The organism is Fulvivirga sedimenti, assembly GCF_020328055.1.
In genome coordinates this window covers 980,417-1,095,759 of record NZ_JAIXNE010000002.1, presented here as the reverse complement: position 1 = coordinate 1,095,759, position 115,343 = coordinate 980,417, and the positions used below count along the sequence as shown (strand labels likewise).

Genomic DNA, 115,343 nt, shown 5'->3' with positions numbered 1-115,343 from the left:
CGAAGCCGCTTTTTTCTTCTTTTTAAAGGTTTCCGTACGACCGTTGCTTCGGGGTTATTCATTTGTTGTGATAATAATTGAACTGTGGGTTAAAATAGGAAATTAACAGGAAAGTGTTCTTCTGTAATTTACCATAAAAATGGATTTAACATGATCCACAATATAATTTGAAACAATCCAAATTGTTTAAATGTAAAAATCAATTGGCAAATTCTTATTTTCCGTTTGGAAATTATAATTCATGAAAAAGTTGTCCCCGCTAGCTAAGAAAATCCTGATTGGAATTGCCTTATTATTCGCTATAATTCTGTTTTCAATCCCGTGGATTGTGGAATATTATCTTGAAAAGAACGATGTCGAATGGCTGGGTCGTGAGGTGGAAGTGGCGGATATTGACATCAATCTATTTACCGGTAAAGTAGGAGTGTACAATGCATTTCTTTTTGAAGAAGACGGTACCACACCTTTTTTAAGATTCGAATCATTTGAGGCAAATATTCGGATGTTATCATTTCTGTCCGGAATTTTTGAACTGGAATATGTTACAGTTTCAAATTCCCTCCTTCGGATCGTTCAGACAGGCGAATCGTTTAACTTTGATGATCTCGCCAAACCGGGCGAGTCTGAATCCACCGGTGAGGATGATGAAGCTGGCGATCCGCCCAGGTATATCATCAATGAAATACTTCTTACCGGCGGGGCCTTTGAATACATCGATAATAATTTATCCTCGAGTATTTTGATCGACAGGATCCGGCTTGAAATCCCCAGGGTTTCCTATGATTACCCGGGATTAGACTTTATCCTGGCGGGAACACAACGGGAAGGTGGAGAACTGGGCTTTGATGGTTCTGTAAACTGGGGTGAATCAAATTTTGCCATGAATGGGGAAATTGCCGACTGGCAACTGCGCCCGTATAAAAACTATCTTAATTCCTACCTGGCAATTCAGGATTTTGCCGGCTTGTACAATCTTCAGCTTAATATAGCCGGAAAGTATGCAGATGAGAAAAGCATTGCGGCATCTGCCTACAGTACGCTTGACAAGTTTCTGCTGGTTGACAATAATTCCGACAGTCTCATTACCTGGAAGCGTGCAGAAATATTTGTGGATTCGGTAAATACTGAAGAACGGCTCTATGATATGGGTACAGCGACACTCGATGCACCCCATATATTATTTAAATATTTCAAGGAGGGCGACAGCTTCTCCGGTTTATTGCTGGATACGACTTCTGCCCAGGTGCTCGATACCGTTTCCGTCGCCCAGCAGGAGATCGTGTTTCAAAATCCGTTTCAATATATTTCAGAATACATCTACTACCTTATTGATGAGGAGGTATTAACGACCTATGGCGCAGACAGTATGGTGATTCATAAAGGCAGGGTCGATTTCCTTGACTATTCCCATCTAGAGGATGCGCAGATCACCCTGGAAAATTTAAATATCCTCATCCCTGAAGTAAGTCCGGAAGATTCAACTCTTTCCATGCTCATAAATTCGAGGATCAATAAAACGGGAAAGTTCAAAGGAGACATGACGCTCTACAGGGCGGGGCTTTCAAATATGGGCATAAATATGGAACTTTCTGATTTTTATTTGACCTCCTTTGATCCTTATTCAAGGCACTACACCGCACATCCGATGTGGGAAGGTGTCATGAACATGAAAAGTTCAACGACGATCCGTGACTACCAGGTTCAAAGTATGAATGAAATTGATATCCTGGATGTCAAAGTGGGAAATAAACTGGATATCGAGTCGGAATATAAGATTCCTCTCCGGTTCGCTGTGGGATTATTAAAGGATGTTAACGGTGATATCCGACTGGAGGTTCCCATCGAGGGCGACCTGCATGATCCGGAATATAAACTGGGCAAAGTGATTTTGAAGGTGATAATGAATCTTTTCGCCAAGGCGGTGGCTTCTCCATATAATTTACTGGCCAGGGCGTTTGATGCGGATGAGGATGACCTAAAATCCATCAAATTCGGAAATGACCAGGATTCACTTGCAAACCCCCAGATTAAGACAATGGACCTCACTGCCCGTGTGCTGGAGCGAAAATCAGATTTGAAAGTATTGCTGGAATACGTCTTTAACGAAAAGGAAGAAAAGGAAATTATTGCACTTCAGTATGCCAAGGAGAAGTACCTTCAGCAGGCGCCGGATTCAATCCGAGGCCTGGGCCGGGACCAGGTATCCAACAGGGATTCATTATTTGTTTTGTACCTGGAGGACAAGGTCGGAGGCCTGGGGCAGCGATCTGTTCAAGCTATGTGTATAGAACTCATCGGGGAAAGCATGCTTGACGAACGTGTTGCATACATTCGTGAGAGTCAGTGGAACCTGGTATCGGAATATCTCTATCAGGAGAAGGGTGTAAGTCCTGAACGCGCAGAAATGAAGGAAACTGAAGATGAAGGATTGATGTCGGTGTATTTACAGCCTACGTTTCTGATTAAGTATGATGTAAGGGACAGCATTCCTGATGGTGTGTTGGAGGAAAATAGACCAGCTGAATCCACTGTACCGGGCGATTCGGTAGTAGTGAATCCAACTGGTAATTAAAGCCGAACTGTAAATCCTACCGGCGCCCGGATTTCCCCGGGGTCGTACATATTCAGATACAGAACAACAGGTTCGGATTGTCCTTCCCAGGTGATCTGATATTTATCCAATAATCCCATGCCATCAAATCCATGTTCTGTTTCGAACGTGCAGCAACTGCCAATTCGCATGTATTTGAGTGATTGTCCTTCCGGACCGGCGAGTGAATTAAGGAACAAACGTTGTCTGATAGCGCCAAGTGAAAGGTCGTCACCGCCAATGTTTACCGGATTGTTGGCGGAATACCCATAGGAAATATCACTGGATATACCGAACAGCTGTATTCCCTGGTTGCCCTGTTCAAGATAAGTCATGTGTTGAACATGCATCACAGGTTCCGGACTGCAGCGAGTAAATAGTATGACGAGTAATAGTAATCCGTATCGCATGGATAGTCATTTTGACTTATATATGCTGGATAAAGCCAAAGTGTAACCGGATATGATGTAAGTTTTATGTTAGAATTAAAAAGTTTCTCATCCTTTCAGGAAAGATTAATACCAGGATGAACAATACCACAAGCAAAAAAATCATCAGAAACAGGAGTCCGAGGGGATAAATAAGTAAACCTTTAATAAAGGCATGTATCCGTTTATTGTGTCGATAAAAATCCATGGCGAAAAAAGCAGTGTACAGCATACTTATTCCCGTTACAATACCGGAAAATGAGATTCCGGTAAATTTGAAGATGGTGATGGAAAAATAATTGAACACCTGTGAATGTGCCAATGAATACAATACTAATACACTGGTTTCCAGCAAATTAAACTTGCTTTTTCGAAATAGCAATGCAGTTGCGAAAAGAAAGAAAGGGAAGAAAAAGAAGGACGCGAATTTAAAATTACTGTATATCCACCCCTGCATGCTTTCCTGTTGTTCGATCTGTTCAGGTGTTAATCCACTTTGTTGAAAAAAGGATGTTTCGTTTCTTGTATAGCCGATCATGTCCACATCCATAATGGTGATCAGCAGCACCAGAATGGTGAGCATGACAAAGTAATAACCCACAGGTCCCACATAGCGAACACGGTTGCCTGCAATGTAAGATTTGGCAACCGTTGCGGGCCTGTAAAAAAGATCAAGAAACGTCCGGCTGAATTTGAAATCAAATCCGATGAGCTTATCCTGGAGGTCGTCAAAAAAGACACGGAAACTGAGACGCCCGACTACTTTTTTTTGGGTGCACCAGGGGCAGTATTCATATTCATGTGGTTTCCCGCAGTTGATACAATTGTGCATCACTCGGCTATTTCTACGATCATTTCCACTTCAACGGGAATGTTGGTTGGCAGCGAGGCCATTCCAACCGCTGCACGTGCATGTTTGCCTGATTCTCCAAAGACTTCGGTCATAAGATCCGAAAAGCCGTTGATCACTTTGGAATGATCAGTAAAATCGTCTGTAGCGTTCACCATACCCAATACGCGTACAACCCTTTTTACTTTACTTAAGTCGCCTATGGCATCTTTCAATGTAGCCAGAACGCAAACACCAGCAAGCCTGGCAGCATCATAGCCTTCTTCAACCGTCAGGTCCTGTCCGACTTTCCCGCGCTTGAATTCACCCCCGCAAGGCCCGTGGCCGGCCAGAAAAATCAGGTTTCCTGTTCTGACGTATTTCACATAATTGGCAACCGGTTTCGAAACCTCAGGCAGGGTGATCCCGAGATCTTCGAGCCTGTCTTCAGGTGATTGCGACAAAACGGGAAATGAAAACAATATCAGGCCGAGGATGAGGTAAAATCTTTTCATATTTTTTTAAATCAAGATAAATAATTACCCGGTCGTATACAATCGGTTGCAAAAAGCTACCAATGAATTCAATACCCCTCGGGCGAATTATTATCTTTGTCAGGATAAAACCTGATTATGTCGAAAAAATCTTTCAAACGTCATACCATAACGGCAGCATTGCCGTACACCAATGGTCCTGTGCATATTGGTCATCTGGCGGGAGTTTACGTTCCCGCAGATATATATGCCCGCTATTTGAGAAGTAAAAAAGAGGATGTTGTTTTTGTCTGCGGATCGGATGAGCATGGGGTGGCTATTACCCTTAAGGCACGCAAGGAGGGGAAAACTCCCCAGGAAATTGTGGATACCTATCATGCCCTGATTCGGGATTCCTTCCGTGATTTTGGTATAGACTTCGACATATATTCAAGAACTTCCTCGGCGGTACATCACGAAACGTCCTCTGAGATGTTTCGTGATCTCTATGAGAAAGGGGTGTTTGAGGAGACCACCTCAGAACAGTATTATGATGAAGAGGCCGGGCAATTTCTGGCCGACAGATATATCGTTGGTACATGCCCCAATTGCGGGTTTGACAATGCCTATGGTGATCAGTGTGAGAAATGCGGAACATCGCTTAGTCCGTCTGAATTGATCAACCCGCGATCTGCCCTTAGCGGATCGGAACCAATTCTCAAACAAACAAGGCACTGGTATTTGCCGATGGGTGATTATGAGAACTGGCTTCGTAAGTGGATTCTGGAAGACCATAAGGAATGGAAATCGAATGTATACGGCCAGTGTAAATCCTGGATTGATGGGGGGCTTAAACCCCGCGCAATGACCCGCGACCTGGATTGGGGGGTGAAAGTGCCTGTTGAAGGGGCAGAAGGAAAAGTATTGTATGTATGGTTTGATGCACCGATTGGTTACATTTCTGCCACCAAGGAATGGGCCGATGAAACAGGGAAGGACTGGAAACCTTACTGGAAAGATCCGGAGACCCGATTGATTCACTTTATTGGCAAGGATAATATTGTTTTTCACTGTATTATCTTTCCGGCTATCCTGAAAGCTGAGGGGAGTTTCATCTTACCCGATAATGTACCAGCCAATGAGTTTCTGAACCTCGAAGGGAATAAAATCAGTACTTCAAAGAATTGGGCAGTATGGTTGCATGAATACCTGGAAGAATTTCCCGGAAAGCAGGATGTGCTGAGATATGCCCTGTGCTCCAATATGCCCGAGAACAAGGACAATGACTTTACCTGGAAGGACTTCCAGGCGCGGAATAACAGCGAGCTGGTGGCGATACTGGGAAATTTTATCAACCGGACGTTGGTCCTTACACATAAGTACTTTGAAGGGTCTGTGCCTGCTGCCAATAGTCTCTTCGATATTGATCAGGAATTGATTGAACAGATCAGAAAGGCGCCGCAGTTGGTGGGCCAGGCGCTTGATCAATTTAAATTCAGGGAAGCTCAAAACGAATTCATGGCCCTTGCAAGGGCGGGGAATAAATATCTCGCTGACACCGAACCCTGGAAAGAAATAAAATCGAACCCGGAACGTGTTGCGACCATTTTAAATCTGGCGCTTCAGGTTGCGGCCAACCTGGTTATCGTCGGATATCCGTTCCTTCCTTTTTCAATGGAGAAATTAAGAATCATGCTTGGAATTGATTCGGTAGATTGGCAGTACGGCGGACAGCCCGATATACTGCAACCCGGTACTGAAATTAACAAAGCCGAACTCATGTTTGAAAAGATTGAAGATGATGCCATACAGGCGCAAATTGATAAGCTGGAAGCAACCCGGGTTTCCAATGAATCAGAAGAATCCAGCGAAAAGACTGCACCAGAACCGGTTAAACCGCAAATTCAGTATGATGATTTTGCGAAACTGGATATGCGGGTGGGAACCATCCTGTCGGCCGAGAAAATGAATAAATCAAAAAAACTGCTGAAGCTCCTGGTGGATACCGGTGTGGATCAACGCGTGGTTCTTTCCGGAATTGCAGAACACTTTCACCCGGATGAAATCATCGGCCAGCAGGTTACAATTCTGGTGAACCTTGCACCGCGAAAGATGATGGGTATTGAATCACAGGGAATGATTCTTATGGCAGAAGATTCGGATGGAAGACTTATTTTTCTCGCTCCTACAGACAGCGCTGATAACGGATCAACAGTGAGCTAGGATTCCCAGTTCGCTGTTTTTTCCTCGAAAGAAATATCCCGGGAGGCATGAATATGCACTTTGATATGTGCCACTAACTCCTGGGCTCCGTTGTCAAGAAGAATTTCCTGAGCTGCCCTGATCACGTTCATGACCTCATCATAAGGCCCCTCGATAACAGTTTCCATCGGTGTGACACGAAATCGCAACCCCGATTTTTTGATGACCCCGATAGCATCGTCTATCAGTCCATAAGCTGTTTTGTCTGCAGGATGGCCGATCGGTATCACCTGCAGGGAGGCGTTGATCTGATGTTTCATGTGCTAGTCATTAAATTCATTCATGGTGCGGACGATCCCGATACTGCAAAAGGAGAGGATCATTTCAGAGGCTTTCTGAATAGGGAATTCCAGCTCCCTGAATTCTTCCTTGCTGAAATTACTCAGAACATAATCAACCTGGTGCCCTTTATGGAAATTATCACCGATCCCGAACTTTAATCGGGGGTAATTTTGTCCGCCGGTAAGGTCTTCAATACTCTTGAGGCCATTGTGACCGGCAGAGGAGCCTTTCGCACGCATACGAAGTTTACCGAAGGGGAGGGCGAAGTCATCAACGACCACCAGCAGGTTCTCTTTTGGTATTTTTAACTCCTGCAGCCAGTATTGGACAGCCTTGCCGCTCAGGTTCATGTATGTGGTGGGCTTGATGAGGTGAATTTTCCGGCCTTTATGTGCGAACTCTGATTTCATCGCGTGTCGCTCGACCTTGAAAGAGGCATCTTTCTCTTTGGCCAGGTAGTCGAGTACAAGAAAGCCGATGTTGTGACGAGTTAGTTCATACTCGGCTCCGATGTTACCCAAACCTGCAATCAAATATTTCATAGGACAAAAATGATAAAAAAAATCCTGTCATGAAGCCATGACAGGATTTTGTATTCTGATGCGGAATAATTAGGATTCAGCACTTTCTTCAGCAGCGCCTTCAGCACCTTCGGCACCTTCAGCAGCTTCAGCTGCAGCCATTTCTTCTTCCAGTTCCTCAGCTTCTTCCTCAGCAGTTTTACCGCGAAGTGCACGTGGAATTTCCACAACCGCAACGGATGCGATTTTCGGATCCAGGATTTCGAAATCTACTTCGTTAATTTCACCTACCTTGATAGATCGTCCGAAGTCAAGTTTTTCAAGACGAACCTCAATGAATTCAGGCATGTTTTTAGGCAGCGCCTTAATTTTCAGGTATCTTCTTTTCTTAATCAGTGTTCCACCTTTCGTTACACCAGGGGATGTTCCTTCAAAGTGAACCGGAATATCCATTTTAACAAATTTGCCTTCGAAAAGCTGAAGGAAATCGACGTGAAGGAGTACCTCACTTACCGGGTGGAACTGGATATCCTGCATAATTGCCTGATAAATATCACCTTCAATGTTGAGGGTAACAAAATGGGCACGGTCGGAATAAACCAGGTCACGGAAAAGATACATTGGCGCGTGGAAGTGAACTTGTTCTTCACCACCATAAATCACACATGGTACATTTCCTTCCAGACGAAGCCTTCTGGACTCTGATTTGCCGAGATTTGCTCTTTTAAACCCTATAATCTCAACTGTTTTCATCTTATATTTAATTTAGTTTAGTAATTACGATTGTATAAATAATGCACTAATGGAGCCATGTTCATGAATGGCCCTGATCGCGCCTGCAAAGAGATCGGCTACGGTCAGTACTTTTATTTTTGAAGATTCCCGATTCAATGGAATGGTATCTGTAACCACGAGCTCTTCAAGAACTGAATTTTCAATATTCTCATAGGCATTACCCGATAGTACCGGATGTGTTACCACCGCACGTACCGAGTTCGCTCCTTTTTCCTTTAGCAGGGCTGCTGCCTTGCACATGGTTCCTCCCGTATCGATCAGGTCATCGACCATGACCACATCCTTGCCTTCCACATCTCCAATAAGACGCATTGAAGCCACTTCATTGGCACGTTGACGGTGTTTGTCACAGACAACCAGTTCAGCGTTAAAGAACTTTGCAAATGCCCTTGTCCGCTTTACACCACCTACGTCAGGAGACGCGAAGATCAGATCAGGCAATTGAATTGATTTGAGATACGGTATGAAAATGGATGTTCCGTCGAGGTGATCCAGCGGAATATCAAAGAATCCCTGGATTTGATCTGCATGAAGATCGCATGTCATAATCCGGTCTGCTCCGGCCGCAGAAAGCAGGTTTGCCATTAGTTTGGCAGCGATCGATACACGCGGCTTATCTTTCCGATCCTGTCGCGCATAGCCAAAATAAGGAACCACAGCCGTCACATACTTTGCACTTGCGCGTTTGGCTGCGTCGATCATTAATAATAATTCAAGAAGGTTGTCGGTAGGCGGGAAGGTTGACTGGATCAGAAAAACATCCGCACCACGAACAGATTCGCCGAAATATGGAGAGATTTCACCGTCGCTGAAGCGCTGAAGCGTACTTTCGCCCAGGGGCTTTCCATACGCCTTGGCGATCTTTTCAGCCAGGTAGAGTGAACTTTCTCCGGAAAATATTTTTACTTTCGACATACCTATTTTCGGTGAAAAAACGAGGGTGGACAAGCGGCCCACCCTCGTTTTTTTGATAAGTTGCCCGACTAGGGCTCGAACCTAGACTCTTCTGAACCAAAATCAGACGTGTTGCCAGTTACACCATCGGGCATTTTCCCCTCGAATTTGGGATGGCAAAGGTAATATTTATTTTTAAAAAATTACAAGTGCCTTTTAAAATTCTTATGGTGTTTGTGTCATGAGTTCTTTCTTTTCCTCCAGGAACCCATCTGCAAAGAACTGATATTTGTTGAGGATTGAGCGAACAGCATTGCGTACTTCGCGCTGATCGGCAAAATTTACATCTCCGTAATTGTCGGTTGCATACCCCTGCCAGATAGAAACATTTTGCTTCCGGTCAAAAACCTGAATCAGCAGTGTGCCCCGCGGAATATTTAATTTTAACTGATCATAGGACAGATCGCGATCTTTCTTTCGCATCCATTCCTCGATATCCGGCTGTGAATAACCCCGGAAATTCAGACTGTCCATGTAAACAGTGTAGGAAAGAAGTAAATCGGGCTTTCGGTCTCTTAATTTGTAACCCAGAAAATTCATGTGTGATTCAATAGAACCTCGGATCATGCCGCTGATCTCTGTCTTTGAGTCAGTGAAGTTCTCTTCCTGACGAATGAAATCATAGGAATTATACTTATCAAACCGGCCACGGTAGCTGTAGTCGTACTCGACGGGCAATTCTTTGTAACTGAAACAACCCGTCAGAAGAATTAAGAGTGCAATTGAGTAGAGTTTTTTCATGGGTCTTCTAGAATTTAGGGCCTATGAAATTACCTAAAAAAACCCAATTCGTTAATACAATTGGAAATAAAAACAATTTTGTCGGCTACAAAACATTTTGATTTTCAAGCCAGATTCGTGCAGAAATGAACGGTATAATCCAGGGTGAAACTTCATCTTTACTTCGATTGGAAGGATAGTATGCCCAGTTCCAGGGGTATAATGACCGTTCAATATGCGGCATTATGGCAAGATGACGCCCATCCTCCGATATGAGTGCCGCTGTCGCAAAATCTGAACCGTTCGGATTGCCCGGATAATTTTCGTATGCATACTGTGCCGCGATACCATAATTTTGTTTGCCTTCAGGCAAAACAAATTTTCCTTCACCATGTGCAAGCCATACTCCCAGCCGTGATCCTGCCAGCGCACTTAACATGACTGAATTGTTTTCCGGTATTTCGATGTTTACAAAGGCCGACTCGAATTTCCCTGAGCTGTTATGGTGCATTTTCGGATGATGGGGCCTGTCCGGGTATAACAAACCTAATTCCATCATAAGCTGACAGCCGTTACAAACTCCCAGGCTCAATGTATCCTCCCTTGCATAAAAGTCTTTCAGAGCCTTGTTGGCTTTTTCGTTATAAATAAAGGCTCCTGCCCAGCCCTTAGCTGATCCTAATACATCGGAATTGGAAAAACCACCGACGAAAACGATCATTTGAACATCCGAAAGGTCTTCTCGTCCGCTGATCAGATCAGTCATGTGAATATCTTTCACCTCGAAACCTGCCTGATACAGGGTCCAGGCCATCTCACGGTCACCGTTCACGCCCTTTTCACGTATGATTGCGCACTTGATTTTACCAGGGGAAGTACGGCGAAGTGACAGATCAAGATCTGCCAGGGAACCACTGAATTGTTCCGGAAAATGAAAGTTTAGGGGCTGAACGGCAAAGTTTGCATATCGCTGCTCCGCGTGGCTGGTTTCGCGTTGATTCCGGTCCATGAGATATGAATTGGTAAACCAGGTATTTCTTAACTCATGAACATTCAGCTGAAAACGTTTTCCACGATGCCTCAGGTCCACCAAATGATTGGTTGTTACCTGTCCGATTCTGTAGGCAAGCAGATCATATTTCTCAAAAACCTCATTTGCGATATCATTATCCCTTACCTGAACAACAACGCCGGGTTTTTCAGAAAAGAGTATTTTAACCAGATCCGATTCCGGTAATTCAGAAAGATCAAGATCCAGGCCGCACTCGGTTGAAGGGAAGCACATTTCGAGCAGTGTCGTGATCAATCCTCCTGATGCAATATCATGACCGGCGACCAGCTGTTCTCTACCTACCAGAATTTGAATGGCATGAAAGCATTTGGCGAAATATTCACTATCCTGCACATCCGGCGGTGTCGCGCCGATTTTGCTGATTACCTGGGCAAAAGAACTTCCATCAAGGGAAAACGCGCCTCCTGCAAAATCAATATAGTAAATGCTGCCTCCGGCCTGGCTATCCGCTACGGGGGTTATGGTTTTGCGAATATCACTCACTTCACCCACCGAACTTACGATGACTGTTCCAGGTGAAGAAACGGTTTTTCCATCTGGATATTTTTGCGTCATCGACAGTGAATCTTTTCCCGTAGGTACGTTGATTCCCAGCGAAATTGCGAATTCACTAAGTGCCTCTACGGCTGCATAGAGCCTGGCATTTTCTCCGGCGTTTCGTGTTGGCCACATCCAGTTGGCACTCAGGGATACGCCGTTCAGGCCGTGACGCAGCGGCGCCCATACCAGGTTGGTTAGTGCTTCAGCTACAGCAAGTCTTGATCCGGCACCCGGATCGGCCAGGGCTGCTACCGGCGCATGGCCAATCGAAGTAGCCACACCTTCAAATCCGCTATAATCCAGCGCCATCACCCCTACGTTGTTCAGCGGAAGCTGAATTGACCCGCAGGTCTGTTGTGTGGCAACTTTTCCGGTTACAGAACGGTCTACTTTATTTGTCAGCCAATCTTTACAAGCTACTGCTTCCAGCTGTAATACCTGTTCGATATACTGGTTGAGCATATCAGCATCATAGGAAACAGGGGCAAAGGATTCTGTTGAGGTCGTATCTTCAAGTATCGTCCTGGGAGATGATCCGAACATGTGTCCTAAAGACCAATCCATCGGATTATGACCGGTTTTTTTATTTTCGAAAACAAATTTATGATCACTGGTTACTTCACCGACCTCGTAAATAGGCGCGCGTTCACGTTCAGCAACCTTTCTGAGGGTTTCCACATCCTTTTGATGCATCACGAGTCCCATGCGCTCCTGGGATTCGTTTCCGATGATCTCCTTGTCGGAAAGGGTCGGGTCGCCAACGGGTAACTTGTTCACCTCAATTCGGCCGCCTGATGCTTCCACCAGTTCGGAAAGACAATTAAGATGCCCACCGGCACCATGATCGTGAATCGAAACGATGGGATTCTCCGCCTGTTCCTGCATCGCGCGGATGGCATTCATTACACGTTTCTGCATTTCCGGATTGCTTCGCTGTACAGCATTCAGCTCAATGCGGTTGTCAAATTCACCGGTATCAACCGATGAGACTGCTCCTCCGCCCATACCGATTCGATAATTATCACCACCCATGACAATGATTCTGTCGCCCGCTACGGGCTGACCTTTCTGACTGTCGGATTTTTTTCCAAATCCGATACCACCGGCAAGCATGATTACCTTATCATACCCAAGGACCGAATCATTTTCCTTGTGCTCGAATGTCAGCAGGCTTCCACTGATCAGCGGCTGCCCAAATTTATTTCCAAAGTCACTGGCTCCGTCTGAGGCCTTAATCAGAATATCCAGGGGTGTCTGGTACAACCACGGACGTTCCGGAACTTCATTCTCCCACGGCTTGTCATCCGCAGTGCGTGGATAGGAGGTCATGTATACGGCTGTTCCCGCGAGCGGTAAACTGCCTTTACCACCGGCCAGTCGGTCGCGAATTTCGCCGCCGCTGCCGGTGGCCGCTCCGTTAAATGGCTCTACCGTTGTCGGGAAATTATGTGTTTCAGCCTTCAGACTGAGAACGGTTTCAATGCGTCTGGTGGCAAAGAAGTCGGCAATGTCCTGTCGGACAGGCGCAAACTGATCTACTTCCGGACCTTCGATGAAGGCAACATTATCCTTATAGGCGGAAACGATGAAATTGGGATTTCTTTTGGAAGTTTCCTTGATGAGCTGAAACAGCGTATGGTGTTTAGTTTCACCGTCAATGATGAATTCCCCGTTAAATATCTTGTGCCTGCAGTGTTCAGAATTTACCTGTGAGAATCCGAATACTTCGCTGTCGGTGAGTTTTCTTCCCAGATCCCTGCTTACCGATTCCAGGTATTCAATTTCTTCATCGCTCAGCGCCAGTCCCTCTGCTTTGTTGTAAGCTGCAATATCTTTGATTTCACGTACGGGTTCCGGGTCATGGGCAATATCAAAAATTTCCTGGTCAAGCCCTGAATATTTCATTTGCAGCATCCGGTCGAATTCAAGATGATCTTCATCGGCCCGGTGGAACATTTCAATACGCTGAATTCCCCTGATTCCCATATTCTGAGTGATCTCCACCGCATTTGTACTCCACGGAGTGATCATTTCTTTCCTCGGCCCTATGTGGGTGCCTGAGAGTTCATCCTGCTCAAGCGACTCGGCGTCACCGAACAGCCAGCACAGTTTTGTTATATCTTCTTGAGAAAGGGTATGGGAGGTTCCGACGGCATAAACGGTGTCATGCAGTCCAAGGAAGAAACGGATCATCATGATTGCATTGCTATTATGCTGCAAAAGTAGCTAAAAGAAAATAAAGAAGTACGGTCTTTTGCTGAATTGGAAAAGAGGCCTGCTAGAAGAACTTCTTGTAGTTTTTCTCATCCGACCAGAATTCATGGCAAGCATCGATATGGTCTTTTTTGAATGATTTATCTTTTTTCAATTCTTTCCATTCTCCCAGACCCAGTCGTTCGCACATTTTATAAAAGCGATCGTCCTGTCCGTTTTTGCCATTTTTCACCAGCGCACTAAGCAAAGGTCTTCCCGCCTCATGTTCAGTTTCGGATATTTCATCCAGGATCTCTCCCAGAAGCTGCTTCTCATGTTTTATATCCATGTTCAAACCAAGATCCGTTGTAACAATGAGCCTGCGATAGGATACAGGCATAGGATCGGTACGTGAAAGCTGAATTAATTTATTTCGTATGCGTGTATTCAAGAGTATCAGGGGTTTATCCGAATAACAAAAATAATGAATTAGATACTTTTTTGCCTATGTATTGCGGCAACCTTTGCAATTAGCTGGTTGTGACCACTTTCAATTTCTATCAGGTCGGCCTTTCTTACATATTTAAGCAGGTTTTCCATCGCATCGGGGGTGATGATACGGTCATATTTTCCTACGTAGATGGTTAATGGGATTTCATATTGATTTATCAGGTCTGCGGTTTCCTTCATTCGGAATGTAAGGGGTTTGAACATAATCCAGGAATAATAGACCCGTCGTCTTTTTTTGCGTGTATCCATATGGAGGGAGGCGAATTTACTCAGACCTTTATCCAGCAGACCGGCTTTTTCCACCAGGTTCACCAGGTTGTAGAATCGCCAGGGCTTCACGATCATACTTCTGAAATATGGCTTGATCACCAGCGGATAACTGGCAAGGCTGTACCAGGTACTTGTTTTAATGCCGTCGGGTGCCAGCATGATGATCGATTCCACGCGGGACGGAAGCGCGTGCAGTGATGCAAGAACAAACTTCCCGCCCATACTGAAGCCCATCAGTGAAAATCGTTCAATTCTTTCATGATCCAGGAAAGCCACCAGAATCTCCTTCCAGATATCAGGCTGAAGCGAGCCCAGTGAATCGCTCCAAAATGATTTTCCATGGTAAAATATATCGAAGTGGATGGTTGTATAAACTGAATTGTCTTCCAGCGGGAACATATCCGGGGCTGTCTGACCAAAGCCGTGAAATGTAAGCAGATGGCGCTTGCCATACCCATGGCGATAATAATGAATGACGATTTCATGCCCCCGAATCTTCAGGTGAAGATGTTCTTCCTTTCCGTCCTGTTTCATGATTGAAAAATAATTTAAAAAAAATACACTTTCTACTGAACCTTTTCAAATGGCGTTCGTTAGGACTGCTATAAACCCAGGAAACTTTGATCATGTTAAAAGTTTCCACGGTGTTAAGTTAATGTTAAGTTGGTTAAAACAATGGAAATAAGTGAGAAGATAATTGCCGCAGCCAGTGAATTATTTCAGCGATACGGTGTGCGCAGTGTTTCGATGGATGACATCGCCTATCATTTATCCATGTCTAAGAAAACGCTTTATCAGTATTTCAAGGATAAGGATGAGATCGTAACGACGGCATTCCGCCGCCATATGGATAAGGAGAAGGAGGAGTACGATGAAATCTACAAGGTATCCAAAGACCCTATAGACGAGCTTACAAGGGTTTCTGTTTGCATGAGGAAGGATTTTAAGAACATTAATCCATCCCTGCTTTTTGATATCCGCAAGTATCATCCGACTGCATGGGAGATCTGGCTGGAATTTAAAAACGACCACATATACGGAACAATCACCGACAACCTGAAAAGAGGGATCGAGATGGGATGTTTTCGTAAGGATATAGATGTAGAGGTAATGGCCAAATTACGCCTGGAACAGGTGCAGATGGCATTTGATAACCAGCTCTTTCCACCGGATAAATTTGATCTTCCGTCTACTCAAATGCAGTTTTTTGAACATTTCATACGGGGAATACTCACTGAAAAAGGGGTGAAACTGTATGAAAGCTACCTTAATGAAAAAGAAGCTTCAGAGCTATGAGAAATATAATTGTCCTACTAATTCTGTCCGTTGTCGCCACAACATCTTTCGCACAGGAAACTGCATTAACACTCGAGGAGTGTATAAATTATGCACTTGAGCATAACCAGGAATACCTGAATGCGAACCTTGAAACGGAGATTTCCGATTACGTTGTGAAGGAAACGATTTCCGACGGCTTGCCCCAGCTGAACGGCAACCTTGACCTTACCTATAACATAAAAATTCAGACAAGTTTCATCCAGGATTTCATCTCCCCGGCGGTATATGACGTCCTTCAGGGAGAGGGATTGCTGGAACCGGGGCCTACCCCGGATCCTCAATTCTTCCCGGTTCAGTTCGGGACCAAGTATGCGGGAAATGCCAATATTAGCCTAAACCAGATGGTTTTCGATGGAAGTTTCTTTGTAGGACTGAGGGCAGCCAGAACATTTGCAGAGCTTTCCTACAAGGATCGGATCCGTACCAAGATCGATGTTGTCGAAGGAGTTAGCAAAGCGTATTATCTGGCGATGGTGAATCAGGAGCGGCAGGAACTGATTCTCAAAAACTATCAGCGTCTTGATACGCTCCTTCAGGAAACCCAGGCATTGTATGAAAATGGTTTTGCTGAAAAAATTGATGTAAACCGGATTCAGGTGCAATTCAACAATATCCGGGTCCAGCAGGATAACATTGCCAGGTCAGTTGCCTTGTCCAAGGCCCTGCTGAAATTTCAGATGGGCATGTCACCAAAAGACGACCTCGAATTGAAGGATACCATCGATGAATTGATTTTCCAGGAAGTTCCTGCGCAGGTATTTCAGGATTTCGATTACAATCGACGGATTGAGATGTCCTATCTCCAAACCAATATTGAATTGAATCAGCTGGACATTAAAAACGTGAAAATGGGCTATCTGCCAGACATCGACCTCTATGGTGCGTTGGGTGCAACAGCCGGAACGCAATCAAGTGGTGAATTATTCAAACCGGGGACAAACTGGTTTGACTACAGTGCGGTTGGTGTGAGAATGCAATTACCCATCTTCGATGGCCTGAGAAAAAGTCATCAGATCCAGCAGCGCAAGATCAAGGCGTTACAGCTCGAAAACTCCAGGGAACAACTGCAGAACTCAATCGATGTCGAAATTCAGCAGTCGGCCACCAACTACCAGCTCGCTGTAGATAACCTGAAGGCCCAGTTGGAGAATATGGATCTCGCCGAGGAAGTATATAATGTCGCGAAGATAAAATACGAAGAAGGAGTGGGTTCCAGCATCGAAGTCACCAATGCCGATGCGGACTATAAAGAATCACAAACGAATTACTACAACGCCCTCTATGATGCGCTTATCGCGAAGGTTGAGCTTCAAAAGGCATATGGCGTCCTGATAGAACAAAACTGAAAATAACAACTTAGAAACCTCAAATCGAATGAAAAATATCCTTTTATATCTCACCGTATCTGCCGCTGTTCTGGCTGGTTGTTCCAGTGGGAACGATTCGCTGGAAGCGAAAAAAGAAAAAGTAGCGGAATACAAAAAAGAATTACACGAGATCAATGTGAAAATCCGTGAGCTTGAAAGCGAGATCGCCTCGCTGGAGGGAGTATCAGAGCAACGAAGTAATGCAATTCTGGTGAATACAAGCCCGGTTCAGCCTACCCGCTTTACACACGCAATTGATGTTCGCGGAAATGTTGCTTCCCGTACGAATGTTTTTCTCTCTTCTGAAACGGGAGGTGCCATTCAACAGGTTCGTGTTTCAGAAGGAAATGTCGTGAAGAAAGGGGACATCCTGGTAACAATTGACAATGCGATCATCCGGAATAATATTGCAGAGGTAAAAACAGCGCTTGAGCTTGCCGAGGCAGTTTTTGAACGCCAGAGTAACCTGTGGGAGAAAAAGATCGGAACGGAAATTCAATACCTCGAAGCAAAAAACCGTAAGGAATCACTTGAAAGGCAACTAACAACACTTGAGACGCAGTTGAGTAAGACCATCATCCGGGCTCCGTTTGCCGGAAGTGTCGATGCCGTAGAAGCAAAGGTTGGACAGATGGCTCAGCCTGGGATGCCTTTGGTGCAGATTGTAAATCAAAATGACATGTACATTGAAGCAGACGTTTCGGAGCGCTTTATTGGAGACTTTAAGAAAGGGGATCATGTAGAAGTATTTTTCCCGATTGTGAACCGAAAGATCGAAACTTCCATCATCGCGGTGAGCGAAATCATTAACCTGGAAAACCGTACGTTCAAAATTGAGATGCGCATGCCTAAGGTGGATTTTGTCGTGAAGCCTAACCAGGTTGTGGTGATTCAGCTAATCGATTATACACGGGATTCTACGATTGTCGTACCTACCGAACTTATTTTGTCTGATGCCGACGGCAAGTTCCTCTATGTTGTGGAGGATCAGGATAATCAGCAGGTCGCCGCCAAAGCCCGCATTAGTGTTGGAATGACAAGTGAAGGGAAGACTGAAATCCTTGACGGACTGGAAATAGGGGATTTAGTCGTGCTGCAGGGGTACCGTGATCTCACCGAAGGAACCATTGTCGAACAAACAGAGAAGTCTACAGAAACTGCCAAACTCTAATTTAACATGGCTGATAATAACGAAATAAAAAAGGGTGATTTCCAGGAGAAGGAATTCGGGTTGACGGTCGCATCTCTCAATAACCGGACAACCGTGTTTTTCCTGCTTTTCCTGATCGTGGTAATGGGTATCAATTCTTATATCTCATTGCCCAAGGAAAGCTATCCCGAAGTTACCCAGCCGATGGTATATATCGGTACCGCATATCCGGGCAATTCACCTGTGGATATTGAAAATCTCATTACCAGGCCGCTCGAAAAGGAGATCAATGATATTTCGAACCTGGACAACATCAAGTCAACCTCGGTTCAGGATTTTTCAACGATCATTGCTGAATTTGATGCCGATATTGATATTGAGGATGCGCTTCAAAAGGTAAAAGATGCCGTTGACAGGGCCAAGCAGGATCTTCCTTCCGACCTCGATCAGGATCCCAACGTATTCGAAATGAATTTTTCGGAATTCCCGATTATGAACATCAACCTTTCGGGAAATTACCGGGTCGAAAAACTGGAAGAGATTGCCGAGGACTTCAAGGATGAGCTCGAGAAAATATCCGAGGTTTCCTACGTTGAGATTCGTGGCGTAGATGAAAAGGAAGTAAAAATAATGGCAGACCCCTACCTGATGGACGCCCGGCAGGTGAACTTTTCCGATATCGAGAACGCGATCAGGGGAGAGAACATCACTTTTTCCGGCGGAAGCATCAGGGAAGGAGATATCCGGCGTACCATTCGTGTTGTTGGTGAATTTAGCGATCCCCTGCAGATGCTGGATATTGTGATCAAGCATCAGGATAATAACATTGTTTATCTGCGGGATGTGGCTGATGTTGAATTTGATTACAAGGAAAAACAAAGCTATGCACGCCTGGATCAGCGCCCGGTTGTTTCTGTGGATGTCGTGAAGCGAAGTGGTGAGAACCTGTTGATCGCCACCGACAAGATTAATCAGAAGATCGATGAGATGAAACAGAAGTATCCCGCTGATCTGGAGTTCAATATTACCAACGATCAAAGCCAGATGACCCGGGATCTCGTGAATAGCCTTGAAAATAATATTATTTCGGGAGTTATACTGGTTGTACTTGTACTGCTGTTCTTCCTGGGTACACGCAACGCATTGTTTGTGGGAATCGCTATTCCTGTATCCATGTTCATGTCATTTCTTATTCTGAGCTTCCTGGGCATTTCGATCAATATGATGATCCTTTTCTCACTGATCCTCGCACTTGGGATGCTGGTTGATAACGGTATTGTAATTGTTGAGAACGTTTATCGCCTGATGGAAGATGGCATGACACCCTGGGAAGCAACCAAACTGGGCGTTAGTGAAGTGGCGTGGCCCATCATTACCTCAACAGCTACCACGCTGGCGGCATTCCTGCCACTTGTGTTATGGCCGGGTCTGATCGGTGAATTCATGCGCTACCTGCCAATAGGGGTAATCATTACGCTGGCATCCTCATTATTTGTAGCCCTGGTGATCAACCCTGCGCTGATATCAATGTTTATGAAGATTGAGGATCATTCCAAAATTGACCATTTTAAGACGTTGCGAAATGCCGGAATACTGTTACTGATCGGAATCGCACTTGTTTTTACACCGGTCATGTGGCTTGGAAATATATTGATTTTCTTTGGCTTGCTGATTCTGCTGAATGTATATATTCTGATGCCTTTGTCGGACCGCTTTCAGCGAAGTTTTCTTCCATGGCTTGAGGAAATCTACTGGAACACCGTCAATTATGCCCTTGTCGGTTTCAGACCATATCTTATTTTTTGGGGAACAGTTGCACTTCTGGTAGTTGCTGTGTTCCTGAATGCTGCATTTCCACCTAAGGTGGAGTTCTTTCCGGAGAATATGCCAAAGTATGTCAATGTATTCATTGAGTTTCCGGATGGCACGGATATTGAAAAAACCAATTCCTTTTCGAAGGAGATAGAAAGCCGTATAGCCCGCGTAATAGAGCCCTATAACGAAATAGTGGAATCGATGATTGCCAAGGTTGGCCAGGATACGGCAGATCCAAATGATCCGTCTGCCTTCGGACAGTCGGACACCCCCAATAAGGCACGCATTACTGTAAATTTCGTTGAATTCAAGGAAAGAGGGGGGGTAGATACCCGAAAAGTGATGTCAGAAATCAGGGAAGCGGTGCAGGGATACCCGGGAGTTAATATAGCTGTAGATAAGGATAATATGGCTCCCCCAACGGGTAAGCCTGTAAATATTGAAGTGACGGGAGAGGATATTCCAAAGTTGATCAGCGTGGTGGAAGACATGAAGAAGTATATCAATGAGGCGGGAATAGACGGTATTGAACAGCTTCAAAGTGATATGAGCATTGGAAAGCCTGAATTGCTCGTTAATATAGACAGGGAAAAGGCACGTCGATTCGGATTATCAACCCAGACGATCGCGAATGAAATTCGTACCTCTTTGTTCGGTAAGGAAATTTCAAAATTTAAACAGGGTGAGGACGATTATGAGATCCAGCTACGGCTTCAGGATGAATATCGCTATGACCTGGAAGCGCTCAGAAACAAATCCATCACGTTTAGAAACCAGGTGAATGGGCGCATTATGCAAATTCCCATTTCATCGGTGGCAGAGCTCGAACTCAGTACTACCTATGGATCTGTGCGTCGTAAGGACCTTGATCGCGTGATTACCCTTTATTCCAATGTTCTGGCTGGCGCCAATGCAACGGAGATCAATGACCAGCTGAAGGTACTTCTGGAGGATTTTGAAATGCCGGCCGGCTACTCCTATAAATTTGGGGGTGAGCAGGAAAAACAAGCAGAGGAATTGGCATTCCTGCAACAGGCGCTTGTTCTTGCGGTTTTCATCATATTTATGATCATCGTTGCGCAGTTCAATAAAGTTACTACCCCACTTATCATCATGTCGTCAGTGGCCCTAAGTACGGCAGGCGTGCTGCTGGGATTATTCATTTTCGATATGAAATTCGTCATCATCATGATGATGATCGGAATTATTTCACTTGCCGGTGTGGTTGTAAATAATGCCATCGTGCTGGTGGATTTCATTGAGCTGATCCGGAAGCGCAAGCAAAAGGAACTGGGCGTAGACCGTCTTGATTTTCAGCATATCAATGAAGCGATCGCAGAGGCAGGAAAAACACGTTTGCGTCCGGTTCTGCTGACGGCTATTACAACGATCCTCGGACTGATTCCGTTGGCGGTCGGGATCAACTTTGATTTTGTTAAGTTCTTCGCAACCTATGAAGTCGACTTCTACATTGGGGGAGATAACGTGGTATTCTGGGGACCCATGTCGTGGACCATTATTTTCGGATTGACGTTTGCAACTTTCCTTACGCTAATTGTTGTTCCGGTCATGTATCAGTTCTTTGCGAAGATCAATCGCAAATTGAATATAAGTTAAATTAAAGGGGGACATCGAACAGGTGTCCTCCATCAGACATAATGAATAGAGTTTTTGTGATCGGTGTTGTTTTAGCAATTCTCCTCTTGATTGACATATATGTTTATCAGGCGGTGAGCTTTGTTATGCGAAATTTTTCCTCGACCAGTCAGCAAATCGTGCGCTATACCTATTGGTTCTTTACAGCGGCAACATTTGCGGTCATTCTGCTATATAATTTCGGTGATCCGGATATATGGAAGGGCAGTACCCGGAGCGTTGTATTCACCATTATTTTCATCAATTACTTTTCAAAAGTTTTTGCAGCCCTGTTCCTCGTGGTAGATGATATCATTCGGCTCGGCCGGTGGATTGCAGGCCTGTTTCAATCCGGTGGATCATCTGTTTCTGAAGGACAGACCATTACCCGAAGTGAATTCCTGACGAAGACAGCACTCGTTGCAGGAACTGTGCCATTGCTTACGATGAGTTATGGTATTATCTCCGGGGCGCATGATTACAGAATTCGCAGAAAGACCATTTACCTGCCCAATCTTCCCTCATCTTTTGACGGGATTACCGTTGCACAGTTATCAGATATTCACTCAGGCAGTTTTTTTAACAAAACAGCTGTTAAGGGCGGAGTTGAAATGTTGATGGCTGAAAAGCCTGATATGGTGTTTTTTACCGGCGACCTGGTAAATAATGAAACGTCGGAAGTGAAGGATTATGTGCCAATATTCGAAAAGGTGAAGGCACCGCTGGGCGTTTTCTCCACTACAGGAAATCATGATTACGGAGACTACCGCAGTTGGAACTCTGAGCAAGCCAAAAAACAGAATTTCGAAGATCTGAAAGAAGCCCATCGTTTAATGGGATACGATCTGCTGATGAATGAAAATCGTTATATCGAGGTTGACGGAGAGAAAATTGCGGTCATCGGAATCGAAAACTGGGGGGCTGGCCGGTTTGCCAAATATGGCAAACTTGATGAAGCCATGAAGGGAACTAATGAGGCCCCTGTAAAATTACTTCTTTCGCACGATCCAAGTCACTGGGATGCGCAGGTAAGACCCAACTATCCGGATGTGGATATTGCATTTGCCGGGCATACCCATGGTTTTCAATTCGGTGTAGAATGGGGTGATTTCAAATGGAGTCCTGCACAATATGCCTACAAGCAGTGGGCCGGACTTTATCAGCAGGATCAGCAATATCTCTATGTGAACCGGGGATATGGGTACATCGGTTATCCGGGTCGGATAGGAATTCCACCTGAAATTACGCTGATAACCTTAAAAAAAGGTATTAATCCTCCAGCTTGATCCAGTCATCACTGGATGATACCCCGATGGTACCATCCTGATACTCCATAAGAAAATCGAGCATTACGGGTGTCCTGCACCCCTGAAATGAAGTTTCTCCCGTTGCACGCAGAATGATCGGGTAGGAATAACCATAATCCCTGCTGATCCGTACGAGACTGTCATTCTCATTGATTAGAAATCCATACTCAACTTCAATGGGACCTTTTTTGCAGCCGTTAAGCGCCAATCCAAAAATATCATAAACATATGTGCCGGTACCATCTTCCCGGATTTCCAGGTACCCGTCTTTCGCCCCGGAATATTTTCCATTGAAGCGCGAAACATTATAGGCGGTTCTATACACCTTGCCTTCATACTCCATTTGCCTGACAGGCTCATTCGCTTTTTCCTGGCTGTAAAAAATTGCCAGCAAAAGTATGCCTATTCTGATCATTAAAATGGCAGGTCTTCTTCCCCGTTGGATTCGTTATTGATCCATTCAGGCTCTTCCATGTTGTCCATTCCGGGTGCAGGGGGCATTCCTTCCACATCCTTTTCAAGACGCCATGCCTGTAGTGAGTTGAAATATTTTACCTGTCCCTGGGGGTTGGTCCATTTACGTCCTTTCAGGTTAAAGTATACATTTACCTCATCGCCGGCCGAAAACTGATCCAGCTGTGCACATTTGTCCTGGATCATTTCGAATTGGAGAAATTCTGGATATTGAGGGTTTTCTACGTATTCCAGGACAAAATCACGTTTTTGAAATTTGTCTGAAATTTTTTGTGTAGTGGAGATCTCTAAAATTTTACCTTTTACATTCATGAGTGAGTACTGTTTTCTACAAAACTAAGGGGTGGCATGCGATTACCACAACTTTATCTTTTTTTTCTGAATACAAGTCGCATGACCCATAAAAATATGAGTACGCCAACAAGAATTATGAAGAGTGTGGTCGCATCGATCTGTTCAACGGCATGCATCTTATATTGTATATTTTAGCTGAATTTTTAATTCATGTTCACGGTAACCTGATTTCTCAGGGGATGAAACTGTGAGTGCCCACCGAAACCAGCCCGTCAGGCTTCGGTTAAACCTGTGTCTCACCAGCAGGAAAGCACGGTATCCTTTTCCGTAATACGAAGGTAAGGAAAATGATCCCCAAACATCCCTTTCAAATGTAAATTCCCGCGTATAATAACTGTCGGTTCTGAAATACATGAAGCGCATGTTCCAGGAGGTTCGCGGATTGTCGATGATCCATTCGCAGGACAGCAGCCATCCCTGTTCGGCATCAAGGCTGCTTCTCATGTTATATTGTACCCGGATTCTCATTTCATGCAAGTTCTTTTTCAATACCCAGTGAAATTGATGCCTGTATGTTGTTAGTGATTGGGAATTGCCAGGTGACTGATCTCTTTTTTCGACTTTACTTAATAGCCTGACATTCATATGATCATGAATTGTATATGTCAGATCCAGACGTCCATCCCGGCCCCTTACCGCAGTGTTATGCCGGTATGAATACCAGGGTATCAGATAAAAATCAGCATAGGCAACCAGCAACAGTTTCTTTCGAATGGAGTACCGGAAGCCCAGATACCGTCCGCGTTCATTACTGAACCCCGAACCTGTTTCAGAAAAACCTTTACCATAAAACGTAAAATACCCCGGCTGATATCTTCGTAGCAATAGAATCCATTCCAGATTTCTGCCAGCTGATATTGAAACCCCGGATACCCAGGCTGTAGAACCTGTGGGATTTGCTGCAATTTCAAACCACATCAACAGATTTCTATATCGGTAATTCCCAAACAGGGAAGCTTGTCCGAATGATGAACCTTCCGGCAAGGGATCCTTATACATCCGGTCGTATGCCAGGTTATGGGTAAGCCTGTCTGAATTGATCGCATATCCGAAACGACCATTGGTTCCATGGTATTCCGTGAAATGCCCAATCGATATTATTCCAACTGCCTTACGCTTTTTCTGACTTGCCTGGTCGGAATGATCGCCGGAATTCATGAAGCTTCTGAATGTTTTATCGTTGTAAATACTGGCATCCCTGCGCCGAAAACTAATATAACCGGATGTCTTCCATCGTCCTTTTGAGAGTGTAATTGCGCCACCGCTCATGCCGCTGGATTCACTGAAGGATCCATGGTAGGTTATAAAACTTGCTGCCGAAGGAAGCGGCAGATTTGATCCCTTGCCAAGCTGGAAAGATCCCTGATGAATCAGCCCCTGGCCGGTGTGAACCCTGAAATCTCCAATTATCATCCTTTCAATGATCCCGGAAGGTTGCTTTTGGAAAAAAACATTGATATGATCCGCTCCCCAATATCCCTGTGCCGGGCTGATCTTCCATGTTTCACCCGGATCCTGGTCAAATCGCAAGCCTGCCTTCCATTGCCCGGGCTTATCGAGCGTCATTCTTCCGCGGAAATGTATTCCCGGTCTGGCGGTTTGTTTTTCCGCCAGAAGCATGAATTCCAATGATTCAGGCCGACTCAAAAACCCCTCGGATGTTTCATAATTAAAAGCTAGCTCCGGAATCATGAAATATTGAAGTAACGACCTGATCTTTTCCCGGGTAAATCCGGGGATAGCCTGCAGTTCATATGGTGAAATAATTCTGCCGAATTTTCTTCGATACTGTATGAATTCCTCAATGTCCTTTGAGGTTAGAATATCAATCATCTGAAGGTGTTCCGGGGTTGCTTCCTGCAGGTATTGGGGAAGTTCGCCCATGGCGTCGGGTAAGTTACCCTCCTCAAGAGCAGATTCAAAAAGCAAACCCGCCTGCGCATGAACGTGCAAACTGCCAATCACCCAGGCAAGGATGGTCAAACTATTTTTCAGATTTCGGAACATAGTTGAAACCTGTAATTGACCGCGCTCCCAGGTAAGGGTGGCCGGTGACAGAAACCCCGATTTTCAGTTGTTTATAGTGAAACTGGATACCCAGACTTGCCGACCATCCCGCTGTTTCGATTCCAAAGAGGACCCTCAATTTTTCCAGGACACTTATTTCCCCTCCGAAAATTAATATTGACGGATATGGAGGTTCATGGTTGTATTGTACATTGAATTCTGTGATTCCGGAAATATGAATTTTGACGGCGATGGATTTGAAAAAGACCGGGCTGCCATAGAACAATCGGGTCTGAAATAATGCGCCAATCATAAGTTGCTCACCCAGATCAAACTGAATACCGGCTCCGGTAAAAAGCCGCTCATTTATAATTTGATCGGATCTTTGAGTGATAAGTCCGCCCTGGAAACCAGCACGGATATTGGGTAAGTGGAGCATGACAGCCAGTACACTGCCAACTATGGAGTGTCCCTTACTCCAGAATGCGTGGACTCCTGCGCCGGCCCCCCAGTTTCCCCTGTTCAGTGTCGTGCAGATGTAGCCATTTTGTACACCTGAATCCCCATAAAATTTACCTAATCCTCCTGATATCTGACTGCTCATCATCCCGGCTGGGTTGTGGAATACCGAGGTTCCATGAGTGCCGGTGGTGCCTGAACCTCCCAGGGCGGTTTGGTGCGTTGTAAAAACGGGAAAATCCAGTTGAGCAAACAGGATTGATGGAATGATCAGACAATAAATTGTAAAGAGAAATGGCATCCATCAACAATGTCATTATTGTTATGGACAATGGCTGGCCGTTAGAATTCCTTCTTGAAATTAAGAAAGAACCCCCCTTCCTTTTCAGCATTGAAGCTATATTCAAGACGGAGGACCGCATCATAAAAGGTCACGAAATCAATTCCGAGACCCGTTCCAAAAAGATATTTATTGGAAAGTCGTGTGTTAAGCCCTTCAGTCTCATAGAATTCATAATTCCGGGCATAACCCATATCGAAATAGGTCTTCAGGTAAATTGCGATCGGAATTCTTCGAAACTGCTCAACGGGAATAAATCCTGCATACAGATCTGTAGAAAATATTTTCTTTTTAAAGGTTGTCCGGTTTAGCAGCAGGTGCTGGCCTTCGATCAGGTAAAGCTCATATCCCCGGATATAGTCGCTCCGGTATCCCAAGCCTGAAAGAGAGGAGTAGGGAGGGTTTTCGGGTGCACTAATGTACGCTGCCGAATAGTTCGAAAGATAATAATCCTTGCCAAGCGGAGAATAATGAATGTATTTTACGACCAGTTCTGTTTTATCAAGATCCTTGTAAATACCCAGTCCGTCCTTCCGCAAGGTGGCCTGAAAAAAGTGCCCGTTTAGTGGATAGGCAAATAAATCTCTTCTGTCGATAACGAACTGATAGGAGATGCTGAAATACTGTTGTTTTAAAGAAGAATCACTGTGATAGGAAGGATTGGAAATGAGCAATGTGTCTGAAATGTCATTGTTATTGTAGGTTATATCTACATTATGCCTCGTGAAGAAAGAATTGCGAAACGTATAACCTATATTGATCAGCCGGCGGGTTCTCAATACATCCTCACTGTCAAGAAACTGTGCAACGTGATTTACCGTGCGGTATGCTACATTTTTATTATCTGCATATTGAGCCGCAAAATTCAGTCCGTGTCGCTGTGACTTGTCCACATAAGGCATTTGATATGCGATGGCAAACCGCTTTGTAAATCCGAACTGGGCGTCAAGCCGCAAACGTTCATTTCGTCCGCGGGTATTATTCTGATATAGTTTGAGTCCGTAGGATACACGACTCAGATCACCACCCTGGTTTTGGATCCAGTCATTGAAATTTCGGTCGGCCAGGGAAAATATAGGTACGGGAAAGGTATACCACCGTTCAGAAATCTCAATCAAAATATCAGTTCTGCTTTGAAAGGGGGGCATAACGGTGATTTTCACCGAGTTGAACAACCGGGTGTTCATAATTTTTTTACGGTCGCCTTCCAGTATGATGGCCAGTTCTTTTGACTCGTACACATCACCCGTTTTTACCGTCATTTCCCGCAGAATAATGGGATTTTTGGTCTTTTTATTTCCGACAATAATGATCTTGCCCACTTGATAATAGCGGATGGTATCTGAAGATACACTATCAGCATGTACGGAGTGGTTCAGCGGCAGGCCACTGCCCGTGAAAAGGGAACATAAAGAGATCAGCACAACGAGCATGCCCGGAAATTAAATCTTGGTGGAAAGATAAATATACTATTTATATCAGATTTTCAGTTGGGTAACCCACCCGAATATCCTGAATAGGAAGGTTATTTAATGGTTTTTGGTTCCCGGCCACGCTTTAAAGCACGAAACAGTATGAATATTCCGGCAATGATTAGCGGGATACTCAGAATTTGTCCCATGTTGAACGTGAGATCCTCTTCAAATGCTACCTGGTTTTCCTTGAACAGCTCGTGTACAAAACGCAAACCGAATAAAATGATCAGAAATAGCCCCAGGAGCAACCCCTCCGGTAATTCACTTTTATAGTGAAACCAGATTGCGAACAGCAGGAAAAAGAGCAGCAAACTGGTGGCCGACTCATATAATTGTGTAGGATGTCGGACGATTCCATAAACCGGTACTGTGGCGCGAATCCTGTTATCCTCCAACTGTACCACCTCATAACCCTTGTACAGAATAGAATCATACATGAAGTGATCATTGAGATAATACCTGGAATCTGACAGGTACCTTGGAATATTATTCAGAACAAATCTTTCAACAGCATCCCTGGTATTCACATTGTCCTGCGGTTCATAGGTGAGAATCATATTGATCGGGACATATTGTTCATCGTTCGGAGGCAAATCTGCGATCCTTTGATAATCCACGTTCTCAATACCGGTTTGGGAGGGGCGTTCCAGGAATTCCCTGACGTCCTTTCCGAAAACAACTCCATAATTGCTGTGAGTGGGTTTACCGTAAATTTCAGAATTCATGAAATTTCCAAATCGGATCAGACATCCGGTGAGCGCGACAACAATCACAATTCGATCTACTACCTGTAAATAACTTTGGCCCGGCCGTTTGATCGGCGTAAATACGGGTTTAATCCCTTTAAAATGAACATCATATTTGCTGTAAAGCCACAGTGCAAACAAAATTCCAAACGCCGCTCCGTGGCTGGCAAGTCCGCCTTCCCATATCTTCAGAATCTCAATCGGGTTGGCCAGGTATTTATCCGGCTCATAGAAAAGCACATGGCCAAGACGGGCACCGATGATAGTGGCGATCACCATAAAGACCGTAAGTGTTTCAACATCCTTTTCAGGCTTATTTTCCCGATTATAGATATAAAACATTATCTGTTGACTGACGATAAAGCCTAAAGCAAACAGGAGTCCGTAATACCTAACAGGCCTGCCGCCCATCAGCGGGAGAAAATCAGGGAAATAAAAGAATTCGGGAAGGGTGTCCCAAATCAGGTAGGAGAGTAGCATTCTAATATTATTTTGCCCACAAGAATAAGCAAATCTGGACAGAATGCCTTTTACATATGCTCCTTTTTATTCTTTACAAGGTCATACAGGAGTTCACGGGCACGATGTAATTGCGCTTTAACAGTACCCAGTGGGGCGTCCAGCTCATCGGCGATTTCCTCGTAAGACAGTTCTTCAAAATAGCGGAGTCGTACCAGACGCTGATATTTAGGGGGTAGTTTGGTTACGAAAAGCTGAATGAGTTCAATTTTTTGTGTTTTGATGGCACGTTCCTGCGGGTTCAGATTATGATCCTCCACGTCAATGGTAACTGCGTCCCCGTTGTCATCCTGAAACGAGGTGTCGAGACTCATCGTTTCCAGTTTCTTCTTCCGGATGAAATCGATTGCATTATTGGTTGCAATTCTGAAAAGCCAGGTGCTGAATGTATAGTCCTTCTTGAAGCGATGAAGATTTTTGAATGCCTTCGCAAATGCTTCAATGGTAAGATCCTCCGCGTCATCAACATTACGAACCATTTTCAGGATCATGTGATAGACCGGGCGTTTATAACGCTCCATAAGTTTCGCAAAGGCCTGTTCGTCCCCGTTATTGACCGCATCATCAATGAGGTCAAAATCTTCAAGCGCCTTATCCGAGAACTGTTTTTTTATTTCCATCGGACTGTTTTTCTAAATGTAGCTGCCAAACCCATGACCGGATATAAGATGGCAAACAGCAAATCCATGGGTAAAACCTTCCCGGTGGAAAAAGGTATTTCGAGTTTTTGACATGTCCTTTTAAACGTTAACAGCAGAAAAAGGGTTCGTATAAAAAGCCCTGAAACACTGTAAACCCAACCCATTGGCTGGAAAAGAAGAATACCCATGAAGATATAACCAAATATATGCGATAAAGACAAAACAGCCAATAATCTGCGGGTTGCTGGTCGGTAATGCCGCCCAACGGATAAATGCCGCAATTTTTGGCGGTAATACTCCTTCCACGTCTTTTTGGGATAACTCCAGGTAAGGGCATCCCTGCCGATAACAACACTTGCCGAGTGAGGTCTTACATGCTTATTTACAAAAATATCATCGTCCCCCCCGGTCACATTACCATAACCCCGAAAGCCCTTTTGTTCCACAAAAATCTGCCGTCGATAGGCCAGGTTCCTTCCGACCCCCATATAGGGTTTGCCTGCGAGGGCCATTCCCAGGTAATGGATTCCGGTCCAGATGGTTTCATACCGGATGAAAAGGTTCAGCAGTCCGGGCCCCGGTGTATACATTGAAAACCCAAGCACGAAATCTTTAGTATCAGTGCCAGCCATCATTTGTCGTATCCACTGATCAGATTCAGGAAAACAATCGGCATCTGTGAGAAGTATCCACTCCTTGCGTGCTGCCATGATGCCTATCGACAGGGCATATTTTTTTCCATTGAGATTTGCGGGAAGGTGGTCCACCTTGGCCAGGCGAAGATGGCTGTATGTTTCCTGGAATGCGCGGATTACCTGACGGGTTTCATCTTCAGACCGGTCATCTACAATGATCACTTCATAGTGAGGATAATCCTGACTGCAAAGCGCAGGAATCAGCCTTTCCAGGTTATGCTCCTCATTCCTGGCACAAACTACCACAGAAACAGCAGGAGTTTGATCGTCATTCACAGGTTGATGCCGGGAAAAGGCCCTTAGCATCCGAATTAGGAAATATACCTGAATGAGGATGCAAATGTAAAATACCGTGAGAAGCAAGGGGTAGGGCATGGATTGAAAATAAGAACAAATATACTACAGGGGTTAATATGACAATATCCGGCAGGGATTTATCTTTTCAATGAAGGAACATCGTATAATCTGTTATTTTTGCTGGATGAAGTTTGATCTCTCCCATAAAGACAGCAAGTCTTCGGCACGTGCCGGCAGTATTACCACAGATCACGGAGTAATTCAAACCCCGATCTTTATGCCCGTTGGTACAGCCGGATCTGTGAAAGCTGTGCATCAGCGGGAGCTGAAGGATGATATTAAAGCACAGATTATTCTGGGGAATACCTACCATTTATATCTCCGCCCTGGCCTGGACATAATCGGGGAAGCCGGAGGCCTTCATAAATTTAATGGCTGGGATGGGCCTATTCTTACCGATTCGGGGGGATATCAGGTATATTCCCTTTCAGGTACGCGAAAGATCAAGGAGGATGGCGTCACGTTCATGTCGCATATCGACGGGTCACGGCATACTTTCACGCCGGAAAACGTAATGGATATACAACGCAGGATTGGTGCCGACATTATAATGGCTTTCGACGAATGCACGCCGTATCCGTGTGAGTACACCTATGCACGAGAAAGCATGGAGATGACCCATCGCTGGCTTGATCGCTGCTGTAAGCGCTTTGATGAAACGGAAAGTTTATACGGCTATCAGCAGACCCTCTTTCCGATCGTTCAGGGAAGTGTCTATCCCGATTTGCGGAAACAATCGGCAGAGGCTATTGCAGCATTCGGTCGGGAAGGAAATGCTATTGGCGGGTTATCTGTTGGCGAGCCGGCTGAAAAAATGTATGAAATGACGTCACTTGTGTGCGATATTCTGCCTTCGGATAAACCCCGATACCTGATGGGTGTGGGAACGCCTGCAAATATTCTTGAATGTATCGCCCTGGGTATAGATATGTTCGACTGCGTCATGCCTACACGCAATGCCAGGAACGGCATGCTGTTCACGACCCAGGGCATCATAAATATCCGAAATGAAAAATGGAAGAATGACCTGAACCCGATCGACCCTGAACTGGGAGGCTATGTGAGTACGTTTTATTCCAGGGCTTACCTGCGGCATCTGATACACAGTAAGGAAATATTGGGCGCGCAAATTGCTAGTATTCATAACCTGACTTTCTACCTTTGGCTGGTTGGACAGGCCCGGGAGCATATAATTGCGGGAGATTTTGCCATTTGGAAGGAAAAAATGACCAAAACAGTATCACAACGACTCTGAATGAAACTTATTGATAAATATATACTGAAAAAGTTTCTGAGCGCTTTTGTATTCACTGTACTCATCCTCGTTGCGGTGATCGTTGTGATTGATATCACCGAAAAACTGGATAAATTCAGCCGGTCTGAAGCGACATCATGGGAAGTGGTACAGTATTACCTTGATTTCGTTCCCTGGATTGCCAATCTGATCACGCCCATTACCACCTTCATCGCCACTGTCTTTGTCACTGCACAGCTGGCGGGCCGCACAGAGATCATAGCTATTCTTTCGAGCGGCGTCTCCTTTCGTCGAATGCTGATGCCCTATTTTATTGGCGCTTCGTGCATCGCTATACTTACTTTCGTGCTAAGCGGTTGGGTAATCCCGAATTCCAATAAACGGGCGACGGCCTTCGAAATGGAACACCTGGGCAAGGCAGAAAATCCGTCGTTGTCCAACATTCATCTGCAAACCACACCCGATACCTACCTTTATATCCGAACTTATAACAACGAATCGGATATGGGATTTGATTTTACCCTTGAACAGGTGGAAGGGACCGAGGTAATGGGAAAGCTTACCGCAAACCGAATGTCCTGGGATGAGGAACTGCAAAAATGGAAACTCACAAACTGGAAATATCGAAGTTTGGATTCGATGCGGGAAGAACTCAGTGAGGGACGGGAAATGGATACCTTGCTGAATATCCATCCGGGTGATTTTGAAAACATCTATCGCGCCTATGATGCGATGACACTGAATGAGCTCAACGAGCATATAGATAAACTCGTGATGCGCGGAGCAAGTGGTGTTCAGATCTATCTTGTAGAGAAGTATACGCGCTATTCAGCGCCATTTGCTGTACTCATTCTCACTTTTATGGGAGTTATTGTTTCTTCCCGGAAGACGAGGGGAGGGGCCGGTCTCAAAATTGCGATTGGATTTGTGCTGTCCTTTTTATTCCTGGTCTTTTTTCTGCTTGGAAAGACCTATGCCGAAGCAGGCTCAATGGATCCGGCTTTTTCGGTCTGGATCCCAAATATCATTTTCGCAGGAATTTCATTGGTCATGTATAGATATTTGCCACGCTGATGACTGCAACCCGGGATTATGTTCGTCTGCATGTGATCGTGCTGTTCTGGGGATTTACGGCGATCCTCGGAGCTTTGATTACCATTCCTTCGGTTGAAATTGTCTTCTACAGAACACTCATTGCCTTTATCGGACTGGGGATACTTTTAAAATTCAGGGGAAGATCATTCAAAATGCCACGCCGTTCTGCACTTCAGATATTAGGTACAGGCGGATTGATCGCGGCCCACTGGATCTTGTTTTTCGCCGCTGCCAGGGTGGCAAATGTTTCGGTTTGCCTTGCGGGAATGGCGACCTGCTCGCTGTGGACCAGCCTGCTGGAGCCATTATTCAATAAGAAGAAGATACTGTTTTATGAAGTTCTGCTTGGTTTACTCGGACTGATTGGGCTGTGGGTTATATTCCAGTTTGATTTCCAGTATAAGTGGGGTATTATCATGGCAGTTATTTCGGCCTTCCTGAGCGCACTCTTTACGGTAATCAACGGCAGTTTCACGAAACGTCATAATGCCTATACCATTACCTTCTATGAGATGATAGGCGCATGGCTGAGCGTCGTACTGTTTCTGCCGTTCTATCAGGCGTATCTCAGTCCTGATGGCTTACTTCACCTGGCTCCCGTTCCGCTGGACTGGCTTTATTTAATGATTCTGGCCATCATTTGTACAGTGTATGCCTACAGCGAATCGGTCGAGTTAATGAAACGTCTTTCTGCATTTATAATTAATCTTACTGTAAACCTGGAACCGGTTTATGGGATAATACTGGCACTTATCCTTTTTCCGGAAAAGGAAAAAATGCCCGGCAATTTTTACCTGGGCACAGGTCTCATTATTATTTCTGTTCTGTTGTATCCACTTCTGAACAAATATTACAGACGCAGATATCTGAAAGTTGATGGTTTACGCTAAGCGGCCCGTCCAGATGAAATAGCCCGATTTGGGCGCCGGTGGGGGTTCGCTATCAAAAAGACCGTAAACGGCGGAGCCAGAGCCTGACATGCATGCGTAAAATGCGCCATCATTGTAAAGGGAAGATTCAATCTCAGATAACTGACTGAAATTTTTATATGTTCCTTTACAGAAGTCATTGGTCAGCTTGTCTTTCCATAAACTCTTGTCAAGAGCCAGCAATTCCGCGACAGGCAGCCGGTTGTCGGCGGGTGTCAGGTTGGCAAAGGCCTGGGCTGTAGATATATGAATTCCCGGGTGAATGATCCGAATGTAGTTATCCGCGAGTGAAATATCTGCGGGCAGCAGGTCGGTTCCCCGGCCACTTCCGATCATGGGTTTGTTGTAAATGAAAAACGGACAGTCACTACCCAGAACCGCCGAATATTCACTCATTTCCACGGGTGACAGATTCAAATGGAAAAGATCATTCAGCAACCGAATGGTAAACGCACCGTCAGATGATCCACCACCCAGGCCTGCTCCCATCGGCACGATTTTATGCAAATGCATTTTTACGGGTGGAATATTGTACTTTTCCTTAAGCAGGGAGTATGCCCTTATGCAGAGGTTGGAATCCTCACCGCCGGGCACCTCAAGGCCGGTTTGACTGAATTCAAACTCTTTTGAGGGAATGGCTTCCAGTATGTCAGACAGCGGGACCGGATAAAAGCAGGTATCAAGGTCATGGTACCCATCGGGCCGTTTCCTCAGAACATGCAGCCCGAGGTTGATCTTAACATTTGGAAAAACAACCATCCATTATTTAGATAGTTCGGCAATGATTTCTTCAGTAATTCCCGAAGATGAGAATCCGCCATCATGCATCAGGTTTTGCATCGTGACCCTCCGGGTGTAATCTGAGAACATCATTACAATATAGTTCGCACAATCTTCTGCAGGGGCATTTCCAAGTGGAGACATCTTATCTGCATAGTCGAAGAATACATCAAATCCCGGTACACCGGTTCCTGCTGTGGTCATTGTAGGAGACTGTGAAATGGTATTCACACGCACTTTGCCATTCTTCGCAAAACGGTAACCGTAGCTTCTTGCGATGGATTCCAGTACAGCCTTGGCCTGGGCCATGTCACCATAATCAGGGAATGTGCGTTGTGCAGCAATGTAGGTAAGCGCCAGAATCGATCCCCACTCATTCATTGATTCCGTTTTTTCAGCGATCTGAAGTACTTTGTGGAATGATATCCCGGAAACATCCAGTGTCTTGAGAAACCAGTCATAATTGAGGTCCCCATAGTCTTTACCTTTACGAACGTTCGGACTCATTCCAATGGAATGAAGCACAAAATCAAGCTTGCCTCCAAGGGTTTCTTTTGACTGTTCGAAAAGAAGTGCAAGGTCTTCAAGGTTGGTGGCATCAGCAGGTATGATCTCCGCCTCGCATTTTTTTGCCAGGTCATTGATAGTTCCCATGCGAAGGGCGATCGGAGCATTCGTCAGAACGAATCTGCCTCCTTCCTCATATATTTTTTCAGCTGTTTTCCAGGCGATCGAATTTTCATCGAGTGCGCCAAAAATAATTCCTTTTTTTCCTTCGAGCAGTTGATGTGCCATGGTCAGATGAGATAAGGTTGATAGTAAGATTATTGCACAATATTACGAAAATACTCAATTATCACATCCCTTTGTTCAACCTTTACCCGGTGACGGGTTATTCACATGCTAAAGTGGGTTTTCTGAATTGGATTATTTGTATCACTTTTACGTCATGAACACCCGTGAACATCCTATCGGAATTTTTGACAGCGGCATTGGAGGACTCACTGTGGCACATGCCATCAAGGAGTTGATGCCACGTGAATCACTTATTTATTTTGGTGACACTGCTCATTTGCCGTATGGTGATAAATCTGAAGCGGCAATTCAGGCTTATTCGGTTAAGATAGCTGATGTCTTGTTACAGCGTGGATGCAAGGCAATCGTTATTGCCTGTAATTCAGCCAGCTCCTCGGCCTATGAGCTCCTGAAGGAATATGTTGGCAGCAAAGCCCTGGTGGTGAATGTGATCGATCCCATGATCGAGCATGTCAGGTCTAATTTCCCGGATTCCAATATTGGTCTGATCGGTACACGTCGTACTGTAGATTCAAAAATCTACGCCACAAGGATTGCCGAAGTGGCAGATTCAGTGCATTTATCATCGCTGGCCACACCCCTGCTGGTACCGATGATTGAGGAGGGTTTTTTTGATAACAGGATCAGCTCCGAAATTATTGCAACCTACCTCGATGATCCATCCCTGGCAGATATTCAGGCCATTATTCTGGGCTGTACACACTATCCGCTAATCCGGCAGCAGATTGATGCCTATTACGGGGGAGGGGTATCTGTTCTCGACAGCTCACTCATCACGGCCCTCCATCTGAAAGATTTACTGGAAGAAAAAGACATGTTGTGCGAAAAGTGTGAGGGAGAAGATGAGTTTCTGGTATCCGATTACACGGAGTCATTTCAGGCCTCAACACGCTTGTTTTTTGGTGAGAAGGTACGTCTGACAAATTATCGACTATGGGAATAAGTTTAGTGAATGTTTTTTTCTTTATTTGTATGCCATAGACGCGTGAGTAAAATTTTTTTTAATGTCTACGATCCTGTTTTTTCTGCCCTTTATACTTGCCTATACGGTTATTGCCGTGTATGCCGAAAGAAAGGTGTCTGCCTTTATCCAGGATCGTTATGGCCCGATGGAGACAGGTAGTTATGGCATTCTGCAGACCGTGGCAGATCTGATTAAATTATTGCAGAAGGAAGATATTGTTCCGGCCAAGTCAGATAAACCTTTATTTCTTGTAGCACCATTTGTTCTTTTTGCGGTTGTATTTACAGGTTTCTCTGTTCTTCCCCTGACGCCCACATGGAGCGGCGCTGCGATGCACACCGGAGTATTCCTGCTTCTGGCAATTGTATCACTGGATGTGCTGGGAATCATCCTGGCAGGATGGGGTTCCAATAATAAGTATTCACTTGTGGGCGCTATGCGCTCTGCGGCACAAATCATTGCCTATGAGGTTCCGTTAACTCTCAGTGTCCTTTGCGTGCTGGTAATAACCCAGACACTGGATTTGCAGCAAATTTCCTATATGCAGGGCACTTTAAGTGGCCAGGAATCGTTTCTTTTCGGAATCCGTTCCTGGGGAATTCGCGTCGACGAAATTGGCGGGATACTGATGTGGAATATCCTACAGGCTCCTGTTCTTCTCCCGGTTTGGGTCATTTTCTTCATCACAACGCTTGCAGAATCAAATCGGGCACCGTTTGATTTACCCGAGGCTGAATCTGAATTGGTAGCCGGATTTCAGACTGAGTACTCCGGGTTCAGGTGGTCTGTCATCATGCTTTCCGAATACGGGATGATGCTCCTGGTTAGTATTCTGGGAACAATATTATTCTTCGGAAGCTGGAATACTCCCCTTCCAAATATCGGTTTTGTTGCATTGGCTGATTGGACAACCGGTACCCCGGGAAGCTGGACATTGGAGGTATGGGCCATTTTTTGGCTGCTTACCAAATCATTATTCTTCGTATTAATACAAATGTGGGTGAGATGGACCTATCCCAGGGTCAGAATGGATCAATTGCTGGTTTTGGGATGGAAATACCTTACCCCGATGATTTTATTTTTATTATTCGTATGCGGTCTTTACCGTTTATTGATGGTTTAATTTTTTAATTTGAGAGTATTTGTCATCATATGGCTTTTAATTTTTTCGGCTGGTCCTGTTTTTACGCAGGATATAGACCGTTTGCGATCAATAATCAATGATCCAAATGCTGATATATCGGTCAGAACGAAAGCTACCATCGACCTGGCAGGCATCTATCATTACCAAAATCCGGATTCAGCTGAAAACATGCTCAAAAGGGCATTGAGATCGGCTGAACAGCAGCAGGATAGTATGAACATCGCGAGTGCCTACTATACCTACTCTCAAATCAGTTCAACAAAAGGTAATTTCAAGGAGGCTATGAAATATGACCTCTTGTTACTCGACATCGGTACGAAATTAAATAATAATAAAATCCGCTCGGATGCCCTGAATAACCTGGGCGAAGATTATTTTGATCAGGGTGCTTTCGGAATGGCCTATGATCATTACCAGCGCTCTCGAAAGCGGGCTATAGAGGCGAATGATTCCTTGCTTATCGCCATTACTACCTACAATGTGGGTAAGGTGTTGGGTGCGCAGGGGCAGCTGGACAGGGCTCGTTTTTATCTCGAGCGGTCTAAAGAAATCAGCACCAGCATTAACGATATTGAAGGGATTGTTTATTGTAACCTGAAACTGGCTGAAATCGAAATGGAGTCGGGAGATCTTGAACAGGCCCTGGATATCCTGATCAAAGCTGAATCTACTATCGAATCCAATAACTACCAGTCACTGAAGACAGAGGTGTACAGTTTGTTTGCAATTGCATATGAACGAAAGAAACAATACAGCAGCGCACTTACATACTATGATAAACTTGGGGAATTACATGATAATGTAGGAAATTACCTGGGATTGGGTGAAAGCTTTATTGGTAAGGGAAGTGTATGGATGGAGCTGGGCGATTTTACGCGTTCAAGATCATTTTTGGAACAGGCACTGAACATTGCCCGCGAAAAACAGAATAAACCATTGCTTCGTGATGTTTATCTTGAGCTTGCTGTTTTGAATGAGATTCAAGGCAACTACCGAGCCGCACACGATCTTCAGAAGAAGTATTATCAACTGAATGATTCCTTAAAATCCGAACAGCGTAATGAACAGTTTGCCAACATGCAGATCATGCATGAAACTGCACAGAAGGATGCAGAGATCCGGTTAATGAAGGAGCAGGAACAGCAGCAGCGCTCTCTGCTGGAAAGTGAGGAGTTTAAGAATAATATCCTGGTCGTAATCCTTGCTCTTGGTGCTGTTATCCTGTTTAATCTTCACAGAAGCAGTGTGAAGCGTAAAAAATCGAACAAGGTACTGTTGGCGCATCAGAAGGAGATAGAAGATAAGTCGAGGGAAATGGAGGGTCTCCTTTCCATGAAGGATAAATTCCTGTCGATTATTTCCCATGATTTGCGATCACCGATCAATTCGTTGCTGGGCACGATTGATATGCTCAATAAGGGTCACCTGACGGAGAAGGAATCCAGGGATTTAATGCTTTCACTCAAGAACAGATTGAATAATACCCGTAAGCTGCTGGATAATTTACTTGACTGGACGCTCATTCAGATGGATGAGATCCATATTAAGATGAAATCCATCGATCTTCATGAGATAGCCCAGGAGAATATCGATTTCTTCCACGAGACCAACGAGAAACATATCGTGTTTTTTAATAAAGTGAAAAAGAACACAATGGTATTGGCTGATCATAACATGCTCGAACTCATTCTTCGTAATCTTATCGTGAACTCAATAAAATTCACGCAGGAAGGCGGGTTCATTGAGATCGATACCGAAGTTGGTTCGGATAATATGCTCGTGATCTGTATATCGGATAATGGAATTGGAATGACATCTGAGCAGGCCGAAAAATTATTTGATACGACAGCACTCTATTCCACACCCGGAACTGCCAATGAGCAGGGTACTGGTCTTGGGTTGAAGCTTTGTAAGGAGTTTGTAGACCGAATGGGAGGGGCAATTTGGGTGGAAAGTACCAAGGATGAAGGAAGTGTATTTAAATTTACACTAAAAATACCTGATAGGCCCTGACAATTTTTTATCTTCGGTTCATAATCGAAGCATCGATATATGGGCAATTCCTACTGGAATAATATCAGGACAACCATTACAACTTTATTAAAGGGTCTGGGTCTGACCTTTCGTCATACTTTACAGGCCCGTCATACCCATACGAAAACCAGTATCTCAGATGAGGCATATTTCAAGGTACCCGATGGTATCATGACGATTCAGTATCCGCACGAGAGTATTCCGGTTCCGGATAATGGCCGTTACAAGCTTCACAACGAAATTGATGACTGTATCGTCTGCGACAAGTGTGCTAAGATTTGCCCGGTTGATTGCATTGAGATAGAATCCATTCGCGCCGTGGAGGAGTTTGGTAAAACCTCCGACGGGACATCCAAGAGAATTTACGCGGCGAAGTTCGACATCGATATGGGTAAGTGCTGTTTTTGCGGGCTTTGTACCACGGTTTGTCCGACCGAATGCCTCACGATGACGAAGTCCTATGACTTCAGTGAATTTGATGTCGAAGATCATACCTATTCCTTTGCAACGATGACCCCCCTGGAAATTCTGGAAAAGAAGAAGGAATTCGAAGAATTTCAGCAAAAGAAAGCCGATACGAATACCCCTGATCAGGCCACCACATCGAGCCCCAGACCGAAGATGACGCCTAAAATCCCTGGTGCAACATCCACTGCCGCTCCCGGAGAAAAAACAAAACCTGTTATCAGACCAAAGCCGGTCATGAAACCAAAGCCGGTTATGAAACCAAAACCGGTCATGAAACCAAAGCCCGTTATTGAGCCCAAGCCTGAAATGAAGCCCAAACCTGTTATCAGACCCAGGCCCATTATTCCGAAAAAGAAAAAAGACGACGACAATGAGTAATGTGCTCATGATCATATTCAGCTCGCTGGCAGCATTGTCCGTTACGTTCATGCTCTTTACCAGGAACATAATGTATGCGGCTTTCGGACTCGTAACAACACTGATCAGCCTGGCGGGAATATATGTGCTTTTCGGTGCTGAGTTTGTGGCTGTATCGCAGTTGATGATCTACGTAGGAGGGATTATTGTCCTGCTGCTGTTTGCTATCATGCTTACCCAACGAACGAATGCCGGCGTGTTAATTTCAGGTACTTCAAGGTTATTCATTGCTCCGTTCTCGGCTGCTGTGCTGCTTATCTTACTGGGTTCCCTTCTTTGGAAATTCCCACTTGCACCAAAGGCTGTGGAATCTGATGACCCGATCGGTGAGCTCGGTATTCGGCTCCTTTCGGAACACCTGGTATCCATGGAGCTCATCGCAATGCTGCTTCTTGTAGTATTGATCGGTGCAGCAACGATTGCGGGAAAGTTTTATATCACTAACAGAAGGAGGACGTCATGAATCTGAATGTGTTGCTGCTCCTGGGTGCCTATATGTTCTGTGCCGGACTTATTCTGAGTATAACCCGCAAAAATGCAATCATGATTCTGATCGGCATTGAACTTATGCTCAATGCCTCGAATCTCAATTTCATAGTATTCAGCCAGCAGGCAGATAATGTTCTGGATGGGCAGTTATTCTCACTTTTTGTGATTGTGCTGGCAGCGGCAGAGGCAGCTGTGGGACTGGCTATAATAGTTCAGATGTACCGTAAATTCCGGACAACAGAATTGGATCGTGTAAACTCAATTCAAAAAGGATGACACCTCAGAATGATGCGTTAATCGTTACCCTTGCGCTGTTGGTAGCTCTGTTGCCACTGACGGGGGCGGTTATGCTGATTCTGGTTTCCCGTCTTTTAAAAAGGACCATCCCTTTTTTGCAAACCTTATTTCTTTTTGGAGGTTTTCTGGCGGCTGTATCCCTGCTTTATCTGCAGGGTATCAACCCCGAATCTGTTTTTCATACCAGCATTACCTGGTTTAAAGCAGGGGATGAGATATTTACTGTTGGATTGCTGATCAATGGCGCAGCAGCTCTGATGGCCGTTGTGGTAACACTGATCGCCACCCTTGTCAGCCTCTACAGTCAGGTTTATATGCACGCTGCGTCTGGTCAGCTTCGCTATTATGCAATGATCGGCTTCTTTACATTCAGTATGCTGGGAATAGTCCTGGCTGATAATCTTATCATGATTTTTATTTTCTGGGAGCTGGTGGGTCTGGCTTCCTACATGCTCATCAATCACGAGTACAAGCAGGACATCGCCAATAATGCGTCCAAGAAGGCGTTTATTGTAAACAGGATTGGTGATGCAGGATTTCTGATCGGGATTGCTGTCCTTTGGATGTTCTTTGGAACGGCGGATCTCCAGGAATTGACAATCCGGATGCAGGAATCTGAATTGATGAACGGAACCTGGCAATGGTCGGGTATATCATTACCCGCCTCACTTCTTACCCTTGCCGGAGTTGGTTTATTCATGGGTGCCGTGGGTAAGTCGGCTCAATTTCCCTTGCAGGTATGGCTGCCCGATGCCATGGCCGGACCAACCCCTGTGTCTGCCCTGATCCATGCAGCAACAATGGTGGCTGCCGGTGTATTTCTGCTTTCGAGGATCTTTGTTTTGCTCGGATGGGATGTGTTTCATGTTATTGCAGTTATCGGATCTGTTACCGCGTTTATGGGTGCCGTAGCTGCCCTTACACAAAATGACATCAAGCGCGTACTGGCGTATTCCACCATCAGTCAGCTCGGTTATATGGTAATGGGAATGGGTACAGGATCTTATGATGCAGCTATGTTTCACCTGCTTACGCATGCCTTTTTTAAGGCCGGGCTCTTTCTGGCTGCCGGTGCGGTGATTTATTCACTTCATCAGTTTGAGGCTCAGACCAACATTCATTTTGACGTACAGGATATGCGCCAGATGGGCGGCCTGCGTAAAAAAATGCCGGTCACCTTTATCGCCTATCTCATTCTTTCCATGGCCCTCATTGGATTGCCACTCTTCAGCGGGTTTCTTTCCAAAGATGCCATCATCACAGGTGCTTTTGCCTGGGCGGGTGAATCACCTTCATGGAAACATCTTGTCCCGATCGCAGGCCTGGTTACAGTGGCACTAACAGCATTTTATATGGTTCGTCAGCTTCTGCTGGTCTTCTTCGGTGAATTCCGGGCTGGATTGACTTCTTATCAGCCTACAGATCCGCCAGTATTGATGAGGGGTATCCTGATCTTTCTGGCATTGATGTCATTTGGCCTGGTCTGGTCATTTAATCCGTTCGATGCATATAGCAGCACTATTTTTATGGCCCTCCGGCCACCTGTACTTGCAGCCCCGGATATTCCCGCGGGATTTCAGTCGATGCTGCTCGAACAGACACATCATTACCATGTCCTGATTTCGGTTTTCTCAATCGGCATGATCATCGTAGGATCCATCATTGCACTGCGTAAATTCAGGGCTTCAGGCCCCTATGTAGCAGGATATCAAACCATGCCAGGCCCCGCGGACTTGCCGGGAAGGATATCCCTTAATAACTGGTATTTAAATGAAATTTATGCAAAGGCCGTGGTGGGGCCGCTTCTAAAGATATCAGATGTCCTGCGATGGCTGGATGCCCGGGTAATTGACAGGATAATCGATTCTATTGCTGTCGGATATGTTATCCTGTCTAAAGTGGCGGGGTGGTTCGACAGGACGATTATCGATGGATTTGTGCGGATGGTTGCCGGCATTGCACGGCAGATCGGACAGCTTACCTCCGGGTTATTAAAAGGAAATGTTCAATATTATGTTTTAGTTGCCTTATTTGGCGTGATAATTATTATTTGCTTTGTAATTTGACTTTATGATAACGGATTACCTTCTGAGTCTGTTGATCTTTCTTCCCATTACCGCATCGGTGGTAATGCTAATCCTTCCGAAGGAATGGGACCATTCCTTTAAATGGATTGCGCTGGTTGTAAGCCTTCTTCAGGCAGTGCTGCTCATACCTGTGTTCAATGGCTTCGATCCTTCATTGTCGGATCCGGGATCTATGAGTGGCTTTCAGTGGCTTGAATACAGGGAATGGATCAATTTGGACCTGGGTAATCTTGGGATTCTTTCTGCGCATTATTTCCTCGGTTTGGACGGACTGAATGTCTGGATGGTTGTACTCAGTGTGCTCATTCTCCTCGTAAGTGTAATCGCTTCCTGGAAGGTGAAAGACCGGAGAAGAGGATATTTTGCCCTTTTCCTACTCCTGAATGGTGCCATCATAGGATGCTTCACATCGCTGGATTTTCTGCTGTTCTACCTGTTTTTCGAATTTATGCTGCTTCCGATGTTCTTCCTTATCGGATTATGGGGCGGTCCCCGAAAAGATTATGCAGCCATCAAGTTTTTTCTTTATACGTTGTTTGGATCGGTTCTGATCCTGATCGTAATGATCGCACTTTACCTTTCAGTAATCGACCCGGTTTCCACCGCCGGTGAACTGATGGTAGATGCCGAAACAGTGCAGATTCTGCTGAAGAACGGAGAAATTCCGGCCAACCGCATCGTACATACTTTCAATATGATTTTCATGACTGATCCGGGAAATATTATACCCGGCAGTTTGCTTGATAAATTCAACGAAACCGTATTTGTCGGACTATCTCTTAGAATGTGGGCATTTCTTCTGGTATTCGCCGGATTTGCCATTAAGGTGCCGCTCGTACCTGTTCATACATGGCTCCCGGACGCACACGTGGAGGCTCCCACGGCAATCTCGGTAATTCTTGCCGGCGTGCTTCTGAAGGTGGGAGGTTACGGCATGATCCGGGCTGGCTACTTCATTTTTCCAGACGGAGCCACGCACTTTGCATGGCTTGTTGCACTGCTTGGGGTCATCAGCATAATTTATGGAGCCATGAATGCCCTTGCCAGTAAAGACCTGAAAAGACTGGTTGCATATTCATCGGTTTCCCATATGGGCTTTGTTGCGCTCGGCATTGCATCGAACACCGCTGAGGGAATCGGTGGCGCGATTTATCAACTTTTCAGTCATGGTATTATTTCTGCGGCGTTATTTATCCTGGTGGGAGTGATTTACGACAGGACTCACGACAGATCCATATCTAATTATTCCGGACTGGCTTCAAAAATGCCGGCATTTACAGTACTTTCCGTATTGTTCTTTTTTGCCTCCATGGGTTTACCGGGTATGTCTGGTTTTATAGCTGAAATCCTTGTTCTTCTCGGTGCCTTCGCATCCCAGTTGGTGAACGGATTTGTGAGCCGAACCTACGCGGCCATTGCTGTCCTTGGGATGATTCTAAGTGCTGCTTATTATTTATGGACATTGCAGCGAATGTATTTCGGTGAGTTTTTTGTTCGGAAATCCGGTGCCAGCCTGCCGGATCTGGACCGGCGTGAATATGTGATGCTCATTCCACTCGGCATTCTTGCGATCGTTTTAGGTATATTTCCTTCGTTGTTTCTCGACTGGATAAACCCAATGATCAACTCAATGATCGATTTGATTAGCGTTCATGCGAAGGAATTGTTAATGACCAGCAGGGGAGTATGAAGGGCGTAGCACAAATTCTTGATAATCTTACAAACCTGCTGCCTTTCCTGTTGCCCGAAGTTGTGCTGGCAGTAACTATACTTTTGGTCACTGTTTCAACGCTAAAAAGAGGCATTCCACATCAGGTCGCGCATATTATTGGAATTTTAGGAATTCTTGTCTCGCTGGTACTGAGCCAAATGAACAGCACTTATCTTCCGGGAGATTGGTTCACATTTGATGAATCGGCAATTTGGTGGAAGACATTGCTGGATTCGGCTGTTGTGGCAATCCTCCTGTTTCGCACATCACGGCATTTGAGAACGATCTCCGGTGAATACGTGATTATTACACTGATGATGTTACTGGGGGCCCATTTCCTCGTGATGGCGAACCATTTATTTCTGGTTTACCTTTCAGTTGAAATAATGTCCCTTTCGGGTTACATGCTGGTAGCGTTGCCATTATTTCGAAAGAATATTGATGCGGGATTTAAATATCTCGTTTTCGGGGCTGTTTCATCCGCATTGATGCTGTACGGGATTTCACTGTTTTATGGATTGGAAGGAAACCTTTCGTTGGCTGTCGCCAATTCCCTGAGTGATCATTGGTCAACCCCGCTTGGCTACACTGTGCTGGTATTAATCAGTTTTGGCCTGATGTTCAAAGTGGCCGCTGTACCGTTTCATATCTGGGTACCCGACGTTTATGAAGCTACGCCGATGCCGGTAATTACGCTTTTATCGACCGTTCCAAAAGTAGCTGCCATAGCATTTCTGTTGAGATGGACTGATTTTTTAACAGAATCAATGTATGTTACCGCAATCCTGGCTGGTCTCTCGATGCTTGCCGGAAATTTCGGAGCACTCCGGCAACAACATATGAAACGGATGATGGGATTTTCGGCCATTGCGCATACCGGCTTCATGCTGGCAGGTTTACTGCTGGTACGGGATAATCCGGCGTATGTGTACTTCTATGCTGCGACCTATGTTCTGATGACCGTCGGTGCATTTCATTTGTTGAATTATTATGAAATCAGGTTTGGAACTGAAACACTGGAAGACATGACAGGTGCCTCTGCTGTGTCGGGCTGGAAAACCGTGAGCATGGTCATCTGGATGATCGCACTTACAGGTTTGCCGCCAACCGCCGGATTTACGGCAAAACTGTTCCTCTTTGGCGGACTGGCGGAAATTTATTCGGTACTGGAAGACAGTTACATTCTCTGGCTACTGCTGTTTGCAGTCGTTAACGCTGTTATATCGCTGGCGTATTATTTGAAGATTCCGTATTACATGATCTTTCGGAAGAGTGAGGCGCAATTGTGGTCGGCGGAAAAAATATGGACAAAGGAGAATTTTTTGGGAACAATTTTAGTTTTAGCCGTATTAATTATATTCTTTAAACCCGAGTGGTTGATGGGATCGATCAATAGTATTAGCTTTGTACCTTAAATATATGCAATGAGCGAGCAGATCAAGCATGAATGTGGTATCGCAATGGTTCGTTTGCGAAAGCCGTTAGCCTACTACATTGAAAAATACGGGACTCCCGCCTACGCTGCCAACAAGATGTATATCCTGATGGAGAAACAGCGAAACCGGGGTCAGGACGGGGTTGGAATTGCAAATATAAAGATAGATCAGAAGCCAGGACTCAGGTACATCAGCCGCTATCGATCAATCGATCAGGAACCCATTAAGCGAATTTTTGAGAAAATTGCCAAGAAATATAAGCGCGCCAGGAATGAAGGCGGGGAACGTTTCTATGATGAGCAATGGATGAAGGAGAATTGTGCCTTTACCGGTGAGGTGTGGCTGGGCCACCTGCGGTATGGTACACACGGAAAGAACAGTATTGAGAATTGTCATCCTTTTTTGCGTCAGAATAACTGGAGAAGCCGAAACCTCGTTGTTGCAGGAAATTTCAACATGACCAACGTGGATGAGCTTTTTGATATTCTCGTTCGGCTGGGGCAGCACCCAAAGGAAAAAGTGGATACGGTAACCGTAATGGAGAAGATCGGTCACTTCCTCGATGAAGAGAATAACGAGATCTTCAGGAAATACAAGGATGAGTATTCAAACCAGGAGATCACCGAGGTCATTGAAAGCGAGATAGATCTCCAGCGTGTTTTGAGCCGGGCCTGTAAAGATTTCGATGGAGGGTATGCGATGGCCGGAATGGTTGGGCACGGGGATGCCTTTGTGGCAAGGGACCCGAATGGAATTCGCCCTGCATATTTTTACAAGGATGATGAAGTCATCGTAGTGGCATCTGAAAAGCCCGCAATAAAAACGGCCTTCAATGTCGATTATGAGCAAATAGAAGAGATCAAACCTGGTCATGCTTTGATCATGAAAAAGAATGGGGAAGCAGATCAGTTTAAATTTATTGAACCGGGCACTAAGACCTCCTGCAGTTTTGAACGGATTTACTTTTCCAGAGGAACGGACCCTGATATTTACCAGGAACGTAAACAGCTTGGAAGATTGCTCGTACCACAGGTATTAAAGGCGATTAACTTCGACCTGAAGAACACAGTCTTCTCATATATTCCAAACACGGCGGAAACAGCATTTTTAGGACTTATGTCGGGTATGGAAGACTACCTGAGTGCTCTTCGCAAGGAAGTTGTCCTTGAAAAGAAGCCTGTCATGGATTCACTCGAGGATTTTCTTACGTTCAGACCACGAGTGGAAAAAATTATCCTGAAGGACGCGAAGCTGCGTACATTCATTACCGATGATAACTCGCGCGATGAGATGGTTGCCCATGTTTATGATACAACATATGAGGTGATCAGGAAAGGGGTGGATACATTAGTGATCATGGATGACTCCATCGTTCGCGGGACTACCCTTGAGAAAAGCATCCTTACGATGCTGGCACGCCTTGAACCCAAGAAGGTTGTAATCGTATCTTCTGCTCCTCAAATACGCTTCCCTGACTGCTACGGCATCGATATGTCGAAAATGAGTGAGTTCGTCGCTTTTCGGGCCATGGTAGGGCTGATCAAAGACCATAATAAGGAGCATCTGCTCGGAGAGGTTTACGAACGCGCCAAGTGGGCACTGGAAAAAGGCGAAGCTATCAATCATGTAAACACATTGTATAATGAGTTTAGCGTAGAAGAGATCTCTGCAAAAATTGCCGAGATAGTTAAACCTGAAGAAATGACGGCGGATCTTGAAGTTCTGTACCAAACCGTTGAAAACCTCCACGAGGCTTGTCCGAACCACCTGGGCGACTGGTATTTTACAGGGAATTTTCCTACCCGTGGCGGTATGCGCGTGGCAAACCGGTCATTTGTGAACTACATGGAAGGGAAGATGGTGAGAGCCTATTGATAGTCAATAGTCAGCCCGCCTCCAGGAGGGCAGGCCTGCCTGCCGGCAGGTAGTCAGTAGTGATTGGTTAGGGGAGGTAGAAGTCGAAAGTTACCTCATTCATGCATTTGAAATGTCCTTTCGGACATTTATTGTAGCCGATTTTACTGCACGGGCGGCAATTGATCCGATTATTTTCGAATACGGTGAATCGTGTCCTGTAGGGGTACATGCCAAATAACGGAATCGTATTGCCCCATATGCTGAAAATCTCTTTTTTAAATGCAGCAGCAATGTGCATCAGGCCTGTGTCATGACTGAATACATACCTGGCCTGTTTTACCAGTGATGCCGATTCATTGATTGAGAATTTTCCGCAGGCATTATAGATGATCGTTTTTTTATTTAATTCCAGCAATCCCTCCTCAAAAGGTTGGGATTGTTCATTTCGCCCGAAGAATTTCACAATCTGATCACCGGTTTCTGCATCTTCCTTTCCTCCCAGCAGAATGATCGGCTTGTTAATTTTATCACATAGTTCAATAAGCCGGTTCAGCGGAAGCCGTTTTGTTGCATGCTGTGCTCCGATTGCAAATGCCACATATTCCCTCCGGAAGGCATCAGGAAGCCTGCTTAGAGATACATTCTCGTCATCCGGGATGAAATAATCCAAACCAAGATTATCCATTTTTATCCCCAGGGGAGCAACGGTGTCCATATAGCGGTCAACAATATGTCGATTTGGCAGCTTATTGATCTTCAGGTTGACCATCAGCCACTTTTCCAGGTTAAGCTTATTAAAAGCCCTGCCATCTGTCTTTAGACGGGCTTTAATTATGCGGGTGCGTAAATTATTATGAAGATCCACCACATAATCGAAATCTTCCTGCCTGAGTTGCTGTATCAGGGCAGACAGATCATCATCAAGCAAGTGGATCTTATCGATATATGGATTTGCCACAAGTAAGGAATGAAAAGCCTTCTTGGTACAAAAATGGACTTCAGCATCATCCAGTTGTGTCTTTAGGTTTCGAATGACCGGAGTGGTAAGTACAATGTCGCCAATCGAAGAAAACCGGATGATAAGGATTTTTTTAATGCTCATGACTTACTTTCTGTATGCTTTTTGCTTTACGCTCGCTGAAAAACCTGGTGAGCTCATCAGCAGGTAGCGAAGTAAGGTTATCGGCGGGTGTTACCAGGCCTTTTCGAGCCGCCATAACACCAAACTTAACATCATTAATCCCTTTAATGTTGTGAGCATCCGGATTAATACTGATTTTAATATTGCGTTCAAGTACTTCAGGAAGGTATGACCAATCTATATCAAGTCGGCGCGGATTTGCATTAATCTCAATACTAACTCCGTTGTCACGGCAGGCATCGAGTATCGTTGGCATGTGCAGGGGATAACCCTGCCGGCGCAGCAGAAGCCGTCCGGAGAGATGACCCAATATGGTAGAGAAGGGGTTTTCAATCGCTTTTACAAGTCTTGCCGTCGCGGTCTTGATGTCCATATGAAGAACTGAATGCACTGAAATAATGATAAAGTCAAAACCCTCAAGAAATTCATTGGTATAATCAAGTGAACCGTCACTCAGGATATCACATTCAATCCCCTTGAATATTTTAAAATCAGGATATTCCTGCTGGAGTTGATCGATTTCCCTGAACTGGTCCTGAACACGGTTTTCAAATAACCCGTTAGCGTAAAAAAAGGATGATTTGCTGTGATCTGTCATGCCAAGATAGGAATAGCCGGCTTTGCGGCAGGCTTCAACCATCTCTTTGATGGAATACTGTCCGTCACTATAGGTACTGTGTGCATGCAGGATTCCCCTGATATCGTCTTCAGCAATCAGATTCTCTATTTTTGACGGATCGGCATGCAGTATGTCCGGGGCTATCCTTACATCAGGTGGAATGAACGGATATCCTGCTTTTTTATAGGCCGCCTCCTCATTTGAAAATTTATATGGGGCAGTACCCAGGCCTAATGCTTTCAGGTGGTTTTCCGGCCCGGTTGTCCGCATTTTTTGAATTTCAAAGTGAGCCGGATCAGCTTTACGGAAGCGCAGGTGCATACCGGAAGGTTCATGTATTCCGCGCCAGTTGAACGGACTTGATCGCTTTCTGTCCATGGCAAAATCATCGATGCCGCTGATTTTTTCGAAAACATCATCCTTGTCTTCAACCAAATAGCAAAACTCTGATATAATGAGGTCCCGCCTCCGCAAGGCACCTGTCTCACTTATTTTATATTCCTTTAACTGATCTGAAAACGTCCTGATTATCGATTCGCTCCAAGTCAGGGCTTCTGAGATCAGCAGCTTGTGTTTATTGTTCAGGTAAAAATCCAGTGATTCTGTCACTTGTTGGATGGTTTTTTCGCCGAAGCCCTTCACACTGCTTAGTTTGCCCGCCTCAATTGCCTCTTTCAAAGCAAGTGGAGAAGTAATATTGAGTTCCTTCCAGAGTAGTTGAATTTTTTTTGCGCCGACCCCGGAGATATTAAGTAATTCAACGACGCCTTTGGGAGTCTCATCCAGGAGTTTACGCAATTCAGTACTTTCATTCTCTGCGATAATCTCGGCAATCTGCTCAGCAATACTTTTTCCGATTCCCTTGAGCCCCTGTAATTCTTCGGGACTCATGTCTTCCAGTTTGCCCGTCACACGTTCCAGGTTGAAAATGGCGTTATTAACAGCACGTACCTTAAACTCATTGGCTCCATTGATTTCCATAAGTGAAGCGGTCCTGCGTAATAATCTGATAATTTCCTTGTTTTCCACGTGCGCGGTATGGTTATTGATGTTATTGATAATTATGTAAATTTAACCAAATGATCTTGGTTGTATCAATAAATAACACATGAACTATTGGTTATTAAAGACAGAGCCGGGCACCTATTCGTGGGATGATTTGTTACGGGATGGAAGGACATTCTGGGACGGCGTTCGAAATTACCAGGCCAGGAATTACATGAAGGAAATGAAATCAGGAGATCTGGCCCTGTATTATCACAGTGTAAATGAAAAACGTATTTTGGGAATTGCCCGGGTGGTGAAGGAATCCTATCAGGATCCATCCACCGATGACGACCGGTGGGTAGCCGTTGATATTGAACCGGAATCCACCTTTGAGAAGCCCGTAACGTTGGCGGACATAAAAGGGAATCCGGCATTATCCAATATGGTGCTGGTCAGAAATTCCAGGCTGTCCGTACAGCCGGTTACCAAAAATGAATTTGACCTGATTATTGAGAAAAGCAAGAATTGAATGTTGAGAACAACTCTGATACTTTTTGCAGGTTTACTGCTTCTAACATTAACAGTTTCAGCGCAGGAGCAGGTAGCGCGCTATGAACAGGAAAAGAAAGACAATGGTGAATACTTCACGGTAATTCCGGGAGGTGAATACGGAATACTGCTGGTGCGCGAAGACAATTCTGTTCGTGGCAGGGAAAACAAATGGATTCTGACCAACCTGGATACTGACCTCGAAGAAAAGTGGACAAGGGAACTGTCCGTTGAGTCAAAATTTGACTTCCGCGCCTATGAGCATTTCAGGAACCACCTGTACATTGTTTTTGTGGAAGCAGATCGTATAGTAAGTGAGTTTCTCATCCTTCAGATCGATCTTGAGTCCGGTAGAATTGTACCCTATGCCATTCAAAATGAGCTGGCATTTGAACTCACCAATATAATCGCTGTACAGGACCGGTTGGTGATGGCAGGATATGTTCGTGAGAGTCCTACAATTCTATCCTACACCGTTAATGATAAGAAATTCGATGTAGTTCCGGGATACTTTACTGCCAAGAGCGATATCATTGATTTGCGGCCCAATATGGACGGGATCACCTATAACATCGTGACCATGGAACGTTCCTATTCTGGATACTTCCTGCGGCTGCGTACCTACAGCTATGATTCCGATATTCTTTTTGAACGTGAAGTACAAATGCGGGATAATTTGCAGATTATTGACGGACTGACACTGGGTTTTGTTAACGGAAATATCGCGATAGCGGGTTCCTACGGATCGCAGAATTCCAACTTTATTCAGGGCCTGTATTTTGCTATAATTAAGCCGGAGGGGCAGGATAATACCGTCAAATACCATGACTTTGGAAATTTTGAACATTTCTTCGACTATACAAGTCCGAGGCGCGCTGAGCGTCTGGAAGAAAAGGCTTCTGAAATGTCGGGCAGAGGGAAGGATATGAAATTAAGTCTTCGGCTTTTCCTTCACAATATGATAGAGGTCAACGGTGAGTATGTTTTGTTTGCAGAGGTCTATGATCAGAATTATCAGCGTGGAAATGTACCTTACTATTATTCCCCGTACGACCGTTTTACTTCCATTTACAATCCATACCGATATCGTTATTTCAGGGAAGCATATCGCGGGTATGATGATATACAGAATACACTGGAATTCGAGTTTTTGGAAGCCATCGTGATAGGTTTGTCTGGTGATGGAGATGTGAAATGGGATAACAGCCTGGTCGTTGAAGACCTGGAGCAAACATCCACTTCAAGCATGGTAGATGCCTATGCCGACAGGAGCTTTGTTCATATGCTTTATAAGCATGAGGAGGAGATCGTTTATAAATCAATTCCCTATTCATCTGTACCGGTCGAAGAGAACTGGATTCCATTACGCCTCGAAAAAGATCAGGATAATATAAAAAGTACCGATGAAGAGACCGGTGGTGTCGGATACTGGTTCAACAATGCCTTTTATGTGTGGGGATTTCACCGGGTTGCCAGTGCCGAAGGAAAACGGAATGTGATTTTTATAAACAAAGTAATTTTTTAAGAACCTTTCGCCTAAGAATTGTTATTCTAATAATGGAATAACAAACAGCCTATGCGATTCATTTTCATTTTGCTGGTAAGTGCAATTGCACTTCAATCCGCCATTGCCCAGGTTAAACAACTCCGGTACGAAACCAATATCTCTTTGCGAAATGAAGATTTTGCGGTTTTTCCGGCTGGAGAAAACGGTCTGGTTTTTTTGAGACAAGTGAGGGGAGAGCACAAGGTTGATTTTTTCGATGTGCAAGTCAATTTACTTGATCCTTTTTTAAGAACCATCGCGACAGATACATTGATTACCGATCCTTCCTTTGAACTGAAACGGGTAATACATGAAAATAAACAAGTGTTTCTTATCTATGAGCAGTCGGAAATAGAGATCCCAAGTTATAAAATAGTTAAAATAGACTTTTCATCCGGCAGGGTACAGCCATTTTCAATTAAAAATGAGTTGCCTTTTGATCTGGTGAAAGCCATGTCTGTTAGGGGCAAAATTTATTTTGGCGGATATGTTCGCGGAGTACCAACAATAATGGTATTTGAAGAAGGTAAATCGACGCTTTCATTACTGCCAGTGAGACCACTAAGTGCTGATTTTCTCGATTTAAGCTTAAATAATGATCAGGAATCAATCAATCTGGTCACTCAGGAAAGAAGCGGTAATGTCATTTTACTTCATGTGACTACATACGGAGGTACTTCAATGCTGTTTCAGAAAACAATTGTAATGCAAAATGAAGCGGTAACTGCACGGTCGCTTGGTTTTATTAACGGGAATATCATCATCGCGGGTACTTACGGATCCAACAAACTTAATTTGACACAGGGAACATTCATGGTATCCGTCCAACCCGGTAAGGATAAGGATGTTGTACATTATCATGGCATAAGTGAATTTGATCATTTTTTTGACTATGCCGATGTTAACCAAAAGGAGCGACTGACAGAGAAGGTAGAGCGCAAGTCGGTCAGCGGCAATGATATAAAGTTCAATAAGGTCCTTTTTGTCAATGATCTTCAACTGGTGGGTGATGAACTGCTGATGGATATAGAGATGTTCCAGTTGGTGCCACGGCAGATTGCGAGACAGAGACGTGTTCGGAATTCGTATGGAAATTTTGGTGGTTCGAGAAGCAACCCACACAATGGATATGGAAACAATGTATTTGCAGATGCCCTATATCCGGATAAATTAAGACTGTTCAGAAAGCTCTTTTTTGAATCTCCCAGTGAAAATGCCGAGGTCATTCCGGAATTTTTGCAACGCTGGTCGGTAGGATTTGATCCTAATGGTTTAGTAAAGTGGGATAATTCCATGGCTGTTCAGGAGCAGGACCGGGCGAGTGCAGCCCCGTTAACTGCCGCTGCCTTTGATGATACTGTACTGAGATATGGGTACAAACACGAAGAAGGCATTGTTTATGCGGAATCTTCCTTTGGTTCAACAAAAGGGGAGGAATTCATTTTCCCACTGGTACTCAAGAATGAGAATGAATCACTCGTTTATGAGCTAAATGATGTGAACGGGCTATGGTCGATCAATAATGACGTTTTTTACGCCTGGGGAAGTCACCGTGTCAAGGGGGATTCCGGGCGCAGAAATGTCATTTATATTAATGCCTTGTTTTTCCCGGAGGTAATTAACTAACGTACATCACACTTTTCACCGCCTCGATCGTTCTCTTTGCATTCGGCAGAATGGCATCAATCAGGGTGGGTGCATAAGGAAGAGGTACATCCATGCTGTTCACACGATGCACAGGGGCATCAAGGAAATCAAAGGCATATTTTTGAACATGATAGGTGATCTCCGAGCTGATCGCTGCTAACGGCCATGCTTCCTCAACGATTACCAGGCGATTTGTCTTTTTTACTGAATTCACCACGGTAGCATAATCCAGCGGACGTACAGAACGCATATCGATCAATTCAGCAGAGATGCCGTCCTTGGCAAGTTCATCAGCCGCTTCGTAAAGAACCTTCATGGTTTTTCCAAATGAGACTATGGTAACGTCCTCTCCCTCGCGTTTGATATCTGCTGATCCGATCGGAATCAGGTATTCGCTTTCAGGGACTTCGCCTTTATCGCCATACATCAATTCTGATTCCATGAAGATAACCGGATCATTGTCGCGAATGGATGACTTTAACAAACCTTTCGCATCGTAAGGGTTCGATGGAACGACTACCTTCAGACCCGGGGTATTCGCATACCAGTTCTCAAAGTTCTGTGAGTGCTGTGAACTTAACATCCCTGCGTTACCGGTAGGTCCGCGAAATACCATAGGTATGTTAAACTGTCCTCCTGACATCGACATCATTTTGGCAGCACTGTTAATAACCTGATCAATGGCTACGAGAGAGAAATTAAACGTCATGAATTCAATGATGGGTCTCAGTCCATTCATTGCGGCACCAACGCCTACGCCTGCAAACCCAAGCTCAGCGATAGGGGTGTCTATTACCCGGTTCGGACCGAATTCATCAAGCATTCCCTGGCTAACCTTGTAAGCGCCATTATATTCGGCCACTTCTTCGCCCATAAGAAACACTTTTTCATCTCGACGCATTTCTTCGCTCATGGCTTCGCCGAGCGCTTCTCTGAATTGAATTTCTCTCATTTTTACCTTTGTTAAACGGTCCCCAAAATTAGGACATCAGCGTAGATTATCAAAAAACAATTTTCGTTAAAATAAAAAAGGCTCTCCTTTACGGAAGAGCCTTTTTTCAGATGTTTTAAACGATTATTTCATCGCGTCAGTCCACTGCGGGTAGCTTCTGTACTGCAGGAACTCAAGGTCGTTCATTGCCTTTTCTTTCAGGCTTGGATCAGCAGAGAATGCTTCCTTCAGGATGGTGGCGATATCATCTTCACCTGCCTGACGGCGGGCAGCTACGATTGCTGTAAGATAAGCAGCTTTACCGTACATCTCATCTTTTTCAGATCCGTAAGTGTTGGTATACTCACCACGAAGGGTCTCGTATGCCTGAGGCCATCTCTTATCAAGAACCTGTGCCAGCGCCTTGTTGAATACGTTCTCTTTAGTTTGAGTAGCATTCGCAAGCGTAGTCTGAGCAGAAGTGTAATCTGCCATCATGATCTCAGCTGCACCCTTAACACCATTCAGACCCTGAGTTACCTCATTAGAAGGACTCATTGAAAGTGCTTTGGTTACATGCTCATGTGCTTTGTAAGGATTGCCATTAGCCAGCGCTACAGAAGCCAGGTTACCATGAACCTCAGCAGTAGGATTCTGATTTGCTGCAATCTCTAACTGAGTTTCAGCCATTTCCATGTATTCTGCACGGCGCGAAGGATTCTGGTTTGCCATTGCGATGTATGTAGCCGCAAGGTTGTTGTGTGCGTTCCAGCTGTCTTCTTTCTGAATAGCCGCCTTGTAAATAGCTTCTTTTTCTGAAAGTGAAGGAGTCATGGATGCAGCATACATCATTTCCTCAGCTGATAATGTATCAGCAGATACGGATCCGCCAACAACCTGCTTCGCAAGAACAGCGATCTCTGCATCTGTTTTCTTTTCCTTTACTGTAAGGATCTCAGTTTTTGCAGTACGCAGTTTAGGATACAGCTCACGGAATACCTTGTTGTATGTGGGCAGTGTATGAAGTTTATCTTCAACCTGCTCGTATGTTCCTCCAGCATTGATGATATTCAACCATGCTGACTTCTCTTCAGAAGAAAGACCATCATACAGGGCCAGGGAATCTTTGAATACAGTCCAGTCTTCAACTACATCCTTAATGATGAAGTTGATGGAATCAGCTTTTCCTTCGTAATCATATTTGTCCATTTCACGACGGTAGAAAGACTCGATTGCCTGGGCACGATTTTTTGCCAGGTTGGAGTTTACACGTTCCGGACCTTCAGGAGAGTGAGTACCTGTGATGGTAACTGTGCGGGTAAGGTTCTTGGCTGCGATGTACGCGTCAAGCTTTTTACCCATATCACCGCTTCTTTCAGAACTGCGCAATACAGAACTTCCCTGGTTGAAATAGAAATTAACCCGGGTAGGGATCAGCTCTTCCTGATTGTTGTAACCGTGATCTGCTTCAGCAGCATAAGCAACCGGAATCACCATTTTAGAAGTTGTGATTAAACCAGGTGCTACGGTCATACGGGGAGTTTCCTTTGTTTTCCCGTTTTTGGGATCGGACGCCACACCCTGTACCTGAAGTTCGCCAGGGTTCATTGCAGGCGAATAAGGGAATGCATAGCTTTTCGACTGCTGAGGAGCTTCTTCCTTGGCGTTAGGGAAATCTTCGGAACGGAATTGAACGGCTTCTAATTCTACTTCGCTTTCTCCATAGTTGTAAAAAGTGCGTACTGTGTACACTTTGTCCTTTTTCAACATTTTAACTGGTAGGTTGGCAGACATGTCAAAAGCTACCGTATCTGCATGTACCTCGAGAGGATTGGGAGAAACAGTGAGGTTTTGATCTTCAGCCATTTTAACCATTTGGTTCAGAGCGCAACCCGAAAGGCCTATCAATCCGAATAGTACAATAGCGTAGAATAATTTTCTCATTGGTTTTTATTTTTAAATGACTGGTTGAATTGTGTAAATATCTTTATTTATTTCCTTAATAAAACATTTGAGTGCAAATTTAACTAAAATTTCAGGAATTTAGAAGGTACAATTGAATAAGTGCATATTATATTTGTGAATGTGCATATATGTCGATCAGTAAACTTTTTAAGGCGTTTAAGTGTATTATAAAATAGACCTTAATTAACTCTTTACCAATTATGCTAAAAAGACTCCAGGATACTTTTGAAGCGCAGGCTTTTGGTGTATGTACACGGATGGGAGAAAAGCTTGGAATATCATCTTCGAGTATTCGAATGTATTTTATATATGCATCTTTCCTGACGTTCGGATCACCTGTTTTAATATACCTGGCACTGGCATTTATTATGAATATGCGCAAACACCTGCGCAGAAGAAATAATGCCGTCTGGTATTATTAAGGAGGTTTAAAACCCCTTAATGGATTTGAGTTGCCGGAAATTGCGACGCCTGCCAACAAAATACTGCAAAACAACACTTCCCTTATATATCACTTGGGTCTCGCTTATGCGCATAAGCGACTGACTCTCGGATCGTTTCTTTCGATTCAGGCTCATTTGTGACCAGAAATCAGCATGGGCCCGGATCACCGAACCTGCATGGCGCCATTGTAAAATGAAAATGAAACGCCAAATAGCTACAAAATCGAATAATACCCGAATGATCATGGTTCTGATCAGTAAATCAGCAGTATAATTTTTATAGAGAAGGCTTAGTCCATTTTTGAAATTAAGGTACGTTTTTTTAGGATTTGACTTGCTCAACGTTCCTCCGCCAACATGGTATACAGTACTGGCTCCCTGGTAATAAACTTTTTTACCCATGCCCCAAAGTCTCCAGCAGAGGTCGATTTCTTCCATGTGCGCAAAAAAATCTTCATCAAGTCCGCCCGATGACAGAAAATCCGAAGACCGAATGAATAAACATGCGCCACTTGCCCAGAAAATTTCCCGTGAATCATCATATTGTCCCTCATCTTTTTCGTAGGACTCAAAGATTCTTCCCCGGCAAAAGGGAAATCCATATTGATCAATGAAACCGCCGCCTGCACCGGCATATTCAAAGGTATTTTTTTGTGAATATGAGAGTATTTTTGGCTGAACAGCGGCAATGGATTCGTTTTCAGCGAATATTTGCAAAACCGGCTCAAGCCAGCCGCTGGTAACTTCCACATCAGAATTCAGAAGGCAAAAGAATTCTGCACTGATTTGCTTCAGAACATGATCATAGCCGCCGCTGTACCCAAGATTCTCCTCCAGTTGAATGATTTCTACGGAAGGATATGCGTCCTTTAGAAATGCCACCGAATCATCTGTAGAGGCATTATCTGCTACAATAATACGCGCCCCTTCACTGTGCATGATGACCGACGGAAGGAACTGTCGCAGATGTTCCTTGCCATTGAAATTTAAAATTACAATTGCCAGGTCTTTCATTTACATCATTCCACTCAGATCCAGTCCGGGAATGTTTGGCATGATTCCTTCTGTACTTTTGCGAATCTCCTCTTTGGCCTGAATTTCTGCTTCATCTGTTGCTTTGTTCACCGCTGCTACAATCAAATCCTGCAGCATTTCGCGATCTTCGTCTTTCATTAGTGACTCATCGATCGTCACCGAAATGAGTTTTTTCTGTCCGTTGACGCGAGCTTTCACCATGCCTGCACCCGATTCAGCTTCCACTTCAATGTCGGCAAGTTTATCCTGGGCTTCCTTCATGCGGGACTGCATTTCCTTAACCTTGCCCATCATTTTCATCATATCGAACATAACCGTATTATTTTGTTATCGCACAAAAGTAGGAATTGTTGGGCTAATTAATGGGAGAGGACTAAAATACTTCCGTCCCTGTTCGTAACACGCCCGGATTCGTCCACAAGCCTTATCTTGATAACATAAGCCCCCTGGGCAACCCGTTCCCCATTATAAAAACCGTTCCAGGGATTATTAATATCCTCACTGTGAAAGATGAGTTCCCCCCATCGGTTGAAAACATCAATTGAATAGGATTGCACATACCGGGCCCGAATCTCGAGCACATCATTGAGCCCGTCACCGTCTGGTGTGAAGGCCTCTGGGAATGCCAGTAAATTTGATTTTGAAAGCTGGATGGTATACGAATATGAAACAGGAATGGATCCGTCATTTGGGAACGCATGTATACGATAGTAAAGAATCTGATCTGGCTGATTGTCTGTTTCTGTAAATGTTGTATCCGATGTTTGCAGTACATTGAAGAAGTTTGTCCCGTCGTACGATTTTTCGACAAAGTAATAGGCAACACCCGTTGAATACCCTTCATATTGGGGCCAGGATATCTGGACCTCATCACGCAAACTAATGGCACCCTGCGGTCGCATTACACAGGCAACGACATTTTCGGTGTTGGCATTACCGCAAAGATCTTCCGGGAAAACCTCATAGCAATATGTCGTAAAACCGGAATTACCCGCCTGCGTATCAACAAACGTCAAATCGGTAGTTGTTCCAATCAATGCAGGCACCTGCGTGTCTCCGCTTCGGTATATATTGAAAATTGTCGACCCCGGGGGAGCTGAATAGTTCCATGTGAGGGTCACTTCATTTCCGTTTGGTACCGTACTGACATGATCAACAGCAGCAGGAGGCAGCTCGTTGTCGGCAAGTATACATATCTCTCCCGAGGTTGAAAGAGCACCGCCGTAAGATGCCTGAAGATTATAACAATAAGTGATCCCGCAATTAATATCAGGATCCTCTAACATTCGTTCGGTATTCATTGCCGACGAAAGAAAAACACCATCTCTGTAAATACTGAAATTTCCCGAGGGTGTATTGGTCGCCCAATCAAGCTGATTAATATTATTCTGATTAAATCCCGAAAGCTGAATGGAGCAAACCTCCTGAGAACTGGCGGCTGGACCGCCGCAGGGGTCTATGGCATCAAGCCGGAAGCAATAATAATTCTCATCGGTCGACAGAAGATCAATGATGTCCGTTGACCGGGTGTCACTGAATTCTTTTAAAAGAGTGTACGGCCCTCCGTTGGTTGCTATATACATCCTGTAAAGGATATCCGCCTGCGTACCAAGCCCGAGTGTGATTTGTTGGTCGCTGGTAACAGCCAGACCTGTTATCTGACCTGCCGGCAGGGAGGGAACAGGGGTGAAGGTACGCATGGCCGGACTGCAATTATTAGCCCATCCTGCATCGAGTCCCTTTACAGTAATGGTGCGTGCCAGACCATCGGGAAAGGTGTGGGTTTGAACCGGAGAATTTACCGGGATGGTGACTACCGGACTTCCGTCGCCATAGTTAATTTCATATTCATCATAATTATCATCCAGTACCTCGAGTGCGATACTGTTTCCGGAACAGGCATAAATCTCAAATGCTGGTGCGGGCTTATCTTCAATGGTGATGGTGATAAAATCAGAAACAGCATCAAACAGGATCTCCATCCGGTATGTCCCGGGATCTGTATACGTGTATTCATAAAAATTCGGCTTAACTTCAAAATTGCCATCCCCATTATAGTCAAAATCACAGGAGCATCCCGCAGTACAGTCGCACGAAGGATTATTGTTGGTGATCGTAATCGTTAATCCCGGGCAACCCCTGATCTCGTCCACCTCATACAACCCGTTCTCACTGGAATACTGGGCCAGTGCCGGGATACCCGAACCAAGCCACAAACAAACAGCAAGACTAAGTGTATATATGAAACGGCTGAAATTCATTCGAAACGGAATATAATTGATTTCAACTAAAACGAATAATAAATCATCTCATTGCGCACCATTAAAACTTATAAGATGTTCAATGATGGCTGACTTCGACAATAGTTCCTGTTCTCCGGATTTCATGTTTTTCAATGAAAATCCGTCTTTTTCCATTTCCGATTCACCGGCTACCAGCACAAAAGGGATATTCTTTTTGTCGGCATAGGAGAATTGCTTTTTCGCTTTGGCCACTTCCGGGTATAACTCGGCGTGAATCCCGGCGGTACGCAATTCCCGGAGGAATTCCAAACCGTACGACCAGGCGTTCTGATCAAATGCCACAATAAGGGCAGTGGTAAAGGTATTGGCCGATTCCGGAAAAAGAGACAACTCCTCCATCACATCATACAGTCGGTCCACACCAAATGAGAACCCAATCCCCGAAAGTCCGGGCAATCCAAATACCCCGGTTAAATCGTCGTACCGGCCGCCTCCGCTCACGCTACCTACACTCACATTATTCACCTTTACTTCGAATATGCAGCCGGTATAATACGATAATCCACGGGCGAGGAGGGGGTCGAAATCGACATGATCCATTCCGGATGACCTGATGAGATCAAAAACCTCACGAACGTCACTGATCCCTGAATTGCCGGAGCCAATGAATTGTTCCATTTTATCGAGGTTTGCTGAAGAATCATTGAGCAGCGGTTTCAGTCGGCTGGTAGATTCTGCGGTAAAGCCGCGTTCGGTGAGTTCCTGAATTACCTTTTCAGAACCTATCTTATCAAGCTTGTCAATGGCCACGCATAATTCAGATTCCTTACCCGGAGCCCCAATGGCCTCTGCGATGGCCTGGAGAATTTTACGATGATTTATTCGAATGCTGTAATCAATAATACCAAGGGCATTGAATACCTCACGTATCATCCAGATCACTTCTGCCTCACAGAGAAGGGAATCAGTTCCAACCACATCTGCATCACATTGCTGAAATTCCCTGTATCGGCCTCGCTGGGGCCGGTCGGCACGCCATACAGGCTGGATCTGATATCGCTTAAAAGGCATGCTGATCTTGTGCTGATTCATTACCACGTATCGAGCAAAAGGTACAGTCAGATCATATTTCAGCCCTTTTTCGCTGATAAGGGAGGCGAAATGCCTGGAGCCATCCCTGTAATCAGATTCAGTTGTACGGGAAAGAAAGTCTCCGCTATTCAGGATTTTATACAATAACTGATCTCCTTCATCACCGTATTTACCAGTAAGAACATCGAGATTCTCCATGGCAGGTGTTTCCAGCGGCATAAATCCGAATTTGCGAAATACCCCGCGGATGATATCCAGAATGTAATTGCGCCTGGCCATTTCTTCCGGGCCGAAATCACGGGTACCTTTCGGTAAGGATGGTTTTGAGCTCATGGAAGCAAAACTACAAAAAAAGTATGAAGCCACAGGCTCAACTTTTCGGCCTGTGATCTGAAAATAGTTGGAGAAGCTTTTAATTAAATTAATTATTCTATTATCTTTGCACCCTTATTTGATCAAAATTCACGGACATGGCGATTACCAGACTTAAGAGAAAAGCAAAGAGAAATAAAACAAGGGCTTCTGTACGTCAGGCCAACATCAAGCGTTTAAATACCAAGCCGGTGATCAAATCGGTAGATGTTGAGGCGATCAAAGAAGAATTCGAAAAGAAATCTTCCAAGCCAGCCAAGAAAGAAACGAAAAAAGAAGACAAGAGCGAGGACTGATCTTCCCCTGATCGGGAATTGCTCCTGTTTATCATATACCCGTCTGAAAAGGCGGGTTTTTTTATGCCCTTTTTCCTAATTCGATTACCTGCAGGTCCGATATGCGTCCGGCCTCCAGGCTGAAGCGCACAAGTGTTGAAATTTTATGAAATCCCTGCTTTCCGGCGGCACCCGGATTAATGTGCAGCAGATTGGGTAAGCCAGGGTCGCGCATGATCTTCAGGATATGGGAATGACCATCAATAAAAAGGTCCGGTTTTTCCTGCTGAATTATTTTACGGACCCGGGGATTGTAACGCGGGGGGTAACCCCCGATATGGGTCATGTACACGCGAACCCCGCCCAGCGTGAAGAAAAGATCTTCCGGGTACCGTACACGAAGGTCTTTGCCGTCAATATTCCCGTAAACAGCCCGTAAAGGCCTGAATTTTTCCAGGTCATCTGCTGCTTCAATCGTGCCAATATCACCGGCATGCCAGATCTCATCACATTCCTGAAAGTATTCCCAGATCTTTGGGTTGAGAAATCCGTGTGTGTCTGATAACAATCCTATCCGTTTCATGTTGAATGCTCAAACGATAGTTTTTAGCAAGGTTAAAGGGAATCCATCACAATCCCATGGTGTATTTCCATATCTTTGGACTTTAAATTTGTAGTGCTATGGCATTAACGCCTTCTAAAATGCTCCCTCTCGGGACCGAAGTACCCGATTTTACATTGCCTGACACGGTTTCAGGGCAAAACCTGTCCTATGCCGATGTGCGTGGGGAAAAAGGAACTCTTGTCATGTTCATTTGCAATCATTGTCCGTACGTTAAACATGTTCAATCTGAACTGGTAAAAATATCTGTGGACTATTCCGGTGAAGGAATCGGCTTTGTTGCCATCAGTTCAAATGACGTGGAGAAATATCCCGAAGATGGTCCGGATCGTATGAGAGAAGTCGCACGTAAATGGGGATATTCATTTCCATACCTTTTCGATGAGACTCAAGGTGTGGCGAAGGATTTTCAGGCGGCCTGTACTCCAGATTTTTATCTTTTCGATCACCAGGATAAACTGGTCTACCGGGGCCAGCTGGATTCATCCCGCCCGGGCAACGGTAAACCACTCGATGGTAAGGATATGCGACAGGCACTCAATGACCTGGTCAACGGGAATCCCGTTAGTGAAAATCAAATCCCAAGCCAGGGATGTAACATTAAGTGGAAATCCTGAATTACTTAATTTCCATCGCACTGACATAATAATCCGGATCAACCGAAAAATCAACATTCAGTTCTGAGACCTCGAAGGTCTGCCAGCTTTCGTTGGCGTTCAGCCGGATGTCCTTCCCGTTTATGGATACATCCACGGGCATGTTGAATCGGTCGATTGTATTATTCCAGCGATAAAAGAGGGTATTGCCCTTACGTGCATATTCGAGTACCGGCACACGAACGTCGCGTAAATATTGGTCAAATACCGGAGCAAGATTTATTCCTGTATGGTTGATCAGGTACGACTCGATCATCTGGGTGGTTACTGTCTGATGGTAGAACTCTTTATTCAGGCCACGCAAAACATCCCTCCAAAGGCTGTCATTATCCACAATCTGCCGGATCATATGCAACATGTTGGCACCCTTGTAATACATATCCCCGGATCCCGACTGGTTCACATTATAAACTCCAATAATGGGTTCTTTATTTTGGATATTCATACGTGTGCCGCGTGTATAGGCTCCCGCTGCCTCGTTTCCAAAATAGTAATCCAGGAATAAATTTTCTGAATACGCTGTGAAACTTTCATGGATCCACATATCTGCGATATCCTTGTAGGTGATATTATTGGCAAACCATTCGTGTCCGGATTCATGGACGATGATAAAATCAAATTTCAGTCCCCATCCACTCCCGCTCAGGTCACGGCCCCGATACCCGTTTTGAAAACCATTTCCATAGGTTACCGAACTTTGATGTTCCATACCCAGGTAGGGGACCTGAACAAGCTTAAACCCATCCTCATAGAACGGATAGGGCCCGAACCAGTGTTCAAAGGCTGCCATCATCCTGGGTGCCTCCCTGAACTGCTCCCGGGCCGCTTTTTCGTCTTTAGGCAATACGTAATAGTCCATGGTAAGCGGACCGTTCTCTCCTTCGTATGTCTCTGAAAAATGTACATAATCGCCGATATTGATGTTCACCCCGTAATTATTGATCGGGTTCTCAACAAACCAGTGATATTTAGTGAATTTCTTTCCCTTTTCAACTTTTCTCAGTCTTCCGTTGGATACATCCATTAATCCCTTCGGAACCGCAACACTGATCAGCATGCTGTCGGGTTCATCATACATATGATCTTTGCATGGCCACCAGAGGCTGGCACCGTCCCCCTGGCAGCTGCTGGCAACAAAAGGATTGCCTTTTTCATCCCGCTGCCACGTAATGCCGCCGCTCCAGGGTGGGTTGGGACTCGTACGGGGCTTGCCTTCATAAAGTACTTTAACCGTTCCGATTGTCCCAATCCCTTGATTTTTCAATCCGTCAATAAAATAGGCATTACCATCCTGACGAAAGGAAAGGACATTTCCATTCTGCTCAACGCCGGTAATTCTTAAGGGTGGCTGAAGATCAATCTGCATTGCAGTTACATCTCCCAGCACTTTGTAGGTAACGGTATTGCTCCCCTTGATGGTTGAATCTGAAGGGTCAACCGTAATATCAAGATGATAGTAAACAAGGTCCCACCAGGCTCTTTCAGGGGTGATGGAGCCGCGAAGTGTATCCTGTCTCGTGAAATTTTGTCCCATCCCGTTAAATGACAACAGGAGGAGAATCAGTACGACCGGATATAGGCTTTTTTTAATCATCAGGAAAGGGCTTGTTCAAGATCTGCGATAAGGTCATCCGCATCCTCAACACCAACGCTTAAACGAATCAGCGAATCTACCAGTCCGACCTTCAGCCGTTCTTCTTTTGGAATACTGGCATGTGTCATGGTTGCCGGATGATTTGCCAGTGATTCTACGCCCCCAAGGGATTCAGCCAGTGAGAAATAATGGAACTTTTCCATAACGCGGAAAGCGTCATCCTGATTTCCATTCACCAGGGTGAAGGAAATCATACCTCCAAATCCGCGCATTTGTTCTTTTGCAACGAGGTGATTGGGATGATCCTCAAATCCAGGCCAGTATACTTTTTCAACACGGGGATGATTCTTCAGGTAATGAGCTATCTTTTCGCCATTCTCACAATGCCGGTCCATCCGTAAATGCAATGTCTTGATTCCTCGCAAAACCAGAAAACAGTCCTGCGGTCCGGGGGTTGCCCCGCAAGAGTTCTGAATGAAAGCTAAATCTTCCTGAAGTTTCGGATCATTCACCACAAGGGCACCCATTACGACATCTGAATGCCCGGCAAGATATTTTGTTACAGAATGCATCACGATATCGGCACCCAGGTCAAGCGGACTCTGAAGATAAGGGGTTGCAAAAGTGTTATCCACCGCTACCAGGATATTATTTTTCTTTGCCAGTTCTACGACTTTTGCAATATCAATCACGTTCATCATTGGATTGGTGGGGGTCTCCAGCCAGATGAGCCGGGTATTTTCATTGATATGGTGAGTGATTTCGTTTACATCATTCATTCCGGTAAAGTGAAACCGAATTCCATATTTTTCGAAGACTTTTTTGAAAATCCGGTAAGTACCGCCATACAGGTCGTTGGCAGCGATCACTTCATCACCGGGCTTCAGTAATTTTATCACTGCGTCGATAGCGGCCAGCCCGGAAGCAAAACATAATCCGAATTTCCCGTTCTCCAGGGCGGCGATGCTGTTTTGAAGCGCCGTGCGTGTGGGATTATGGGTTCTTGAATATTCATAGCCCTTGTGTTTACCAGGGGATGCCTGAACATAAGTGCTGGTTTGGAAAATAGGGGTCATGATGGCCCCGGTTGAGGGATCAGGTTCCACCCCTGCATGAATTGCTTTGGTTCCGAATTTCATATAAAAAAGATAAAAGGAGGGGAGAAATGCCCCTCCGTACAATAATTAAACAGATGTGTTGGGATCAAACCGCTCCAGGTAGTCGGCCACGCGTCTTACGACCATTCCTCCCAGCGAGCCATCAACCACGCGGTGGTCATAGCTGTGTGAAAGAAACATTTTATGTCGGATTGCAATGGCATCTCCATGGGGAGTTTCCACAACAGCCGGCTTTTTGGTAATAGCCCCCAGTGCCAGGATCGCAACCTGCGGCTGCATGATAATGGGCGTACCCATTACGTTTCCGAATGATCCGACATTTGAAATGGAGAATGTTCCGCCGGAAAGTTCATCCGGCTTAAGCTGGTTATTTCGTGCCCTCTTTGCCAGATCGTTCACCTTTTTTGCCAGCCCGGTAATGTTGTATTGATCTGCATTGTGGATAACGGGAACGATCAGGTTTCCACTGGGAAGCGCCACAGCCAATCCGATGTTGATATCACGCTTCTTGATGATTCGGTCTCCATCTACCTGGATGTTGATCATCGGATAATCCTTGATCGCCTTTACGACTGCGTCGATGAAAATGGGTGTGAAGGTAAGGTTGTCGCCTTCACGTTTTTTGAATTCATTCTTATTCCGGTTTCTCCAGAAAACGATCTCGGTTACGTCGGCCTCCACAAAGGATGTCACATGCGGGGAAATTCGCTTTGAATCAACCATTCGCTGGGCGATCATTTTACGCATGCGATCCATTTCAATGATCTCATCCTCCCCGCTTACAGAAATATTTACTTTCGGAGCAGGTGATGACGATTGTACAGACGTCTGTGCGGGAGCTGGGGCAGTGAGCGTACTCACTTCGCTGCCTCTTGTTTCCAGGTATGACAGGATGTCCTGTTTCGTTACACGGCCTTCTTTGCCGCTTCCGGGGATTCGTTCCAGCTCATCTTTCCCTATACCCTCTTCCCGTGCGATATTTTTTACCAGTGGAGAGTAGAAACGACCATTTGAATTTGATGGAACGTCCTGTCCGTTGCTCGCACTGCCGTTGGATACGACAGCTGCAGCAGGTTTGCTCTCGACAACCGGTTGTTTTTCCACAGCAGGTGCTTCTGCCGGTGGTGCAGGTTTGGACTCTGATTTTTCTTCTTTTTCTGTGGTGATGATTGCAATGGGGTTTCCCACCGGTACCACGTCTCCCTCATTTGCAAGAATTTTTGTGAGCACCCCGCCGTGGGTGGAAGGTACTTCGGTATCTACCTTGTCGGTCGCAACTTCCAGTACACTTTCATCTTCCTCAATAGTATCACCTTCTTTTTTTAACCAGGTGAGTACGGTTGCTTCCATTATGCTTTCACCCATTTTGGGCATAATTAACTCTACTTGTGCCATTCTAACGTGTTTTGATTTACAAAACTCAAGTCATTTCCGGATAATCCGACTGTAAATTTACTATTTTACTCTGTTACTTCAATCGTTTTCGATAATCTTATACGAATCATGTTTAATACCGCAACAGCGGTTGCCCTGATATTCACATCACGGTCTTTCCAAAGCTGTAATTTGCGTGCATAGGCCTCTTTTCCATCGTCATAAGCAATCCAAACAGTGCCCACGGGTTTCTCGGGAGTGCCTCCTCCGGGTCCTGCAATGCCGGTTGTTGATACACCGATTTTGGCTCCTGTTCTTTTCCGGATTCCGGCAGCCATTTCAAGGGCCGTTTCTTCGCTAACAGCTCCATGATCAAGCAACGTTTGATGCTGAACTCCCAGCAGGGCTTCCTTTATTGTATTCTCATAGGCAATGACAGACCCTACATAATATTCAGAGCTTCCTGGAACCGAAGTGATGAGATGGGAGAGATATCCACCTGTACAGCTTTCGGCAGTGGCGATTGTACAGCATTGATCACACAACATCCGACCGATCACTTCCTGAATCTCATCTCCGTTAAACCCATAAATGAAGTTTCCGGCCAAAGGCTTTAATTTTTCAATCTGTTCAGCAACCTGTTCCTCCAACACACTTCTGTCGGTCCCAAATGCTGTGAGGCGAAGTTTTACCTGGCCAAGGCTGGGCAGATAGGCGAGCCTGATATTTTCAGGTAATGCATCTTCCCAGTCCTGAATTTTACTGGCAAGCCATGATTCACCAATCCCGATGGTCTTGATCAGCTTATGATAGATCACTGCGGTTTCGAACACTTCGTGCAAGCGTGGAATGACCGTATCGGTCATCATTTTTTTCATTTCATGGGGAACTCCCGGCATCGACACAAAAACCTTTCCGTCACGATGGAACCACATTCCCGGCGCTGTACCAAGTTTGTTTTCCACAACCTCACAGCATACGGGTAAGGTGGCCTGAAGCTCATTTACAGGGGTAAGTTCCAGGCCCTTGGACTGAAAAAACTCCGATACCTGACGCAGTGCATCGGGATTCGGCTCCATCGGACAATCAAAATACCTGGCGAGAAGAGGCTTTGTAAGGTCATCTTTGGTAGGCCCCAAACCCCCTGTGATCAGGACGATATCAGCCCGGTCTTCTGCTTCCCGGAAAGCCCGGAGGATATCTGACTCGTTGTCACCAACCGTCGTTTTTTGTGTAATGCGTATACCTGCGCGATCCAGCACATCACTGATCCACTGGCTGTTAGTGTCCAGTATTTGTCCGTACAGAATTTCATCACCAATGGTGAGAATTTCGGCCTTTATTATTTCATCCATTACATTCCTGGTTACTTCAATACTTTAACAAATATCCATGATTGCCCATTAATTTTGGTCTGGAATTTGATATTTACACAACAATCAACAATACAAACATGAAGAATTACCTGCTGTTATTCATATTTTTTACGGTCTCCTGTACTTCCGCACAGATTAATCAAACCCTTGGTGATATCAACAATACCATTAGCGGGGGCGGTATTACCGAAAGTGATGTGGCTATGGGCCTCAAGGAAGCACTTATCAAAGGAGTTCAGGAAAGCGGTGAAATGGCAGGTGTTCCGGACGGCTTTCTAAAGCGTCCTGAAATCAAAATACCGTTTCCTGAAGACGTACAGAAAGTTGAAATACGACTTAGACAAATCGGTCTGGGCGGTGAGGTCGACAGATTTGTGGAATCGATGAATCATGGTGCTGAGGATGCAGCCGCACTGGCTGTGCCGATTTTCGAAAGGGCTGTAAGGGAAATGACCGTTCAGGATGCCTGGGGAATCCTCAAAGGGAATGATGACGCCGCAACAATCTATCTTCGTGAAAAGACGTCTGATCAGCTTTATGTTGCCTTCAAGCCGGTAGTAGAGAGCTCTCTTGAAAAGGTAAATGCTACAAGGTATTACGGGGACATCATTAATACCTACAATAAAATTCCGCTCGTTCAAAAAGTAGATCCCGACCTGAATTCATACGTTACCCGGAAGGCAATGGACGGACTGTTCTACCTGATTGCCCAGGAGGAGAAGAAGATCCGTGAAGACCCGCTGGAGCGTACTTCTGATTTACTGAAGAAGGTATTCAGAATGCAGGATTAACGGGTGATCATTACCTTTTTATAGAAATTCCCAAGATCGGTTTGTATCATGAAAATGTAAACCCCTGCCGGGATTGCTTCAACTGATAAACGGGAATCAGGATTTAACCACGTTCTGATTACTTTGCCGTGGAGATCAAGCATATTGATTTGCCGTAAAGCCGGCAGACTGATATTGAGATACCGGCTTGCAGGATTTGGGAAAACAGCGCCTTCAATCTCCTGAAAATCATCCAGGCCGGTGATGTTAACTACTTCCAGCGCCTGACTGTAAATGTCTGTACAACCAAGATCATTTGAAACCACAAGTTCGATCAGATAGCTGCCGGGATTAGTGAAGGTGTAGCGAAGCTCATTTTCCATGCTTTCCTCGACTCCGTTGATAAACCAGGTAGCCGTATTTGCTGTGTTCTCCGGTACCAGTACCAGTGGCGTGCCAAACGCCATATTGAAAGGCGCGGGTGGCAGTTCAAAGAATGCATTCGCCTGTGAAATTTCTATGGTTGCTGTCGCAGCGTCGCTTTCCAGAAGTCCTGAGGCATCCCTGACGAGGAATACGGTATCAGATAAAATGTTGCTGATATTGAACGAGTTGCCTTTATGCAGAAGGATATTATCGGTGGTGTAGAAATGATAGAACGAATTCCCCGGAGTCAGCAAATAATCACTTCCGGCACAAATGACATCCGACGAGGGAATGGGACCTGGAGATGAAGTCGGGTTAAAGAATTGCTCAGCACGACCCGTACAGCCGTCAATATTTGATACTTCGTGGATGATTGTGAAATTAGAGTTACCCTGATAATTATAGCTCACCTGCGGTCCAAAGCCTATCCATTCTTCAGGGGCACCGTCGGGGCGGACGTACCAATTGATATTTGGACTTTGGGAGCTGCTGGTAAAATGCAGCAGCGAAATGGTGGCCAGGTTCGTACTGTCCTGTGACCACTGAAATTGAGTGGTCAAATCAGATTTGTCAAATTCAATACGTGCCGGCAGACTCTCCAGTCCGCCCGGAGCAGTTTGCGTAAGGAAAAGAACAGAGTCATTATCGATATTGACAAATGAGAAACTATCCGATTCCCCTAACAATCCGGTCATACCTTCATCTTTGTAGAGACGGTATATAAAATTATTCAGCGCTGGGATCTCCAAAGAAAGATCGCTGCAACCATTCACATAGGCTTCCTGTGGCCTCGGCGTACGGACGATTACCGGCAGGGTTCGCGTAATTTGCTCTTTGCAACCGATAGCATTGGTTGTTTCCAGGGTGATATTCATGATCCCCTCCGTTGTAAAATGAATTGCAGGGGAAGATTTTACCGAAGAAAACCCGTTGGAAAAGGTCCAATTCCATGATGTTGCGCGGTTGCTGATATCTGTAAACTGAACCAGTGTTCTGTTATTCTCGTCGAGAATGACAGTGTCAGGATCCATGGTAAAATTCGTATTCATCAAACTCTTACGAATCGGAATGCGGAAGATGTCACTCTCAATGTTGTTCACGACCGATGTGGCAAATATGGCGTTCAGTGTATCGAGTCCGGGTGAGGAAATTTCGGTGCCGGTACTTATCAGTTGGGTGGCTTCCGGGTCTTTGTAGAAATTAAAAACATCACCCGGCGGATTGACCAAAGGTACATCTCCCGGACAGTATTCGGCCGTGTAGAGAATAGGCGGACTGTTTCGGAACGACTCATATTGATCTCTCGCCTGACGAATATTACTGATCAGTTGATCCAGGGTGGTGGCTGCTGATATTGCAATGGCAATGTTTTCACCAGATTTAGCATTAAGAACTGATAAACGGGAGATAAGCATTGATGCTACGTCGTTGCCACCGCCCTGAACTCCGGATTCCTGTTTGGGATCAGGATCATACAGCAGATTTATCTTTACTTCATCGGTGATTGTTCCGGGTAAATCTGAAATATTGCCATTGGCATTCCGCTTATCAATGGCATGGTGATATCCGCCCGGACCCCGGATCAGGGCAATTCCACTGAATAGATTTCCTTCGTTGTTCTCAGTAACGCTGATATTCAGACTGTCGATCCAGCTGGTTTTATTCAGTGAAGCATCAGTCAGTTCAAAGTCCGCGAAAAGTCCGACAGCCACATCTTCAAGATTAGTGGTCCCGGTATTCGTAACCCTGTATTCCAGGACAACGGCATCACCATCCGACCAGCTCATCATTTCCTGTTCCACTTCGATATTCAATTGACTCGCTGCGTTATCTGACCTGAATGTACTCACGGCATAAGTGTCGGCGATGGAATTTTGCCGAAGTTTGATTGGAATATTATTGCTGAAATCATAATCACGAAATGGAAGAATCAGATTGCCAGGCAGGTTGTCAGCAACAATTCCGTCGGAGGAGATCAGCAGGGCGATATTCTGCAGAATCGTTTCATTTTTAAAAGTAATTCCTTCGCCATTAAAGAAAAGATCAGCCGCATAGCCCAGATTTCCATTTCCGGCAATTGAAACTGCCAGGTCACCGCTTTGAACGTTGACCCAGTCGGGAGATGTATGGATAGTAAAGTGCTCAAAATCTGAATATGTCCCATCCTTATATTCCAGGGTCAAATGAATCGATTCATCTGCCGGTGTGTTTTCGGCCAGAACAACAATAAACTCCTTTTGAGGAGACTTTGCTTCAAGTGTATTGATCACCCCGAAATTCATAGTATTTTCTACGATTGTCACATATTGAGACGTGGATTTTAAAGTGACTCCAAGATTATTGGTTCGATAAAGGTAATTGGTCAATTCAGGTTTGATCCGAACACTATCCCCGTAGAACACGGTTGGTCCGGCACCATTATTCACATTCAGATTTGAAATTCTAACGGCGGGGGAGGTGATATTTGCCAGTGCCGCAAACATATTAAGTCTGCCTTTTCCAAGAAATTGCGAGTATGGCTGATTCCCGGGAAGGTCATCAATGGGATCCGTATTGACGCGAACCCTTTCCATTGCCTGCAGTGCGTTTAGCTGCGGAAATCGGGCTCTTACCAGTGCCACCGCACCGGCCACCTGGGGTGCTGAAAGAGAGGTTCCCTGTTTCCGGATGTATGAGTTTCCGCCGTCGGTGGTGAGGATAGACAAGCCAGGAGCCGTGAGATCAATATTTCGACTGTAAGTACTCCAGGATGTTTTTTTATCTGTAAAATCTGTGGAGGCCACCGATAATACGTGCCTGAAAGAGGCGGGATAAAAATCGCGCAGTCCGTCTGTATTTCCTGACGCTGCCACGATGGCGACATCCTTCACCAGCACGGCATAGTCTATTACATCCTGCCCGAATTGCGAGAAGGACCCTTCAGAACCCCAGGAGAGGTTGATCACGTCACATCCCAGGTCTGCAGCAAGCGCAATAGCCTCATATCCCTTGCTGAAATTGTTGCTGTTGCTTTTGAATATTTTCAAAGGCATAATTTTAGTGTAGTAACCTGTGCCGGATATGCCGGTATTATTGTTGGTACTTGCGCTGCTCACTCCGCTTACCCATGTTCCATGCGGATCCGTATCATCCGAAGGATTGTTGTCATCATCCGAAATATCCCAACCCCTCCGGTTATCTACCAGGCCGTCTCCGTCGTCGTCGATACCGTTTACAGGATCATCATGATTGATGGCGATATTATCCACCAGGTCTGGATGGTCAAGACTTATTCCGCTGTCCAGAATTCCGATCACCAGGGTGCTGTCCCCTTTTTCGAGCGCCCACGCGTCGCGGGCCCGGATCACATCGATATGTTCCTGGTCGGCCGTAAGCGGATCGTTGGGTGTATGCAGTGGCTCGAACAGATAGTATGGCTCGGCATACAGGATATCCTTGCGGCCATTCAACTCCTCCATGACCTCTTTGAGATCATTGGGATCATTCAGTTCGATAAAATAAATATCCGAAAGCGGATGCTGTGCACTTTTCGCTGCTGCAGATGATTTGATCCAGGGCAATGCAGGGTTTATCTCCCTTACTTTTTCAGCGCTGATTACCCTTCCCCCGGATGATTTTGATTTAGATGTGAGTATGCCGGGATCTACTCCCGGGGTAGTACGAATTACGATTCGACCTGGAAGTGTTTCTGCTTTCTCCTGCGCCATCGACTGCATACCCAAACCAAAGGTAAGGGTGATGATCAGGAGTAGTCTCCAGGGAATACGATTCACTATGTTGAGCATAGGATAAGTCAAAGCAGAGAGACAAATTTAATTATTTATAACAGAACCTGTATCTTCGCTAACAGCGATTTAAAACGTTTTCGAAACATGAATTTATACGATAAACATCAGGAATTACTCGAAAAAGCCATCAAGGCCTTACATGAACGAGTTTTTTATGCAGCTTTTCCCGAATACCCAGGATCATCGGTCTATGGTGAAGAGGCAGATAAAAAAGGCCGTGGAGATTTCAAGGCGCATCTGAACACCAATTTTGAAGAGATGCACACAGATGAACCTGAAAGCTGGGTCTCCGATGAGGTTTCCCCCTACCTTCAGGAGCCGTTGAATATTAAATATCCGGCATTGAGTGTTGATACGCTGATTTCGAATGCCAAAAAGGCGAGGGAGTCTTGGAGAAAAGTAATTCCCGAAGATCGTGCCGGTGTTCTCATCGAATCATTGTTCGGGATGCAAAATCGTTTTTTCGAGATTGCCTATGCAACCATGCATACTACCGGGCAGGGGTACATGATGGCTTTTCAGGCCTCAGGTCCGCATGCCGCCGACCGTGCACTGGAGGCGGTTGCAGCAGGTTTCGAAGAACTTAAGCGTTTTCCGGCGCAAACACGCTGGGACAAGCCGATGGGAAAATACAATCTGGTCATTGATAAAACATGGCATGCTGTTCCCAAGGGAATTGGTCTGGTGGTTGGATGTTCAACCTTCCCAACCTGGAATTCCGTTCCGGGCTTGTATGCTTCCCTGATCACAGGGAATCCGGTGATTGTAAAGCCACATCCTGGCGCAGTCCTTCCCATTGCAATCGTTGTTTCGGAAATTCGTGACGCACTGAGGGAAAATGGAATGGATCCTGATATCTGTCAGCTCGCACCGGACACCTTTGATCACCTGATCACAAAGGACCTGGCAGAAAACCCGGCGGTAAAACTGATTGATTATACAGGAGGCTCTGTTTTTGGAAATTACCTGGAGGAACTTCGAAGTAAAACTGTATTTACTGAAAAGACAGGTGTAAATTCTGTGATCCTTCATTCCGCTCAAAATATTGATAAAGTGGCGGCTAACCTTGCCTTCAGTATTTGCCTTTACTCAGGCCAGATGTGTACAGCCCCCCAGAATTTCTATATTCCTGATTCAGGGATCTCAACCCCGGAAGGACAGGTTTCGTTTGATGACTTTGCTGCCAAATTAATCGAGCAGATCAACGGCCTGGTGGATAATCCGAAAGCCGGACCTTTTGTACTGGGCGCGATTCAGAACGCGCGGACCTGTGATCGGGTAAATGGCATTTCAAAGCTTGGCGGTAAGGTGTTGCTTGAATCACGTGAAATTGAAAATCCGATGTTTCCCAAGGCACGTACGGCAACCCCTGCAGTTGTAGTTGTTGAGGCTTCAGATAAGGACAAATATTCTGAAGAACTCTTTGGTCCGATCGCGCTGCTCATCCGTACAGGAAGTATCGAGGAGTCTGTGGCGCTGGCTCGTGAAATGGCCGAAAACCACGGCGCGATCAGCTGCGGTGCATATACCACAGACCCGGATGTGCGGGAAATGATTGCCGAGGAAATGTCCCTGGCCGCAACGCCGGTTTCATTTAACCTGGTAGGGGGCATCTACATGAATCAGAATGCGAGCTTCAGCGACTTCCATGTAACAGGAGGGAACCCTTCGGGAAATGCCTCATTTACCAATCCTGAATATGTGATCAAGCGGTTTACCTGGGTAGGTCATCGTGAACCCGCAACGGTCTAGGTGTCGTAAAACCAAAGTTTGATTGCCAGCACAATTACCATCACGACAAGGAGGCGTTTGATCCAGACGTCTCCCTTGTCGACAGACCATCGGCTGGCAATCCAGCCACCAATAGATGATCCGGCTGCCAGGACAATGGCGTAACCCCAATGAATGATTCCGGCAATGATGAATACAACGAGGGAGGAAAGGGTATAGATTAGAACAATAAGAACCTTGGCGCTATTCGTTTTTACGAGACTGAAATGGTTGATTCCTACCAGGGCTGCCATGATCAGAAATCCAGCTCCTGCCTGGAGAAACCCCCCGTAAATACCGATAAAAAAGAAGGTGACGTATCCGGCGACTTTATGTTTCAAACCCATTCTTTCAGCTAAACCGTCCTGTCCGCTTTTCTTCTGAAAGATGATCGTTAAAACCACCATCACCATGATGAGCGCAATGATTTTATTGAAAATATCCTCCGGTATATCCATGGATATCCGTGCACCGAGATATGCACCTATTGCCCCGGATATTCCCAGATACAGGGAGTAAGGCCAGGCTGATACGCCCTTTGAACGAAATCCAAGTACTCCGAAAATACTATTTGTAATTACCCCAAGCCGGTTGGTGGCATTGGCTGTGGCGGGGGGTAAGCCCATGAAAATCAGCAGCGGTAACGTGAGCAGAGAGCCACCGCCTGCAACGACATTGATGAATCCTGCAATAATACCGGCGATGAAAAGATAGAATAGATGTAGAATTTCCATGCCCCGCTAGTTTAACAGGTTTTTTTAATTTATCAATGAGAATTTATGATTGGAACTGTTCGTCCCTTTGAAAAATGTTGTGAACCCCCACCATGAAATTCTGACCGGCCGGTTACACTGCCGAAGCATTAACGGAGGTGCGAGGGCTGGTCATCGGGATAACTTTTATGCCTCAGCGAACTTTGGCCCCTGGTAAAATCCTCGCAAAAATGCCAGGAAAGAATCGCTTGAGATATAACGCATAAACTTCCTTTCCCCCGATATAGACCTCATTTTTTCGTTTTTTGATGGCTTGCCTGATTTTGTGTGCGCATCGTTCGGGCGACATGCCTTTGGCCTGCGCATCATCCATTTGATTAAGAGGCTGCCCGTCGGCCGTAAGTGCATTAACGGATACATTGGTACGAATGAACCCGGGGCAAACAATGGTGAAGTGAATGTTGGAATCATGCAGTTCGGCACGGGCAGAATCATAAAAACCATGAAGTGCATGCTTGGAAGCGGCATAACCCGAACGGTACGGGCTCCCAAATTTGCCAACCAGGCTGCTTATGACAGCTACATGTCCTTTGCCGCGACCCATGAAATGGGGAAGCAGTGCTTTTGTGAGCGCAATATTTCCCAGGTAATTCACCTTCATCAACCGGTCATAAACGGAAATGTCGGTTTCCAGAGTGAGGGACCTCTGGCTGATTCCGGCATTGTTGATGAGTAAGTCGATGTGTCCAAATTGCTGAATAGCCATTTCACAGGCAGCAGGTAAAGAATCAGTATCCTCCAGGTCGGCAACAACAACAGCGGTCTTTCCCGGATAGGTTAGGGAAGCCTGATCAGAAATGGCTTCCAGTTTATCCTTGCTGCGTGCGGAAAGGATTACACTGTAGCCATCTTTCAGGTATTCATCCACGAGTGCCTCTCCGATACCGGAAGAGGCGCCTGTTATCCATACTACTTTCTGATCAGCCATTAATCCGTTGATAGATCACAAAATCAAAAGCATGTTTATGCCGGTCGTCTGCAGGATGATGAATGCGTGAAACTTCCCCCCAGTTGGAGAAGTCAACTTCAGGGAAGAAAGCGTCCCCATCAAACGACTCGTCAATTTCTGTAATGTACAATAAATCGGCATGCGGAAGCCCGAGAGAATAAATTTCCCCGCCGCCAATGATAAATACCTCTTCCTGTTGTGCTTCTTTTGCCAAATCCAGGGCTTCATTCATGGAATGGACAATTACGGCCCCGGGTGCTTCATATTCGCTCTGACGGGTAATGATGACATTCGTGCGATTGGGCAATGGGCGGTACTTTTCAGGGATGGATTCATAGTTCTTTCGTCCCATGATCACATAGTGGCCGGTAGTGGTTTTCATAAAGTAGGACATGTCATCTGGAAGATGCCATATCAGGTCATTATCCTTTCCGATGACCCTGTTTTTTCCCACTGCGACGATCATTGATATTTTCATTGGTTTACTGGTTTTTCCGGAATCCTGTTTCCCAGCAGAAACTCTCCGATTTGCATGCGTTTTTTTCCCTGCCATTGTAATTCATCGATGGCGATCGAACCGTCGGCTGTATGAATATGCCAGAATGATTTCTGATCTGTTGAAATTGTTCCGGGCATTCCTTTTCTTTCTCCGGAAATGTGCGCCTTTAGAATTTTCACAATTTGGTCATCGATAGATAACCAGGCTGAAGGAAACGGAGACAATCCACGAATGAAGTTATAGACCTTTTCCGATGGCTGATTAAAATTTATCTGACAGTCTTCACGAAAGATCTTCGGTGCGGCATGAAGGGGTTGATTTTCTGCCTGCGGCATGCTTGGATAACTGCCTGATTCTATTGCCTGTGTAGTTTTCAGGACCAGGTTGGCTCCTTTCGTCATCAGCCGTTCATATAAGCTGCCCACGTTATCCTCGCGTCTGATCTCCTCCTTTTCCTGAAAAATAATTTCTCCTGTATCGATCTCGTGTTTCAGAAAAAATGTGGTAACACCCGTTTCCTTTTCACCATTGATGATGGCCCAGTGTATTGGTGCTGCACCGCGGTAATCGGGCAGGAGTGAGGCATGTAAATTGAATGTTCCGAGCGCAGGCATATTCCAGACGACTTCCGGAAGCATCCTGAATGCCACGACAATCTGAAGATTCACATTCAAAGATTTCAGCTCATTTAAAAAGGCCGGATCTTTCAGATTTACAGGTTGAAGTACACGGAGTCCAACAGATTCGGCATACATTTTTACAGGTGAGGGGGCCAGCTTTCTTCCACGACCCTGGGGTTTATCCGGCGCAGTGATTACGCCGGCAATGGTGAAGCCGTTTTCTACCAGGATCTGAAGGGAGGGTACAGCAAAATCCGGTGTTCCCATGAAAACAATGCGCAGATCATTCATGCAGCAAAGCTACGTTTTTCGAAATTATTACGGGTACAGCAGATAACCTTTCCTGAGACTTTTAAAGGCATCCAGATCAGGCTGCCACGATTCACGGATTTCCGCTTCCGGCATCCCGTTTATTATTTGCTTCCGTAAGGCCGCGGTACCGGCAAGCTTTTCAAAGTAGTTATTGAAGAATTTATCCTTTTCGGGAAAGCGGTTATAATAATCAATGAGATATGATAGGTCAAAGCCTTCGATCGCATTCCGGCTCGTAAATAGTGTGCCGTAGCACTTTTCATTTTCAAAGGGGGGATACTTTGCCATGCCTTCAATTGAGACCGGGGTGAACGAATGCTCCAACGAAGTAAGAAGCGGATGCCCGATCTGCTGAAAGGCAAGTGTCGTACCGCGGCCCACCGAAATCACTGTGCCCTCAAAAAGACATAGTGAAGGATAGAGCTGAATGGAAAGATCATTCGGAAGGTTGGGGGAAGGTTTCACGGGAAGCGAATAGGACAAGTCATGTTGATAATTTTTCATAGGAACTACCGTAAGCTCACATTCGATGCCGCCAGACAACCAGCCCTCTTTGTTGATCATACCTGCGAGCTCGCCCACCGTCATGCCGTGCAACACAGGGATCGGCGTAAGGCCCACGAAAGACATGAATTCCTTTTCCATGACCGGTCCGTCCACAAACCGGCCATTGGGATTTGGCCTGTCCAATACCATCATTTCCTTGTCCATTTCCCCGCATGCTTCCATCACATACTGCATACTGGAGACATAGGTATAGAAACGAACGCCTACATCCTGGATATCAAAAAGAACCAGGTCAACATCCTTCATCTGTTCAGCTGAAGGCTTTTTATTAGATCCATACAGGGAAATAATCGGCAGGCCCGTACTCTTGTCCTTACCGTCTGAAATTGATTCACCCGCGTCTGCCGTACCTCGAAAGCCATGTTCGGGTGCGAAAACCTTTACAATATTAATATTCCTGGACAGGAGTGTGTCGACCAGGTGTACATCATTCAGAAGTGATGTGTGATTTACCAGAAGCGCAACCCGTTTTCCTTCCAGTAAAGGAAGATAAACATCCATGCGCGCAGCTCCCAGGGTCAATTCTGCAGGTACTTCCGCAGTTGCATTGGCGGGTGTTTCAGCAGATTGCGTCCGGGCACATGAAAAATTCAAAAGGAAAATAGCGAGAAAGATCGTAAGCCGGTTCACCAGATTTATGTTTATTTGTGACTTACGATCAAAAGTACGCATATTCTTGAACCTTCCTTATTTCATATCTAAAAGAATTACCGGCAACGAGATGGGTGGTTTTTCGGCCACAATCTACCGTATTGCCATTGCCAGTATCGGTGTCGGACTGGCTGTGATGATCATTTCTTTTCTGATTATGATTGGATTCCAGGAAACGGTCACCAACAAGATCTATAACTTCAGTGCGCACATGATCGTCACCAAGTATACCAGTAATGATACATTTGAAGAGGCACCGCTATCATTGAATAATGATTTGTATCAGAATTATGCGTCATATGATTTTATTGATCATGTACAGGAATATAGCCACAAGGCTGGCCTGATCAAGACTGAAAATGAAGTGCTGGGCATTATTTTCAAGGGCGTAAGTACCCGATTTGATACCGTGCGGTTTGAACCATCATTGGTGGAAGGTCGATTCATTAATTTTGATGACCCTTCGTATAGCAAGGAAGTACTGCTTAGTAAGGAAATTGCAAATAAGCTCAACCTGAAGCTCAATGAGGATGTAATTGTTCATTTTTTTCAGAATCCGCCACGGGTGAGACGTCTTAAGATCGTAGGTATTTATGAGACGAACCTCTCTGAGTATTATGATAACAAGTTTATTATCGGGGATATCCGGCTGATTCAGCGTCTTAATAACTGGGCTGACAGCGTCGCCGGCGGAATGGAAATCTTTGTTAAGGATACCCGTAATATGGATGAGGCTGAAGCCCGCGTCCTTCGCCTGATGAATTACGACATGGCTGTTCAGAAGGTGAGCGACAAATATATTCAGGTATTCGACTGGCTGCACCTCATCAGCAGGCAGGTAAATATTTTTCTTACCATCATTTTACTGGTGGTGTGCGTTAATATGATTTCGATAATTCTTATCCTGATCATGGAGCGGACCCAGATGATTGGTTTGCTGAAAGCATTTGGATCAACCAACAGGATGGTTCGACGCATTTTCTCCTATCACGGCATTGGTATCATTGCCCGGGGACTTCTCCTTGGTAACGTGCTTGGACTGGGCCTCTGTCTTATTCAGTATTTCTTCAAGATAATACCATTAAATCCAAAGGACTACTACATGAGCTTTGTGCCGATCGGTTGGAACTGGGAGATAGTCGTTTTCCTGAATGTTTTAACGCTGGTTGTTGTAGCCCTGATCATACTTATTCCCACACTCGCCATCAGCCGGGTGGAACCCATCAAGAGTATACGGTTCGATTAATCTTCTAGTGCAGCCACACCCGGCAACACTTTGCCTTCCATGTATTCCAGAAGTGCGCCGCCGCCCGTAGAAACGTACGAAACATCATCTCCGTAGCCCAGGTTGTTCACTGCGGCTGCGGAATCGCCACCGCCAATTAAACTGAAACCACCATTTTTCGTTGCTTTCACAACGGCTTCAGCAATGGCCTCCGTACCTGCGGCGAATTTGCTCATTTCAAAAACACCCATCGGACCGTTCCATAGAATTGTTTTGCTTGAAGTGATAATCCTGGAAAATACCTCGCGTGCCTGAGGTCCGATATCCAGTCCCATCCAGCCATCGGGAATGGCGGTATTAACGGATACCTGAGTGTTGGCGTCATTGCTGAAGGCATCAGCTATTACTGAATCCATTGGCAATTCAAGGTTCACACCTTTTTCCTTAGCCTTTTTGATGAGTTCACGCGCCAGGTCAACCTTGTCTTCTTCAACCAGGGAATTGCCTATCTGGCCACCCAGTGCCTTGAAAAAGGTATAGGACATTCCACCTCCGATAATGAGGTTATCTACCTTATCGAGCAACCGTTCAATGATCAGAATCTTATCGGAGATTTTTGCTCCCCCCATGATCGCGGTGTAGGGTCTTTCCACATTGTCAAGAACCTTCTTAGCATTTTCGATTTCAGCCAGCATGACATATCCGCAGACCTTGGTATCGAAAAACTGCGCTACAATACTCGTACTGGCATGGGCTCGGTGCGCAGTTCCGAAGGCGTCGTTCACATAGATATCACCGTGATGGGATAGCTTGCGCGCGAATTCTTCATCCCCTGCGGTTTCTTCTTTATAAAACCGAAGATTCTCAAGCAAAAGGATTTCTCCGGGCTCCAGGGAGGACGACATTGCCTCAGCCTTGTCGCCAATACAATCATCGGCAAATTTAACCTGCTGGTTAAAGCGTTCACTAAGATCCGGTATCAGATGGCGAAGTGAAAATTCATCTTCCGGTCCGGACTTAGGACGGCCTAAATGCGACATTAACACTACAGAACCACCATCGTTGAGGATCTTTTCAATAGTAGGTACAGCAGCCCTGATGCGGGTGTCATCCGTAATTTCAAACTTATCGTTCAGGGGAACATTAAAATCAACCCGAATTAATGCCCGTTTATTTTTAAAGTTAATGTCGTCTATAGATCTCATAGCAATTATTTTGAAGTCCTAAATATACGAATGACGCGTGAACTATGCGCATTTTGAATTTGCTAAGTTGATACGGGAAAGGGAATGTTCCGGATTAGTCCTGCGAATCTGAGGCTGCACGTCGCAGCCTGTCATTGATCGCACGTCCCAGGCCTTCATCCGGTACGAGCTCCGCAATAATTTGTGCTACATTCAGGGCATCCAGTTCGCGCATATATTTGAATAGGTTTTTTGCCGCGGTCTTCATATTTCCATCGGGCGCAAGTATTCGTTGGTTTTCAATAGGTACTGAACCAATTGAATCACAAAAAAGGAGATAACCGTTATTGCCGTCTGTCACATTATCTTTAACGGCCGATTCGAGTCTGAATGGTTTTGCCGGAGCATAGTGGCTTTTCAACATTCCGGGCGCTTTTGGATTTGAGCTTGAATGGGGCATGATTTCCAAATGTCCGGTCAACTTTTCAATTTCATCAACACTCAGGCCGCCGAGCCGATAGATCGTAGGCTGATTCGCTGGAAATCCGACAATAGTTGATTCAAGACCAACCCGTGCCGCACCTCCGTCGAGGATGTAGTCAATCTTATCCCCCAGCTGATCATTAACATGCTGTGCAGTAGTAGGTGAAATGTAGCCGAAGGGGTTTGCACTGGGGGCTACCAGAGGAAAGGGCAGGGCTGTGAGCAACTCGAGTGTGAGTTTATTGTCCGGAACGCGAATGGCAACATCGGGCATTCCGGATGTGACAATATCTGGTATTTCAGGATTTTTAGGCAGTAACAGGGTTAAAGGACCCGGCCAGAAATGACTTGCAAGAAGTTCTGCTTTTTCAGGGAATTCAGTAGAATATCGCCTGGCCTCCTGAACATTGGAGACATGCACGATCAACGGATCAAATGAAGGACGGTTCTTTACTTCAAAGATTCTCGCAACTGCTTCGGGATTCAGGGCATTGCCCGCCAGACCGTACACCGTTTCTGTAGGAATTGCCACCAATCCTCCCTCTGAGAGAATTTTGCATGCATATTTAATATCGGTTCCAGTGATTGCCATGCGTGTAAAGCGCTAATTTGGGGATTTTTATTCAATTTATGGTCTTCCTGCGGATCTCAATCCCTCCTTATTTGGCCGGTATGATTATTCGGTTAATTTTACAGCTATCAATCATTTAAACCGCCTCAACCATGAGTAGTAAATCAAGAAATGTATTAAAGGCACTGGCCGTAATATTGGTTATCCTGGCAGTGGTCATGCAACTTGAAATAATCATTATCCCTGCCCTGATTGCTTATAAATTCTGGTTGGCGATCATCGGATTTGCATTATTACTATTCGCTTCCCGGTGAAGTGAGGGTCTTGTCGGCCATCCTGCGAATGGACGGCTCGTCTCCCGCATATTCGTCCAGCTCATCGAGTGAAATCCAGCGAACCGCATTGGATTCTACGGAGATTTGAATGGAATCGGTGGTGCTGGCAGTGAACTTAAACCGAACATCATAATGAAAGTGGGCAGGGTCTGACTTTCTTGCAGGTATCAGGTGTACATCGATGTCGAAAATGTCGCCATCACTATCCAGGTTTTCAAGTCCGGTTTCCTCCCTTGCTTCCTGTTTTGAAACATCAAAAATATCCGGGTTTCCGTCAGCATGACCGCCCGGTTGCAGCCATCGATTGAGTTTTTTGTGATGAACAAGTAGGCATTTGGTTCCCTCAGGATTAATGATCCATGCAGAACCGGTTACATGCCCTTCAAGCACAGATCTGTCAAAGCAATTGGGCTCGCGTTGCAAAAAGGCAACCATTGATTCCTGATGTGCTTTCTCCTGTTCATCCCAGGGTTGATAGGATGCGATAGCCTGCAGAAGGTTTTCTCTTCCCCTGAGGTTATTCAATGATGATGGTAATTTTATTCAATTTCTTTTCTTCCAGCTTGTCGGTCATAACGCCTGCCCCGATATTGTTTTTGTCTCCTTTTTCTGCATTTACGTAATAAATGCGTGCTTCGAGGTCTTTAATTTTCACCTGCCCCTTATCATCTGTATAGTAGACTTCCGTGGCCGGGTTGGTCTCATTACGATAGTCTTCTTCAGAAACATATAGCCGGACAGCCGCTTTTTCAACAGGGTTGCCAAGTTCATTCAATACTGTAATTCGGATGGAGGTATTGAAGACCTGCGCGTCTGCTGAGGCGAACGATAGGAGGAACAGGAAAAATGCGGCAAGAAAGTAGTTCTTTTTCATAGTTATGTTGTCTTAATACAAAGGTATCAATTGTCCGTTATTAGCAAAGTATGAATTGTCTACCGGATGAGCAAAATAGCGCCCCGTTCTTCCTGCAGTCCGCGTCCGTCTTCATAAATGGATTTGTAGATAACACGGTATGCATAGGTTCCTCCGGGAACCGGTTTGCCAGGATTATTGTCGTATCCGCCATTCCATTCAAAATTAAGATCAGATGACTGAGCGATCATTTCTCCCCACCGGTTAAAAATAAATACCTGAAAATCATCTTCTGAAACCAGGAACGGATATACCCTCCATACCTGGTTGTCCTGAATATTGCTGTTGGGTCTGAAGGCATCCGGTGCACTGATTCGGGCCTTGCAATCGATGAGCACGTTAATAGTGGCGCGCGTTACACAACCGAAGGCATTGGTAATCTCAATCTGAATCGGACCTTCCTTATATACGGTTAACACATCGCCATCAAGGCTGTAATCCGGTCCAGTGCCGATGATTGGATTACCCTCTTCATCGAAATACTCAAGAGAGAAGTATACGGCATTCCCGGGATCAATTATGGCAGATCGGTTTTCTTCAACCGGATCATCCGGACAAATTGAGTAACTTCTTTCTATGGATGCAGGCAGCGGATCGGAGTTAGCGAAAGTAACCTGAACGGTTGCCGTTTCGGGGCAAAGTGCTCCTGACTGATCAACGGTTTCAAGAATCCAGTCGCCCTGTGCAAAAACCCGGAGTTCGCCATTGATTATTTCATAGTTTCCGGGCGCCGGATCCAGTACGCGGATGCCCGGGGCATTGGTGGTTATTGGTATTTGTGCTTCGTTCACATCACAGGCAACAACTTCTTCAGGAACCTCAAGTGTAGCCAGAGGAGGTGTTCCTATTACGATATTCTCAATTGTGTTGGTACAGCCGTCACCGCTCAATTCGGTAACCTCCATGTTATAGACGCCGGCAAGCAATCCGGTCGCATTGATGGTTTGAAGCCCATCAGCGTTATCGTAAGTACCGGTAATGATGCCGTTGTTGGAACCCTCGAGTCGCAGGATATAGTCAACAGGATAGCCTATGGTATACCCGGCATCCGGAATCAATGCGACAGAAACTTCGCCGTCATCCTCGCTGCAGGAAGCGTCTGTAGGGGTAGCATTCAATGTAAATCGCACACCCTGATCGGTTAGGACTGCAGAAGTGGCCGACTGGCACCCGGTAATGGTGTTGATCACATACACATTGTATGTTCCCGCAGGTAGGTTGTTAACTGTTTGATTGACAGGACCGGGAATAGTGTCACTTACGAACGCTATAGGGCCTGAAAGCTCAAATGCATAGGAGCCGGTTAATTCAGGAATCGAAACGGTGAACTGACCGTTGCTGTTTCCGCAGGATGAAGGATCGATGATATTGGTGATGTTTACCACCGGTTCGCCGAAAATTTCAAATGTAGCAAAAGCTGGCAGCGGCATGCTTTCAACGATCTGACAATCGGGAATGACGTCTACCCGTACAGAATAAATCCCGGGTGTCATGGAGGAGAACTCAAATGTCTCACCAGTCCCTGAGGAAACCAGTACACTGTCGGAATCATAGACGTTCCAGCGGTAGGTTTCAAGGCTTTGGGTGTTAATTACATTAAACTCAAGTGTCTCACCGATACATCCTGAGAAAACTTCCGCACTGATTTCCTGTGGAGAAGTGACGTACTGACTGGCAAAATTGGGTAATCCCAGCAGACTGCGGGTAAAACCTCCGTCAACAAGATTTTCACCAAGGCCGAATCCGTCGAGTAAATAACCTGCATCCTGAATTGGTACAGTGGTCATGTCTGCATTGGGATTTGTAATGGTCGCCAGGTTTACAGACCCTTCACGTGCGATATAAATCTGACCGTCCGGGCCCAGTTGCATAGCACCCAGATCAATGGCCGCTTCATTGGCCACCAGGTTTCGCGAATTGCGGATGAATGACGGATCCGTTTCATTGCCTGCAACCGTTGTTGTATCAATTTGCCAGCGATACACCTTGCTGGGACCGTTTGAACCCGGGGTTCGAATGGTTGCAAAGACTTTTCTGTAATCGGAGCTGAATTCCACACCGTAAACCTGACCGGTTTCATTACCAAAATCAAGCCTTAACGGATTGCTGATTTCGCCGGTGGCATTGTCAAAATCAAACAGTTCAACATAATTCTCTGAATTGGACTGCGAAACACCCACGGCCAGCTTACCGGTAGGCGCAAGTTTCATGTAGCCCTGGGCAGTATTGCTGGAAGCCGAATTATGGACGGAACCTACGTTACTCACCACTGCGGCTCCGATGCCTTCCGCATTCACAGGGTATGCACGGAAATTACTGTTCCCCCATTCGTGCACAACCACCCAGTTCTGATTACCGGTGATTCTTTCTGTATTCGGACTGTAAAGTTTGGTAATAATGACATCATCGTTGGTGTCCCTTACAAGATCGCCCAGACCGTCGCGCTGCTTCAGGTCGAAAACGGTATAATTGAGCTCATAAGAACTGTTTCCGCTAGGATCATAAACCTCGCGTGCCAGGAAAATATAGAACAGAGTTGCATCATTGGGGAAATCAACGATAAAAACAGATTGTGTCGCATTTTTACTGCCACCGATATCCGTTGCTACCAATTGTCCAAGCCTGTCGTAGAGATCAACCCCATCGCTGTAAAAAAGAGGTATTCCATTATCATCGCAGAAAATCGCACATCCTTCAGGGGCAATCATTTGGTTGCCGCCGAAAAGATCATTTGGATCACCAAAAGGAATAGGCCGCGCAGGGCCGGGATTATTCACATCGACAATCGGATTAAAGTCGATACCGCCGTGCTCACCAAAATACCAGATGAAAGCGCGTTGCTGGATCGCACGGTATTCCACAACCCGCAGCGATTGATAGGCAACGCATCCGGTGGTGGGATCAGTTGCCGTGACATAATAATTTCCGGCAGAATCGATGGTAGTCGTTGCATCGTCAATGAGTTGGTTGGACCACCTAAAAGTAGGCTGCGGTCCTTGTCCGCCCCCTGCTGACTGTGCCTCTGCGGTATACTCGACAGCGAAATCCTCAGCACAAACGGTGTCTGACTGTGGGAATCCGCTGATCTGAAGATCAAACTGTGTAATATTCGCCGGCTGTGAGAAGATAGTGGAATCGCCATTCAGGTAAACCATTAAGGAAACCGTGTAGGAACCGCCCTGTTCATACGTATGAAAAGGTGCAAGATCCCTTGAACCCGAACCATCGCCAAAATCCCATCGCACACTGTCGGCCCCCGGCTCGATTGTTGGAAAGAACAAGGATGGAACGCTGGCACAGGTGCCGGCAATTTCAATTGTTGCGGTGATCATTGGATCGAAAGGAGGCAGGAATGCCGGAAACTGTCTTCCCTGGTAGTTGATATTGCCACCAAATGCGTTTGGAGTATATCGAACCTGGGCCGCTATGGTATCCGGATCATTGATCCGGCCTACGCGAAGAGAACCGTTTGTGTGCTGATATAGATGATAAATAGAACTGTCGGGCGCCATTTGCAATCCGTAGCTGCGCAGCATATTCTGTGTGGGCACCGGGCGAAGCGTAAGCGGTGAATCCGTAAAATCCACCTGCATTAATACATCGGTGGCGCCGGAGAAGTTGCCGGAAAGGAAAAGATATCTTCCTGTATTCGACCATTCGGTATCATAGATATTATATACTTGTGTAGACCCACTGGTGCCTGGTATCGTGGTTGCAGCCCCACCAAATGCCCCTGTACCTGTATTGAAAGCTACAATGGCAGCGTTCTCTGCACCGGTTCTTGGGGCTATGGCCAGTTGCCCGGTTTCGGCATTATATGAGAAGTTATCGACCACGGTGGGAGCATTCACAATAAATGTTGGGGGTAGTGCAGCTGTACCTGTGGCACTGATGTCGATCGCATTGTAACTGGTGCTGGCTGTTTGATGGGCGATCAGCCAAAAGCCATCCCGACTGTTTTTAGGAAGAATGATCATGCCCGGATCATAAGTTCCAGGCAGACCGTTGACAGGTTGATTTTTTAAGGTAACGTCACCCCGCGGTATGGCATTGGCATTGGCGGCGTTCAGGGTCATATCAACGGTAGTTACCCGTATGGATCCATTATTGGTGAAAATGAAATACTGATTTGAATTATTGGGGTTGGCACATATCGCCACTCCCTGATTTACCCCGGCAGAGCCCGAAAGTCCGGTGCCGTTGGGCATGATATTATTATCACGATCGTAAACATTGATTCCGTCAGTATAAAAAAGAATAACGCCTGAAACCGGGTCTGTCGCCACAGCGCTCATGCCTGTGCCCAGATTCCGGGGAATCGTTACTGCTTCTGCAGCATATCCCGGGCGGATAAAGCGGAAACCATTGCCACTATTGCCAAAATACCAATAGATAGTAGATTGCGTTTGTGCAAATGATGAAGCTGTTACAAACAACAATAAAAAGCCAAGAATAAATTGTCTGAAAAAATCTTTGCTCATGAACCCTCGGGATATATGTTTATAACTATGTTGAGCCGCAAAAATTGTGCGAGATCTGTCAATCTTGTTTAATTATGCGAGCGTTGATTATACAAATAAGCGTTTTAGTACGTTATTCAGTTCAATATCTGTTGTATTTTCTTCTATAAGGTTACGGAAAATATAGTAACCGGAGAATGAAGTGTAAGTTTTGACTGGTAAACGACGGTGTTTTACAGCAGACTTTTGTTATTTTTGGTTTTTGTGAGAATTTGAATCTGGGATCGATGCGTTTTACTTTGCTCGTATTAATATGTTTTATTCTGTTCGCCGGCCATCGTGCACAGGCGCAGGATCCACAATTTTCCCAATTTTATGCGGCACCCCTGTACCTGAATCCGGCCTTTGCGGGTTCCACACAGTATACCCGTGCCGGAATGAATTATCGAAATCAGTGGCCGTCAATTGAAGCGAACTTTGTTACTTTTTCGGGTTATATCGATCACTTCTTTGAAAGTAAGAATAGTGGGGTTGGCTTACTGTTCATGCACGACAAGGAAGGAAGGGCCGGGTTGAAGTCAACTTCTGTGGCATTGCAGTATGCGTATCAACTTCAGATTACTGGAAACCTTTTCTTCAGGCCCGGCTTCCAGGTAGCCTGGTTTAACCGGAATGTCAATTTTGCAGACCTCACCTTTGGAGACCAGTTCAATGAATTTGGTGAAGTGATTCAACCCACCGGGGAAGTATTTGGAAATACGAATAAAAGTTTTCTGGATCTTTCTGCAGGGGGTGTACTTTATACACCCAACGCATGGCTTGGTTTTTCTGCGAATCATCTGAATACGCCCAGACAGTCATTTGAAGAAAATGTGGAAATAGAGGAACTTCCTATCAAGTACTCCATTCATGGAGGGTATAAGATTCAATTCAAACCGGGTGTGATGGGCAGCGGACTGTTCGCGCGCCGGCAGGAGCGAAGTCTTACTCCGACATTTCAATATAAATCCCAGGGAGAATTTGATCAGTTTGATCTGGGCCTGTATCTCACCCTGGAACCTGTAATTATCGGAGCCTGGTACCGCGGGCTGCCCATTAAACAGATCGATGGATTTAATAATAATGAATCGATAGTATTCCTGCTGGGATTCACAAAAAAAGGACCCGAGGATACCTTTAATATCGGATACAGCTACGACTACACCATTTCCCAACTTGGAACGGCCAGTGGTGGTGCACATGAGATTTCACTGTCTTATATTTGGTCGAACCGGGACCCCAGAAAACCACCTAAGGACGTAATGAGAATACCCTGTCCAGACTTTTAACGAAATGGCAAGAAAAAGAAATAATGATTGGAAGAAGCGGGATGGGATTGTGTTCTCAACCAGTGAAAACTTTGACTACGAATATTCCTCTGATAAGGAAGAATCCAAACCTGCACCCGCAAATCAAAAATTACGGTTGATGCTGGACACAAAATCCAGGGCAGGAAAAAAGGTGACGCTTATCCAGGGTTTTCGCGGAAGTGAAGAAGACCTCAAGCAACTTGGGAAAAGTCTCAAATCATTTTGTGGTGTTGGAGGCAGTATCAAGGACGGTGAAATTTTACTTCAGGGAGATTTCAGGGACAAGGCGCGCCAGTATCTGATGAATGAGGGATACAAGGTTTCCTGATACAGCTCTTCTCTTCTGCCAAAATTAATTGACCGCTTATATAAAAGGAAGTAACATTCTGTTTGACTGTTGGTTAAATTCGTAATTGCAGGAAATACTGCAAATTGGAACGAATCAACAAAGCAAATATGAATTCAACCTTTACAAGGCAACGCTTCAGATTCCTGATGGCGTTACTACTACTTTTCTCCTATCACATTTTACCAGCACAGGATAGTAAGCTCCGACCTGTCTCCGACGTATATGCGCTGGAGAATGTTCGCGTGGTTACTTCACCTGGCAACATTGTGGAAAATGCAACCATTGTCATCAAAAACGGGCTTATCCATGCAGTGGGACAGAACATCGCGATCCCTCCGGATGCGATTTATGTGAAAGCAGATTCCATGACTGTTTATGCCGGATTCATCGATGGTTTGTCGAATGCAGGCATTCCAAAGCCGAAGGAAGATAACAACCGCCGAAACAACGTGGAAAATCCGGGCAACCCGCCAAATGAGCTTGCCGGCATTACGCCTGAAGCAGATATTCGGCTGATGCTGGATCCGTCTGACAAGTCGATCGGTGCGCTGAGAAACCTGGGTTTCACCATGGCGCATGCGGTTCCATATGGCAGAATGCTGCCAGGAACCGGCGCGATCATCCTTCTTTCGGGCGATCATGCAGATGACCTGGTATACAAGGACCCTGTTAGTTTCTACTCGCAGCTTGAAGGAGCGCGCGGGGTTTATCCAAGCACAGTTATAGGTGTGATGGCGAAATACCGTCAGTTATACCGACAGGCTCAACTTGCAAAGAACAATGCATTGACTTATTCTCAAAACCCATCAGGAATGGAACGGCCATCATCTGATCGCGTTTTGGAGGCGTTTTACCCGGTGATTGATGGTACGCTGCCTGTCATGTTTCACGCAGAGGATGTAAAATCAATCCAGCGCGTACTCACACTCCGAAATGAGCTTGGCTTCAAGTTAATGATTGGCGGTATCAAGCAGGGATGGGATGTGCAGGATGATTTAAAAAGTGCGGGAGTGCCTGTTTTCCTGAGCCTGGATTTGCCAGAGTGGAAGGAAGATAAAAAGGATTCAGCTGAAGAGGCCTCCTGGAGCGATGAAAGAAAGCGACTTGAAGAACGCAAATCGGACTTGTTGCAAAAACATTATACGCTGCCTGCTACTTTTACCTCTGCAGGAATCCGTTTCGGATTCAGTTCGATGGGAGCAAAGGAATCTGATATCCATAAAACCCTTCTGAAAATGAAGGAAAAGGGAGTTTCAGAGGATGTGTTGCTTGCCGGTTTAACAACATATCCGGCAGAGATGCTTGGCTTGTCGCGGGTTGCAGGAACAGTTTCTTCCGGAAAACTTGCCAACCTGGTTGTTACAGATAAGAGTTACTTTGAAGAAGGCGTACAGGTACGATATGTATTTGTTGAGGGTAAGATGTATGAATTTGAAGCTAAAAAGGCATCGAATAAAAATGGCAAGAAGAGTGAAGGTCCTGAAGGTACATGGTCCTACTCTGCCCAGACCCCGAATGGTACAGGAACCGGGCAAATACAGATCAATAAATCCGGTGATTCCTTTACCGGAGAGATTAAAGATAATCAGTCGGGCTACCGCTTCGACCTCGATAATATAACAGTGGATGGCAAAAATGTCATGTTTGAATTTACCTATAACGATGGGAACGGTCAGTTGCCCCTGAAAGTCGATCTTGAGATGGACGGAAATACTTTTTCCGGAATGATCGACGGCGGCTCAATTGGAAAATTTCCGATCAAGGGCGAAAGGATCCCTGAATAAAACTGACCTTATAAAAATCAAGAAAATGAGAAACCTACTTTATACTTTTCTTTTGTCGCTTCTTCCGCTCGTTCTGTCGGCGCAGGAGAACGGTGACATTATTATTAAAAATGCTACAGTAATTACCATTACGAATGGCACGCTGGAAAATGCGGATGTACTGATCCGTGATGGTAAAATCGACAAAATCGGCACAGGACTGAAAACTCCCAGGGATGTGAAGGAAGTTGATGGTACCGGAAAATACGTCATGCCGGGGATCATTGATGCTCATTCACATATTGCACTGGACGCGATCAATGAAGCGACGAATCCGGTAACTGCAGAAGTTTGGACGGGAGATGCCCTGGATCCGTTTGATATCGGAATTTATCGAGCACTTGCCGGTGGTGTGACCATCAGTCACGCCATGCACGGATCAGCGAATGCAATTGGAGGACAGTGCGAGACCATCAAGCACCGTTATGGAACCACCGATCCGGAAGTCTTAAAAATGGATGGAGCTCCGCGTACGATCAAGTTTGCCCTTGGTGAAAACCCGACCCGGGTGCATGGCGCAGGCAATAATATTGTTCCCAGAACAAGAATGGGTGTTGAATCTGTCTTCAGAAAGGCATTTTCGGAGGCCCGGGAGTACATGCAGAAGTGGGATACCTACAACGCCAATAAGGATAAAAAAGGATTTGTTGGAATGGCCCCTGAATACGATCTGCGCATGGAAACACTCGCGGATATTTTGCGTGGTGAGATTATCATCCACTGTCACAGCTACCGTGCTGATGAGATTTATATGCTTATGCAGGTATGCAAGGATTTTGGTATCAAGCGCGTTGTTTTTCAACATGTGAATGAAGGGTTTAAAGTTGCACCTGAACTCGCTGAATTTGGAGCCATGGCTTCGGTATTTTCGGACTGGTGGGCGTATAAATTTGAAGTTTACTATTCAACAGCCTACAATGCGGCCATCCTAACCAGGAATGGCGTTGTAACCTCGATCAACTCAGATTCGGGAGAGCTGATTCGTCACTTGTATCATGAAGCGGCAAAAACACAGAAATATGGTGACCTTAACGATGACGAGGCACTGGCGCTAATTACGATCAATCCTGCCCGTCAGCTGGGTATTGATGATCGCGTTGGTTCTTTGGAAGAAGGTAAGGAGGGTGATGTGGTTGTGTTCAATGGACATCCCCTGAGTATATATGCCATTCCTGAAATGACAATTGTTGATGGAATCGTTCGGTTCGACCGGTCAAATGATCCCGATGATATGCGTATCTATCCGGATGTGACAGAAAAGATCGATGTCATGCTAACCGATCATGATCATCAGGACCGATGCATGCAGGACACAGAATTTTTGTTTAACTATTAATCCCGGGGATAATGAAATCACTTATAAATATTATGATCATGGGAATGCTGTTTGTCGCAGCAACGGCAATGGCACAATCGGCACCGGGAGAAACAGGTGTATATGCGCTTACCAATGCAACGGTTGAAACCGTCGCCAATGGAACCTTGAAGAATGCAACGGTTATAATCAGGGATGGAAAAATAGCTGCGGTGGGTGCCGATGTTACCGTTCCAGCTGATGCAGAACGTATAGATTGCACCGGAAAAACGATCTATCCCGGTCTGATTGACGGGGGAACCCGTCTTGGTCTTGTGGAGGTGAATTCCGATCCAAGGACAAGGGATTTCAATGAAATCGGGGATGTGATTCCACAGATGCAGGCACTAACTGCTGTAAACCCCAATTCAGCCCTGATTCCTGTGACACGTGTAAGCGGTGTAACCACTGCGCTCGCAGTTCCGTCGGGTGGTATTATCCCGGGTACCGCTGCGCTAATCGATTTGTATGGCTATACGCCGGACCAGATGTATGCTGGATTCAAAGCGGTTGTTATGAACTTTCCTGTAACAGGAAGACGGGGATGGTGGGATCGCCGCTCGGATGAGGAGATTGAAAAGGAGGTAGAAAAAACAAAAAAGGAATTGAACGCTGTATGGGAGCAGGCACGAAATTACGCACGGATTGATTCAGCCCTTGCCGGTAAAAGTGAAAGCCCGGGTTACTACCCTGAAATGGAAGCACTGATGCCCATCGTGCGCGGTGAAGGCAAGCTGATGATCGAGGTGAATACGGCCAAGGACATCAAAGAAGCGATTGAATGGGTGAATAATAACAAACTTGATGTGATATTCACCGGGGTAGCTGAGGGCTGGCGTGTGGCAGAAGAACTCGCTAAATCAGGGATTCCGGTCATAACAGGACCTGTACTAAGTCAGCCAACACGTAACTATGATCGTTATGACAAAGCCTATGCGAATGCCGGTCTTATGCAGAAAGCAGGCGTAAAGGTGGCGATCAGAACTTCTGAGGCTGAAAATGTCCGGAACCTTCCGTATCATGCCGGTTTTGCGGCAGCATATGGAATGGGCCGTGAAAATGCCCTGAAGTCGATTACGCTGATTCCTGCCGAGATATTTGGAATTGAAGAACGGGCCGGTTCTATAGAAGTGGGTAAAGCTGCCAATATATTCATTGCGACCGGAGATATTTTTGAGACACAGACGAAAGTGGAGCAGGTATTTATCAGCGGATGGAAAATTCCAATGGAAAGCCGGCAAACCGAATTGTATGATGAGTTTATAAAACGAAGTCCCGGATTATCCAAATAACCGGAATTTGGTAATGAGGACCCCAGACGTTTTGTTTGGGGTTCTTTTTTTTATTTTCATAGTATTTCCCCTGTGTGCGTACTATTTTTGCGCCATGTCTGAGCAGATTCTTATTCTTGATTTTGGATCCCAGTATACCCAGCTGATCGCGCGTCGGGTGCGGGAGTTGAATGTATATTGTGAAATCCATCCATATAATAAAATCCCGGATCTTACCGGTGAGGTAAAAGGTGTAATCCTTTCTGGCAGCCCCTGTTCCGTTCGTCAGGATGATGCACCGGATGTTGATCTTTCGTCTTTCCGCGGGAAAGTTCCGGTTCTCGGGGTATGTTACGGTGCTCAACTCATGGCGCATAAATCCGGAGGTAATGTGCTTCCATCGGAAATACGTGAATATGGAAGAGCAAAACTTTCCAGGGTGGATCAGCATAATGAGTTAATGAAGGAGATTGGCATTGGTTCGCAGGTTTGGATGTCACATGGAGATACCATCAGCGAACTTGGAGAAAAATTTGAGGTGATCGCCAGTACACATTCAGTAAACGTGGCAGCCTACCGAATTGAAGGGGAGCAGACCTATGGTATTCAATTCCATCCTGAAGTAACTCACAGTGAACATGGAAAAACGCTGCTCAGGAACTTTGTAGTACATATCTGTGGATGTCATCAGGACTGGACTCCCGATATTTTTGTTGAAACTACTATTGAGCAGCTTAAAGAACAGATCGGCAATGACCAGGTAGTGATGGGGCTTTCCGGCGGGGTCGACAGTTCAGTGGCTGCCACCCTGATCCATCACGCAATTGGTCCGCGTCTTCATTGTATATTCGTGGATAACGGATTGCTGCGAAAGAACGAATTCGAGGAAGTTCTTAACTCCTACAAGGGAATGGGGCTCAATATTACCGGGGTTGATGCCAGGGATCGTTTTTATGATGCACTGAAGGGATTGACGGATCCTGAAGAGAAGAGAAAGGCCATAGGCCGTACGTTTATTGAGGTATTTGACGACGAGGCACACAAGATCGAGGATGTTGCCTGGTTGGGACAGGGTACTATCTATCCGGATGTGATCGAATCGGTTTCTGTTAAGGGACCATCGGCCACCATCAAGTCGCACCATAATGTGGGGGGCTTGCCCGATTTTATGAAGTTAAAGGTAGTGGAGCCTCTCAATACACTATTTAAGGATGAAGTGCGTTTGGTAGGAAAGACATTGGGAATCGATGATGCCATTTTAGGAAGGCATCCTTTTCCGGGGCCCGGACTTGGTATTCGCATTTTGGGTGATATTACACCTGAGAAAGTACAAATTTTGCAGGAAGTGGATCACGTTTTTATCAGCCGTCTGAAACAGCATGGCTTGTATGATGATGTTTGGCAAGCCGGAGCAATGCTGCTTCCGATCCAGTCTGTTGGCGTTATGGGAGATGAACGCACCTATGAGCGGGTCGTTAGTCTGAGGGCAGTAACCAGTGTTGACGGTATGACGGCCGACTGGTGTCATTTACCCTATGAGTTTCTGGCCGACGTCTCGAATGAAATCATTAACTCCGTGAAGGGGGTCAACCGTGTAGTTTATGACATCAGTTCTAAACCACCGGCTACTATAGAATGGGAATAATCTGTATATGAAGAAATTATATTACCTGATCGTTGTTGTCTTTATTTTTATTTCAGGGGTATCGCAGGCTCAAATCAATTACCAGCAGCAATATCTGAATGCGAAGAACCTGTATAAGGAAGGTCAGTACGCACTGGCCATGGAAGCATTCAAGCCGCTCATCAAGCGCGACCCCCAGAATCCTTTTGCCGCGTATGCGTCCTATTTTTTAGGTGTATCCACCTACAAGGCCGGATATGAGGAGCAGGCAAAGGATGTCTTTTTGCAGACACGGGAGCGATTCCCCAACTGGTCGAAAATTGATGAGGTTAACTATTGGCTGGCGAAGTCATACTTTGATAATAATGATGATTTTCTGGCTATGAACGTCATTGCCGGTATCAGAGATCCTCAGATAAAGAACGATAGTGAGGGACTGATTTATAATTACCTCATGCCAGACACCACGCCCGAAGAAATGAAGGCCTTGTATGACCGATACAAATCTCCGGTGATCGGAAAGATCTATGCCGCAAAATTAAGTTCAGTAGCACTGGATAAGGAAGGTCGGGAAACATTGGAAAACCTGGTGAATACCTATAATCTCGACCCGGATAAATACCTGGCTACGGCACATGCTTCAGAAATTAAAGATTCCTACAAAGTTGCGGTGATGATGCCTTTTCTCATCAAATCATTAAAGCCCAATGATAAGAAGAGGGTGAATGAATTTGTCATTGATATGTACAAGGGGTTGAAGCTTGGGTTTGACAGTTTGCGTTCAATAGGAATCGATATTGAGGTTTATGCCTACGATACACAGCGGGATACAACAGTTACCCGTGCAATTTTGCAAAAGGACGAATTGAAGGGTATGGATCTGATCATCGGACCATTATTTCCGGATCCGACCAGGATGGTGAATGAATTTAGTCAGCAATACGGGATTAACATGTATAATCCACTGACCAGCGCTCCCGATTACCTTGCCAATAATCCTTTTTATTTCATGTATAACCCGTCGGTTCTTACTATTGGCGAGGTAATGGCCGATTACGCCTTTGAAAAATATGGCAGTAAACCGGGAATCGTATTTTACGGCGAAACAAGTAATGATCGTTTGCTGGCCCAGTCATATGCCGACCGCTACAGTGAACTGGGTGGAAAACTCTCGATTATTGAAGCGATCAATAAGGATCGAACACGGAAAGTTCTGGAGATCCTGCTCTCAAGTGAGAGTATTAAGGAGGCTGCTTCTGAGGAGGGGCGTGAAAATATGGCAATTCAACCTGACAGTATCGGGCATGTTTTTGTTGCATCGTCGAATAGTCTGATTTTTTCAAAGGTGATAAGTGCAGTGGAAACGAGGGGTGATTCTATAAAGATTATGGGTGCTGCCGACTGGATGGATCAACCGGTTGTAAATTATGAGGTATATGAACGACTGGGAGCAATCCTTTATGCTCCAGGTTATGTTAACAGACAGGCCCTTAATTACTCCGATTTCAGAAAGAAATACCTGAGGAGGCATCGCGAAGTACCTACAGATTATTCAGAAAAGGGATTTGAAATGGCCATGTTCCTGGGTCAGAGTTTAAAGAATTATGGAAACTTCCCTCAGGTGGGGTGGAATGAAAACGGAAGAATGAAGGGAGTCATTACGCCTGGGTTTGAATACAACAATGCGCAGGATAACCAATTGGTTCCGGTACTGGAGGTTAATAAAGATGGAATCAGGACTGTGATTCGGGAACGACAGAAGGAGGAAAGTAAATGATAACTGAGCGGAGCAAGCACCTTTTTGAAGAAGCTAAAAAATTCATTCCCGGAGGAGTAAATTCACCTGTCAGGGCTTTTAAAGCTGTCGGTGGAGATCCGCTGTTTATTCAGCGTGCCGAAGGCGCCTACGTATTCGATGAAGACGGAAACCGATTTATCGAATTAATTAATTCATGGGGCCCGATGATCCTGGGGCATGCTCATCCGATCATTGAAAATGCGGTGCGTGGAGCTATTCATGATTCACTTTCTTTCGGCGCTCCTACAGAAAAGGAAGTGCAAATGGCTGGTTTGATCACCGGGATGGTTCCTTCCGTTGAAAAAGTAAGAATGGTAAATTCCGGAACGGAAGCTACCATGTCGGCCATACGCGTAGCACGCGGTTTCACTGCCAGAAACAAGATCATAAAATTTGATGGATGTTATCATGGTCACGGGGATTCCTTTTTGATTGCTGCCGGAAGCGGTGCGATGACGATGGGCACGCCGGACAGTCCGGGTGTCACACCAGGAACCGCAGCAGATACACTGATTGCCGCATTCAATGACCTGGAATCTGTTTCCCGGCTGGTAGCTGAAAACCCGGAACAGGTTGCGGCCATTATTGTAGAGCCTGTGGCAGGTAACATGGGATGCGTTTTGCCTGCCGAGGGATTTCTGGAAGGGCTTCGTACTATATGTGATGAAGCCGGAATCGTATTGATTTTTGATGAGGTAATGACAGGCTTTCGCCTGGCCCCTGGTGGTGCCCAGGAACGGCTTGATGTATTGCCCGATATGACGACACTGGGTAAGATAATCGGCGGTGGAATGCCGGTAGGAGCGTATGGCGGTAAAAAGGAAATTATGGACTTTGTATCTCCACAGGGACCTGTTTACCAGGCCGGTACCTTATCGGGTAATCCTATTGCGATGGCAGCGGGGCTTGCTATTCTCCAGTACCTTCGTAATCATAATGAAGTTTACTCAAAGATTGAAGAAACGACTGCAACAATCGTTTCGGGATACAGGGAGATTTTAAAGGAGATTGGAAAGGATTATACCATCAACTCCATTGGTTCCATGGTGAGCCTGTTTTTTAGTGAAGCGCCTGTTACCGACATGAATTCTGCGAAAAAATGTGATACTGCATTGTTCGGCAGGTATTTCAGGGGAATGCTGGAAAAAGGTGTCTACCTGGCGCCATCGCAGTTCGAATCATTATTCATTTCTACGGCAATCAATCAGGCAGAAACAGATCATATTCTTTCCGCGACCAGGGAAGTTCTTAAGTCCATTCATTAATACATCATGAATGATGCAATCATTTCAAGAATGAAAAAGGTTGTGATCAGGATCAGGTAGATGAAGCCGACCATATTGAATTTCACAAGCGTTTTAAACCATCCCTGTTTGTATACCCTTAAAAATGATAGATAGGCGTAAGTAGTCACCAATACAAAAATCAGGAAATTGATGAACATGCTAACTCCGTCATTTTTAATTACGAAATAGGTAAAGATCAGCGTAATTCCATAGATAAAGTAGGCAAACGAATGTAGATGAAAGCCATGAATGATGTGATTTATATAGAGAAACGGTCGACGGATGTACAATAACTTTAAGATGGCTGCGAAAATGGGAATCAAAATCAGCATCATGATGGGCAGATTTTTAACGATAAAGGCACCTACCTGTTCCCGTTCAGCTCTCATTATCTTAATTCCTTGTGTAGCGGCATAGCGCTCAAATCCTGTTATTGGTTCCGTGCTTAAGGAGTCTATAATCTCCTCTTCCGTAAGCTCTTCATTTTTCGACATCTTATAAACCTGGTCGAACTGATCAAACAAAAAGAAACTTGTGCTTGTATCAAGACTTACACTGGTCCTGATGGGCGCACCATCCCCCGAGATATCAATTTTCTTTATTGCACTTGAGTCAAGCGGGTTAAACAGAAGCGAGTCGAACATAAAGGAGTTCAGTTTATTCTGGAGTTCTGCACGTTCTTCAGCAGTCGTATTTTCCCGGATTGCACGGGATAGCGTTTTGTAATCAGCTTCTCCACTTTCGTCCATTTCCTGTAAAACATCTTCCATGGATTTGGCTGAAAGGGTTTCTTTAAGAATTTCCTGTTCATTTTTGTCAAGGAAAGAAAGGTTTGCGGTATCCTCAACTGACTTCTGAAACTCACTTGTCTGTTGAAGCATATCCTTCACCACGAGCGTGCAAACGAAGAAATAGAATAAACTGACGATCAGGTAAACGCGCAACGGATGAGCGTAAGTCATTCTCTTTCCTTCCATGTACCGGTTGGTGAGAAAACCCGGTTTAAAGAGGAACGGAACAGCACTTTTGGCGAATCTTGAATCGAAAGCAAAATAATTCGAAAAGAAATCATTGATCAATGTGCCGAAGGAGACGTTATTGTCATTATTCTCCTGACCGCAGATCGGACAAAAGTTGTACACACTGTCGAGTGAGGCGCCGCAGTTGAGGCAATTATTTTGTTTTCTTCGTATTTTCATGGGGTAATGATCTCCGGAAAATATTAAAAAAAATGATCAATACCGGGGATTGTTTAAAATTAATGGCGTGAATTGTTATTCAGTCAATACTGTCATAAATAGGGTGTCTCGTAAGGTATAGTGCATTTTTGTGTTGTTTGACTAGGAAAAATGCCTTACATTGGACATTATTTTGTTATACGATCGTATCATTTTTTAACTTTGAGTTCGTGAAGAAGTTATTATTATTTTTTGCTTCGCTGTGCTTTATTTCATTTTCCCAGGCACAGGACCGTCGGGATAAAGTCCCCGTAACCTACGAGGAACTTTATGATGAGCCATACTCAATCAGTAAGCTTTTCGTTCATTTTCAGCCTATTTACGGTGAATTATGGAAAGCGAATGTGAATGCTGGTTTTGGTTTGGAGGCTACCTACATCTGGCAGGATAAAATGACTTTTCGTGCACATGCCCGTAAGAGCTACACCCGCAAATTCGACCTATCAAGGGATCTGGCGGAACGAAATAATGATATGGAGAATGAAGCCAATATTTTTAATCTCTATGAATTCGGCGCCACCTATCATTTAAAAGATTATGATAAGAGTTCCACAACGAAGATGGTTCTCTACAAAAAAAGTTACAAAGACGGAAAGTGGGCTGCCAGGGTTCCCTTAAATGCAGAAGTACCGTGTACCCTCCGAAAGATTGTGGGCATTCGCCTGGGAGGGATATTCTATGATACTTCAGTGGATTTAAAAAGCGCGCTGGAAGATCAGGGCGGCAACGTAACTGATTTTGTAAATGCGGAAGGAAACCCTTTACCGGCAACGTTACCCGATGAATTTGGCGATCCGCGTGATATTTTTGTTTACGGCAACATGGCCGGTGCGGGTGTATATGTTGGTTCGTCCATCACATGGATCCGAAACGTAGCGGTGGATTTTGACAATAACTACCAGGAAGGTGTGGATGATCTTATTTTAACCGCATTTTTTGACTTCATTATTACCCCCAAGCTTACCGTGGATGATGTTTTCTTTCAGGGAGAAGCATACGCCTCAGATGTCGTTGAAACCAGCAAGGTAGGTTTCAGACTTGGTCTGGAAGGCAAGTTTAACCGAACCCTGTCATGGGCGTATGGTGGCGAAATCGGGATGCGTCCCGGACTTAAAAAGCGTGGATTTTATGCTGCCATTAAGGTTAGTTTCCCGGTATTCTCCACCAATCTTGATTACTCTGTCGAAGCATTCGGTAAGTAAGAACTATTCTTTTTCAAGAAGCCCTCTTCTGATCTCACAGGAAGGGGTTATTCCTGCTTTCAGTGAGTCGGCCACGGAACAGTATTTTTCAAGGCTTAAAAGGACGATTTTCTCAACCTCTTCGATATTTGCATCAGGGGAGGTAATGATGAAATGCAGACGTATGGCTGTATAGCTCCTGGGAGGATTTTCATTTCGGTCTCCTTCAGCACGAATTTCCATGGCCTCAAGCGTTTTGCGCCTTTTCTTTATCATCAGGGCAACCTCTACGGCCACACAACCAGACAGGGCTGAAAGAACGAGTTCCATAGGACCCAGATGCTCCTTGTCACCTTCGCGCATATCAATTCGTGCTGAATGCCCGTAATCATTTTGGGCGCTGTAAACATAATCTGTAATATGAGTTGTTGTGATAGCCATTCAATTGGTATTTTAGTTCGATGAAAGATCTTTCCAAAATTAAAGGGAAAATTCGGGATATCAGGAATTTTCCGAAAGAAGGAATTGTATTTAAGGACATCACCCCGTTGCTGGCCGACCATGAAGCGTGTGCCGAAGCCGTGGAGGGGTTGGCAGAACCGTTTCAGAATAACCCTCCAGATGCAATAGCAGGGATCGAATCACGTGGGTTTCTATTCGGGATGCTGCTCGCCATGCATTTTGGGATTCCCTTTATTCCTGTTCGTAAATCGGGAAAACTCCCTTATGAGAAGATCTCCCATTCTTATTCACTGGAATACGGTGAGGCTACTATTGAGATTCACACGGATGCCGTTTGGCCTGGTTGTAAGGTATTGATTCATGACGATCTGCTCGCCACCGGCGGCACTGCGGCTGCGGCAGCAAATTTGATTGAGAAATTAGGCGGGGTCGTACATGGGTATTCATTCCTCATCGAACTTGAATTTTTGAACGGCAGTGAGAATCTGACCAGTGCATTTAAACATTCCCTGATTCGTGTTAAATAATTCAAACAATGTGAATTGATGGGTGTTAGTGAGAAGATGCATGAGACAAAGAAATTTCCAATATTTCCATTGAGCATTTTGCCACTCCCGGGCGAAATTGTGCCCTTGCACATTTTTGAGCCGAGATACAGGCAATTGCTGGAAGATCTGGAAGCAGGAGACGGCCTTTTCGGAATTTTATATTCCGGTCTTAACAACCGATACCAGTTGGGAACCATCCTGAACCTGGAACAAGTTATGAAGAAATATCCCACCGGTGAATCGGATATCGTCTGCCGGGGAGGAGACGTGTTTATTTTGGTGGATTATTTCATGAATTACCCTGGTAAACTTTATCCCGGGGGGAATATTCACATCCTCGATTTTCCGGATTTTCCTGTTGGTAATGAGCTTGACGAGATTTTCAGGTCTTATATGACCGACAAGGATCAATCAAACCTCGGTGATATCCTCATGATAAATGATGTGGCGAATGAACTGGATCTTGATATCCAGGATCGCCTTTCATACCTCCAGATTCTTCAGAAAGATAAAAGAGAAAAATTTCTGTTCGAACGTGTCCGTTTTCGAAAACACGTGCTTGATCAGGAAACCCGAACTAATAAATTCTTTATTTATAATTAATTGCCGAACGGGTTAAGGGCATTCATTGCGCGTTTTCCTCCACCCATTTTGTTCATCGTCTTCATGACCTTTTTCATGTCCTGGAACTGCTTCAGCAAATTATTCACTTCCTGAACAGAAGTTCCACTTCCGTCGGCAATGCGTTTTCTCCTGCTGCCGTTGATGATTTCAGGGTTCTCCCGCTCAGCCGTGGTCATGGACCGGATAATCGCTTCTACGGGTTTGAATGAATCGTCGTCCACATCAATGTTTCGCAAGGCCTTACCCATACCCGGTATCATTCCAAGCAGGTCCTTGATATTTCCCATCTTTTTGATCTGCTCAAGCTGGGAAAGGAAATCGTTGAAGTCGAATTGATTTTTCCGGATTTTTTTATTCAGCCGGCGTGCCTCATCCTCATCAAATGACTGCTGTGCTTTCTCAACCAGGGAGACCACATCACCCATGCCCAGGATCCGGTTAGCCATTCGATCAGGATAGAACTTATCGATGGCATCCATTTTTTCACCTGTGCTGATGAATTTAATCGGTTTTTCGACTACACGGCGTATTGAAATGGCAGCACCACCTCTTGAATCACCATCGAGTTTGGTAAGCACAACACCGTCGAAATTCAGACGTTCATTAAATGCCTTTGCTGTATTTACTGCGTCCTGTCCGGTCATGGAATCAACCACGAACAGGGTCTCTGAAGGACTGAGCGCCTCTTTCAGGGACGCGATCTCATTCATCATTTCCTCGTCCACTGCCAAACGGCCGGCCGTATCGACGATTACAATGCGCTTGTTGCTTTCCCGTGCGAATTTGATTGCTTTATTCGCTATGTCAACCGCATTCTTGTTTTCAGGTTCGGCGAATACCTCCACACCGATTTGCTCTCCAAGTACCTGCAACTGATTGATCGCTGCAGGGCGGTAAATATCACAGGCAACCAGCATGACCTGTTTGCCTTGTTTTTTTAGATAATTTGCAAGTTTTCCTGAGAAAGTGGTTTTACCGGAACCCTGCAAACCTGCAATCAGGATGACTGCCGGATTACCCGTCAAATCAATCTCTTCATTGCTCCCGCCCATCAGGCGTGTCAACTCATCGTTCGTGATCTTGGTCAGCAACTGACCCGGAGAGACGGCGGTTAACACATTCTTACCGAGTGCCTGTTCCTTAATTTCATCCGTTACCTCCTTGGCAACCTTAAAATTAACATCGGCATCGATCAATGCTCTGCGGATTTCCTTCACCGTTGTTGCCACGTTCACTTCTGTGATGGTTCCCTGGCCTTTCAGGGTCTGGAATGCTTTCTCTAGTTTTAGACTTAAATTATCAAACATATTATCAGCTCTTTTGAATAGTCCGGCTTTCACCAGCAGTTTGCAAAAATAGGGATTTCACGAGTTTTATGATAATAACCCAAATGAATTCCTCAGATTTGTATAAAGAATGGACGAGGCTGACCAGAGCTAATCGATGAATGTCTGATATCGACGGTGAGATTCCTCCCATTTTATCGAAAGAAGGGGTAATTCCTTATTTTTACTGAAATTAAATTTTTTAAAATTCGTGATTGAAGCACCTATCTACGGTTTAATACTTGCCGGTGGTCCGAGTACCAGAATGGGCGAAAATAAAGCCGAACTCATTTACCATGACCGGCCTCAGTGGGCCTATTCTGCGCAGTTGATCGCGCCTTACTGCCGCGAGGTTTATTTTTCTGTTCGTAACGATGATCAAATAGCCGACATGCCGGCCGAGCTGATGCTGAGGGACAAACCGAATATCACCGGCCCTGTTGCCGGAATCCTGGCAGCGATGGAATCGAATGAGCGTGCCGCATGGATGGTTCTGGGGATTGATATGCCGGGTGTGGATCGCGCATTGATCAATCGTATATTCCGTCAGCGTGATGCGAATAAAGGTGTCACCTGTCTTATGCGCGATGGCAAAGCCGAACCCTTGTTAAGCATTTGGGAACCAACCGTTCGCGACAGGCTGCAGAAATATGCCTCATCAGGAAAGAGCAGTCTTCGACAGTTTCTTCAGCAAGAGGACATACATATCATTGTGATTGATGATGCCATGTCCTACAAACTCGATAGCATCGATACGCCGGAGGAACGCCAGAATTTTTTACGGAAAGGGCGTAAATGATCGGCTGTCTAATTTTTTAAACGTGGGGATTCTTTTCTAATTTACAGGTCAGCTTAAGCGTTCATTATGCGAAAAATATCTTTTCAGGCCCATATTCTGCCTCATCTCGTTGCCATTGTGGTGTTTTTGGTGGTAACAGTTATCTTTTTCTCTCCTGTTTTCTTTAGCGGACGATCACTGGATCAACATGATATCAATCAGTGGAAGGGCGGAGCTCAGGAAATAATTCAAAACCGAGAGTTAACGGGAGAGGAGCCACTTTGGACCAATTCCATGTTCAGTGGAATGCCGGCTTACCTGGTTGACGTAAAATGGAGTGACAGCCTGCTGACAAACTTTAAAATTGCGGTTTCCCTCGGTTTGCCGCATCCGGTACGGAATATTTTCCTCGCCATGTTGTCCTTTTATATTCTGCTACTGGCTTTTAAAGTAAGGCCCTATCTGGCGATCGGGGGGGCACTCGCATTCGGGTTAAGCAGTTATTTTATTATAGGTATCGCCGCTGGTCATAATGCCAGAATCGGTGCCATCGCGTTTATGCCACTTGTGCTGGCCGGGATTCACGTGGCATTTAAAAGGAATCTTTGGTTAGGCGGCGGATTAACCGCACTTGCGGTGGCACTACAGCTTCGCGATAATCACCTGCAGATAACATATTATCTGCTGTTTTTTGTGGTGCTGTATGGGATCATTCAGCTGATTCAATTCGTCCGCTCTGGAGATCTGATGGGTTTTGTGAAGCCTGCAGGGGTGCTGGTTGTTGCCGCACTTCTTGCCTTTGGAACCTTCTACGGTAAATTCAAGTCCATTTCCGAATATAGCCGGTATTCCATGCGCGGGGTTTCGGAACTCAAGGCCGATGTTAACAGCGGTGAAAATGAGTCTGGCCTGAAAAAGGATTATGCCTTTCAATATTCCTATGGCCTCGATGAACCCATGACCTTATTCATTCCGGCATTCCTGGGGGGCACCAGTTCCCATCTTTTCGTTCAGGATGAGGATAGTGAAACTTTGCAGGCTCTTCGAACTGCTCCCGATCCGCAGCTGGCAAATCAGCTGGCGCGTTATTCTGGTGCTTACTGGGGGCCACAACCGTATTCGTCACCATATTATGCAGGTGCGGTCGTTGTTTTCCTCTTTGTGCTCGGCATTCTGTTTGCCGAAAAGCGATATGTGATCTGGCTGGTGAGTATTTCCGTCCTTGGGGTTCTGTTGGCTTACGGGGATAGTCTTGCATGGTTCAACTATGCCATGTTTGATTACTTTCCTGGTTATAATAAATTCAGGTCAGTCACTTTTGCCATCATACTGCCGTTGCTGGCCATGCCATTGCTAGGAATGCTCGGACTGGAGCGCCTTTTGAGCCTGAAGCCTGATCAAAAGACCAGAAAAAAATTACTCATTGGCATCGGTATTCCCGCAGGTATCTGCGTGCTTGTTGTTCTTTTCGCCGGAATGGCTGGTTTTACAAGGGCGGGCGAGGAGCAATTGCCACAATGGTTCTTAAATGCACTGCAGGCAGACAGGGCTTCCCTCATGCGCTCAGATGCACTTCGCTCACTGGTTATTGTCGGAATAAGTGGTATACTGGTTTATTTTGGCTGGATAGGCAGATTAAAGCCGTTGATCTGGATGGGTGGCTTGGTTATCCTGATGCTCGCCGATGCATGGATGGTTGATGCACGATATTTTGGCGAAGACAATTACCGGAGAAAATCAGATAATAGTTTTCTTACCGCCACGAATGCTGATAAGGAAATATTAAAGGATAAATCACCCGGATACCGGGTACTGAATCTTCAAAACCCGTGGAGCGAGGCCCGGACTTCCTATTTTCACCAGTCGTTGGGTGGGTATCACGGTGCGAAGATCCGTCGATACCAGGATCTGATCGACTATTGCATTGATCCTGAAATTCAGGAAATGATCCAGGGACTGCAATCGGGTAATCCCGACCTTTCCGGGTATGGAGTGCTCAATATGCTCAATGCGAAGTATATTGTTTTCGGTCCGGAGCGTGAGAATATTATCCCGAACAATACCGTGAATGGCAACGCATGGTTCGTGACTTCTGTACGATCTGTTGAATCTGCGGATGCCGAGTTGCAGGCGACATGTGAAATAAATACCCGTGAGACAGCTGTAGTTGATGCGAGTAAGTTCGGCGGTTTGAAAAGTACCTACAACGAGGGTTCGATTGAGGTAGAATCCTATCTGCCCAACAGGATCGTTTATAAAACCGAAAATGCTTCTGATGGTCTCGCTGTCTTCTCTGAAATTTACTACCCCCATGGCTGGAAAGTAACCATCGACGGGCAGGATGCATCCATGCTCCGGGCGAATTACGTGCTCAGGGCACTGGAGATACCCGCTGGGTCACATACAGTAGTATTTTCGTTTGAACCCACGGTTTATGCGGTAGGTAATACAGTGATTTTAATTTCGACGATCGTGTTGATCTTAGGTTTTTTTATCGCTGTGGCTTACAGTATTCTTCAATGGCGACGAACTGCTGCCTGATCGATGGCGGCGATCCTCGTTAGTAGCGGCGGATGTGAATAATTAACAAAGACATAGGCAGGATGGGGGTAAAGGTTGCTCAGGTTATCTACCGAGAGCTTCTTCAGTGCATTTTTCATGGCCTCTGGTTTAAAGGTAACGGAAGCAAATTCGTCTGCCTGGAATTCATGTTTTCTGCTTATGAGATTTGAGATAATGCCCAGAACAGTAGAAATGGGTGAGTACAGCAGTGTGAAGGTGAGCAGGTTGAGGTGAATTCCATAACTATTTGCTCCCAGTGCCACAGAAAAGGATTCATTAAAAATCACCCTGGACATGATGAAGAGCATCAGGCCGGTTTGGGCGATGCTGAGGATAAATCCCTTGATGATGTGATTTCGTTTATAATGCCCGATCTCATGGGCCAGTACCGCTACAAGTTCGGCGGTTGTGTGATTCTGAATAAGGGTATCATAGAGGACAACTTTTTTTCGTTTGCCAAGTCCGGAAAAAAAAGCGTTTGACTTTGAGCTGCGTTTTGATCCGTCAATAACATAGATATTCTGAATAGGAAACCCCACATTCCTGCTGTAAGATTCAATGGCTGTTTTTAACTCACCATCTTCAAGCGGAGTCAGTTTATTAAACAGCGGGACGATCAGTGTGGTATAAAACGCATTGATAAACAAGATAAAGAGAGCGGCTACAATCCAGAAAATCCACCAGAAGTCAGGCCCCATTCGTCCGATCAGAAAAATCAATAACAGAAGTATTGGGATGCCGATCAGAGCTCCGAGCAGATACCCTTTAATTTTGTCAAGAAAGAAAGTTTTTATGCTGGATCTGTTGAAGCCGAACTTTTCCTCGATCACAAAGGTCCTGTAATATTGAAATGGTAAAGTAAGGATGTCTGAAGCAATAAAGATCACCCCAAAAAATGCAACCGGTATCCAAAGTTCGCTCTGAACAAACTGGCGGATGTATTGGTCAATCAGGCCGAAGCCGCCAAACATCAGCATCAGAAAGGTTGCTATGAAGCCCACAGTGCCTGTGAGCAATCCGAATTTTGTGACTTCCCGATTATATTTTAGTGATTGTTCATAGCGGGCGTGGTCATAAAATGAACTAACCTCCGACGGAATGTCCTTTTTCCGACTTTTGATGTTCAAAAAATCCAGTACTGTTTCCAGGATAAATCCGGCTGAAACGATGACCAGGATGAGCGTAAGTATTGCTGAAGGGTCCTTTAACATATCTGAGAATTTGTCCCAATTTGGGAATAATTCCAAAAATGGGAATATAAGCCACTTTAAAAAGTCGGTTTTGAGCGAATTTAAGCTATTTATCTCTTTGGTATTGATTTTGGCATAGGAATGTCAACATCGGAAGTGGATGAATAAATTTTTTTACGATATGATCACAAATCTAAAACGCGAAGGACTGTTGCTGCCCGCAGTGCTGTTCACTTCTGCAGTTATCGTACTTTTTTATGAATTAGTCAGCTTTATTCTTGTGAACATTTAGCGCTGAAATTGTTTTTAAGGCAGGGAAAAAGGGATTATAATTTAGAATGTCTCAAAATAGTTAGACATATTGGAAGATAGACATGCCGGGAGTAACTTTGGTGCGTCTGGAAATTCATTAAAAACCCTGAAATTGATTATATGAGTTGGTTGACAAATGCCTTGTCGAGTACCCTGGGCCGCAAATTACTGATGGCGGCGACAGGATTGTTTCTTATTACATTTCTGGTGGTCCATCTTGCCGGAAATCTGCAGCTACTTTCAGATGACGGAGGAGAGTCATTCAATGTATATGCGAAGTTTATGACCACGAACACGTTCATTAAAACGACTTCGTATCTGCTGTATGCGACCTTTCTTATCCACATTATTTGGGCGATTTTGCTGTCGGTAAATAACCGTAGTGCACGTCCTGTAGGTTACAAGGTTTCCGCCGCTTCAACGAACAGCACATGGAGTTCACGTAACATGGGCTTCCTGGGAACCATCGTTTTTATCTTCCTGGTGATTCACCTCGCAAATTTCTGGTGGAAAATGAAGTTTGGCGAGATGCCAATGGTTGAATATGATGGCGCAGAATATAAGGATCTCTATACTGTGGTAAGCACTGCATTTGGTGAACTTTGGCTGGTGATCCTTTACGTGGTTGCCATGATCGGCCTCATGTTCCATTTGTTTCATGGGTTTCAGAGTGCGTTTCAAACCCTCGGACTTAACCATCCCAAATACAACCCGGCCATTAAGATCATAGGATCGATCATTGCTATTGTTATACCGGCATTATTTGCAAGTATTCCGATCCTGATGTACCTGAACTAAGTGAGCATTTAAAAATTATCGAATAGATGAATTTAGATTCAAAAATACCTGAAGGCCCGTTAGCGGAGAAATGGGAAAAGCATAAATTTAATATCAAGCTCGTTAACCCGGCGAATAAGCGGAAATACGACATTATTGTTGTTGGTACCGGGCTGGCAGGAGCTTCTGCCGCGGCATCGTTTGGTGAACTTGGCTACAACGTAAAGGCGTTCTGTTTCCAGGACAGCCCGCGACGCGCGCACAGTATTGCCGCCCAGGGAGGGATTAATGCGGCGAAGAATTATCAGAATGACGGGGATAGCGTCTTCAGACTTTTTTACGATACGATTAAGGGCGGTGATTACCGTTCGAGAGAAGCCAATGTGTTCAGGCTGGCTGAGGTAAGTGTGAACATTATTGACCAATGTGTTGCCCAGGGCGTTCCCTTTGCACGTGAATATGGTGGATTGCTGTCAAACCGCTCATTTGGTGGGGCACAGGTCTCCAGAACATTTTATGCTCGCGGGCAAACCGGGCAGCAGCTGTTGCTGGGCGCATACAGTGCATTGAGCCGGCAGGTTGCGAATGGTAAAGTTCAGTTGTTCCCTCGTCATGAGATGTTGGATGTGGTGGTGGTTGATGGAAAAGCACGGGGAATTGTTACCCGGAATCTAATCACCGGAAAGATAGATTCGCACAGTGCACATGCTGTGGTACTGGCTACCGGCGGTTATGGCAACGTTTTTTACCTGTCTACCAATGCAATGGGATCCAATGCCACTGCCGCGTGGCGGGCACACAAACGTGGTGCATTGTTTGCTAACCCTTGCTTCACCCAGATTCACCCTACCTGTATTCCTGTTTCCGGAGATCACCAGTCAAAGCTTACGCTGATGTCTGAATCCCTGCGAAATGACGGTCGGGTTTGGGTACCAAAAACCGTGGAAGATGCTGAAAAGATCCGTAATGGCAGCCTCAAACCTACCGATCTTCCTGAGGAAAAACGTGACTATTACCTGGAAAGAAAATATCCTTCATTCGGAAATCTTGTTCCCAGGGATGTTGCCTCAAGAAATGCCAAGTATGTATGTGATGAAGGCAGAGGCGTGAATAAATCCGGACTGGCAGTATATCTTGATTTCGCTGATGCGATTAAACGTGATGGCAGAGATGTGATCGCCAGCAAGTATGGAAACCTCTTCGATATGTATGAGCAGATTACAGGGGATAATCCATATGAAACACCTATGAAGATTTTCCCTGCGGTTCATTATACGATGGGCGGACTATGGGTTGACTATAATTTGCAGACCACCATACCTGGCCTCTACGCGATCGGTGAAGCTAATTTCTCCGATCATGGTGCAAACAGGCTCGGGGCAAGTGCCCTTATGCAGGGACTTGCTGATGGTTATTTCGTTATACCTTACACTATCGGTGATTACCTGGCGCAAACTCCATATGAGAAGGTACCGGCAGACCATGATGCATTCAAGGAGGTTGAGAAGGAAGTTTCAGATCGAATCGGCAAACTCCTTTCGATCAATGGCACGAAGACGGTAGACCAGTTTCATAAGGAACTTGGAAATATCATGTGGGAGTATTGCGGGATGTCGCGAACAGCAGAAGGACTAAAGAAGGCTAAAGCAGAGATACAGCAATTGAAGGAAGAGTTCTGGAATAATGTAAAAGTTGTTGGTGGCAACGAAGAGCTCAATCAATCACTGGAGAAGGCGAACCGGGTTGCGGATTTTATCGAGCTTGGAGAGCTCATGATCGACGATGCACTGGACAGAGATGAATCATGCGGTGGTCACTTCAGGGAAGAATCGCAAACTGAAGAAGGGGAGGCGAAGCGGAAAGATGACGAATACAGTTATGTGGCTGCGTGGGAATATGCTGGTCCGCAAAAACCGGAAATTCTTCGAAAGGAGCAGCTCGTATTCGAAAATGTTAAATTGACACAACGTAGTTATAAGTAATCCTTAAGGATAGAAATATTTAAGTATGAAGATTACATTAAAAGTTTGGAGACAGAAAAACGCCAGTGATAAAGGCGGATTTGTAACCTATAATCTGGACGATGTATCGCCGGATATGTCTTTTCTGGAAATGTTTGATGTCCTGAACGAAGACCTGGTAAAAAAAGGAGAAGATCCTGTCCATTTCGATCATGATTGCCGTGAAGGTATTTGTGGAATGTGCAGTATGTATATCAATGGTAAACCTCACGGACCAAAACAGACCACAACCTGCCAGCTACATATGCGAAGCTTTAGTGACGGGGATACTATCACAGTAGAACCATGGCGCGCAAAGGCATTTCCGGTTGTGAAGGATCTTGTTGTGGACCGTGGTTCTTTCGATAGAATTATTCAGGCGGGGGGATATGTTTCGGTGAATACAGGAGGCGTACCCGATGCTAATGAAATACCTATTCCAAAGGCAATTGCGGATGAGGCATTTGATGCAGCAACCTGTATCGGTTGCGGGGCTTGTGTAGCTGCATGTAAGAATGCATCTGCTATGCTGTTCACCTCGGCTAAAATTTCCCAGCTGGCAATGCTTCCACAGGGACAGGTAGAGCGAAAATCACGTGCAGAGAAGATGATTGCACAGATGGATGCTGAAGGGTTTGGTGCATGTACCAATACTGGCGCTTGTTCTGCTGAGTGCCCTAAAGGTATCAAGCTTGAGAATATTGCCCGGATGAA

Annotated in this window: 97 protein-coding genes and 1 tRNA gene (2 of these 98 running past the window's edge); 47 read left to right on the top strand and 51 right to left on the bottom strand. The window is 45.3% G+C overall.

The window, feature by feature from the left end; translation table 11 throughout:
- On the bottom strand, positions 1-62 hold the beginning of the coding sequence (locus tag LDX50_RS11185; RefSeq protein WP_225698534.1) for an AsmA family protein. It extends 3,457 nt beyond the left edge of the window; only the first 62 of its 3,519 coding nucleotides appear in the window; it begins with the start codon at positions 60-62; its stop codon lies off the left edge, out of view.
- Between the two features lie 179 nt (positions 63-241).
- Here LDX50_RS11185 and LDX50_RS11180 point away from each other — a divergent pair, with 179 nt between their 5' ends.
- Positions 242-2,572, top strand: coding sequence for a DUF748 domain-containing protein (locus tag LDX50_RS11180; protein WP_225698533.1), 2,331 nt, complete (start codon positions 242-244; stop codon positions 2,570-2,572).
- Here LDX50_RS11180 and LDX50_RS11175 read toward each other — a convergent pair.
- The 3 genes from LDX50_RS11175 to LDX50_RS11165 all read right to left on the bottom strand — a co-directional run bounded on the left by LDX50_RS11175 (position 2,569) and on the right by LDX50_RS11165 (position 4,362).
- Positions 2,569-3,000, bottom strand: a complete 432-nt coding sequence (locus LDX50_RS11175) for a hypothetical protein (protein ID WP_225698532.1) — start codon at positions 2,998-3,000, stop codon at positions 2,569-2,571. The two genes, LDX50_RS11180 and LDX50_RS11175, sit on opposite strands and share 4 nt — an antisense overlap.
- A gap of 64 nt (positions 3,001-3,064) precedes the next feature.
- Positions 3,065-3,850, bottom strand: coding sequence for a DUF3667 domain-containing protein (locus tag LDX50_RS11170; protein ID WP_225698531.1), 786 nt, complete (start codon positions 3,848-3,850; stop codon positions 3,065-3,067).
- Positions 3,850-4,362 carry a RidA family protein gene (locus LDX50_RS11165; RefSeq protein WP_225698530.1) on the bottom strand — a complete coding sequence of 171 codons (513 nt, stop codon included), beginning with the start codon at positions 4,360-4,362 and terminating at the stop codon, positions 3,850-3,852. Before LDX50_RS11165 ends, LDX50_RS11170 begins: the two co-directional genes overlap by 1 nt.
- A gap of 117 nt (positions 4,363-4,479) precedes the next feature.
- Between LDX50_RS11165 and metG the strand changes: the two genes are divergently transcribed.
- Entirely contained in the window at positions 4,480-6,543 is a 2,064-nt protein-coding gene (gene metG / locus LDX50_RS11160; protein ID WP_225698529.1) for a methionine--tRNA ligase, read from the top strand.
- Here metG and LDX50_RS11155 read toward each other — a convergent pair.
- The 9 genes from LDX50_RS11155 to LDX50_RS11115 form a co-directional block, all read right to left on the bottom strand.
- A complete protein-coding gene (locus LDX50_RS11155) occupies positions 6,540-6,842 on the bottom strand; it encodes a thiamine-binding protein (RefSeq protein WP_225698528.1) in 303 nt (100 codons plus the stop codon). The two genes, metG and LDX50_RS11155, sit on opposite strands and share 4 nt — an antisense overlap.
- Before the next feature lie 3 nt (positions 6,843-6,845).
- Positions 6,846-7,406 carry an aminoacyl-tRNA hydrolase gene (gene pth / locus LDX50_RS11150; protein WP_225698527.1) on the bottom strand — a complete coding sequence of 187 codons (561 nt, stop codon included), beginning with the start codon at positions 7,404-7,406 and terminating at the stop codon, positions 6,846-6,848.
- Between the two features lie 69 nt (positions 7,407-7,475).
- On the bottom strand, positions 7,476-8,138 hold the full coding sequence (locus LDX50_RS11145; RefSeq protein ID WP_225698526.1) for a 50S ribosomal protein L25/general stress protein Ctc: 663 nt from the start codon (positions 8,136-8,138) through the stop codon (positions 7,476-7,478).
- 24 nt (positions 8,139-8,162) lie between these two features.
- A complete protein-coding gene (locus LDX50_RS11140) occupies positions 8,163-9,095 on the bottom strand; it encodes a ribose-phosphate pyrophosphokinase (RefSeq protein WP_225698525.1) in 933 nt (310 codons plus the stop codon).
- A gap of 60 nt (positions 9,096-9,155) precedes the next feature.
- A tRNA-Gln gene (locus LDX50_RS11135) sits at positions 9,156-9,228 on the bottom strand.
- A 71-nt stretch (positions 9,229-9,299) separates the two neighbouring features.
- A complete protein-coding gene (locus tag LDX50_RS11130; protein ID WP_225698524.1) occupies positions 9,300-9,875 on the bottom strand; it encodes a DUF4136 domain-containing protein in 576 nt (191 codons plus the stop codon).
- 85 nt (positions 9,876-9,960) lie between these two features.
- Positions 9,961-13,659 (bottom strand): phosphoribosylformylglycinamidine synthase, encoded by a 3,699-nt coding sequence (gene purL, locus LDX50_RS11125; protein WP_225698756.1) that lies wholly within the window; start codon positions 13,657-13,659, stop codon positions 9,961-9,963.
- 85 nt (positions 13,660-13,744) lie between these two features.
- Positions 13,745-14,110 carry a hypothetical protein gene (locus LDX50_RS11120; RefSeq protein WP_225698523.1) on the bottom strand — a complete coding sequence of 122 codons (366 nt, stop codon included), beginning with the start codon at positions 14,108-14,110 and terminating at the stop codon, positions 13,745-13,747.
- Between the two features lie 38 nt (positions 14,111-14,148).
- The gene (locus LDX50_RS11115; protein WP_225698522.1) at positions 14,149-14,973 is read right to left on the bottom strand and encodes an alpha/beta fold hydrolase; all 825 of its coding nucleotides are present in this window, start codon (positions 14,971-14,973) and stop codon (positions 14,149-14,151) included.
- A gap of 141 nt (positions 14,974-15,114) precedes the next feature.
- On the opposite strand from LDX50_RS11115, the gene LDX50_RS11110 reads away from it, so the two are divergent.
- Genes LDX50_RS11110 through LDX50_RS11090 form a run of 5 tightly spaced genes read left to right on the top strand, consistent with a single transcriptional unit; the run spans position 15,115 to position 23,030 of the window.
- On the top strand, positions 15,115-15,735 hold the full coding sequence (locus LDX50_RS11110) for a TetR/AcrR family transcriptional regulator (RefSeq protein ID WP_225698521.1): 621 nt from the start codon (positions 15,115-15,117) through the stop codon (positions 15,733-15,735).
- Positions 15,732-17,123 carry a TolC family protein gene (locus LDX50_RS11105; protein WP_225698520.1) on the top strand — a complete coding sequence of 464 codons (1,392 nt, stop codon included), beginning with the start codon at positions 15,732-15,734 and terminating at the stop codon, positions 17,121-17,123. The genes LDX50_RS11110 and LDX50_RS11105 overlap by 4 nt, the downstream gene beginning before the upstream one ends.
- Before the next feature lie 28 nt (positions 17,124-17,151).
- Positions 17,152-18,315, top strand: a complete 1,164-nt coding sequence (locus LDX50_RS11100; protein WP_225698519.1) for an efflux RND transporter periplasmic adaptor subunit — start codon at positions 17,152-17,154, stop codon at positions 18,313-18,315.
- A 6-nt stretch (positions 18,316-18,321) separates the two neighbouring features.
- The gene (locus LDX50_RS11095) at positions 18,322-21,726 is read left to right on the top strand and encodes an efflux RND transporter permease subunit (protein WP_225698518.1); all 3,405 of its coding nucleotides are present in this window, start codon (positions 18,322-18,324) and stop codon (positions 21,724-21,726) included.
- A gap of 41 nt (positions 21,727-21,767) precedes the next feature.
- Positions 21,768-23,030: a metallophosphoesterase gene (locus LDX50_RS11090; RefSeq protein WP_225698517.1), complete on the top strand. Its 1,263-nt coding sequence runs from the start codon at positions 21,768-21,770 to the stop codon at positions 23,028-23,030.
- Here LDX50_RS11090 and LDX50_RS11085 read toward each other — a convergent pair.
- From LDX50_RS11085 to LDX50_RS11050, 8 genes are all read right to left on the bottom strand, one after another.
- Positions 23,014-23,466 (bottom strand): hypothetical protein, encoded by a 453-nt coding sequence (locus LDX50_RS11085; protein ID WP_225698516.1) that lies wholly within the window; start codon positions 23,464-23,466, stop codon positions 23,014-23,016. The two genes, LDX50_RS11090 and LDX50_RS11085, sit on opposite strands and share 17 nt — an antisense overlap.
- Complete coding sequence (locus LDX50_RS11080) at positions 23,466-23,837, bottom strand: DUF3127 domain-containing protein (protein ID WP_225698515.1); 372 nt, start codon at positions 23,835-23,837, stop codon at positions 23,466-23,468. Before LDX50_RS11080 ends, LDX50_RS11085 begins: the two co-directional genes overlap by 1 nt.
- Positions 23,838-23,996: 159 nt before the next feature.
- Positions 23,997-25,886: a ComEA family DNA-binding protein gene (locus LDX50_RS11075; RefSeq protein WP_225698514.1), complete on the bottom strand. Its 1,890-nt coding sequence runs from the start codon at positions 25,884-25,886 to the stop codon at positions 23,997-23,999.
- Positions 25,864-26,646 (bottom strand): hypothetical protein, encoded by a 783-nt coding sequence (locus tag LDX50_RS11070; RefSeq protein WP_225698513.1) that lies wholly within the window; start codon positions 26,644-26,646, stop codon positions 25,864-25,866. Before LDX50_RS11070 ends, LDX50_RS11075 begins: the two co-directional genes overlap by 23 nt.
- A 41-nt stretch (positions 26,647-26,687) precedes the next feature.
- Positions 26,688-28,118 (bottom strand): POTRA domain-containing protein, encoded by a 1,431-nt coding sequence (locus tag LDX50_RS11065; protein WP_225698512.1) that lies wholly within the window; start codon positions 28,116-28,118, stop codon positions 26,688-26,690.
- Between the two features lie 92 nt (positions 28,119-28,210).
- On the bottom strand, positions 28,211-29,386 hold the full coding sequence (locus tag LDX50_RS11060) for a prolipoprotein diacylglyceryl transferase (protein WP_225698511.1): 1,176 nt from the start codon (positions 29,384-29,386) through the stop codon (positions 28,211-28,213).
- A 50-nt stretch (positions 29,387-29,436) separates the two neighbouring features.
- A complete protein-coding gene (locus LDX50_RS11055; RefSeq protein ID WP_225698510.1) occupies positions 29,437-30,045 on the bottom strand; it encodes an RNA polymerase sigma factor in 609 nt (202 codons plus the stop codon).
- Positions 30,036-31,067 (bottom strand): glycosyltransferase, encoded by a 1,032-nt coding sequence (locus tag LDX50_RS11050; protein ID WP_225698509.1) that lies wholly within the window; start codon positions 31,065-31,067, stop codon positions 30,036-30,038. The genes LDX50_RS11055 and LDX50_RS11050 overlap by 10 nt, the downstream gene beginning before the upstream one ends.
- Positions 31,068-31,242: 175 nt before the next feature.
- On the opposite strand from LDX50_RS11050, the gene tgt reads away from it, so the two are divergent.
- The 3 genes from tgt to LDX50_RS11035 are packed head-to-tail and all read left to right on the top strand — an operon-like array spanning position 31,243 to position 34,358.
- The gene (tgt, locus tag LDX50_RS11045) at positions 31,243-32,373 is read left to right on the top strand and encodes a tRNA guanosine(34) transglycosylase Tgt (RefSeq protein ID WP_225698508.1); all 1,131 of its coding nucleotides are present in this window, start codon (positions 31,243-31,245) and stop codon (positions 32,371-32,373) included.
- Complete coding sequence (locus LDX50_RS11040; RefSeq protein WP_225698507.1) at positions 32,374-33,447, top strand: LptF/LptG family permease; 1,074 nt, start codon at positions 32,374-32,376, stop codon at positions 33,445-33,447.
- Positions 33,447-34,358 (top strand): DMT family transporter, encoded by a 912-nt coding sequence (locus LDX50_RS11035; protein WP_225698506.1) that lies wholly within the window; start codon positions 33,447-33,449, stop codon positions 34,356-34,358. The genes LDX50_RS11040 and LDX50_RS11035 overlap by 1 nt, the downstream gene beginning before the upstream one ends.
- Here LDX50_RS11035 and ispE read toward each other — a convergent pair.
- Both ispE and LDX50_RS11025 read right to left on the bottom strand, forming a co-directional pair.
- A complete protein-coding gene (gene ispE, locus LDX50_RS11030; protein ID WP_225698505.1) occupies positions 34,350-35,156 on the bottom strand; it encodes a 4-(cytidine 5'-diphospho)-2-C-methyl-D-erythritol kinase in 807 nt (268 codons plus the stop codon). The two genes, LDX50_RS11035 and ispE, sit on opposite strands and share 9 nt — an antisense overlap.
- A 3-nt stretch (positions 35,157-35,159) precedes the next feature.
- Positions 35,160-35,972 (bottom strand): enoyl-ACP reductase FabI, encoded by an 813-nt coding sequence (locus tag LDX50_RS11025; RefSeq protein ID WP_225698504.1) that lies wholly within the window; start codon positions 35,970-35,972, stop codon positions 35,160-35,162.
- A gap of 154 nt (positions 35,973-36,126) precedes the next feature.
- On the opposite strand from LDX50_RS11025, the gene murI reads away from it, so the two are divergent.
- The 10 genes from murI to LDX50_RS10970 all read left to right on the top strand — a co-directional run bounded on the left by murI (position 36,127) and on the right by LDX50_RS10970 (position 48,915).
- A complete protein-coding gene (gene murI / locus LDX50_RS11020) occupies positions 36,127-36,936 on the top strand; it encodes a glutamate racemase (protein WP_225698503.1) in 810 nt (269 codons plus the stop codon).
- A 61-nt stretch (positions 36,937-36,997) separates the two neighbouring features.
- Positions 36,998-38,080 carry a complex I subunit 1/NuoH family protein gene (locus tag LDX50_RS11015; RefSeq protein ID WP_225698502.1) on the top strand — a complete coding sequence of 361 codons (1,083 nt, stop codon included), beginning with the start codon at positions 36,998-37,000 and terminating at the stop codon, positions 38,078-38,080.
- An 81-nt stretch (positions 38,081-38,161) separates the two neighbouring features.
- Positions 38,162-40,114, top strand: coding sequence for a tetratricopeptide repeat-containing sensor histidine kinase (locus LDX50_RS11010; protein ID WP_225698501.1), 1,953 nt, complete (start codon positions 38,162-38,164; stop codon positions 40,112-40,114).
- A gap of 39 nt (positions 40,115-40,153) precedes the next feature.
- Entirely contained in the window at positions 40,154-40,981 is an 828-nt protein-coding gene (locus tag LDX50_RS30935) for a 4Fe-4S binding protein (protein WP_275951758.1), read from the top strand.
- On the top strand, positions 40,974-41,483 hold the full coding sequence (locus LDX50_RS10995; RefSeq protein ID WP_225698500.1) for an NADH-quinone oxidoreductase subunit J family protein: 510 nt from the start codon (positions 40,974-40,976) through the stop codon (positions 41,481-41,483). Before LDX50_RS30935 ends, LDX50_RS10995 begins: the two co-directional genes overlap by 8 nt.
- Positions 41,480-41,785, top strand: a complete 306-nt coding sequence (gene nuoK, locus LDX50_RS10990; RefSeq protein ID WP_225698499.1) for an NADH-quinone oxidoreductase subunit NuoK — start codon at positions 41,480-41,482, stop codon at positions 41,783-41,785. Before LDX50_RS10995 ends, nuoK begins: the two co-directional genes overlap by 4 nt.
- Positions 41,782-43,872 carry an NADH-quinone oxidoreductase subunit 5 family protein gene (locus LDX50_RS10985; RefSeq protein ID WP_225698498.1) on the top strand — a complete coding sequence of 697 codons (2,091 nt, stop codon included), beginning with the start codon at positions 41,782-41,784 and terminating at the stop codon, positions 43,870-43,872. The genes nuoK and LDX50_RS10985 overlap by 4 nt, the downstream gene beginning before the upstream one ends.
- A 4-nt stretch (positions 43,873-43,876) precedes the next feature.
- Positions 43,877-45,583, top strand: a complete 1,707-nt coding sequence (locus LDX50_RS10980) for a complex I subunit 4 family protein (RefSeq protein ID WP_225698497.1) — start codon at positions 43,877-43,879, stop codon at positions 45,581-45,583.
- Entirely contained in the window at positions 45,580-47,019 is a 1,440-nt protein-coding gene (locus LDX50_RS10975; protein ID WP_225698496.1) for an NADH-quinone oxidoreductase subunit N, read from the top strand. Before LDX50_RS10980 ends, LDX50_RS10975 begins: the two co-directional genes overlap by 4 nt.
- Before the next feature lie 9 nt (positions 47,020-47,028).
- Positions 47,029-48,915 (top strand): amidophosphoribosyltransferase, encoded by a 1,887-nt coding sequence (locus LDX50_RS10970; RefSeq protein ID WP_225698495.1) that lies wholly within the window; start codon positions 47,029-47,031, stop codon positions 48,913-48,915.
- Positions 48,916-48,982: 67 nt separating this feature from the next.
- Here LDX50_RS10970 and LDX50_RS10965 read toward each other — a convergent pair whose 3' ends face one another.
- Entirely contained in the window at positions 48,983-49,999 is a 1,017-nt protein-coding gene (locus LDX50_RS10965) for a glycosyltransferase family 9 protein (RefSeq protein ID WP_225698494.1), read from the bottom strand.
- Positions 49,989-51,686, bottom strand: coding sequence for a helix-hairpin-helix domain-containing protein (locus LDX50_RS31005; RefSeq protein ID WP_225698493.1), 1,698 nt, complete (start codon positions 51,684-51,686; stop codon positions 49,989-49,991). Before LDX50_RS31005 ends, LDX50_RS10965 begins: the two co-directional genes overlap by 11 nt.
- Before the next feature lie 79 nt (positions 51,687-51,765).
- Between LDX50_RS31005 and LDX50_RS10955 the strand changes: the two genes are divergently transcribed.
- The 3 genes from LDX50_RS10955 to LDX50_RS10945 are packed head-to-tail and all read left to right on the top strand — an operon-like array spanning position 51,766 to position 55,365.
- Positions 51,766-52,173: an EVE domain-containing protein gene (locus LDX50_RS10955; protein ID WP_225698492.1), complete on the top strand. Its 408-nt coding sequence runs from the start codon at positions 51,766-51,768 to the stop codon at positions 52,171-52,173.
- Positions 52,174-53,718, top strand: coding sequence for a hypothetical protein (locus LDX50_RS10950; protein WP_225698491.1), 1,545 nt, complete (start codon positions 52,174-52,176; stop codon positions 53,716-53,718).
- A gap of 51 nt (positions 53,719-53,769) precedes the next feature.
- The gene (locus tag LDX50_RS10945; protein WP_225698490.1) at positions 53,770-55,365 is read left to right on the top strand and encodes a hypothetical protein; all 1,596 of its coding nucleotides are present in this window, start codon (positions 53,770-53,772) and stop codon (positions 55,363-55,365) included.
- Here the strand turns inward: LDX50_RS10945 and LDX50_RS10940 are convergent.
- Complete coding sequence (locus LDX50_RS10940; RefSeq protein ID WP_225698489.1) at positions 55,358-56,338, bottom strand: pyruvate dehydrogenase complex E1 component subunit beta; 981 nt, start codon at positions 56,336-56,338, stop codon at positions 55,358-55,360. The genes LDX50_RS10945 and LDX50_RS10940 overlap by 8 nt on opposite strands.
- Positions 56,339-56,461: 123 nt before the next feature.
- A complete protein-coding gene (locus LDX50_RS10935; protein WP_225698488.1) occupies positions 56,462-58,261 on the bottom strand; it encodes a hypothetical protein in 1,800 nt (599 codons plus the stop codon).
- A gap of 221 nt (positions 58,262-58,482) precedes the next feature.
- On the opposite strand from LDX50_RS10935, the gene LDX50_RS10930 reads away from it, so the two are divergent.
- On the top strand, positions 58,483-58,704 hold the full coding sequence (locus LDX50_RS10930) for a PspC domain-containing protein (protein ID WP_225698487.1): 222 nt from the start codon (positions 58,483-58,485) through the stop codon (positions 58,702-58,704).
- A gap of 6 nt (positions 58,705-58,710) precedes the next feature.
- Here the strand turns inward: LDX50_RS10930 and LDX50_RS10925 are convergent, their stop codons facing one another.
- From LDX50_RS10925 to hisS, 4 genes are read right to left on the bottom strand one after another with little or no spacing between them, the layout of a single operon-like run.
- The gene (locus tag LDX50_RS10925; protein WP_225698486.1) at positions 58,711-59,739 is read right to left on the bottom strand and encodes a glycosyltransferase family 2 protein; all 1,029 of its coding nucleotides are present in this window, start codon (positions 59,737-59,739) and stop codon (positions 58,711-58,713) included.
- Positions 59,740-60,072: a YbaB/EbfC family nucleoid-associated protein gene (locus LDX50_RS10920; protein ID WP_225698485.1), complete on the bottom strand. Its 333-nt coding sequence runs from the start codon at positions 60,070-60,072 to the stop codon at positions 59,740-59,742. It abuts the gene before it with no gap.
- Positions 60,073-60,119: 47 nt separating this feature from the next.
- Positions 60,120-62,021: a T9SS type B sorting domain-containing protein gene (locus LDX50_RS10915; protein WP_225698484.1), complete on the bottom strand. Its 1,902-nt coding sequence runs from the start codon at positions 62,019-62,021 to the stop codon at positions 60,120-60,122.
- Between the two features lie 48 nt (positions 62,022-62,069).
- Positions 62,070-63,428, bottom strand: coding sequence for a histidine--tRNA ligase (gene hisS, locus LDX50_RS10910; RefSeq protein WP_225698483.1), 1,359 nt, complete (start codon positions 63,426-63,428; stop codon positions 62,070-62,072).
- A 137-nt stretch (positions 63,429-63,565) separates the two neighbouring features.
- Here hisS and LDX50_RS10905 point away from each other — a divergent pair, with 137 nt between their 5' ends.
- A complete protein-coding gene (locus LDX50_RS10905; RefSeq protein ID WP_225698761.1) occupies positions 63,566-63,763 on the top strand; it encodes a hypothetical protein in 198 nt (65 codons plus the stop codon).
- Between the two features lie 61 nt (positions 63,764-63,824).
- Here LDX50_RS10905 and LDX50_RS10900 read toward each other — a convergent pair whose 3' ends face one another.
- Positions 63,825-64,325: a metallophosphoesterase family protein gene (locus tag LDX50_RS10900; RefSeq protein ID WP_225698482.1), complete on the bottom strand. Its 501-nt coding sequence runs from the start codon at positions 64,323-64,325 to the stop codon at positions 63,825-63,827.
- A 98-nt stretch (positions 64,326-64,423) separates the two neighbouring features.
- Here LDX50_RS10900 and LDX50_RS10895 point away from each other — a divergent pair, with 98 nt between their 5' ends.
- Entirely contained in the window at positions 64,424-64,981 is a 558-nt protein-coding gene (locus LDX50_RS10895) for a thioredoxin family protein (protein ID WP_225698481.1), read from the top strand.
- Between the two features lies 1 nt (position 64,982).
- Here LDX50_RS10895 and LDX50_RS10890 read toward each other — a convergent pair whose 3' ends face one another.
- From LDX50_RS10890 to LDX50_RS10875, 4 genes are all read right to left on the bottom strand, one after another.
- Complete coding sequence (locus LDX50_RS10890) at positions 64,983-66,614, bottom strand: M1 family metallopeptidase (protein WP_225698480.1); 1,632 nt, start codon at positions 66,612-66,614, stop codon at positions 64,983-64,985.
- Positions 66,614-67,753, bottom strand: a complete 1,140-nt coding sequence (locus LDX50_RS10885; protein ID WP_225698479.1) for a cystathionine gamma-synthase — start codon at positions 67,751-67,753, stop codon at positions 66,614-66,616. The genes LDX50_RS10890 and LDX50_RS10885 overlap by 1 nt, the downstream gene beginning before the upstream one ends.
- 45 nt (positions 67,754-67,798) lie before the next feature.
- Complete coding sequence (locus tag LDX50_RS10880; protein ID WP_225698478.1) at positions 67,799-69,127, bottom strand: dihydrolipoamide acetyltransferase family protein; 1,329 nt, start codon at positions 69,125-69,127, stop codon at positions 67,799-67,801.
- Positions 69,128-69,192: 65 nt separating this feature from the next.
- Positions 69,193-70,461, bottom strand: coding sequence for a competence/damage-inducible protein A (locus tag LDX50_RS10875; protein ID WP_225698477.1), 1,269 nt, complete (start codon positions 70,459-70,461; stop codon positions 69,193-69,195).
- 98 nt (positions 70,462-70,559) lie between these two features.
- Between LDX50_RS10875 and LDX50_RS10870 the strand changes: the two genes are divergently transcribed.
- Positions 70,560-71,273, top strand: a complete 714-nt coding sequence (locus LDX50_RS10870) for a DUF4197 domain-containing protein (RefSeq protein WP_225698476.1) — start codon at positions 70,560-70,562, stop codon at positions 71,271-71,273.
- Here LDX50_RS10870 and LDX50_RS10865 read toward each other — a convergent pair.
- The gene (locus tag LDX50_RS10865) at positions 71,270-75,463 is read right to left on the bottom strand and encodes a S8 family serine peptidase (protein WP_225698475.1); all 4,194 of its coding nucleotides are present in this window, start codon (positions 75,461-75,463) and stop codon (positions 71,270-71,272) included. The two genes, LDX50_RS10870 and LDX50_RS10865, sit on opposite strands and share 4 nt — an antisense overlap.
- Before the next feature lie 87 nt (positions 75,464-75,550).
- Here LDX50_RS10865 and paaN point away from each other — a divergent pair, with 87 nt between their 5' ends.
- The gene (gene paaN / locus LDX50_RS10860) at positions 75,551-77,218 is read left to right on the top strand and encodes a phenylacetic acid degradation protein PaaN (protein ID WP_225698474.1); all 1,668 of its coding nucleotides are present in this window, start codon (positions 75,551-75,553) and stop codon (positions 77,216-77,218) included.
- Here paaN and LDX50_RS10855 read toward each other — a convergent pair.
- The 5 genes from LDX50_RS10855 to LDX50_RS10835 all read right to left on the bottom strand — a co-directional run bounded on the left by LDX50_RS10855 (position 77,215) and on the right by LDX50_RS10835 (position 81,628).
- Positions 77,215-77,970 carry a sulfite exporter TauE/SafE family protein gene (locus LDX50_RS10855; protein ID WP_225698473.1) on the bottom strand — a complete coding sequence of 252 codons (756 nt, stop codon included), beginning with the start codon at positions 77,968-77,970 and terminating at the stop codon, positions 77,215-77,217. The genes paaN and LDX50_RS10855 overlap by 4 nt on opposite strands.
- Before the next feature lie 172 nt (positions 77,971-78,142).
- Complete coding sequence (locus LDX50_RS10850) at positions 78,143-78,937, bottom strand: SDR family oxidoreductase (protein ID WP_225698472.1); 795 nt, start codon at positions 78,935-78,937, stop codon at positions 78,143-78,145.
- The gene (locus LDX50_RS10845) at positions 78,930-79,436 is read right to left on the bottom strand and encodes a dihydrofolate reductase (RefSeq protein ID WP_225698471.1); all 507 of its coding nucleotides are present in this window, start codon (positions 79,434-79,436) and stop codon (positions 78,930-78,932) included. Before LDX50_RS10845 ends, LDX50_RS10850 begins: the two co-directional genes overlap by 8 nt.
- The gene (fmt, locus tag LDX50_RS10840; RefSeq protein ID WP_225698470.1) at positions 79,433-80,368 is read right to left on the bottom strand and encodes a methionyl-tRNA formyltransferase; all 936 of its coding nucleotides are present in this window, start codon (positions 80,366-80,368) and stop codon (positions 79,433-79,435) included. Before fmt ends, LDX50_RS10845 begins: the two co-directional genes overlap by 4 nt.
- A gap of 27 nt (positions 80,369-80,395) precedes the next feature.
- A complete protein-coding gene (locus LDX50_RS10835) occupies positions 80,396-81,628 on the bottom strand; it encodes an exo-beta-N-acetylmuramidase NamZ family protein (protein ID WP_225698469.1) in 1,233 nt (410 codons plus the stop codon).
- Between the two features lie 49 nt (positions 81,629-81,677).
- On the opposite strand from LDX50_RS10835, the gene LDX50_RS10830 reads away from it, so the two are divergent.
- Complete coding sequence (locus LDX50_RS10830) at positions 81,678-82,853, top strand: ABC transporter permease (RefSeq protein WP_225698468.1); 1,176 nt, start codon at positions 81,678-81,680, stop codon at positions 82,851-82,853.
- On the opposite strand, the gene LDX50_RS10825 is transcribed toward LDX50_RS10830, so the two are convergent.
- On the bottom strand, positions 82,850-84,037 hold the full coding sequence (locus LDX50_RS10825; protein ID WP_225698467.1) for a phosphoglycerate kinase: 1,188 nt from the start codon (positions 84,035-84,037) through the stop codon (positions 82,850-82,852). The genes LDX50_RS10830 and LDX50_RS10825 overlap by 4 nt on opposite strands.
- Positions 84,038-84,131: 94 nt before the next feature.
- Positions 84,132-85,091, bottom strand: coding sequence for an L-threonylcarbamoyladenylate synthase (locus tag LDX50_RS10820; RefSeq protein ID WP_225698466.1), 960 nt, complete (start codon positions 85,089-85,091; stop codon positions 84,132-84,134).
- A 131-nt stretch (positions 85,092-85,222) separates the two neighbouring features.
- Here LDX50_RS10820 and LDX50_RS10815 point away from each other — a divergent pair, with 131 nt between their 5' ends.
- The gene (locus tag LDX50_RS10815) at positions 85,223-85,384 is read left to right on the top strand and encodes a hypothetical protein (RefSeq protein WP_225698465.1); all 162 of its coding nucleotides are present in this window, start codon (positions 85,223-85,225) and stop codon (positions 85,382-85,384) included.
- Here the strand turns inward: LDX50_RS10815 and LDX50_RS10810 are convergent.
- Genes LDX50_RS10810 through LDX50_RS10800 form a run of 3 tightly spaced genes read right to left on the bottom strand, consistent with a single transcriptional unit; the run spans position 85,367 to position 90,799 of the window.
- On the bottom strand, positions 85,367-85,930 hold the full coding sequence (locus LDX50_RS10810) for an NUDIX hydrolase (RefSeq protein WP_225698464.1): 564 nt from the start codon (positions 85,928-85,930) through the stop codon (positions 85,367-85,369). The two genes, LDX50_RS10815 and LDX50_RS10810, sit on opposite strands and share 18 nt — an antisense overlap.
- The gene (locus LDX50_RS10805; protein ID WP_225698463.1) at positions 85,923-86,279 is read right to left on the bottom strand and encodes a carboxypeptidase regulatory-like domain-containing protein; all 357 of its coding nucleotides are present in this window, start codon (positions 86,277-86,279) and stop codon (positions 85,923-85,925) included. The genes LDX50_RS10810 and LDX50_RS10805 overlap by 8 nt, the downstream gene beginning before the upstream one ends.
- Positions 86,280-86,338: 59 nt before the next feature.
- Positions 86,339-90,799, bottom strand: coding sequence for a PKD domain-containing protein (locus tag LDX50_RS10800; RefSeq protein WP_225698462.1), 4,461 nt, complete (start codon positions 90,797-90,799; stop codon positions 86,339-86,341).
- Positions 90,800-91,065: 266 nt separating this feature from the next.
- Between LDX50_RS10800 and LDX50_RS10795 the strand changes: the two genes are divergently transcribed.
- The 8 genes from LDX50_RS10795 to hemL all read left to right on the top strand — a co-directional run bounded on the left by LDX50_RS10795 (position 91,066) and on the right by hemL (position 101,611).
- Positions 91,066-92,106, top strand: coding sequence for a PorP/SprF family type IX secretion system membrane protein (locus LDX50_RS10795; protein WP_225698461.1), 1,041 nt, complete (start codon positions 91,066-91,068; stop codon positions 92,104-92,106).
- A 4-nt stretch (positions 92,107-92,110) separates the two neighbouring features.
- Positions 92,111-92,455, top strand: a complete 345-nt coding sequence (locus LDX50_RS10790) for a translation initiation factor (protein ID WP_225698460.1) — start codon at positions 92,111-92,113, stop codon at positions 92,453-92,455.
- Between the two features lie 128 nt (positions 92,456-92,583).
- Positions 92,584-94,260: an amidohydrolase family protein gene (locus tag LDX50_RS10785; protein WP_225698459.1), complete on the top strand. Its 1,677-nt coding sequence runs from the start codon at positions 92,584-92,586 to the stop codon at positions 94,258-94,260.
- A gap of 25 nt (positions 94,261-94,285) precedes the next feature.
- The gene (locus LDX50_RS10780; protein WP_225698458.1) at positions 94,286-95,635 is read left to right on the top strand and encodes an amidohydrolase; all 1,350 of its coding nucleotides are present in this window, start codon (positions 94,286-94,288) and stop codon (positions 95,633-95,635) included.
- Between the two features lie 11 nt (positions 95,636-95,646).
- Positions 95,647-96,945: an amidohydrolase family protein gene (locus tag LDX50_RS10775; RefSeq protein ID WP_225698457.1), complete on the top strand. Its 1,299-nt coding sequence runs from the start codon at positions 95,647-95,649 to the stop codon at positions 96,943-96,945.
- A 94-nt stretch (positions 96,946-97,039) separates the two neighbouring features.
- Complete coding sequence (gene guaA / locus LDX50_RS10770) at positions 97,040-98,569, top strand: glutamine-hydrolyzing GMP synthase (RefSeq protein ID WP_225698456.1); 1,530 nt, start codon at positions 97,040-97,042, stop codon at positions 98,567-98,569.
- A 7-nt stretch (positions 98,570-98,576) separates the two neighbouring features.
- A complete protein-coding gene (locus tag LDX50_RS10765) occupies positions 98,577-100,325 on the top strand; it encodes an outer membrane protein assembly factor BamD (RefSeq protein ID WP_225698455.1) in 1,749 nt (582 codons plus the stop codon).
- Complete coding sequence (hemL, locus tag LDX50_RS10760) at positions 100,322-101,611, top strand: glutamate-1-semialdehyde 2,1-aminomutase (RefSeq protein WP_225698454.1); 1,290 nt, start codon at positions 100,322-100,324, stop codon at positions 101,609-101,611. The genes LDX50_RS10765 and hemL overlap by 4 nt, the downstream gene beginning before the upstream one ends.
- On the opposite strand, the gene LDX50_RS10755 is transcribed toward hemL, so the two are convergent.
- On the bottom strand, positions 101,608-102,831 hold the full coding sequence (locus tag LDX50_RS10755) for a DUF3667 domain-containing protein (protein ID WP_225698453.1): 1,224 nt from the start codon (positions 102,829-102,831) through the stop codon (positions 101,608-101,610). The genes hemL and LDX50_RS10755 overlap by 4 nt on opposite strands.
- 209 nt (positions 102,832-103,040) lie before the next feature.
- Between LDX50_RS10755 and LDX50_RS10750 the strand changes: the two genes are divergently transcribed.
- Positions 103,041-104,072, top strand: a complete 1,032-nt coding sequence (locus LDX50_RS10750) for a hypothetical protein (protein WP_225698452.1) — start codon at positions 103,041-103,043, stop codon at positions 104,070-104,072.
- Positions 104,073-104,075: 3 nt separating this feature from the next.
- Here LDX50_RS10750 and LDX50_RS10745 read toward each other — a convergent pair whose 3' ends face one another.
- Positions 104,076-104,492, bottom strand: a complete 417-nt coding sequence (locus LDX50_RS10745) for an OsmC family protein (protein WP_225698451.1) — start codon at positions 104,490-104,492, stop codon at positions 104,076-104,078.
- Between the two features lie 20 nt (positions 104,493-104,512).
- Here LDX50_RS10745 and LDX50_RS10740 point away from each other — a divergent pair, with 20 nt between their 5' ends.
- The gene (locus LDX50_RS10740) at positions 104,513-105,040 is read left to right on the top strand and encodes an adenine phosphoribosyltransferase (RefSeq protein ID WP_225698450.1); all 528 of its coding nucleotides are present in this window, start codon (positions 104,513-104,515) and stop codon (positions 105,038-105,040) included.
- Positions 105,041-105,058: 18 nt separating this feature from the next.
- Positions 105,059-105,664: an LON peptidase substrate-binding domain-containing protein gene (locus tag LDX50_RS10735; RefSeq protein ID WP_225698449.1), complete on the top strand. Its 606-nt coding sequence runs from the start codon at positions 105,059-105,061 to the stop codon at positions 105,662-105,664.
- Here the strand turns inward: LDX50_RS10735 and ffh are convergent.
- The gene (ffh, locus tag LDX50_RS10730) at positions 105,661-106,992 is read right to left on the bottom strand and encodes a signal recognition particle protein (protein WP_225698448.1); all 1,332 of its coding nucleotides are present in this window, start codon (positions 106,990-106,992) and stop codon (positions 105,661-105,663) included. The genes LDX50_RS10735 and ffh overlap by 4 nt on opposite strands.
- A gap of 229 nt (positions 106,993-107,221) precedes the next feature.
- Here ffh and mobA point away from each other — a divergent pair, with 229 nt between their 5' ends.
- Both mobA and LDX50_RS10720 read left to right on the top strand, forming a co-directional pair.
- Positions 107,222-107,809 (top strand): molybdenum cofactor guanylyltransferase, encoded by a 588-nt coding sequence (mobA, locus tag LDX50_RS10725; protein WP_225698447.1) that lies wholly within the window; start codon positions 107,222-107,224, stop codon positions 107,807-107,809.
- 66 nt (positions 107,810-107,875) lie between these two features.
- Positions 107,876-110,329, top strand: a complete 2,454-nt coding sequence (locus LDX50_RS10720) for a YfhO family protein (RefSeq protein WP_225698446.1) — start codon at positions 107,876-107,878, stop codon at positions 110,327-110,329.
- On the opposite strand, the gene LDX50_RS10715 is transcribed toward LDX50_RS10720, so the two are convergent.
- Positions 110,305-111,561 carry a M48 family metallopeptidase gene (locus LDX50_RS10715; protein ID WP_225698445.1) on the bottom strand — a complete coding sequence of 419 codons (1,257 nt, stop codon included), beginning with the start codon at positions 111,559-111,561 and terminating at the stop codon, positions 110,305-110,307. The genes LDX50_RS10720 and LDX50_RS10715 overlap by 25 nt on opposite strands.
- A 139-nt stretch (positions 111,562-111,700) precedes the next feature.
- Here LDX50_RS10715 and LDX50_RS30770 point away from each other — a divergent pair, with 139 nt between their 5' ends.
- The 4 genes from LDX50_RS30770 to LDX50_RS10700 all read left to right on the top strand — a co-directional run.
- The gene (locus LDX50_RS30770) at positions 111,701-111,832 is read left to right on the top strand and encodes a hypothetical protein (protein WP_255647363.1); all 132 of its coding nucleotides are present in this window, start codon (positions 111,701-111,703) and stop codon (positions 111,830-111,832) included.
- A gap of 140 nt (positions 111,833-111,972) precedes the next feature.
- The gene (locus LDX50_RS10710) at positions 111,973-112,650 is read left to right on the top strand and encodes a succinate dehydrogenase cytochrome b subunit (protein ID WP_225698444.1); all 678 of its coding nucleotides are present in this window, start codon (positions 111,973-111,975) and stop codon (positions 112,648-112,650) included.
- A 26-nt stretch (positions 112,651-112,676) separates the two neighbouring features.
- Positions 112,677-114,611, top strand: coding sequence for a fumarate reductase/succinate dehydrogenase flavoprotein subunit (locus LDX50_RS10705; RefSeq protein ID WP_225698443.1), 1,935 nt, complete (start codon positions 112,677-112,679; stop codon positions 114,609-114,611).
- Between the two features lie 25 nt (positions 114,612-114,636).
- On the top strand, positions 114,637-115,343 hold the 5' portion of the coding sequence (locus tag LDX50_RS10700; protein ID WP_225698442.1) for a succinate dehydrogenase/fumarate reductase iron-sulfur subunit. Its footprint extends 43 nt past the window's final position; 707 of the gene's 750 nt are visible here — the first part of the coding sequence; it begins with the start codon at positions 114,637-114,639; its stop codon lies off the right edge, out of view.

Excerpts from the sequence above, each read along its gene's own strand:
- LDX50_RS11180 (WP_225698533.1), top strand. The coding sequence starts at position 242 with ATGAAAAAGTTGTCCCCGCTAGCTAAGAAAATCCTGATTGGAATTGCC.
- LDX50_RS11175 (WP_225698532.1), bottom strand. The coding sequence starts at position 3,000 with ATGCGATACGGATTACTATTACTCGTCATACTATTTACTCGCTGCAGT.
- LDX50_RS11170 (WP_225698531.1), bottom strand. The coding sequence starts at position 3,850 with ATGCACAATTGTATCAACTGCGGGAAACCACATGAATATGAATACTGC.
- LDX50_RS11165 (WP_225698530.1), bottom strand. The coding sequence starts at position 4,362 with ATGAAAAGATTTTACCTCATCCTCGGCCTGATATTGTTTTCATTTCCC.
- metG (WP_225698529.1), top strand. The coding sequence starts at position 4,480 with ATGTCGAAAAAATCTTTCAAACGTCATACCATAACGGCAGCATTGCCG.
- LDX50_RS11155 (WP_225698528.1), bottom strand. The coding sequence starts at position 6,842 with ATGAAACATCAGATCAACGCCTCCCTGCAGGTGATACCGATCGGCCAT.
- pth (WP_225698527.1), bottom strand. The coding sequence starts at position 7,406 with ATGAAATATTTGATTGCAGGTTTGGGTAACATCGGAGCCGAGTATGAA.
- LDX50_RS11145 (WP_225698526.1), bottom strand. The coding sequence starts at position 8,138 with ATGAAAACAGTTGAGATTATAGGGTTTAAAAGAGCAAATCTCGGCAAA.
- LDX50_RS11140 (WP_225698525.1), bottom strand. The coding sequence starts at position 9,095 with ATGTCGAAAGTAAAAATATTTTCCGGAGAAAGTTCACTCTACCTGGCT.
- LDX50_RS11130 (WP_225698524.1), bottom strand. The coding sequence starts at position 9,875 with ATGAAAAAACTCTACTCAATTGCACTCTTAATTCTTCTGACGGGTTGT.
- purL (WP_225698756.1), bottom strand. The coding sequence starts at position 13,659 with ATGATCCGTTTCTTCCTTGGACTGCATGACACCGTTTATGCCGTCGGA.
- LDX50_RS11115 (WP_225698522.1), bottom strand. The coding sequence starts at position 14,973 with ATGAAACAGGACGGAAAGGAAGAACATCTTCACCTGAAGATTCGGGGG.
- LDX50_RS11110 (WP_225698521.1), top strand. The coding sequence starts at position 15,115 with ATGGAAATAAGTGAGAAGATAATTGCCGCAGCCAGTGAATTATTTCAG.
- LDX50_RS11105 (WP_225698520.1), top strand. The coding sequence starts at position 15,732 with ATGAGAAATATAATTGTCCTACTAATTCTGTCCGTTGTCGCCACAACA.
- LDX50_RS11100 (WP_225698519.1), top strand. The coding sequence starts at position 17,152 with ATGAAAAATATCCTTTTATATCTCACCGTATCTGCCGCTGTTCTGGCT.
- LDX50_RS11095 (WP_225698518.1), top strand. The coding sequence starts at position 18,322 with ATGGCTGATAATAACGAAATAAAAAAGGGTGATTTCCAGGAGAAGGAA.
- LDX50_RS11090 (WP_225698517.1), top strand. The coding sequence starts at position 21,768 with ATGAATAGAGTTTTTGTGATCGGTGTTGTTTTAGCAATTCTCCTCTTG.
- LDX50_RS11085 (WP_225698516.1), bottom strand. The coding sequence starts at position 23,466 with ATGATCAGAATAGGCATACTTTTGCTGGCAATTTTTTACAGCCAGGAA.
- LDX50_RS11080 (WP_225698515.1), bottom strand. The coding sequence starts at position 23,837 with ATGAATGTAAAAGGTAAAATTTTAGAGATCTCCACTACACAAAAAATT.
- LDX50_RS11075 (WP_225698514.1), bottom strand. The coding sequence starts at position 25,886 with ATGTTCCGAAATCTGAAAAATAGTTTGACCATCCTTGCCTGGGTGATT.
- LDX50_RS11070 (WP_225698513.1), bottom strand. The coding sequence starts at position 26,646 with ATGCCATTTCTCTTTACAATTTATTGTCTGATCATTCCATCAATCCTG.
- LDX50_RS11065 (WP_225698512.1), bottom strand. The coding sequence starts at position 28,118 with ATGCTCGTTGTGCTGATCTCTTTATGTTCCCTTTTCACGGGCAGTGGC.
- LDX50_RS11060 (WP_225698511.1), bottom strand. The coding sequence starts at position 29,386 with ATGCTACTCTCCTACCTGATTTGGGACACCCTTCCCGAATTCTTTTAT.
- LDX50_RS11055 (WP_225698510.1), bottom strand. The coding sequence starts at position 30,045 with ATGGAAATAAAAAAACAGTTCTCGGATAAGGCGCTTGAAGATTTTGAC.
- LDX50_RS11050 (WP_225698509.1), bottom strand. The coding sequence starts at position 31,067 with ATGCTAAGGGCCTTTTCCCGGCATCAACCTGTGAATGACGATCAAACT.
- tgt (WP_225698508.1), top strand. The coding sequence starts at position 31,243 with ATGAAGTTTGATCTCTCCCATAAAGACAGCAAGTCTTCGGCACGTGCC.
- LDX50_RS11040 (WP_225698507.1), top strand. The coding sequence starts at position 32,374 with ATGAAACTTATTGATAAATATATACTGAAAAAGTTTCTGAGCGCTTTT.
- LDX50_RS11035 (WP_225698506.1), top strand. The coding sequence starts at position 33,447 with ATGACTGCAACCCGGGATTATGTTCGTCTGCATGTGATCGTGCTGTTC.
- ispE (WP_225698505.1), bottom strand. The coding sequence starts at position 35,156 with ATGGTTGTTTTTCCAAATGTTAAGATCAACCTCGGGCTGCATGTTCTG.
- LDX50_RS11025 (WP_225698504.1), bottom strand. The coding sequence starts at position 35,972 with ATGGCACATCAACTGCTCGAAGGAAAAAAAGGAATTATTTTTGGCGCA.
- murI (WP_225698503.1), top strand. The coding sequence starts at position 36,127 with ATGAACACCCGTGAACATCCTATCGGAATTTTTGACAGCGGCATTGGA.
- LDX50_RS11015 (WP_225698502.1), top strand. The coding sequence starts at position 36,998 with ATGTCTACGATCCTGTTTTTTCTGCCCTTTATACTTGCCTATACGGTT.
- LDX50_RS30935 (WP_275951758.1), top strand. The coding sequence starts at position 40,154 with ATGGGCAATTCCTACTGGAATAATATCAGGACAACCATTACAACTTTA.
- LDX50_RS10995 (WP_225698500.1), top strand. The coding sequence starts at position 40,974 with ATGAGTAATGTGCTCATGATCATATTCAGCTCGCTGGCAGCATTGTCC.
- nuoK (WP_225698499.1), top strand. The coding sequence starts at position 41,480 with ATGAATCTGAATGTGTTGCTGCTCCTGGGTGCCTATATGTTCTGTGCC.
- LDX50_RS10985 (WP_225698498.1), top strand. The coding sequence starts at position 41,782 with ATGACACCTCAGAATGATGCGTTAATCGTTACCCTTGCGCTGTTGGTA.
- LDX50_RS10980 (WP_225698497.1), top strand. The coding sequence starts at position 43,877 with ATGATAACGGATTACCTTCTGAGTCTGTTGATCTTTCTTCCCATTACC.
- LDX50_RS10975 (WP_225698496.1), top strand. The coding sequence starts at position 45,580 with ATGAAGGGCGTAGCACAAATTCTTGATAATCTTACAAACCTGCTGCCT.
- LDX50_RS10970 (WP_225698495.1), top strand. The coding sequence starts at position 47,029 with ATGAGCGAGCAGATCAAGCATGAATGTGGTATCGCAATGGTTCGTTTG.
- LDX50_RS10965 (WP_225698494.1), bottom strand. The coding sequence starts at position 49,999 with ATGAGCATTAAAAAAATCCTTATCATCCGGTTTTCTTCGATTGGCGAC.
- LDX50_RS10955 (WP_225698492.1), top strand. The coding sequence starts at position 51,766 with ATGAACTATTGGTTATTAAAGACAGAGCCGGGCACCTATTCGTGGGAT.
- LDX50_RS10950 (WP_225698491.1), top strand. The coding sequence starts at position 52,174 with ATGTTGAGAACAACTCTGATACTTTTTGCAGGTTTACTGCTTCTAACA.
- LDX50_RS10945 (WP_225698490.1), top strand. The coding sequence starts at position 53,770 with ATGCGATTCATTTTCATTTTGCTGGTAAGTGCAATTGCACTTCAATCC.
- LDX50_RS10940 (WP_225698489.1), bottom strand. The coding sequence starts at position 56,338 with ATGAGAGAAATTCAATTCAGAGAAGCGCTCGGCGAAGCCATGAGCGAA.
- LDX50_RS10935 (WP_225698488.1), bottom strand. The coding sequence starts at position 58,261 with ATGAGAAAATTATTCTACGCTATTGTACTATTCGGATTGATAGGCCTT.
- LDX50_RS10930 (WP_225698487.1), top strand. The coding sequence starts at position 58,483 with ATGCTAAAAAGACTCCAGGATACTTTTGAAGCGCAGGCTTTTGGTGTA.
- LDX50_RS10925 (WP_225698486.1), bottom strand. The coding sequence starts at position 59,739 with ATGAAAGACCTGGCAATTGTAATTTTAAATTTCAATGGCAAGGAACAT.
- LDX50_RS10920 (WP_225698485.1), bottom strand. The coding sequence starts at position 60,072 with ATGTTCGATATGATGAAAATGATGGGCAAGGTTAAGGAAATGCAGTCC.
- LDX50_RS10915 (WP_225698484.1), bottom strand. The coding sequence starts at position 62,021 with ATGAATTTCAGCCGTTTCATATATACACTTAGTCTTGCTGTTTGTTTG.
- hisS (WP_225698483.1), bottom strand. The coding sequence starts at position 63,428 with ATGAGCTCAAAACCATCCTTACCGAAAGGTACCCGTGATTTCGGCCCG.
- LDX50_RS10905 (WP_225698761.1), top strand. The coding sequence starts at position 63,566 with ATGGCGATTACCAGACTTAAGAGAAAAGCAAAGAGAAATAAAACAAGG.
- LDX50_RS10900 (WP_225698482.1), bottom strand. The coding sequence starts at position 64,325 with ATGAAACGGATAGGATTGTTATCAGACACACACGGATTTCTCAACCCA.
- LDX50_RS10895 (WP_225698481.1), top strand. The coding sequence starts at position 64,424 with ATGGCATTAACGCCTTCTAAAATGCTCCCTCTCGGGACCGAAGTACCC.
- LDX50_RS10890 (WP_225698480.1), bottom strand. The coding sequence starts at position 66,614 with ATGATTAAAAAAAGCCTATATCCGGTCGTACTGATTCTCCTCCTGTTG.
- LDX50_RS10885 (WP_225698479.1), bottom strand. The coding sequence starts at position 67,753 with ATGAAATTCGGAACCAAAGCAATTCATGCAGGGGTGGAACCTGATCCC.
- LDX50_RS10880 (WP_225698478.1), bottom strand. The coding sequence starts at position 69,127 with ATGGCACAAGTAGAGTTAATTATGCCCAAAATGGGTGAAAGCATAATG.
- LDX50_RS10875 (WP_225698477.1), bottom strand. The coding sequence starts at position 70,461 with ATGGATGAAATAATAAAGGCCGAAATTCTCACCATTGGTGATGAAATT.
- LDX50_RS10870 (WP_225698476.1), top strand. The coding sequence starts at position 70,560 with ATGAAGAATTACCTGCTGTTATTCATATTTTTTACGGTCTCCTGTACT.
- LDX50_RS10865 (WP_225698475.1), bottom strand. The coding sequence starts at position 75,463 with ATGCTCAACATAGTGAATCGTATTCCCTGGAGACTACTCCTGATCATC.
- paaN (WP_225698474.1), top strand. The coding sequence starts at position 75,551 with ATGAATTTATACGATAAACATCAGGAATTACTCGAAAAAGCCATCAAG.
- LDX50_RS10855 (WP_225698473.1), bottom strand. The coding sequence starts at position 77,970 with ATGGAAATTCTACATCTATTCTATCTTTTCATCGCCGGTATTATTGCA.
- LDX50_RS10850 (WP_225698472.1), bottom strand. The coding sequence starts at position 78,937 with ATGGCTGATCAGAAAGTAGTATGGATAACAGGCGCCTCTTCCGGTATC.
- LDX50_RS10845 (WP_225698471.1), bottom strand. The coding sequence starts at position 79,436 with ATGAAAATATCAATGATCGTCGCAGTGGGAAAAAACAGGGTCATCGGA.
- fmt (WP_225698470.1), bottom strand. The coding sequence starts at position 80,368 with ATGAATGATCTGCGCATTGTTTTCATGGGAACACCGGATTTTGCTGTA.
- LDX50_RS10835 (WP_225698469.1), bottom strand. The coding sequence starts at position 81,628 with ATGCGTACTTTTGATCGTAAGTCACAAATAAACATAAATCTGGTGAAC.
- LDX50_RS10830 (WP_225698468.1), top strand. The coding sequence starts at position 81,678 with ATGGGTGGTTTTTCGGCCACAATCTACCGTATTGCCATTGCCAGTATC.
- LDX50_RS10825 (WP_225698467.1), bottom strand. The coding sequence starts at position 84,037 with ATGAGATCTATAGACGACATTAACTTTAAAAATAAACGGGCATTAATT.
- LDX50_RS10820 (WP_225698466.1), bottom strand. The coding sequence starts at position 85,091 with ATGGCAATCACTGGAACCGATATTAAATATGCATGCAAAATTCTCTCA.
- LDX50_RS10815 (WP_225698465.1), top strand. The coding sequence starts at position 85,223 with ATGAGTAGTAAATCAAGAAATGTATTAAAGGCACTGGCCGTAATATTG.
- LDX50_RS10805 (WP_225698463.1), bottom strand. The coding sequence starts at position 86,279 with ATGAAAAAGAACTACTTTCTTGCCGCATTTTTCCTGTTCCTCCTATCG.
- LDX50_RS10800 (WP_225698462.1), bottom strand. The coding sequence starts at position 90,799 with ATGAGCAAAGATTTTTTCAGACAATTTATTCTTGGCTTTTTATTGTTG.
- LDX50_RS10795 (WP_225698461.1), top strand. The coding sequence starts at position 91,066 with ATGCGTTTTACTTTGCTCGTATTAATATGTTTTATTCTGTTCGCCGGC.
- LDX50_RS10790 (WP_225698460.1), top strand. The coding sequence starts at position 92,111 with ATGGCAAGAAAAAGAAATAATGATTGGAAGAAGCGGGATGGGATTGTG.
- LDX50_RS10785 (WP_225698459.1), top strand. The coding sequence starts at position 92,584 with ATGAATTCAACCTTTACAAGGCAACGCTTCAGATTCCTGATGGCGTTA.
- LDX50_RS10780 (WP_225698458.1), top strand. The coding sequence starts at position 94,286 with ATGAGAAACCTACTTTATACTTTTCTTTTGTCGCTTCTTCCGCTCGTT.
- LDX50_RS10775 (WP_225698457.1), top strand. The coding sequence starts at position 95,647 with ATGAAATCACTTATAAATATTATGATCATGGGAATGCTGTTTGTCGCA.
- guaA (WP_225698456.1), top strand. The coding sequence starts at position 97,040 with ATGTCTGAGCAGATTCTTATTCTTGATTTTGGATCCCAGTATACCCAG.
- LDX50_RS10765 (WP_225698455.1), top strand. The coding sequence starts at position 98,577 with ATGAAGAAATTATATTACCTGATCGTTGTTGTCTTTATTTTTATTTCA.
- hemL (WP_225698454.1), top strand. The coding sequence starts at position 100,322 with ATGATAACTGAGCGGAGCAAGCACCTTTTTGAAGAAGCTAAAAAATTC.
- LDX50_RS10755 (WP_225698453.1), bottom strand. The coding sequence starts at position 102,831 with ATGAAAATACGAAGAAAACAAAATAATTGCCTCAACTGCGGCGCCTCA.
- LDX50_RS10745 (WP_225698451.1), bottom strand. The coding sequence starts at position 104,492 with ATGGCTATCACAACAACTCATATTACAGATTATGTTTACAGCGCCCAA.
- LDX50_RS10740 (WP_225698450.1), top strand. The coding sequence starts at position 104,513 with ATGAAAGATCTTTCCAAAATTAAAGGGAAAATTCGGGATATCAGGAAT.
- LDX50_RS10735 (WP_225698449.1), top strand. The coding sequence starts at position 105,059 with ATGGGTGTTAGTGAGAAGATGCATGAGACAAAGAAATTTCCAATATTT.
- ffh (WP_225698448.1), bottom strand. The coding sequence starts at position 106,992 with ATGTTTGATAATTTAAGTCTAAAACTAGAGAAAGCATTCCAGACCCTG.
- LDX50_RS10720 (WP_225698446.1), top strand. The coding sequence starts at position 107,876 with ATGCGAAAAATATCTTTTCAGGCCCATATTCTGCCTCATCTCGTTGCC.
- LDX50_RS10715 (WP_225698445.1), bottom strand. The coding sequence starts at position 111,561 with ATGTTAAAGGACCCTTCAGCAATACTTACGCTCATCCTGGTCATCGTT.
- LDX50_RS30770 (WP_255647363.1), top strand. The coding sequence starts at position 111,701 with ATGAATAAATTTTTTTACGATATGATCACAAATCTAAAACGCGAAGGA.
- LDX50_RS10710 (WP_225698444.1), top strand. The coding sequence starts at position 111,973 with ATGAGTTGGTTGACAAATGCCTTGTCGAGTACCCTGGGCCGCAAATTA.
- LDX50_RS10705 (WP_225698443.1), top strand. The coding sequence starts at position 112,677 with ATGAATTTAGATTCAAAAATACCTGAAGGCCCGTTAGCGGAGAAATGG.